The sequence below is a fragment of the Rhodococcus sp. B10 genome, from assembly GCF_011770055.1.
In the GTDB taxonomy this organism is placed as follows: Bacteria; Actinomycetota; Actinomycetes; order Mycobacteriales; family Mycobacteriaceae; genus Rhodococcoides; species Rhodococcoides kyotonensis_B.
This window is the reverse complement of the sequence record NZ_JAAFYV010000023.1, coordinates 1-93,326: the sequence shown is the minus strand read 5'-3', so window position 1 is coordinate 93,326 and position 93,326 is coordinate 1. Positions and strand designations below refer to the sequence as shown.

Sequence of the window (93,326 nt, the reverse complement as noted above, 5' to 3'; positions counted from 1 at the left end):
GAACGGAGGCGGGCCGCGTAATGGCCAGCAGGATCGCAGGTCCCAGGCGGGCCGTCGCGACAATCGCGGGGGGAGTCGCCAAGCGAGCGCACCGGCGAGTGGATCGATGGCCGACGCGCTACGGAAGGCCGGATTCGGGAAGTAACATCTCGTTTCACGTGTGAAGGGAGATGCGGCGGCCGTGAAGTGGTTGGATCGTGAGATCATCGCGCACGGCCGCCTGCCTCTTCTGTGTTTCCTCCTCGGCTTCGTCGTGGGTTTCCTGTTGATTCGCTTGAGCGTCAGGATGATTCGCGCGCAGGTCAGGTGGTGGCCCGGAAACATCACGCCCGGCGGACAGCACATCCATCACGTCGTGTTCGGCATCGTCTTGATGCTGGTGTCCGGCGTCTCGTTGATCGCCGTCTTCGAGGACGCCACCCAGGAGACCGGGGCAGTGCTCGCCACCTTGTTCGGCGTGGGTGCCGCGCTCGTCCTCGACGAGTTCGCGCTGATCTTCTATCTGCAGGACGTCTACTGGGCGGAGCAGGGACGGACCTCGGTCGACGCCGTGTTCGTCGCTGTCGCGGGCACCGGCTTGCTACTCCTCGGATTCCACCCACTCGAACTGTTGAACGTCACCGACATTCGACGAAGCCCGGACACATGGGTTCGCGTCGGTTACGTGGTGTTGGCCGTCGTCAATCTCGGACTCTGTGCCGTTGTCGTGCTGAAGGGGAAGATCTGGACCGGTCTGATCGGGCTGTTCTTCGTTCCGATTCTGGTGGTCGCCTCGCTGCGGCTCAGCAGGCCGTCCGCGCCGTGGGCCCGATGGCGGTACACGAGACGTCCGAGGAAGATGGAGCGTGCGTTGCGCCGTGAACGCACGATCAGGCGACCGGCCATTCGAGCCAAGATCTACTGCCAGGACCTGATCGCGGGCAAACCGAGCGTGGAGCACGCCGTCTCTGCGACCGAGGACGAGCTGGACCGGACCGTACAGCCGGCCGCACCGCCGCGTGGGTGACCACGATTTCGTGGGCGGAGCGACGTCTGGCACAATAGTGGGGTTGCCTGTACCAGGCACAGACCTAATCGGAGTACGAACCAGCCGAGTTCCGTGTCGACAGTGTTTTCTGTCGTCGCGGTACCGCTCGGTTCCTCTACTCGCGCGAAGAACGCAAGGATGGCCCCACCGATGAACACTTTGGACTTCTTGGACAACAAGTCGCTGCGCAGCGACGTTCCTGACTTCCGCCCCGGCGACACGCTCAACGTGCACGTCAAGGTTATCGAAGGCTCGAAGGAGCGCGTGCAGATCTTCAAGGGCGTCGTCATTCGTCGCCAGGGTGGTGGCGTCCGCGAGACGTTCACCGTGCGCAAGGTCTCGTTCGGCGTCGGCGTCGAGCGTACTTTCCCGGTGCACAGCCCCAACATCGCTCAGATCGATGTTCTGACCCGCGGTGACGTTCGTCGCGCGAAGCTGTACTACCTTCGCGATCTGCGTGGCAAGGCCGCCAAGATCAAGGAAAAGCGCTGACACCAGCTCGTCGACAGACGGCTACATTCTTTCCGACGCCGCATCACCCAACTGGGTGGTGCGGCGTCGGTCGTTGTGTGACCTGTCACGACACTTGGCGAGTGGGTTCGACGCAGCTCTCGTCCACGGCAGCGCTACGGCTAATCTGGTGCGGTGGCTGATTCCTCGTACGATCCGAACGGCACTTCGGATTCCGACGCCGACGAACCCGCGACCAGGAAGCGCGAGAAGAAGCCTCGCTCGTTCTGGCGCGAGCTGCCGATCCTCATCCTCGTCGCCCTTGTCCTCAGTTTCCTGCTGCAGACGTTCATCGCACGGGTCTATCTGATCCCGTCCGAATCGATGGAGCCGACGCTGCACGGGTGTCCCGGATGCACCGGTGACCGCATCGTCGTCGAGAAGATCGGCTATCGGTTCGGCGATCCGAAGCCCGGCGACGTCATCGTCTTCCGCGGTCCCGACTCGTGGAACGGCGAATACGTGTCGACGCGGTCGTCCAACCCGGTCGTGCGTGGTGCGCAGGAAGTCGGATCGTTGATCGGCATCGTCGCGCCCGACGAGAACGACTTGGTCAAGCGAGTCATCGCGACCGGAGGCCAGACCGTCGAATGCTGCGACGATCAGGGGCGGGTGCTCGTGGACGGCAAGCCGCTCGACGAGCCGTACATTCAGATGGACTTCCCCTTCACGCCCGGCGTTCTGACGTGCGACACCGAGATCAAGTCGGGTCGCTGTTTCTCCGCGGTCACGGTTCCCGAAGGAAACCTGTGGGTCATGGGGGACAACCGCAGCAATTCGGCGGACTCGAGGTTCCATGTGTCCGACGAACTGAAGGGCACCGTTCCAGTCGACAACGTCATCGGGCGCGCATTCGTCATCGCGCTGCCGCCGTCGCGCTGGGGCACACTCGACTCGCCCGACATCCAAGGACAGTGAAACCGAGCAGAACAGATGGCTAGAACGAGTACGAGCCGGTCCCGCGGCCGGCCACCGTGGCCACCGCGGCCGGTCATCCGCCGGTCCTCGGGTCTGCGGACCATGGAGTCCGCCCTGGATCGACACGGGTTGGGCCCCGTCGCCGGGGTGGACGAGGCGGGTCGAGGTGCGTGCGCCGGACCACTGACGGTTGCCGCGTGCGTGCTGGGGCCGAAACGGTACGAGTCGTTGGCGGACCTCGACGACTCGAAGAAGCTGACGGAGAAGCGTCGTGAACTGCTGTTCCCGAAGATCCAGCGGCTCGCGCTCGCGTGGAGCATCGTGTTCATCGAAGCCGAAGAGATCGACCGCATCGGTCTGCACGTCGCGAACATCGAGGGGATGAGACGTGCCGTTGCGGGCCTCGGCGTCGCGCCGGGGTACGTGTTGACCGACGGATTTCGCGTCCCTGGGCTGCCCGCGCCGTCGCTACCCGTCATCGGCGGCGACGCGACTGCCGCATGCATCGCCGCGGCCAGCGTGCTGGCCAAGGTGTCGCGGGACCGCGTCATGGTCGAGATGGATTCCTCGATTCCCGGATACGGCTTCGCGATACACAAGGGATACAGCACCAAGGCGCACGCAGCCGCCATGGTCGAGCTGGGCCCGTGCGAGGAACACCGGATGTCCTACGCCAACGTGTCTGCAGCGGCGGCCGGTCGTCCCGATTCGGTGGCCGCGGTGTTGGGGCGGATGGACTGCACGGACACCGGTGCGCGATGATTGACGTTCATGCAAACAGACGGAGGATGAGTAGAAACCGATGAGTGCCGAGGATCTCGAAAAGTACGAAACCGAGATGGAGCTCTCGCTGTATCGCGAGTATCGGGACATTGTCGGTCAGTTCAACTATGTCGTGGAAACCGAACGGCGTTTCTACCTCGCGAACTCCGTAGAACTCATACCGCACAACGCCGACGGCGAGATCTATTTCGAGCTTCGCATGTCGGACGCATGGGTCTGGGACATGTACCGGCCCGCGCGGTTCGTCAAGCATGTCCGCGTCATCACCTTCAAGGACGTCAACATCGAGGAGCTCGACAAACCGGATCTGCGGCTTCCGGAGTAGAAGTATGTCGGTGACGCTGTGGTTGTTGCTCGTCGCGGCAGCGATCTATCTGTTCGGACGTCGGCGCTCGCGTCGAAACCTCGTGATGTGCGGCCAATTGATCGGTCTGGTCGCGGTGTGCCTCGTGGTGGGGCAAGTCGGCTGGCAAATTCTTGCGCAATGATCACTGTAGTGTGAATCGTTGCGACACACCGTATTTCGATGAGTCGACGCATTCGGGTCGGGTGAAATGGCTCATATAAACGGGGTCATTGTTGCTGAAAAGAAACTGTGGATTCAGCGATTGTTTTGTCCGATCGGAGGAATGAGTGGTAGAAACATGCATACATCATTCCTTGACGGTTAGAGGTTCGGACATGGCGCGTAAGACACTCGTCCAAATGATCGATGATGTCGATGGGTCGGTCATCAAGGAGGGGCAGGGCGAAACCGTCGAATTCGGTATCGACGGCAATCTGTATCGCATCGACCTGAATCTGAAGCACGCGAACGAATTACACGAGCAATTGGCGTTCTGGATCGAACACGCGGAGAAGGTTTCCGGCCGCCGGAGCAAGAAAGTCGCGTCGGCGCCGTCCCGCGGGAAAGTCGATTTGCAGGATGTTCGCGCGTGGGCTCGCGAGAACGGCTACGAGGTCAGTGCTCGCGGAAGAATCAGCCAGGACGTGCAGGCAGCCTACGAGGCAGCACACTGAAACCGCGATAGTTCACAAAGCTCGACTCTCGATGCCCCGGCCGATTCGGCCGGGGCATCGAATCGTTTCGGGCGGCCTTTCTCACCCCGTTCATCCACAGCTTCGCTTCGTCCACAGGGCAATTCTCGACCTGCGGTTTCTCCGATGTCACCGGCGGCACGACAGTGCATGGTCGTGCAGTGGTTCGGCAGTCGGCGGACCGACGATCAGTGGGGGAATGGATGTCGAATGCGGAGTTGGGGGCTCGGGGCGAAGCGTTCGCCGCGCTGCACCTGGTGGAGTCCGGAATGGAATTGGTCGACCGGAATTGGCGGTGCAGACACGGCGAGTTGGACATCGTCGCTCGTGACGGCGAGACGATGGTGTTCGTCGAGGTGAAGACGCGGTCGGGCACCGGGTACGGAACTCCGGCGGAGGCCGTGACGCCCGTCAAACGCGATCGAATTCGCAAGTTGGCGCTGATGTGGCTCGCGGAACACGATTATCCCTGGGTGCGAATGCGTTTCGACGTCGTAGCAATCCTGGTGACCCGAGACGGCGATCCAGTGGTGTCGCACTTGCGGGCGGTGTTCTGATGGCGCTCGGAAAAGCCTTCTCGGTCGCGGTCACCGGTGTCGACGGTCAGGTCGTCGAGATCGAGGCGGATATAGGCAGAGGATTGCCAGGAACACATCTGGTGGGATTGCCGGATACCGCCTTGCACGAATCACGCGACCGCATCAAGGCTGCGGTGTCGAATTCGGGTGGTAGTTGGCCCGATTCGCGCGTGGTGCTCGCGTTGTCGCCGGCGACCCTGCCGAAGATGGGATCGGTGTACGACCTCGCGCTCGCGTTGGCGGTACTGCACGCCGACAAGCAGATTCCCCGTGCGTCGATGCGGCGGACGGTGTTTCTGGGGGAGTTGGCTCTCGATGGTCGACTGCGGAGAATTCGCGGAGTTCTGCCCGCGGTACTGGCGGCGAAGAACGCGGGATGGTCCTCGGTGGTGGTGCCGACGGCCGCGTTGGCCGAGGCAGGTCTGGTCGACGGAATCGACGTGTTCGGGGCGCGGTCGCTGAAGGACGTGGTGGCCTGGCTGCGCGGCGAGGACGATCTCGTTCGCCCGGCGCCCGGTGTGTGGGACGACGGGGTGTCGTACCCGGACATGAGCGAGGTCGTCGGGCAACCGGAGGCACGGTGGGCTCTGGAGGTCGCGGCCGCGGGTGCGCATCACGTCATGTTGACCGGGCCGCCGGGCATCGGGAAGACGATGCTGGCCCAGCGTCTCCCGGGAATACTTCCCCCGTTGACCGAGCAGGAGGCGTTGGAAGTGACGGCGATCCATTCGGTCGCCGGGACGTTGCCCGACGACCGGCCGTTGATCGGTTCGCCGCCGTTCATCGCGCCGCACCATTCGACGTCGGTCAGTGCCATGGTCGGAGGCGGATCCGGAATGGCGAAACCCGGCGCCGTCAGCCGGGCGCATCGTGGTGTCCTGTTTCTCGACGAGTCGAAGGATTCTTGACGCCCCACGCGGGGGAGACCAGAGTGACACACGTCGGGTCTGGTGTCGAGCACTGCTCCGTCGATGGGGGAGCGGAATGTCAGCGCAGCGCGCGTGAGATGCTCTCCTGCACTTCTGTAATCCGGGACTGGAGCTCTTCAGCCCGTCTGATCGCAGCTCCTCGCTTGTACTCAAGCTCTTCAAGCATTCGATCGTACTGCTCGATTTCATCGAGGTGCTCTTCAAGTGCGTCTGTCAGGTCTCTCTGGAACCTGAGTGCCTGCTTTCGGGACATACTTGAAACATCTGTCTCTGCCAGGGTGGCGCTGACATCAGATTCCGGACGGACCTCTGGTTCACCTACCGACTCAACAGCGTCCGATTCCTCATGTGAGTACCTAGCGATATCTCCCCAGCGCACGTAGGTCCCGAAGCGACGGATCAATTCGTGTGCGAGATCCTTGATCGCCGCGTCCTCGTGATTGATCACCGTCCGAGTCGTGATCGCCGCACGGGCAGCCATCTGTGACCGCCGACTTGTGAGGTCAACTGGGTCTCCATGTGCGTGAAACCCGAGGGCATTTAGCAATGCCATGCGTTGTTCAGGGCGAACTTGGACGTCGTAAGGGCTTGTCTCTCCTGTTCCAGGTCGACCTTCAGACCACGCTTCAATGTAGGAATACGCGTCATCCACGTTGCCCCTGAACATCGCCATGAGAACAGGTAGTCGCTGCAACTTGGTCGCGGTGATTCCCTCAGACTTCCGAAGCTGCTTGAGCTCGTGGACTGTGGCAGCGGACACGCGGTCGACAAACTTCTCCACTTGTACACGCTTTCAAATCGTGGTCTAATTTTTACACTTGAAAACTTGAAACCAAGATTCAAGTGCAACTCGTTTTCATGTGAGTGTAGCGGGTAGCTGCTCCACCAGGAACCACACCGGAGGTAACAGTGACCAGACAGAACCGAGACATTCAAAGGATCGGTAACCAATCCAACCGCTCGGCCGACATCGACGCAGTAGCTCGCGTCATCGCCCGCGCCGAACGCAACAGCTTCGTCGGCAGTGAACTCATCCGTACCGCAGGCCTCGGCCTGGACTCCCGCCAGGACATCGTCGGTGCGGTTGGAGTCTCGATGTCCCGCCGCGCTCGCGAAGTCATCGGTCAGATGGCAGACGAGTGCCTGACCCCCGAGGAGCGAGCCATCGCCTTGGACTACGCCAAAGCGTTCCATGAGCGTTCGGTTCAGGCGTACGACGATTTCGCGCAGAGAGCGTACGACCAATGACGACACTCCTGATCTTCATCGGTGTCGTTCTTGTCGCAGGCATCATCTGCCTGCTGGTCAGGCCGTTGGAGATCGCTTTCTTCCTGGGACGTATGGCCGGGAAAGCGCAGGTTAAGTGGGATGCCTTGCGTGACCGGGTCATGGACTCCAAGCGCCGGCAACTTCGGACAAGGGGACAGGTTCTAGCCGAAGCGGCCAACGTGATTGAACGCCAAGCACAAGACCGTGCGGCGACATTGCTTGCCTTCCGCGCAGCGCTGAAGGCAGAACGAGAGAGGAAAATCTGATGATGTATTTGCTGTATGTGCTCGCGTTCTTCGGATCACTCGCCTTCGTCATCTGGGGCATCCCCATGGTTCACCAGTGGTACCTGCGTGACCAGGCGAAGATGCGTGACCAGCAGGAAGAGCTGGAGGCGCGACGCAAGGCCAGGATCGAGATGCGGATGCGCGAGTACCTCGATGAGGAGCGCTTCTGATGAAGAAGGCCATGGACAAGCTCTTCGCGGTGTTCCTCGCCATCATCGCGATCACCACGGGTCTCGCGGTCGCAGCCGAACTCGTCCGCCCCTACATGGGTTGGATTGTGGCGGCTCTGATCATCTTGGTCGTCGTGGTCGGAGTGGCGTTCCTATCGCCGACAGCGAGTGGACTATTCGACCGGATTCGGAACCGAGACTCCAGCGAGTGGTCGGAGTGAGTAACCAGGTGGGCGGCGGTTCCCCAGTCGCCAAACAAGAGACCGTCGTCCGCCTGGTCCTCAGCAACACACAACCCGGCAGCCGGGCCGTGCACGTCCGAAAGGCTACGTCCCCGGCTGCTCCTGTTCAAGACCGTGGCGTGGTGTCAGACTAAGGGCAGATGGAAATAGCCATCGTTCTCGGTTTCGTCACTGCACCACTCCTGGTTCTAGGAGGAGTGTTTGCCGTGCGCAATCATCTGCAACGCGAGTACGACCGAACTGGTCGGCTCACCTACCGCATCAAGTTCCCGGCCGACGTGCCGGTCGATCGGGCCATCGCCGAGATCAACACACTGCCCGCATCCATCCGCCCCGACAAGGCGCTGAAGACCGCTCCGACCATGGTCTTCGAGACCATCTGCAAGGGTGGAACTTTCGAGTTCAGAGTGCGGGTGCCGAACGCCCGCGCCGAGTACATCGTGGCTCAGCTCCGAGCTGCAATCCCCGGCATCGCCATAGAGCCGGTGCTTGATGACGACCTGAGTCTCGGTGACTTCAACGCCGCCGTAGAAGTCGGTATGACGCTGCCTGACCACGCCATCGAGATTGCTGGCAGGCCGGCCGACACGGCGGTCTCATTGCTCAACAGCTTCAACCCGGTCGGTGACGAGGTCGTGATCATGCAGTGGGTCATCGCGGGCACGGCCAAGGTGAAACTGCCAGACACCGAAGACGCTCGTGTGCAGTCGACGAACATGTCCATCTTCAAGGCGCTGATGGGGAAGACCGAAGCCTCACGCGACGAACTGTCGAGCAGGCGCAGCAAGGTCCAGACGGAGCCGAACTTCATCGCGACACTGCACATCGCAGCGCGCAGCCAGCATCCCGACCGTAGTAAGGCGTTGTGCCACAACGTAGTCATGGCGCTCAAGGCGTCGGACGGACCGAAGGTGAAGTTTATTTACCGCCAGGTCAACAGCGACCCCACGCTGATGATCAACGAAGCGCACACCCCGATCAAGCCGCAGTTGCAGCTCTCGGTCTCCGAACTCGTCCCTCGGCTGGGCTGGCCGCTCGGCTCGGACTACATCGAGGGTGTGTCGCGAGCGACCTTCACGCACATGCCCCCGCCCGACACGACTCCACGCGAGGGCATCGTGCTCGGTGTCTCGACGCAACCAGGATCAGAGCGGCCGGTCGCGATGAGTCCGGATCAGTTCCGGTTCCACGGGTTCGTTGGCGGCAAACCGGGACGCGGCAAGACCACCCTCGCGGTGACGATGCTGAGTCAGCTCTTCGCGAAGGGCCACGGCGGCGTGCTCCTGGAGCAGGACGGTGACCTGGTAGATCGCCTGCTCAACCAGCTCGACTGGCAGACGCTTGATCGGGTAGTGCTCCTGGACTTCTCCGACCCGGATAACCACGTAGGCATCAACCCGTTCGACTTCGAGGAACCGATGATGATCGCCTCGAAGCTCTCGGAGCTGTTCAAGCGCATCTACAACGCAGACAGTGGCGTGACGCTCAAGAAGATGCTCTTCCACGGAATATCGGCGCTGTACGAGACCGGGGATGCGACGCTCCTGGATCTCATCCCGCTACTCGACCCGAAGACGATGAGGGATGAGACGTGGTCGCGGGAGCGCATCGAGAGGCTGAAGACCCCGGAACTCAAGCGGTTCTTTGCTGACTGGAAGAAGAAGTCGGCCAAGGACAAGGAGCGGGAGATGGCTCCCATCATGAACCGCTTCTGGGAGCTGACACTTGAGCCGCAGATCGCCAACACGCTCAACCACACCAAGTCGACCATTGACATCGGGGAGATCCTCCGAGACAACAAGATTCTGCTGGTCAACCTGAAGGGCGTCGACAGTAACCTCGCACAGGTCATCGGATCACTGCTGGTCTCGTGGGTCTGGGACGCGTCACTGAAGAACGTGCCGGCCGAGCACGACAACGTCATGTTCCTTGACGAGGCGCATGGGTTTTCGCACTTCGAGAAGACCATCGGAGACATCTACGCGATGGGGCGTCGGCGCAAGCTCGGACTGTTCCTCGCGACTCAAGGCATCAATCAGTTGCCGAGAGACGTGCAGACCGCGGTGCAGATCAACGCAGGCACACGGCTGATCTTTGAGTCCGGTCCCGATGAAGCTCACATCTACCAGAAGAGTTTCGCCCATCCGCAGGTAACGCAGCAGGCGTTTGTTGGCCTGGAGAAGTACATGATGCTCGCCAAGATCATGACCACGGAGGGGACAAGCGCGCCGATCACACTGCGGACGCTCGACGAACCCACGCCGAAGGGCTACGGGGCACAGGCGGTGCAGCGCTCAAACATGAAGTACGCCCGATCAACCGGGCAGATTGCGTCTGACCAGGCTGCTCGGCGACACGTGGAGCTGAAGGGCAAGCAAAGCGCCGCCGTGGGCGACGAAGTAATCATGGACGACTGGAAGGCGGAGTGATGTCGCACGACAACGATGTGCAGAACCTGCACCACGCATGCGACCAGGTAGTCGATCGGTCTCTCAGCATCGAGGCCAAGGCGGAATCGATCGCGACCGAAGCGCGAGAGCTGAAGCACCGAGCCGAGCGCATCAAGTTTGGCAACGCGACCTACGACGACATAGTGGCTGTGCGGAGTGCGGCAGACGAGATGGATCACGTACTCGGCGGTGACCTCGACCGAGCACTGGACACGCTGCGTTCGATAAGGATCGGCTGATGAAGAAGCCAACCGACTACGAGCAGACCTCAGCGATCTACCGCGAAGCGGCTGCTGCACTGCGCAATGCGGCCAGTGCGATCAATCTCTCTGCGGTTCACCTCGACCACATGAGTCCGTATGGCATCACCAGCGATGTGGTGCGAGCGGGGGAGACGACAGCGGCCGTCTTAGAACTCACGAACGAGATCGTCTCTAGGCTGCTTCGGCAGCACTGCGATCAACTACTGAGTCGGGTGACGAACGGGTGAGGAGCAATGCCACACGACCGATGGCTTCAGGGTCCTCGACGATGGCCGGCACTTCACTCGCCGCCACGCTCTGAGCCAACCAATCATCGATTTGGTTTACGTCGGAATTGGTGTGAAGTAGTTCGATCGACATAGATTACTACCCCTGATTGTAGCAAAGTTTGTATTTACTGAACACAGGTTTTGTGCATAACTAGGGGCATGAGACGAGCATCCGGCAAGTCTCCGAAGTTGAAGAAAGTAGGTGAGAGACATGGGGTTTCGGAACGTGAGAGTTTCAGACGTATCGGGAATCGAGCTGAACGACAAAGACGTTGTCAACGTGGTTGTCCGCAGCCACCCCCAGGTCAGCGAGGCGCGGCAGTTCGACGCCTCGGCAGAAGAGCTCAAGGCTCTGAAAACGGTGAACAACCTTGTGTTGCTGGAGTATCGGCTTGCCGATGGCAGCACGCAGGATGTTTACGTGAGTGCGACAGAATTCGCAAAACTGATCCCGAACGACAAGCTTGAGTCGTTCGACCCGCTGCGAGGGCGTAGGAAGAACTTCCGGCCAGGTGGTCAGGACTGACCGCGCTACAACTGAAAAACAACTTCATACAAGCGCCCTGCGTCCGATCGAGCGAAAGCTCTTGGACGCAGGGCGCTATTCAATTTGGAAGCCTTTAGTGCAATAATAGAACTACAACAAAATAAGCCCCGAGTGCAGTCGGAGCCTAGGTCTAGTTTATCACCTGGCTTCTCAATCGGGAAGGAGGAACTGTTGTATGATCACGCTGATATGTAAAAATTGCGGTAGCGAATTTTCTCGTTATCCCAGTGACCTCCGCGCGGGACGCGGTGTGCACTGCTCGGTGAAGTGTAAGGGGATTGCTTCTCGCGTACCAGCCAAGCTAAGGCGTCCGCGTAAGTATATCAATAGCGGAAAAGAGTGCTCGGTAAGAGATTGTAATGAGCCTGCAAGTTGTAGAAAGATGTGCGCTAGTCATTACGGAAGATGGTCAAGAACTGGATCGCCTCTCGGAGGTCGCAGGGTTAGACGCCACGGGATGTCCAAGATGCGCGAGTATGGAATCTGGCAGGGAATGAATGAACGATGCTACAACCAAAATAGGCGCGAGTATCCATACTACGGCGGGCGGGGAATACAGGTCTGCGACGAGTGGCGACATAGTTTCCTGAACTTTCTGCGAGATATGGGACAGTGTGATGTGGAGAGGGGTGAACTAGACCGGATTAACGGCGATGGCAACTATGAGCCTTCCAACTGCCGGTGGACGACCCGCAGGGTCCAAGTGATCAATCGGGATATGTCGCGTATCAACTCCTCGGGGTTTAGAGGAGTAACACTCCCGAAGGGGAAGACCAGATACGTGATGCAAGTAGGTTACGACGGCGTGCGGATATCTATGCATCGATTCCGTTCTCCTGACGCCGCAGCGAATATGTACGATCAGTTTGCGTCTCAATTGCAGGGAGACATAGCAGTACTCAACTTCGACTACATCGAGGTTCCTCGCCAAGACGGCAAATGAGAATCCCGCTGCCTTGCGACAGCGGGATAGGTCTCACGAGAGCGCGTCATGCCGCCTGGTTGGACACCGCGACAATGCGGACATCCGTAACGAGCAGCCAGCGATCAGCCAAGCTGAGTCCGGCGTTTGCTGCCTCGAACGGGTCGTCGTAGACAACGCGGTTCGAGTCCCACTTCGGACTGCCCGTCTGCACCTCCACCCGGTAGCCCTTGGTGTTGAGCAGCAGGTCATGCAGCGCCTGCGGGACGCTCATCGTGTCGCCCTCGTCGTCCGGCTGTCCGACGAGGACCGCGTGGCCGTTGATGATGTCCTGTCCCCGCCAGCGCGAGTCGAGCAGCCAGAGCAACAGGGTGGCTCGGCGGTTCAGATCCAGACCGATGATCTTGCCCTCACCATGGACGAAGTACGTCGCGTCGGCGAAGTTGACCGCGTCGAAGGGGCCGCCGACGTAGCGTTGATACGTCTGGTAGTCGCCACGCTCGAACGTGACCGGGTAAATCGGTTGTGACTCGTCAACAGGGATGACGATTCCAGTGACAGCCATGATGGCTCCAATCGTGAGTACTACCTGCGTCCGGTTGGGCGCAGGATGGTAGCCACGAGCTAGAACTCGATCGGTATGCTCGCCTCCCCACGCAGGTAGGTGTCGAGAACCTCCTGGACGCTCGGCCACCCGGCAGCGAAGCACGCGAAGTACCCCTTGGCGTTGAGCTTCTGAATCCACGCCGCCTGATCCCGGATATGGGGATCGGCAACGAGCGAACCATCGCGCTTCTTGATGGTCACGCCCGGTTCTTTGATCTCTATCATCAGGCCGATGTAGTCCCCGAACTTCGGGTGTGAACGCTGGAAGACAGTCAGGTCGGGATATCCAGACTCGGGGTTGATCGTCTTGTACAAGCTCCGGTAGTAGCGGCTCGTGGTGTGAACCCCAGCCGGATCGAAGTGATATGGCGTTCCTTGGTAGTACAGGCTCATGTGCCGAGCTACCTGCTTGTAGATGTCGTGCTCAAGGTTGCGGTGGATCACTGATCGTCACCTCGAGACAGGAGAGCCAGTGGACGTAGCGTGTAGATGTCGTCCTGCGTAAGTGTGTCCGTCGCATTGAACATGCGCCACATACTTATGATCGCTGGCTTCTTCATGACCTTCGATAGCCACTCACAGATGAACTCTGGCTCTTCGGATGCGAGGTCGACAGCTGTGATGTAGTCACCCCAGTCTTCAAGGTAAGAGGTGACTTGCAGTTCGCGGTACGTCTTACCCCACCGAAGTCGCTCGGCACCTGGTGTCGTCATGGTCTGAAATGTCTTGTCTCCGCGGTCAGACCACGCGAAGTAGGCCGCGATGTCCTCTCCAGTCGGTACTACATCGGACTCGTAGTAATACATGATGGTGTCGAGGTCAAGCTGTTGCTTCTTCGAGAGCTTCACTATGCGACCCCCATCATCACCCACCAGAACACGTGCCACGCAGCCCAGATGACCGATGCCACGATGGAACAGGCGAACGATATTCCGATGCTTGCCCAGAAGATCAGTTCACCCCACTCGGCGATGTCGTCGCGGAGGAGTTCGAGTTTGTAGCGGGTGGCGGGGGAGATCATTTCGCCTCCCACATCATCTTCCACATCTCACGCCATGAGTAGCGTGGCTTCTCGATCCACCACACGAGGGTGACAACGATGAGCATCGCTGGCCAGACCGCAACGACAAAGGCTTGATACCTACTCATCCCTCCACCTCCGGCAAAAGGTCTGGCACCGCGTGCAGTAGGTCCGGCCGCTTACGTCGCGTGGCCGGCACTTCGTCCCAGTCCTGCAATACCTCTCTTGCCTCGTAGGCGAGGTTCAGGAGCTTGGTTGCGGCGATCAACGCACGTGCGCCTATCTCGCGCACATAGGTCGCTTCTTGCAATTCTAAGAACGCTCGCTCGTCACCGATCACCAGCTGCTCGTCGGCGTAGTCTTCGTTGCCCTCGGGGACGGTGAGGTCGATGTGGAGGCGGTCGAAGGAGGTCATGCTTGGCCCCCAGCTGCCTGCTCGTACGCGCGCTGCACTGCGATCAGGTCAGCTTCGTTGCCGCCGTGGTCTGGGTGGTGCTTCTTCAACTGCGCACGGTACGCAGCCTTGATCGTCTCTGAGGACGCCGACGGCGAGACCTCAAGCACTTCGTGCCACGGTTTCGCGGTGAACGGCGTGACGATTGCTTCGGCTGGGAGAGCCTTGAATCCGCGAAAGGCTGCGCGCACCATCTCCTTTGCACCCCATCGGTCGAGTCCACGCAGAGCCTCAATAGTCAGGATGATCGCACGGAGATTGTGCTCAACAGTGGTCCACTTGTCGCACGGGATGCACTGGTCCTCGTCGTCCAGCTTGAAGTAGACGGCAATGCCAGTATCCTCCGGTTGCCGTTGCCCCGAATAGGGGAAGCCATCTTGACGGAGGCGTAGATCGCTGGAGATTACAACCTCAGTGGCCCCGAGTAGGCGCAGCTGTCGTAGTAGTTCCTGGCGGACTTGCTCGAAGGTGAACCGTCCGAACTGTGAACGAGTCGGAGCGCTGGTACGTGGCCAAGCAGGGGGCCACTGTAAGGGGTAGGCGTCGATCATCACTCGTCCTCCCCATCGCGCACATACAGCACGCCTCCCTCCACAAGCAGAGGTCGCAACGCCCGTATCCGCTCTATCGCTTCCTCGCGAGTCATCTTGCCTTCGTCGGCGTCCTGCATCAGGTGCTCGAAGACTAGGTGCGGCGCAACCTGTCTGATGCGTGCAAGGCGTCCTTCGTCGTCGTGCTCCAAGGGCTTAGGTTGGTCGAATTGTCCTCTCTCCATACATGTTGTCTCCGTTAAGATTTGCTGTGCTACAGGCTGTTGGCTCTCTCGATCAGTTGGTCAAGCTCTTCCTGATCGATCTCACCTGCCGATACAGCGCGAGCCCCATCGATCACATCGACCAGCGCGATAGCAGCGCTGTGCAAGTCTTCAATAGTAGATGTGCCGTAAGGGTTGCCAGCACTTAGTGCGCTTTTGACTCCCGCCGTATTCGTTAGTTGCACTTCGATGCTTTTCCAGTTGCTACTCATGAGATGTTGTCTCCGTTTAGATTTGCTTGTGAGTCCAGCTCACTGATCCGCCGACGGCGGGTGGGCGACTGTCAGCGGGTCAGTGGTCTGGAAGAGCGGACGAGCGTGAGAGGCGCACTAAGCTGGAGACAAAAATACGACTCTCGCCTAGAGGGCTGCTCGTCCGCTCATCGCCACGCACGGTGGGTAGAACAATGCGCGGCGATGAGGTGGGCGCGACACGATCGGGCAGGATGATCATGCCGCCAGTTCTACTCACTGAGTTGTAGAAATAACAAACAGGTTAGTTGGTTCTGTTGAGTGCATCATCCTTGGCGTATGGCAGGGTCTAGACCTGAAGGAGAACTTAGAAAATACGCACTCGCCACCGTCTCCAGTGGTACGCCAAGGATGATGCACGCAACAGTCACAGCCCATCGCGGCGAACACCGAAGGGTTCCCCGCCATCTTATTTCGGCGAGCGCGATGCTCCCCGTATGAGCTGTGATGATCTATCTGTAAAGGTTCCCGCGACCCTCGTCCCGCCTCGCTGAATCGGGCAGAGGGTAGATGCCAATCTGGTGTTGCCGACAGGAAGAGTTAATTCACTACTAGTGCATCCTGTCACGGTCTGCCGAGGGGACTCGGAACTGGCGGGCAACGCCTTCGACCAGCTACCTACGTCTACGCCGCACCCGCGCCGGCATGGTGAGTGCCACGGTGGCGAGTGGCTTCTGGATGTGCTCGCGTATCACTTGGTGAGCCGCGCGCTTGATGAGTTCCCGCCAGTACGATCGCTCTTGAAGATCTTCGTAGTGCAGCTTGAACTTGGATAGTTCGCTTTCCCTATTCACTTATGTTGTCTCCGCTTAGTGATGTATTTAGTATGCGCTTAGTGGAGATGATTTGCAATAGTGAAATGGGGCGAACTTATCCACAGCTGTGCGTATCAAATGGATCTCACGTTGAATGTGAGTATTCCGGCTTCGGCGTACCCTCCGCCAACTCGGCCGTCCTGATCACTTCCTATTAGTTCGCCTGAGGGCAGAAATGCGCCGTCGCCACACTGGAGACCTTCTGGCTTCGCGTTGGTGAACAGGCGACCGGTTCCGGGGACGTACTCCAGCTTGAACTCTCGCTCCGACTCAAAGACCAAGTGCGACCAAACCAACTCCGGCTCGGTGTTATCGCCGCCGATGTAGCAGGTAACAAGAGCGCTCGTTGAGCGCTGCTCGGGGAGACTCAAGTAGACACGGGAACCAGTTGCTACTTGATACGGTGATGCGCTGTTGTGGTAGTAAACGCGGACCAGATACTCCGCACCTGGTTTGACTTGCAGGAGGGTCTGCCAACCGCCAGCGTCCGAGTTGGATAGCGGTTTGGCTATTGCCAGCACACGCTCATCTCCGTAGTTCGGATTGTTGAAGTCGCAGTTGAAGGAAGGTTTGGGGGTGTAGCCGTAAGGGTCTTTCGCGTTCACAACCAGTCGCTCAGGACCCCATGAAGCCCGTGCGATCGACTCGGCCGGTTCGGCGGTGCGGGTGGAATCGCTCGCTCTCCGAGCATCTCGTCTCTTCGTGTACTGGCGGACGGCGCGGTCAACTACGGTGTCGACGGTTAGCTCTGCGGCTTTGTCTAACGCTGCCTTGAATACTGCGTCGAACGCGTCGTCGATGCTGACCATGCGTCTCCTCGATCGTAGGTCCGGCAAACAGTGGGATGACGAGATCTTAGTGCGACTGGCTTGGGTGGTCGCAGCACAGTGCTCAAGCCTGGGCGCGCATGGTCCGAACGGACGACAGTCGACTTATCGGACGATTCGCTACTCGTCATCCTCCATCAACTCCGGTAACTCCTGCTCCATCTCGTCGGCCTGGTACTGGTAGTACGCCTCCAGCACTCCATGCCGGGGCTCTGGCGCACTCATCATCGGGAAGTGGTGCTGCATGAGAACTTGCACGAGGCTCCGACACTCGAATTGGAGCCACCGACTGCCGTTCTCGTGGTCAGTGATCTCAACGTGGGTCATGTCCAGGTACTTATCCTGCGTGTAGAAGACGATCAGGGTGTTGTACCAAGTCAGCCGTTCAACATGGTCGCCACGCTGGAACTCTAGGGTCGGGCTGCGGCGAGGGATGTCTTCAGGGTGATAGTAGGGGTTGAAGCGCTCGGTCATGTGATCTCGCGTACGAGCACGCCTTGCTTGAAGAGCTGAATCGCGAGCGTCGCTGCGGCGTCCTCAGGTGTATCGGCGATCGGATACTCGCCCTGCGGCATGTCGAACGTACCGATGCAGTACTTGCCGTCCCACTCCTTCATCGCGATCCTGCCGCCCATGTCGCGGTTCCATCGGAGGACTACCGTGAGGTCGTTGTCCTGAAGTTTTCGGAGGAGGTATCCGAGATCGTAGGCGTCCCAAAGCTGAGTAGGCCATTCGCCGTGGACGTCTTTGATCTTGTCCAACATCGCATAGGTCTCGACGTAAGCGTCTGAGACCTTCTTGCGCCTGTCTCGTTGATTGGAACACCAGAGCAAGCCGGTCTCACACCACCCGCTTAGTTCGTACAGTTCTCGGCATAGTTCAAGCGACGCAACGTGGTTCACGATTCGCGCTCCGTATCATCCCGATGCCCGCCGTACTTATATTCCCAGACTCCGCCATGCACGCGCTGCGAGACTATGACGTGCCCTTCGTCTTTTAGCTCTCGAATCCTTTGCGAGCCACGAAGCACGCTCATGTTGATCATCTGGACGTTGGTGATCCGGCGATGCTTCTTGAGCACACGGAGGATGCGGGCGCACTGACTGGCGGGGTCGTGGGTGCGGACTTGGCCGGTAGCGCTCACGACTCCCTCCTCGCGATCTCATCCACCACCGTCTGGCCCATCTGAGTCAGAGTCGACATCGAGTCTTCGATCATGCGATGTAGGTCGGTCAGTTCACTGTCCGAGAGGGACTCAGGGTTGGGGAGTAGTTCTAGGGCGCTCTTGAGAGAGAAGCGAGCGGAGGAGAGAAGGTTCTCGTGGGGTTGACGGGTAGGGCGCTCGGTCATGAGTTCGCCTCCAGGAGTCCTGCGTTCTCGTAGATGTTGCCGATGACTCCGAACCAACTTGAGAGACTGCCTAACGCCGTACGGTCTTGCCAGTCGATCGCAAACCCACCTGACTCGTTATGCCAAATGACAACGCCAACCTTGCTCCCATCTCTATTGCCGACTATGTCCCCCTCGTGCGCTGGTGTTCCATATGGGTCGAGGACTCCCGTCCACCTGACGATCGTCATCGGGCGAGACTTGTAACAGAGGGGACACGCAAGCCCTAGCTCGCCGCGCTGGTTGAAATGGACCTCGGTGATGGGCTCTCCGAATCCTGCTTCGACGAACTTGTGGTCGTCGCACCAGAACTTGAGTTTGATAGGCCCAGTCATGACTCGCGCTCCAAAGGCCAGACACGCATGTCAGCCGATGACACGCCAGTACTGCTGAACCTGTGCCTGTAAGACCAGAGTCGGAACACTCCGTGTGGGTGAGAGCAATCGACACGCAGGTCGCTGAACGACGTGCTCGTAGGTACGAAGCTCGGCAGGCCGAGGTCATCGTGATAGCCAAGGACGGCTACCGGTTTGTCTTCCACGACCCCAACCACGCACATGTAGGTGTAGCCACTCTCGTGCTTTCGGCGGGTGGGGAAGAAGAGCAAGCTGTCGTACTTAGTTGGGTTTCGGGTGAACTCGCGTTCTATAGGCAGTTCCTCGAGCTGCTTCTTGGTGTACTTCGTCCAGTCCATATTCAGTTGTCCTTGCGCCGGAGGCGCGGTTAGTTGATCAGAGCGAGTAGTCGGGGTCTCACGAGCTAGCTCTTCAAGTTGCTCCCATAGCTCAGTCTTAAAGTTGTCGTCCTCGAGGTTCAGAATCATCTCGTTCACCTCCAAGTGCAGCCACTTCGCGTCGTTGCCAATCCAGAACTTGCACGTCAGATCGGGGTATAGGTCGCTGTCGGGCGACTCGAACTCGAACGTGAAGTTGTAGTGGTCTCGCTCGGTGCGACCGGCCTGTTCGTGGTTCTCGACGATCCAGGTCGCGAAGTCCTGCGCGTGAAGCTCAAGCTGACGGACGAGGTCTTGCGTTTGACGTAGTGGGGTGGATGTGTCCATGTTGGTGAATCCTTGCGGCGACGGCCGCGTTATGTTGTTGCTGGTTTTCGTTGTGCCTGTGGAAAACTCGGTGTCACGGCGCGTCGTTGACGTCGCTTTGACAGTTCGACGAGTTCATGGCGTAGTGCAGAATGTGTACTAGCGAGGCCACTTTCTGAGTGGTTCAGTCAAGTGGCAAAGTTCCGAAATCTATTATGTCGCTGGCTTTCCCGAACGCGACCTCTGTAAGGCTCTTGACAGATGGGTCTGAAAATGTGCCTTATGCGATTCGTACAAACCCGAACTACTTGCTGGGCGGTCCGAGGAAGCTGTCGCAGTGCTTGAGCGCGTACTCGGCCCAGACGACTGCGCGGTCCACGGCTTGGTCCGCCTGCGGAGCGTCAGCGATGATTTGCTGGAGCCGACCTTGCAAGTACTCGACATCGCGTTGGATTGAGTCGATCCGGTCAGCCTTTTGGAGCAACTCGACCAAGTCCTCTGCCCGCTGCTCGCCAAGGTAGGTGCCTTTGATCTCCGCGATCCAGCGCGAGAAGATCTTGTGGCGTCCCGGCTTGCTGTAGTCGTACTCCTTGTGTTCTTTGATTCTGACGCCGAAACCCGTTGAGAGCGTGCGTACAAACTCAAACAGGGCGTGATGCTTCGTCTTGAGTTCGACTTCTGCGTCCCGGTAGGCATCTCTGATGCGGTCGAGATGCAAATCGATCGGCACCGCGTCCTTGTCGTTGTGCCGCAGCAAGCTGGCAACGAAGCAGTGGTCCATCGGTTTAGGAGCGAGCTTAGGGGCCTTCTTGACGACCTTCAGCTTCCGATTGCGGCCTTGGAAGGCCATCATGCCCCAGTCGTCTGGTAGTTCTCCTACCCTGACCATCGACTCGTCTGCGATAACAAGCCACCACCGGTCGCAGTAGCTCTTCACAGAGTCGTTCTTGTGCGGGTTCTTGACCTCGTTAAGCCAGTCCGCCCGCGATACCTTGACCTCGAACCCATGAAGCTCGTTTCCGGTGCTGGGCCATTCGCCCATGACCATCATGTCGGCGGTGTTTGCGTCGAAGTGACCAGTAGCGGCACGTACTTGCGTGAGCTTGGTGTAGCCCGCACCGAAGCGATGCCAGATCTTTTCAGTGAGTTCGCCAGTGCGCACCGGACGGGACTCGTCAGTTAGATATTCACTCATTCACCTGTTTCCTTCATAATTGGTTCTATATGCGACGCCCCTCCTACGATGTAGACGAAATCATCATGTGCGCCGAGGCCGGCCTCTCTGCTGCCGAGATCATCGAGCAGCTGGGGCTCAAGGTTGGGGAGCGGGCAGTGCAGCGAGCGGTGCGCCGATATGTCGGACCGCGACCGAAGCGTGCGTACTCGACTCGTGATGACCCGCTCCGTCGCCGCGTGGTCGCCTGGATGGAAGCGAACGGTCTGGACCGGCGTTACTGCTTCCAGTGCAACCGGGTCTATGTTCGACCGCTCTACATCCGCCAGCTCAAGCATGACGACGACCTAGGGACGCTCGCGTTCGTCTGTCATCGGTGCAAACGGGCTGGGGATCTCTGAAGTTGCCTCGCGAGTGCGCGCGCTCGTGATCTCCATCGACAGACAAACCATCGTAAGCATCATCACGTCCTCCAGCTCGCTGGTGTAGACCTTTTTACTCCGGCAGTCGACGAGCGATGCGCCTGCATCAATGGGGCGGAGCAGCGTCGTCGCCCCACCAAATGAGTCGGTGTCCGCTACATCGAGACTGTGAACGAGCACCACATCGAACTGGCCGAGCCCCCTGAGCGCTGTCTTGATGTCAGAGGTCGTCACCCACGTTTGGATCTCCTTGACCCAGCCGTGCTTAGTCTTGATGTGAACTCGAGAAACTCGGTCCTCAATCAGTGCACGCTGTATGTCTTCAGTCAGCGACTCGTGGTTGGTTCGGACGAGTGCGGCTACTTTCATCTACGCCGCCTTCTTCACCTTCCGCACCACTCGCTTCGCAGCCGGCTTCGCCACTCGGACCTTCGCCCGGCTCTTCTTGAACTCCTCGAACAGGTCCAGCTCCTCGCGAGTCTGGTACTCGGGGTCCACCTTGAACACTTCGACGAAGTTCTTAGGGTCTTCCTCGACGAGGGAGCGAGTGTAGATCTTGTGTACGCCGTTGCCAGCAGTGTCCTTGCTGAACGACTTGTCCAGGAGCACATACTCCTGATCCCCGTCGTCACAGGCTTCCTGCCAGAGTGCGTCCTTCTTGACGGTCACGCTGTCTTTGAGTTGCTTGTAGGTCTTGCGTTGGTATGGTTTCACCTCTTCTCCTTTGGTGTCGATAAATACTTCGTCGTACGGCATGAACCCGTACCTACTCGGTTCGGCTCGTCGAGCGGCGCTGACTGAGTTTCTCCAATTGCCCCAGATGCGACGGTCTTTGCCATCGCCTTCTATGGAGTAGACGACACACCAGTACCTCTTACCATCGAATCCGTTGTAGTAGACAAGGTCGCCGACTTTGATAGTTTCTTTGCTCATCTCACCTCCTTCTGGTGCTTGCTGATTATTGAGTTGAGCTGTGCAACCTCCAGCTGCTTTGCGGTCTCGCTCATCCTGCTGGTGAACTTCGGCAGCTTCACGCCGCGCTTGCGGAGTTCGCTTGCCCTGGTCTGAACGCTGGCTCTAGTCCGGCCCATCGCCTTCGCGACATCGTCGAGTGACTCACTGTTCAGCCAGGTCACGACGAGTTCCCGGTTGTCGATACGTTTACGCATTTATCGCCCCCCCCGTGGCTTTTGCGCGGCGCTTGCTCATCCGGCCGCCCTTGGCTCCCGCAATACGTGCCAGTTCGGGGTTCACGCCGAAGCCTTTCGGTACACAGCGCGATCCTCCAATTTTGGCGATCCTGCGGTAAAAGTCTGGGTCGCGAGCCTTGATAGTTCGCGCGGCCTTACTGCCTCCTAGTTTTGTTCCGCTCGTATGCTACTTCTCCTTTCCAATTCCTAACTCTCTGTAGGTATTATCGCGCCACGTGAGCGCCTCTTCTATAGAGGAGAACGAAACCTTTCGATATCGTCTCCCATTTACCGTTATGCCCACTCGGTACTTGCCGAACTGCCTGGTTACATGTTTCGGCAGCAGGGGGAGCTTGCGTCGAGTCTTGGCGTACGGAACACCCGACCGAGCGCGACGATAAGCTCGCGCCGCTTCGTCCTCAGTGTCGTACCGGCCGTAGAACTTGCGTCTGTACCTGACCATCCATTTGCTCTTGGCTTCATCCCAGGTGTACCCACGCACGGATTGTTGGTTGCGGCTGTTCTCGCGCTGGGTAACAACCCGCAGGTTTAAGCGTCTATTGTCCAGACGGTCGTGATTTTTGTGATCCACAACCAAGCCTTCCGGAGCATTGGTGATCAAGCGATGAAGACGCACCGTCGTCTTGGTTCCGTCGTCGGCACGATCTGAGCGCCGTATTGCGTACCCAGTGTCGCTCAGAAACCACGATAGGTGTCCGTATAGCTTGAAAGTATCCTCATCTACTAAAGTGCGATGACCACTCCCTCGTTTCCCTGATAACTCTATGTATGGCATGAACACATAGTCTTATAAATGGCGTGCCACGCATATGGTGAAAATATCTACGACTTACCTCGCCTGAATCCGTCAACGAAGCATCGTAGTCGAGACTTACGGGCACGATCGTTGGCGAGGATGTCTCGCTCGACCTCGTCGAAGGTCTCAGCCGCCCTGACTTCCTTTTCGAGGGCCGTGACCTTCTCGATCAGTTTCGCCTTCTCTTCGCGGAGGAGTTGGTTCTCTTTGTAGAGCCGGTTCGTGTCCCGCTCGTACTTCTCGGTAGAGACCACTGCGGCTTGCTGCGCCTGGGGAACACTGCGTCCATGCCCCGGCTTCTTAATCTGCGGCGTGGTCACCGACTGATTCGGTGCAACCGGCTGGATAGCCTGTGGCTTCACTGGCGCAGCTGGGGGAGTTGTCTCGACCTTCGGGGCACGCTTAGGTTGCTTTGCCTTCCGTGTACCTCGCCAGGTCGGGTAGTTGTCCGCCTTTGCTATGGAGCGGAGAGTCCGTGCTGAGTAGCCGAACTTCTCTTGCGCCTTCTCGACGCCGTACTTGGTGGTGTATGCCTTGATCTGTGGGAAGTTGGTCTCACTGACCTTCTTCACGTTCAAACTGCCTTGTGGCATGTGTATCTCCGGTGCTGAGCACCGCATTAGTTTCTATGTGCACATCGTTCGCTGACACCAGAGCAAGAACTAGCTCGTAGGTGTTCCGGTGGATGTACTGGCACCGCTCGCAGACGCCTTTGCCGTCCCGGTGTTCCTCGACGTTGAGGCAGACGATGCAGGAGATGGTGGGATCGGTGCTAAGCATCGCCGTTCATCATCTGATCTATCTGCTTCGTGCGGAGCTTGGAGTAAACCTGCTCTGCATCTGCTTCGGTCTTTATGAGAGTCGAGACGTGGACAAACCAGTCAGGGCCGTGACCAAGCTCTGCTGCAAGGTCAGCTATCTCATCCAGTCTTACCTGGAGTGGATCAACGCCTTTAGGCTCTGGCGCATCTTCAGTTGCGTCGTCAGTGACTACCTCGCCCTCCACCGGCTCAGCCTTTGCAGGCTGTGCGGCTGCTGGAGCGGCCGTCTCGGGCTCTGTGGCCTTCTCCTCGACTTCGCCACTAATCTCACCTTCCACGTACACAGGAGCGCCGTAGAAGACATCTGGAGTGAACATGCGTACGCCGTTGCTCAGGGCACGTGCGAAGCACATATTCATCGGGAACTTCTGCCAGGTGGGGTTGCGGGTGAGTCCTGCGCGCTTCGCGTCCTCTACTGTCCAGCTGGACTTGCCGAGTGACACAGTCTTGCCGCCGACAATCTCGGTGAACTCGAGGGTGCAACCCTCGTTGCTCGACTCGACCACGCGGTAGTCGTACTTCGGGTGCTTCTTGACCTTGGCTGCCATGAGGTTTGAACTCATCTCGGCGTTGCCATTTATTATGTTGATACCCCTCATGCTGGCGAAGGGCTGTATGCCGAACTCGATGCCGGCCACGATCTTCACACAAGCCTGTGCGAGCTGCTTGACCTGGCCTCCGCCGTCGCTCTTGAACATGTCCGACTCGATGAACATGGCTGAGAGTCGCTTGATGTCCTCGATGGAGTGGATCGCAATAGCCGAAGTGTTCTCGGCGTTGTACCGCTCTACTGCGCGCTGGTCGATCGGCTCGTCACCGATGTCCAGGTCGTCCGACTGGGGTGTTTTGTTCACCTCGCTTCTCCCGTTTAATGTTTGCTATCTCCGCTCGAAGCTCTGGCAAGCGTCGGACGGCTGTGTAAATCAGCGCACTCACAGTGATCTTCTCTCTCATCGCTACTCGCGACATGGCCTTCCGTGTCACCGGATCAAACCGAGAAGTCGCGTGCTGGTTCTTGCCGTGGCCAGTGCGCCCTTTGAGTTCTTCCCACTTAGTCATACTGCTTCATGAATACTTTCTCTCCACTTAGTGATTGATAACCCAAACTCACAACTCTGGTCTACGTGCATATCGGCTGCCCCGTGCCGGTTGTATGTATTTAGTATGCGCTTATTGAAACGGATTTGCAATAGAAAAGTATGCGCTTTGTCGTTCAAACTGTGGATAACTGAGTCCGGACTTATACCGCACCGGCTACCGCCGTGGAGCAAGCCAGGGTTCCGTACCAACGCCGAACTGCCCTCTGACCAGCGCAGACCAGGCTTGACGGCGCGGACTGGCTCGCCTCACAATGCAGTTATGAACATCTCGCCACGCGACGGGAGGATTCTGCGGCTCGTGGGGAGGTTCGGCCAAGCCACATCCAAGCAGATTTCGGTCGTCGAGTTCTCGACCAACAAGAGCACTTCACCAGTCGGCTCAGTGCTCCTGCGTCTCACGAAGACAGGTCTCCTCAAACGTCTCAGCCCGCGCACGGTCGGTGGCTGGGCGGGTGGCTCGGGGCAGTACGTCTACCAGCTCGGGCCGAAAGGCTGGCTCTACATGCGTCGCGAGGGCAAGTACACGCCGTACCGCTCTATCGACATGCACCGCCTGGCAATCGTCGACGCCTACGTCGCCACGGTGGAAGCGGAGCGAGCAGGGGATATACGCGTCAATGAGGTCGTGAGTGAACCCGAGTGCCACGAGCAGGTGGCCGGCGTTTTGCTGACGCCCGACTTGTACATAAATGCTGACGTGCTGAGTGCTGGAGTACGCCGCCGTGTGTGGGTCGAGGTGGACATGGGCACAGAGCGCCGCGCGAAGATTATCGACAAGGTGACGCGCTACAGGCACGCGTACAGGGCGTGGACTAGTGAGCGGGGTGAAGTGCCGTTCCCGCGCATAGTGTTCGTAGCGATAGACGAGGAACGTGAGCGGGAGCTGACCGCGCTTTTGGATGAGATGCCGGAGAGCGGGCGCAAGTTGTTCGGGGTGTGTACGGGTGACGACTTTGCGACTATCTGGCGGTAGTTATGCACAGTCTGTTGTCAATAGTGCAACCTATTTGTTCGTGAGAGCATTGAAATAACAGGGGTAAAGGCGCATACTAGTAGAGTAAAGATAAACGGAGACAACTGAATATGAACAATCGTTACTGCTGCATGCACGGCGACCTACTTCCGTTCAACAGCGACGGCTACCAAGAGGGCTTCTACTGCTGCGGCGAGTATTACTGCTCTCAAGACTGCCTGGATGAAAGCTTCACCGCTTCCGGCGCGACCTGGCACGAGCACTACAGCGACGATGGTGAGTGCTACTGGACTGAGTGGCATGATGACCTAGACGGAGTCCTCTATGTCCCGGCATAGCGTCCTCGAAGTCGCTGTATACGACGCCGACAGCCTGGTGGCTGTCGGGAAGGTTGACGATGTAGCCGAAGAACTCGGAGTGAAGCCGGAAACGATACGGTGGTATCTCGCACCGACCTATCAACGAAGACTTTCGAAGCGCAAGACACTCACGAAGTCGCGTGTGGTCGTGAGGCTGGATGAGGACGATTAGTAAACAACTAAATAATGGAAATAGGTGAATATGAACTACCAACCACTCAACAAGCGCCAAGTGGGCGCACTACTCAAAGTTATATCTGCGGACACTGCGCGCCCGGTACTGACTGAGCTTGCTATAGCCACTGACAAGTCCGGACAAGCGGTGCTCGTGGCCACTGACGGCTACGTGATGGCGATACTGCCGGCCGCGGAGCTATCTGACGTCAAGGGCAAAACAATCACGCGAGATGCACTGACTCGCTGGTACAAGCTCGCGGCGACCCGTGACACTCTGAAGGTTGACTCGTTGCGCGATATGGTCGGTGAGCCTGCGGGCGTGTACCCGAACTGGGAGCAGCAGATCGACAACATGCACGAAGCAGCGGTGACGCAGCTACTAGTGAATCCTGACTATCTTAAATTCATGGAGCAGCTCGCTGGCGACTTGGGGCGTTCAAAGACACTCTCATACACGTTTCATGGCGTGTACGGAGCACTAGTAGCGGAGCATAACGGAGCACGCTACGTGGTCATGCCGCTTAAACCCGGTAAGTAACCGCAGCAAACGCCAACTACTACGCCGCTCACTCAGAGCGGCGTTTTCGTCTATTCTCCGCCTGGCGCTGCATCTTCTCTTGCCACGCTGCACGGTTCTCTACTAGGTGGGCTTGATACTGCACGCGGCCTTTGGCGTCCTTGCGCTCCTGCTGTAGTTCACTGAGCACGCGGGGGATGTAGTAGTCGGGCACTGCATAGACAACGTCGGTGAGCGCGGAGGGGTTTGCTGCGTCGTTGTCTATGATGCCCATATCTGCCCTGAGTAAAACACGAAAGTTCGATATTGTGAATAGTGCAGTCTAGTGCGATGATGAGAACAGAAGCACGACTCGTCGCAGCTTTGCACCTTACGGATACACACACCCTCATCCCTCCAGGGATAATTCAAACTCCACCCGTCATGCGCACCGTTACACTGATTCGCGCGTGGCATCAAAACAAACAGAACTTCTCATCGTTGACCACCCCTCCTTGTCACAAGAGGGGTGGCTTCGTTAGGAAAGGAGAGGTTCGCGACCCCTTATAGCTCTATAGAGAAGAGAGGCGCAGCAAGCTACTCTATCCATAGAAGTACGGGTTGATGTTTGGTGTCGTTTGTGTTTAATTAGAGACAGCGGTTAAGTAACTATTCCAAGGAACGCGACCGCGAGAGACTAAACATGGTAGACCTATTGAAATAGGGGCGGTTATTTGTTACTATTGAATTGGAATAGTTGCTTGACATAACCCCTCTTGACCACAGGTCGGAGGGGTTCAACTTTGTGACACAGCATATTAGCGGGGTGTTCGCGGCGGTATCCGCGAAACGGGACCTACGCCCAATAGTGACACGCGAGCACTACAGAGAGTCCGGCGAACTGCCGGCCGAGGTCGATGAACTTATCAACAATAAGGCGTACTTACCGCGCCACCGCAAGCTCCAGCGCCTACATGGCGACCGCATCCTCTTGAAGGTCGCGGAGCTCTGTAATGGCAAAGACGGCAAAGGAGGGCGTATCAACGACCCTCAGAAGTACTACGCCAGGATGACGAGCCTCGCCAACTGGGATCGGACGCTAGAAACAGTGAAGAGGCTCCTGGCCGCGACGGAACGTGCAGTAGCGATCATGCAGAAGCTGGGTGCTGACCCCAAGTGGCTTCACTGGTATATCGGCGTCGTCTACCGCAACTCAGAGGCGACGGTGGCCCAGTGGGTCGAGCGTGCGACCGGTGCAAAGCGCGGTAGTCCGCCGAGGTTGTTTGCCTGGTTAGCGAGCGCGAAGCTGTAGCTTTGTACTATCTGCTCGCCGCAGCCTTCTCCACGATCAAGTTCGCGACCATCTTCGACCCTTCGTAGCCGCCGAAGGGAGAGTACGTCCTTGCCGCAGACAACGGAGTGTTCACCTTTCTTGGCAATTCGATCACGTACAGGTTGTCCTGAGTGAGCAGGAAGCAGTTGCTCGGGATGATGCAGTACAGTCCTTCGCCGACCTCGGGAAACGCTTCGGCTTGCACTTCAAGCTGGCGGTCGTAGCCTTGCTCGAACCCGTGCTTGTTGGTCACTGGCTTGTTCTCGCAGATGATCCGTGACTCAAGCTGTTTGCGGGTCGACTCCAGGTCGGTCGCCACTACCTCGTCGGTCATGATTGAACCGTCCGCACACGTAGAACCGGCAAGCGCTGAAGACCCGTCTCCGTAGTCCCAGGACGCCCCGTCGTACGCGATTTCGTGGATCGCGATGTAGAGGAACTGCTCGTCGGCGGCTTTGGTCGGGGCGATGTAAGAGCAGCTAAGGGATGTCTCGTCTCGACCAGCGTCGATGGACTTGTACTGATTCGATACCGGGGGCTTGAGCGTCGCGAGGTCGTCGAGTTGGAGTAGGCAACTCTCCGCAACGGGAACGAAGGTGCTCGTTGCACTGGTCTGTGAAGTGGCCGCTGCTGATGCGCTCTCTGCCGTCTCGGAGTCGGATGACGAGCATCCTGCGAGAGCCGCAGCGAGAGTGATGGCAAAGGGGACAGCGAGGAGGGCGACGACAGATTTCTTCACGGGGTAGATACCTCTCGGGGATATTGTCATTCAGACATTCCGGGCGCACTTTACGGGAGCGCTAATGCCGGTATATCGAAGTGTGAGGCATATCTCAGGGCTTGTCACCTAAACGGACTACAAGACTCTGTGCTAATTGTGGGGTGACATATTGCGTAGCAGGCAATGTGAATAGATAACCTGATCTAGTTTTCCACACCCCCACGGATTTCACTATTGCAATAATCCGCATATAGGCGCATACTAATACCACAATATAAACGGAGACAACTGAATATGGTAAACCCACGCAAACTAGTGACTCGCCTCCCGCGTTCAAGGAAGCTCATTCTCGCGGCAAGCACAGGCCTCGTAGTCCTCAGCACCTCATCCGTGCTCGCCTTCAACGGCTTCGTGACCACTGGCGCAGAAGAGACGCCGCTCCGACCCCAAGTCGACGACCACGAGCAGCGAATCACCAAGACTGAACGCGACCTCGCTGAGACGAAAGATCGCGTCGGCAAAGTCGAGCAGAGGAACGAAGAGAACGCCCAGCGCGTCGGTGCAGTCGAGCGCCAGGTAGTCGTAGTCCAACAAGAGTCCGCGGCAACTGCCGGCCAAGTCCAGCAACTACAGGACCAAGCTGCTACTCCAGCTCCAGCCGTTCAATCGGCACCGCAGCCCGAAGTAGTCCCAGCGCCTCCAGTGAACCCGCGGATTGTCGTGGCAGTCACCCAGACACCGCAGATGGATCGCTTCGGCAAGCAGACTATGTGGCTGTGCAGCTACGAGCTACATGGGCAGAAGATGATCGTGGCGTACCAGGAGGCGACGTGTTCGCCGGTAGGGACGGAGATCTCGAACGACCTAGCGCTGATGAATGGGTTGGGGCGATGAGTTCCGACTACAGGCGGAACTCAGGGTCGGCCGCGAAGCGCTGGTCCTCCGCAGATCTGTTCCTTGCTCTAAGTCTCGGTTCCTTCGTCGCCACACTGCTCATAGTGTTCCTAGGCCTGCACTTCTCCGGCACTGCTGAGATCACCCCCACTGCCTCCTCAACTTCCACTCCGCCCGCGGCCAACGCCCTAGAGCGCCTCGTCAACGAGCAGCGCCAGGACCACGACCTCCCTGCTATCAAGTCGAACGCCGCGCTGCGCGAATCCGCCTGTGCCAAAGCGGCGGACATGCAGGACAAGGACTACTTCGAGCACGTTGCGCCTGACGGCACGCAGCCGTGGAAGTTCTTCGACGAGGCTGGCTACCGCTACGCCGCCGCAGGGGAGAACCTGGCTCGCAACTTCAGTGACGACACCGATCTAGTGCAGGCCTGGATGGACAGTCCTACACACCGCGAGAACGTGCTCGGTGAGTACAAGGAGCAGGGGATCTGCACGGTAGGTGCTTACACGGTGCAGCACTTGGGGGTTGCATCATGAGCCTCACCATTCACTTCACAGACGCCGAGACCCTAGACCTGACCCGCTACTACGTCCAGATCGCCGAAGGAGGTGAAGGCGGCGCTAGAGCAGAGCAGGAGGTCGTGAACTTGATCGCGATGAAGATGCACGAGGTAGTGCGATGAGTGTTCCGTATCTCGCTCATTTCCATTACGACGACTGGGAAATTGGTAACGACGACAAGCTGCGTGTTGGGGACTACATCGACTGCAATCATCAACGCCCGTTCGACGGATACGAGCAGAACTTCGTCGGGCGCATAGTCGAGCACCACGTCAACCAGCTCCCCGTGGTGCTGTACAACGTCGATCCGGAAGACCCGGACAACAGTGGCGAGTACGCAGACTTGCAAGACTTGATGATGGACGGCTGGACGTTTGCGCGCGTGTTAGCTCCTCACCAGCACGTCGGTTCAGCAACCATTGCGGAGACCAATGCTTGATGGCTGGTCGTCGCAAACCAGCCGAGATCCCCGAGCACATCGCGAAGCCCGAGTGGTCGACGCTGCTCGAAGCCGTGCTCAACGTCGAAGGTTCGATGGATGACACCTATCGCCGGATGTATAACTACAGCACCAGAAACCTTGCGTACCTTGCGATGCAGCAGTGTCCGATAGAGCCAGTAGCTACTTTTAAAGGATGGTCCGCCGTCAATCGGCAAGTCCAGAAGGGTAGCAGTGCCTTCTATATTCTGCGTCCGATCAGCATCAAGCTCGACGAGGTAGACGAGAAGACCGGCGAGAACAAACGGGTCCAACGATTCAAACCAGTCAAGGCTATTTTTCCGATCAGCATGACCGAGGGTGAACCACTCCCGGAGATCGAGCATCCAGAGTGGAGCAAAGAACGGGCGCTCGCTGCACTCGCGATCCGCGAGGTCGCGTTCGAGAGTTTCGACGGCAACGTACAAGGACACTCCTGGGGGAGAAACTTCGCGGTCAACCCCATCGCAAAGCGCCCCCAGAAGACGATGGTTCACGAGCTTAGTCACATCGTTCTTGGGCATACTGTGCCCGAAGCGCACGAAGACTATGTCAGGCACCGCGGGATCAAAGAGTTTCAGGCCGAAGCCACTGCCCACCTCGTGACGAACGAGTTGGGTCTGCTCACACCCGAGATCGCCTCTGTCAGTCGCGCATACGTGCAGAACTGGCTCCAAGGTCAAACGCCGAGTAACGACGACATCAAAGGCGTGTTCAGGGCTACAGACGAGATCTTGGCCGCAGGACGTGAACCAGTTGAGCAGGAGATCGCGTCGTGAGTCGGTACCAAATGTTCGTACTCGCGTGCCTCCCAGTGATGGTACTCATCGTGACCCTCGTCTGGTGGATGGAGCATCCCCGCTACACCTGGCGCGAGATGTGGACGAACATGTGGGAGGCCTCATGACCGAGCGCTCCAACGTCATCCGCTTCCCAGAAGAGCGGACCCGCCGACCAAACTTGCGTCTCCCGGTCTCGGACCGCCGCATCGAGTTCTATGCCTCGATGAGCCTGCTCCGCGAAGCGATGGCCAAGGCGGGGGAGCCGTTCCCGGACACAGACCCACGCCGCGCTGCACTGGCGACGCTCGCCATGCGGGTGTGCGACCTGGTCCTGGACATGCGGACCGCGAAAGGGTCGACGCGAGAGGAGATGTCGGCGGAGAGCACGCAGGTGCTGACTGAATACAACGAGATAAGACAACTAGTGAAGGAGGAAGAGAGGTGAGCAAGTTACAACCAATGAACCCGGACGAGATTGTCCGGAACATACGCAAGCATCTGGAGGTGTACCCCGATCAGGCGAGTGAGCTTGTCGACGAGCTGCGATCGGTCGTGGAAGACAACACGGCGGGGGGATCATCTAACACAAGTGATGATGAACTACGAGAGGTGATTCTTGCGAACTTGAAACACGCTTACTTTAATGCCAAGACTGACAATGTCGCGTTGAGTAATGGTCTTATACCTAATCAGAACCACGCACTCGGCATACTAGAGAACAAGGCCGACGATCTTATGCAACTCATCAAGCAACGTGAATCGCAAGTGGCACTCGAAGCAAGAGTCGCAGAAATCCAGTATCTCAATGATGAGTACCAAGAAGATGCTCAAGACTGGATGCGAGATCATACCGGCTATACCACTGCGATGATACCTATGGATAGCTATATTAAGCGAAAGAAAGAGTTAGAAGCACAGCTCACAACCACCCACAAAGGAGGTGATGATGAATGAGCGCCACAACCCAAACCCTGAGCGCAACCCTCGTCTCTCGGACCCTGAGCTAATCGAGCTGGCCCTCGAACGCGCCGAGGCAGACGAGACGCCGATAGACGATGCCACCGCTCGCGTGATCGCATCCCAGCTTCACACCGGGCAGGCCTCAGCGATGTACTCCCTCGCATCTACCGGCAAGATCTACCCGCGCCACCTCGAACTTGAGTTTCGCGTAGATCGCCAATTTGCAGATCATGACGACGCCCCGGAAACTGTTCGCTGGCTTCAGCGCCTCCAGGAGTACGTCGAAGCACGCGAAAGCCACGACCCAGTCGAAGGCTGGTCCGCCCTATGGCTCCAGCAGCCGGAGTATGAAGACGCCGGCCTCGACGATGAGGACTGCTGCACTGAGTGCGGCGAACACTTCGCAAACCCCCATCACCCGACCTGCTCGCGCTCATCCGAGGACTTCCCGGAAGAAGACGACAGCTTCCAACCCGAGCCGGCCGAAGCCGACCCGAGGACAGAGCTAGAAGCGAAGGTCCAGGCGAAGCTCGGTCACCTGTCTACCGGCAACCTCGTTCGCCGCATGGAGCGCGCAGAAGACTTTGCGTACGACGACGAGTCCGTGGAACTTTCAAGGCGACTGCGCGAGCAGGGCAAGGACTGGCGTTGGAGCGAGAGCTTCTCGAAACCGCAGGTGATCATTTATGACTTGCCGGAGGAGGGGCGGTGAGCCAGGACGACGCACGGAGGAAAGCGAGAGAAATCTATCCGAATATACTCGTACAAGACGGAAAGATCGTCTGTGACAACTGTGGAGACGACCATAGGGTCGGACACCACTCAGCCCTCGACCCGTCGGAGAGCGTGTGGCTCCTTGACGATTATGTAGAGCAGAGGCGCAAGCGGATCTCAGAGATGCTGGGGCGTGGTGATGAGTAGTGGGATCTACTGCACCCGATGCTCCAGTTACTGTCACAACGTCGACTGGTGTCCGTACCCGATGAAGAGCGATGAGGTTATACGACTGCTGATCAGTCTTTTCGCAGAATCCACATCGACGTTGCGCGAAGCGCGTCAGAGCGCCGGATCGTTGAAGGTGTTTGCGGGGGACCGGAAGGACGGTGATGTCTGACGATCCGAAACCTACTCAAGTACAGCTGACGAGCATGGAGACCTGTCGTCGCAAACACATGTACCACTCGCTTAAGACTGCCAAGAGAGCGAAGCATCGCCGCAACAAGACCGCTGGGATCAACTACCTGCGCGTTTACCAGTGCAACGTGTGCGACTTCTGGCACCTCACGACGGAGAAGAAGGTCGATGACTAGCCTCTTCGACCCCAACCACCTCCGCCGCTGGTTCCTCGACAAGCAACGTCCGAAGGACCTCGACGTCATCCGCACCGCTCACCAGGCGGTGGTCATCCGAGAGACCGAAAAAGCGTGCCGAGTCCACTGGCTGTCCGAGGCCGGCGAAATCCTCCGCGAGGGCTGGGTGCCCAAGGCGGCAATCGAGCTGAAGGCGCACGCCATGGTGCGCATAGCGGGCGAGGAAGCGCTGAAAACCGAACTGCGCGAGTGGATGTGGCAACGCGGCCTGCCGTCTGACGGCACTGAGAGCATCGAAGAGCTTCAGAACGAGGCGATGTGGCACGGACACTGGAAAACGATGCCGAAGCACCTCCAGCGGGCTCACAAGCAGCCGTACGACCCACGCGGGGAGTACTCGTGATCGACTTTGCTGTGCACCGTACCCGGCTGACTCGCCGCATAGAAGCACGCCAGGCCAAGCGGAAGGCTAAAGAATCACCCGAAGACGCCCCGTCGATTTGTGAGCACGACTGGCAAGAGTTCAAAGAGACTGTGCGAGCCGACAACCCGAGGTTTGAGGGTGCGGCTCACTTTGTCGTGATGGCATGTGTGAAGTGTAGGAGTAAGAAGCGGCGGAAGCTCGTCGTGGAGACTTAGTGGTTCACGAAGAAGTCGTCGACTGCGGCAATGATATCCGGACCCTTATCATGTAAGAGTTGTTTGGTGTTTACGATAATTGTCTGAGCGATATCTAGTCTGTTGTTGCGGGTTACTTTCATAACTGAACCTATTTAAGCACATTTGTGAAGAAAAAGCAATAGTCTAAGCATGCGACTATCACCTTGAATGGCGGGAGACGTTAATCGCGAACGATTAAGCCGGCCAGTCGCGGATAAGCGAGCGGCCGCTCATATCAACCTCAAGCCACCATGAAACCTGCGGCAGCGGGTGGGCGCAGCACCCGAAGTGAAGGCACTCGTAGGGCATTTTGCTTGCGACTATTACTTGACCGCCTTCGATCACAGTAGAAGTGACGACTTCGTTGAACTGCTCGAACATAATGCAGCTGCTCCGCAGGTGTTCGGCGTCGTCGATCAGCAGCACCTGCGCCTGGTCGAGGCGTCTATCTAGCGCGTAGGGGTTCATCAAGCTGACGTGAGCGACGATCGTGCCGGGGTAGTCCTGCGCGACCTTCCGCTCTATCGCGCCGAGCAGGTGTGTCTTGCCAGTCCCACTGCACCCGTAGATCCAGAGTGGGTTGTAGGCGCGTCCCGGCACCTCAGCGACCGCGTGAGCTGCTGCATGCGCGAAGCGGTTCGTGCCGTCGATGCGGAACGTGTCGAAGGTGTACATCTCCCGATCTAACTCCAGATCCTTGAAATCGCTGTTTGGTTATCCACAGGCTCAGAACTGCGCGTCGATCTCGCCCTCGTCTTCGACCTCAACGCCGAGCCTCTCGGCGTTCTTGAGTGCCCACGCCTCGTCGCCTGTTGCCATGCGGTAGACCGTCACGCAGTCGCCCCAGTCCGTGTGCCGGTAAACCGCGTAGTACCAGTCGCCTTCGCGGATAGACCAGTGTCGGACGACGTGGTAGGTGCGCTTGTGCTTCTTGCCCATGGCTCACTCGGCTCGCTACGACTGAAACCACCAGACGCGCTCGCACGCGCCTTCTCGGCGTCCGTGACGCGCCCATCCGCGCTTCACCCGCAGGACTGCTCCTGGCTGGTGTAGCACGCCCTTGTGGACAGACGGACGCAGGAGCCTGACCCTCACGCCCCGCCTCATCGCTGATCCAGCCAGGCCTTGACGGTGGCGAACGACAGTCCGTGGCCCATCACGCGAGAGTTGACGATGATTGCGCGGGTGTTGATGTCCAGCGCCTCAGTGTCGTAGCCCTTACGCACCGCGAGGAGTGTCACAACCGCATCATCGAGGTACACGCCCTGCTCACGTGCAATCCACCGCACACGGAGCATCTGCCTGGCCAGGTCGAGGTCTTCCATCAGCGCACGCCCTCCGCCACGAGAAGCTCTTCGACGTCGGCCGGCATAGCACTGCATGAGTTCTCTCCGATGTGTTCGTGGTCGCTGGCGTCGTCGTCGATACCGACGGACTCCATGAGGGGCTTGTAGCCCCCGAGGAACGCGAGATCCCGTGGGACACGGTTGTAGACCCGGTCGCGGAAGTCAGCGTCGCTGTTCTCGCCCAGGACGTAGATGCCGCCGCCCTCCACCCGCCTGGCCTCACTCGGCAGCCGCACGACCGCCATGAGCTGTGACCCCTGCAACTGAGTCAAAGACCAAGGCGGAGTGTCGAAGTAGTACCAGGCGGCTGCACAGATGCCGTAGAGCTTCGGCCCGAACTGGGCGTAGTTTAGGTACATCTCCAGCATGCGGCTGTCCGAGACGGTCCAGGCGAAGGGCAGCGCGATGAACGCTTCGCCCGCCTTACGCCAGGCGCTCCGGTCGGGAGAGAAGTAGAGGTTCTTCACGAGCTGCTGGGGGATGGTCGAGCCGCCGTCGATGTCCGACTGTCCACCGAGGTAGGACTGAGCAGTGCCGACGAAGCGGCCCACGTCGAAGGCATTGACGCGGTTGCCCATGTCCACGTCCTCCAGGACCAGGGCGGCGGCGATGGGGTAGCGGGAGATGTGATCGAGGTCGACCCACTGGTGGACGTACGGCTCGTTGGCGTGCATGAATGCCGTCTCTCCCGGCTCGTAGACGTTGTGAGCTGCGCACCAGACGAAAAGCATGAACGGGAAGAACGCCGTTGCCAGGACCTGGTACAGCCTGCGGTGCGGCATCTGCGCAGGTTCGGGCTCTGGGGGATCGTCGTCGTAGGGCTCATACGGATAGCCGTAGTCTTCGCCGACGTCGGGGATGTCATGGTCCTCGGCGGGACGGTCGAGAGCAGTATCGACATATGGGGGACTATCGAGCATGGTGGAACTCCAGGAATAGTGGCGACTGTAGCCTCCAATTTTCCTGTGGCCGTTCTAGATTGGCAACTGTCCACAATTTTATCCACAGGTTCAACCGGTCATGAGTGTCTGTGTAGAACGCTCGATCAACAGATGGTCGAGCGCGCACGAGTGTTCGAAAGAGGAGGTCGGTGTCAAAACCGAGTGGACTCATCGGGCGCTCGCGTGCCCGTGATGTCGGTGCCAACGGCTACGGTTGTTCCGGTGAAGCGACAGGCAGCGTCGCGGTGTTGAAAGGCGGATCTAGATGGCGAAGTCCCTACTCGAGCAGCTCCCAGGCATAGTCGCGGCAGGTAAGCGGCAAGCGGCGCAGATTTTGGAGCAGCTGGACGGGCCGAACAAGGTCTCGCTTCAGACTCGTGAGCTGGTGATACCGGGCAAGGACACGGACGCAGCCAACTTGTTCTCGAATCCTGATGGAGAAGTCGATCGCGACAAGTTGAATCGGCTGATTTATGGCGACAACTTGCTGGCTATTGCAGCGCTGTTAGCTGGCGACAAGGCAACGCCGAGCTTGCGTAATAAGGTCGACCTCATCTATATCGATCCACCATTCGACTCGAAGGCGGACTACCGGACCAAGGCCACCTTGCCCGGCGGAACCATCTCTCAGAAGCCTGCGGTTCTTGAGCAGTTTGCCTATTCGGACACGTGGGCGGAGGGTACTGCATCGTACCTGGCAATGATGGCCTCTCGGCTAGTTCTGATGCGCGAACTATTATCGGATGTTGGGTCGATCTATGTCCATCTGGGACCCAATATCAGTCACTACGTAAAGATGATCCTAGATGATATTTTTGGAAGCGCGTTCTTTCGAAGTGAGATCGTATGGCGACGCAGTAATTCGCATAACAAGACCACCGATCAGTACGGGCCGATTCACGACGTCATCCTCTTCTACACGAAGACTGAGGATTTCATCTTCCATCCCGGTAAAAGACCCTTCTCGAAAGGGTATATCGAGTCGCGTTTCAAGTACCAGGACGAACGTGGGATATACCAGCCGAACTATCTGACGGGTCCAGGGACGCGTCAAGGTGACAGTGGTAAGCCATGGCACGGTTACGACCCCACCCGGGCTGGCCGTCATTGGGCGATCCCCTCCAAGACGATTGAACTCCTCGGTCGTGATGTGAAAGGGTTGACTACGCAGGAGATTCTGGATGCATGCCTTGAGGCTGAGCTGCTGGTGATCCCAAAGAAGGTGGGCGGCCAGCCGATGTACCGCCAGTACCTTACGGAGGGCGTGCCTTACCAGGACATTTGGTCCTACCAGGCCAACACTCGGGGCACTCTCTACAAGTCCAACCAAGGCATCGACGAGGATGTGAAATGGCTGGAGCAAGAATCGGAAAAACTCGGCTACGACACACAGAAGCCAGAAGGCCTCATCAGGCGAATCGTTGAGACGTCATCGGACGAAGGTTCGTTGGTTGCTGACTTCTTCATAGGCTCAGGCACGACAGCGGCAGTTGCCGAGAAGATGGGTCGCCGATGGGTCGTATCTGACCTGGGCAAGCCGGCAACCATGATCACGCGGAAGCGCCTGATTGATCAGGGCGCGCAACCATTCCTCTATCAGGCGATTGGTGACTACCAGGTAGAGCAAGCTCGTTCGACGCTCGGTCGCAAGTACCGGGTTGGTGATCTAGCCACAGTGATTCTGGGTATCTACGGCGCACTTCCGTTGCCACCAGAAGAAAATGTCAACGGAAGTCTTGGACGCCTCCCGAATACGAAGACGCTGGTGTTCGCCGACAGCCCGTCGCGACTGACCACGGTCTCGACGCTGCGTCGCGCACAGGGTTACCGCGACAGCAAGCTCGGCGGATTCGACAAGGTCATCGTCCTTGGCTGGAACTTCGCAGCGGGCATCGGTCAGGAGATCACTGACCTAAATGACCCGAAGCTTGAGGTCTTGGTCATCCCACCAGACATGCTCGACCGCCTCAAGAAGAAGGGGCACGAGAAGCTAGCTCGCGAGCTGAGGTTCACGACACTCCAGTATCTCGAAGCTTCAGTACCTTCACGCGTTATACAGAGTGGTGAAGAGCATCTGACCGTGAAGCTGACGAACTACATCATGCTGTCGCCGGACGCTATCAACCTGGCAACAGACAAAGATCGGGATGCTCTCGAAAAGATCATCAACAATGATCCGCTCGCACTTATCGAATACTGGGCGGTCGATCCGGATTACGACGGAGAGGTCTTTAGGTCGGTTTGGCAGGATTACCGAGAGAACACAGACAACGACGCCGACCCACTTCGCGTCATCACAACGGCGCGCCTGGAGCTACCACCTAAGGCTGAACCCCGTGATATCTGTGTGCGGGCAGTCGATGTGTTCGGCTTCGAGTCCGAGGTAGTTCTCAAGGGAGTGGAGGTCTGACATGGCATCCAAGCCGCACGATCATTTCCCTCTCGCGACAGGACTCGCAAAGCTGGTTACACCGCAGATCGAAGCGATCGTGGGTGGTCAGCCGTCCGAGATGTTGGAGCGAGTCACTCCCGTCACCGCTGAACTGCTGAAGTTCTGGTTTCAGCAGGACTACTGCGACACCAGGTTCCTCAATTTCCACGCGGGACAGCGGGCAGCGATCCTTCACATCATCTATGCGCACGAGGTGCTCGGGGCGAGGACTCTTCGAGACCTGTATCAAGATGTGGCCGGCGACTCGCTGCTCGAAACTGGCTACCTCGGCGAGGTGTCCCGCGAGCGGAACAAGCATCCGAAGTACTGCGCCAAGATGGCGACCGGCACGGGTAAGACATGGGTGCTCAACGCGCTGCTGATCTGGCAACACCTCAACCACCAGGCGTACCCAGATGATGAGCGCTTCACCAGTAACTTTCTGCTCGTTGCTCCCGGCCTCATCGTCTACGACCGTCTTCTCGATTCGTTCCAGGGCAAACTCAAAGACGGGGACCGCGACTTCGAGACCAGCGACATCTACAAGCAGCAGTCGCTCTTCGTGCCGGACAACCATCGAGAGACGGTCTTCGGCTTCTTGCAGACCAGCGTTGTCACTAAGAAGGAGATTGGCAGCAAGGTAACCGGTGCGGGAATCATCGCCATCACCAACTGGCATCTTCTCGCTGGACAAGAAGATCCTGATTTCCTCGGTGACGAGGATGAGATTGAAGCGCCGGGTGAGGATATCGACCCCAAGGCCGCGGTCAGGAGCTTATTCCCGGTGACGCCAGGCACCTCTGCGGGAAACAGTCTCGAAGCTCTCGACCGCAAGTTCCTCCGTGGCGGTCCGCTCCAGGCGTTGAAGGACCTCCCGTCGCTCGTAGTGTTCAACGATGAGGCGCACCACGTTCACAGCATCCGCAAGGCGGACGAAGTCACGGATGTCGAGTGGCAGAAGGCCTTGCTGGAGATCGCTGGTACCAAGGGCTCTCAGTTCACCCAAATTGACTTCTCTGCAACGCCTTACAACGAGTCTGGCGGTAAGAAGAAGACCCGCGAGTACTTCGCGCACATCGTGGTCGACTTCGACCTGAAGGCCGCGATGCGACAGGGTCTGGTGAAGGCGCTGACGCTCGATAAGCGCAAGGAGGTCGCAGCACTCCCGCTCGACTTCCGCGTGGAGCGAGACGAGAAGAACAAGCCAATCGGATTGTCGGACGGTCAGCGGACGATGCTCCGTGCAGGACTCAAGAAACTGTCGATCCTCGAAGAGAGCTTCGGAGATCAGCAGGACGGCAAGCACCCGAAGATGATGGTGATCTGTGAAGACACCCTCGTTACCCCGCTCGTCGAAGACTTCCTGATCGAGGAAGGTATGGCTGGTGAGGAGGTGCTTCGTGTCGACTCCGGCAAACGCGCTGAGTTGAGCGCGAGCCAGTGGGAGCCGATCAAGGAAGAGCTGTTCGACCTCGACGCCAAGAAAGACCCGAAGGTCATCGTCTCGGTGTTGATGCTTCGAGAAGGCTTTGACGTCAACAACATTTGCGTCATCGTGCCCCTCCGCTCATCCGAGGCGTCGATTCTGTTGGAACAGACCATCGGCCGCGGACTGCGGCTTATGTGGCGCGGTGATGATGCGATTGACGAGCTGAAGCGGGAGACCCGCGAGCGGATCGCGAACTATGAGGAACCGACCAACTTCTACGACGTGCTCTTCGTCGTCGAGCACCCGGCGTTCAACAAGTTCTACGACGAGCTTGTTGACGAGGGACTGGCCGGCAGCGTTGGTGAGGACGGTGATGACACCAACCCAAAGGGCGACCTCGAAGCGGTAGACCTCGTCGAGGGGTACCAGGCGTACGACTTCGAGATCCCGATCATCATCCGGGACGCGGACGAAGAGATGAAGCAGCCGAGCATCGATCCGATGAAGCTGCCCGTGAGTAAGTACCAGCTGGACTTCCTCATCAAGCAGATTGGCGAGGGTGATCAGTTCGTCTCGCACGACTTCCAGACCGGCACCCTGTACGGCGACTACCGCGTAGACGGCGGCGTGATGACGGCCAAGGGTTACAACGACTATTTGGCACGCATGACCAACCGCATATCCACGGCACTCGGTCGCACCTTCGGCACCAAGAGCGCGAAGCAGTGGAAGGAAGCGTCTCACTACCCGGCGCTCCAGGCGTACAAGCCGCTGTTGGTGAGCTGGCTGGACACCTACATCAAGCACCAGTACTTCGGGCGGGAGTTCGATCCGTTCGAGGCGGAGAACTGGCGAGTTCTCCTCGTCGGTGATGTGCCTGCTGAGATCGCGGGCAACCTCGCGACGAAACTCGTTGAGGTGCAGGAGAACCAGGACGTCGGTAACGCGATTGTGAAGCACCGCCGTCTCTCCGAAGTGAAGACTATCTGGGTGCGGAGTACAGCGTGCGTCGAGGTGAAGAAGTGCATCTACCCGAAGCTGCGAGTGCCGGCCAAGGCGGGTGGTTTGGAGCGTCTATTCAGCGAATGGGTCTACAAAGACACCAACGTCGAGGCCTTCGCCAAGGTCGACGAGTACCGGCACACCTACCTGCACCGGCCGTATCTCAAGGCGGACGGGATGCCTGCTCTGTACTCGCCCGACTTCCTGGTGCGCACGGAGGACCGTGTGTACGTCGTCGAGACGAAGGCACAGAGTTCGCTCAGTGACGAGAATGTCCTGCGGAAGAAGCGCGCTGCTCTTGCATGGTGTGCGCAGATCAACGAGCTACCGGAAGAGGAGCGTGACAGTCGCACTTGGCATTACGTTCTCCTCGGTGAGCAGATCGTGAAGGACTGGGAGGCGAAGTCGGGACGCCCGAGCGAGCTGTTAGACCACGCACGGATTCGCGAAAAGGCAAACACCGGACAGCAGTCGCTCTTGTAGCAAGGCAGGGCGACCAACAGAGGGGCACGGTTCAACGACGTGCCCCTCTGTTGTGTTCTGGGACTTCACAAAACGGGCTTGACGTGCATAAATAGCTGCATATGGCACGACTCATCTCTTCAGGCGGCAATCAGGCGGATGGCCAACGACGAACAGGCAGGTTCGGGGACGACAAGGACCCTAACCTAGGTCGGGACACTCAGTTCAAGCCTGGACAGTCGGGAAACCCAGCCGGCAAACCGAAGGGTCGCAGGAACCTGTCCACCGTCATCCAAGAGATGCTCAACGATGAGAAGTTCATCGAGCGCCTCAGCGACATGATCCCGGACGAGGTCAAGAAGGCCGACCCGGACTTCCAGGGGACGCCGATGAAGGCCATCATCACGACAGCCATGATCGAGGCGTTCGACCCGACCAACCCGCACAAGGCCCGTCACGCTGCTCGCGATTGGCTCGCGAAATATGGCTACGGCACCAAGATTGACGTGACCTCCGACGGCGAGCGCCTGGAGGTTGCCCCGTTGGTGATCAGCAAGATTAAGCCGCGAGGTCTCGACGACGATGGAGCCGCTCCAACTCAAGCAGAAGCAAGCTGAGGTCATCGACGCCGCCAATGACCCGACTGTCGACACGATAGTTCTCATCGGCGCAGTGGGTACGGGCAAGACGGATGTCGCGGCGCACCTCGTCCTGTCTATCTGCCAGAGCTTCCCGAAGACCCGCTGGCCGGTGTTCCGCGTGAACCAGTCGACAGCGGTGGAGACAGTGATCCCGTCTTACCTCGACATGGCCGAGCGCATGGGGATGATCCAGGGCCAGGACTTCGTCTACACGCAGAAGCCGTACCGCATCACGTTTCCGAACGGCTCGACGATCCCGTTCCGAGAAGCAGATGCCACGAAGGACCGCGGTGGCAAGAAGATCAAGGGAATCAACGCCACTGGCAACCACCTCGATGAGGTCGACGAGTTCGAGTACGACATGTTCCTCCAGGCAACCTCTCGTCGCGGACGAAAGAACGAGCACGGCCAACCGTCGCTGTCGATCCTCACCGCCAACCCGAACGACGGATGGTTGAAGGAACACATCTACGACAAGTGGAAGGCCGGCGAGCTACCGCCGAACATCCGGGTCATCGAGTTCGGCCTCGAAGACTCATGGCAGTCCGAGGCGGATGTCGCTGCGCTACTGACCAATCCGACGTGGTGGGTCGAACGATACCTCCACAACAACTGGAACTACGCCGACGAGGATGGCTCGCTCTTCAAGTCTCGGCACTTCGCGGCGTCAATGACGGATGAACTGGATGCGGCGGCTCAGCGAGCTGCTGGCTACGACGTGGCCTGGAAGGGTGTCGACCGCTCGGTCCGGGGACTTCTGTACGGCCTGACAATCGCTGACATCACAGTGGTGAAGGCGAAGGGCGTCCGCATGGAGACCAAGGAGCAGGCGGACTGGCTCGTCGAGGATGCAGGGGACAACGGGTACGGCATCGACAACACGGCCATCGACGCAGTCGGCATCGGCGGAGGCATGGTGGGGGATCTCGTCACGATGCACCTGCACCCGTACGAGTACGAGAGCGGCGGCTCGCCTGATCCTGACGTGATGCTGCCTGGTGTCGCACCAACACCTCTCCACTTCGCTGATCTACGCACGCAGATGATCTACCTCTACGCACGCGGCCTGGAACTCGGAATCATCAAGCACTACAGCGGATGTCCGTTCCTGAAGGAACTTCAGAAGGAAGCGATGATGCACCAGTACGAGATCACCAACAAGGTGCTGAAGGTAGAGAGCAAGCAGCAGATCAAGAAGCGCCTCGGGGTAAGCCCCGACCTATTCGACGCGGTGATCATGGGTCTCTACGTCGCGCTCCGCCCTGTGCCTGAGTTCGAGAACCAGGCTGACGGCAACGGTTCATCTGCCTTCGGTGGCGGCGCTGACCCACTCTTCGGAGGCTTGTCGAACTCCCGCTTCTGAGTTATGACTAGAAGTAAGTATGGCAGGCCAATCACGCTCTAGCAGAGACAAATTCAGCACCGAGTTCGGTGATTCAGGCGTAGCCGTCTTCGCGGGCATCATCGACACCGATGAGTACATCGCTCAGCTGCGCGGTGCGGCACTCATGCGCACCATCGAAGAGATGCGTCGAGGTGACGCCACGGTCAAGGCCGGTCTCATCGCAGCCAAGGCTCCGCTGATCGCCGCTGAGTGGTACGCACAGGCGGCGGGGGAAGACGCCGTAGACCTCTTGGCCAAGGCACTCACGGACTTCACCATGGTCAAGGTCCTCCACTGGAAGCAGCGCTTGCTCCCTGAGATCCTCACCATGCTCGACTTTGGTTTCTCCGTCTTCGAGATCGTCGTCGACTGGGTGGAGTTCGAGGGCAAGGAGTACCTCGTGCCGGTGAAAGCCGCCTACCGCAAGCAGACCACCATCCAGGCGTGGGAGACACAGGACAAGAAGCCTGGCATCACTCAGCTCACCGCGGCCGGCCAGACCGTGTCAATCCCGGACTACAAGATGATGCCGTTCACTCACCAACAGGAGGGTGACAACTGGACTGGACTCTCAATCCTCCGACCTGCCTACGGCTCTTGGTATTACAAGAAGAACCTTGAGAAGATTGAGGCGCTTCAGCAGGAACGCCAGGGACTCGGAGTCGTGAAGATCAAGCACCCGAGAAGTGCCGACGACACGATGAAGCAGACCGCGCGGAACGCAGCGCGCAACATCCGCGCCAACGAGCAGGCCTACATCGAGGAGCCCGAAGGCTGGGAAATCGAGTTCATGGACATGAAGGCCAAGACCGTCGCTGACCCGACGGCTGCCATAGCCCGCCACGACCGCAACATTCTCAAGTCAATGCAGGTGCAGTACTTGGACATCGGCGCTGCCGACTCATCCGGCTCGTACTCAGCGAGCGACAACCAGCGAGAGTTGCTGGAGCAGACCAACCAGGCCCTCGGCTCGCAGATAGCCGCCCGCATCAACGAGAAGCTCGTGAAGCTGATCGTCGACCTGAACTTCACTGGTGCGGCCTATCCAGAGTGGGTGTGCGGCGAGATCTCGAAGGACGACGTCAAAGAGTTCGCCGACGTCTACAAGACGCTCGTCGATGCCGGTGGTCTCAACCCATCCGAGGCCGACGAGGACCACATCCGCACGAAGCTCAAGCTGCCGGAGCGTGTGGTCGAAGACTCGGACGATGATAAAACCACAACGTCGAAATCGAAGACGACGAAGGACAAGTCGAGCGAGGCCGACGAGGAGATGGAGCAGGACGAGGTCAAGGCCGCCCGTGTCCTCGCTGCGGTCCGCAAGAACAAGGCTGAACTAGACGAGATGCTCTATGGTCGATCGGCTCTCGCTGCGTAGAGCGCATGTTGACGCGGTGGCCGGCATCCGTGCATCCGAGGAGTGGCATCCGAGCTACAAGGCAACCCCGAAGCAGTTCCGTGCCCTGGTGAAGGCCGAGGCTGAGCTACAGAGCCAGACAGGGGAGTACCTCTACAACCTGTCGCTGCGCGCGCACCAGTACGTCGACTGGACCGAGTACGCCCGCGAGCTGGCTAAGCAGCCGACGCTCCAGGCAGCGGCGATCCACGCCGACGCGGTGGCCAGTGGCAGCTCTGATGTGTGGAAGGGCGAAGCGCTCGACCTCCAGAAGGCCATCATCGAAGCAATCGAGATCATCATGGCTATCGGCGTCGATGCGGCGATCGAGCGCTATCAGCTCCCGCTCTACGTCGACAGCGTCCAGGACTTCGTGGCCAAGGCTGCCGAGAAGCACGTAGCAGGCCTCGTGAGCGGCGTGACCGAGACGACCCGGGACAAGATTCGCCTCAGCATCAAACAGTCGCTCACGCGCGGCGAGACGACGTCACAGGCCATGGAGCGCATCCAGCAGACAATCAACAACCCGGTGCGAGCCGAGATGATCGCGCAGACGGAGAGCGTGAACAGCTGGAGCCAGGGGCAGTACAACTACGCCAAGGCGACTGGTGCGAAGAAGAAGATCTGGGAGGCGCTGGCGGGGGCGTGCAAGCTATGTGCGCCGCTGGATGGGGAGAAGGTCGACATTGACGAGCCGTTCTCTGGTGGTGTGATGTTGCCTGCGTTGCACCCGAGATGCCGATGCTCGTGCTACTACGAGTACTAATGTGTCGCTAGCGGATAGCTCCCTCGGTGAGTCTGTCCACGCAAAGATCCGAGACGGGCAGTGGAAAGACGAGGAGAAATCATGGGTCGTACAGGTCGCTTCGCCGTTATGCACGAACAGGCCTCGACGAGTGCCCGCTTCCGTAAGGGGGTGGCAGCAATCGGCCTTGCGGCGGCAGGCACGTTGATGGTGGCTTGCGGCGGCTCTGAATCTGCGCCAAGCGGGGAGGGCAAAGCGACTGTTGCTGGCGAAGGGTCTAATGCTGGGAGTAATGCGAGTGCCGAGATCGTACACGGTGAGTGTAGGGATCGCGATGATCTTTACATGAGGGGGACGTTGGCTGTAGTAGACGAGTCGACGGGCGGTCTGTCTGAGAAGTATATGGCCGACCTAGAGAACAACATGTTCTTCGGTGATGGTACGGCTGATTCCGATTCAGATGTAGATATTGATCCGAGTGCATATACTGAAGATGCGCTGAACCAGGTCCGTGAGGGTATTCGACAGCTTGCGGCCGAGGGTAGTGTTCCTGGCATTGTGTACATGATCGGAGAAGACGACCCTACTCAGGATGATTTCGACGGCAAAGTGAATGCTAATGTCAGAGGTTTCTGCGTAGACTATAACTAGAGCATGGCCGGCTGATGTAGTAACGCTTGGTTGGGGGGTGTCCAACTTAGTTGGGCCGTCCGCCTAATTTTAGTTATCCGTTCATTGTATTCTCTCGCGGTCGTTAGTCTTGGGTTCCTATTGACAAATCTCGTCGGCTTCATCATGTTCAGAAGTAGATGAAAGGCTTCGTCACCAAGACACCAATCAAGGCAGACGCGAACGGTCAAGTACCGAGCACTATCAACCTGCTCAAGGCCGGCACCTGGAACACGCCCTGGCATGGTGACTTCGAGCTAAGCGGGACCGACCTCGAAGAGATGGCGACTCACTTCGGCGAGGGCGTCGGTCTCGTCGTCGAAGCTGAGACGAAAGCCCCTGTGAACTACGGCCACATGATGGCTGACAAGGCCGCGGGCTGGATCAAGCGCGTCTACGTGCAGGCCGTCGACGGCACCGCAGCACTGCTCGGGGATGTCGAGTGGACCCCGGCCGCGGAACAAGCGATCAAAGACGGCGAGTGGCGCTATCTGAGTCCCGAGTTCAACCCTCGCGGCTACCCGTGGGAAGACCCTGAGCAAGAGTTCACCTTCGTGGACAACGTGCTGACCGGGGCAGCGCTCACCAACATCCCCCTATTCAAGAAGCTTAAACCGATCACGGCATCGCGAATCCCGCCTGGCCGGGTGAAAGCGAGTCAGACCGGCAACGGCGATAAACGTAACCAAGGAGAACCAATGAACGTAGAAGAACTACGCGCCAAGGAGGTGAAAGACCTCAACGACGAACAGAAACAGTTCCTCGCGGAACACAAGTCAGAGCTGACACCTGAAGAGCAGGCCAAGTTCGGACTCGTGGATGCACCACAGGAAACGGAAGCGCCAGAAACTCAGGCACCTGAGACGGAAGCTCCCGAGACTCAGGCTCCAGCGCCAGCAGGTGACGGCACACCAGTTGAAGCCAGCGCACTGAAGGGCGAGGTATCAGAGCTTCGCAAGCAGCTCAAAGCTTCTCGCGAAGAGACGGTGGCTCTCCGCACCAAGATCGAGACCAAGGAAGTCGATGAGTTCCTGACAGACCGCATCAAGGCCGGCCAGATCAAGCAAGACCAGAAGGACAACTGGTCGAAGACTCTGCTCGCATCACGTGGTGACGCACGTACAGCGCTTGAGACTCAGCTCAAGGAGCTCCCGGTCAACGAACAGATCGGCAAAGAGCTAGGTGACGGCGGCCAGGACGTCCAGATCCAGGCGAGCCAAGAGCTGCACAAGGCTGTGACGGCGAAGCTGACCGCATCCCGCGAGTCCGGCAAGCACCTGTCCTACGCGGCCGCACAGAAAGAAGTCCTCGCCAGCGACACCGCCCTCGCTGCACGAGTTAAAGAAGAGGAGGAGGCATAGATGTCATACCAACCAGGCGATCGATACACAGAAGTAGCTGGTGCTGACCTCAGCACTAAGCGCTACCACCTAGTCAAACTGAACACCGACGGACACGTCGTACTTGCCTCTGCTGCAACCGATGCCATCATCGGCGTCCTCGACAACGAGCCGAAGGAAGGCGAAGTTGCTGAAGTCGTGACCATCAACGGTCAGGGTACGTTCCGCGTGAAAGCAGCCAACGCGACTATCGCGAAGGATGCCTTCATCACGAGCGACGCGAACGGCAAGGCTGTCGCCACTACGACCTCTGGCAACCGCGTCATAGGTCGAGCGGTCCGCGCCTTCGCTGCGAACGAGATCGGCGAGTACATCAAGTCAAACGAAAAGTACTAAGAAAGTAGAGACAACTGAATATGGCAAACACTCCAATATTCCAAGATCAACGGCTGACTAACGTCAGCACAGCTTGGGTCAACGCAGATAGTGACTTCATCTCCGACATCATCTTCCCTGAAGTGGTCGTGAAGAAGCCAACTTTCGAGGTTGGTAAATACCTCAAGGACTCGCTGATCATCCCGACCAGCTCCGTCCGAACCGGTGAAGCGAAAGCGAAGCGCGTGTCGCTCAACCGTGGTGTCGATGTCTTCGGTCCGCTCAACGAGCACGCGCTCAGCGACTTCGTGACTCGCGCCGACTACCAGCTCACGGACGATCCGTTTGAGCCAGAAGCTGATGCGGTCGAGAACCTGCACCAGAAGATGGCGCTCATCGACGAAAGCGCACTCGCGACTCAACTCGGTGACACAAGCATCATCACTCAGAACACCACCCTCAGCGGCACCAGCCAGTGGGACGACGAGAACTCGAATCCGTTCCAGGACCTCAAGACTGCGGCTCAAACAGCAAGCTTCAAGAAGTACAACACGCTCTTCATGGGCTCAGAGGTCTACGACAACCTGATCCTGCACCCTGAACTGCTCGACCGCATCAAGTGGAGCCAGACAGGTGTTATCACCGAAGAAGCGATGCTCGCTCTCTTCCGTCCGTTCGGCATCACTCGCATCGTCGTAGGTCGTGCGCAAGCCAACACAGGCAAGGAAGGCGTCAACGACGTGTTCACGAGCGTGTGGGGCAAGAACGCATGGCTCGGCTACGTGACACCACGTCCAGGCCGCAAGGAAGTCAACGGCGGCTACAAGTTCCGACTTGAGAACGCCCGCGAAGTCACCAAAGAAGCGTTCAACAACCCTCCTGGAACTGAGATCGTGGTCCGCGACCAGTACGACCACATCATCATGAACACGGAGTGCTTCTACCTCATCAAGAACGCGGTGGCGTAGGAGGTCTGACTCATGGCACGTAGAGAAGTTGGATTCAAAGGTGCGAAGCTCGTCGGCGCAAAGATCGACGCTGCAACCAGCGTTGTCACCAAGACTGTCACGGTCGCCAGCTCGGCAACGAGCGGCACCGCGACGGTGGTCGCAGGCTCGGTAGTCCTCGGTGTCTACCCGGCCGGCAACCAGGACCAGTTCGTGGACAACGTCGCGATCAGCGGCACCACGCTGACGGTCACCTTGGCTGCCGCCGCTACCGCGACGAACACGTACAAAGTAACTCTGATCGAACCGTAGGTACGTGATGGCGAAGGTAGAAGCAATCCTCAACGTCACGCATGACAAGCAGCGTTACGCAGCAGGGGACACATTCGAGGTCACTGATGTACAGGCCGAGGCTCTCATCGCGTCAGGTGCAGCTAAGAAGACTGCGCAGGCAGCAACTGCCGAACCCAAGGTGAAGGATGAGAAGCCAGCCGAGACGAAAGCTCCTGAAACTAAGAAGGCTGCGCAGAGCAAGTAGTCCGAACGGACCACATGTGAACACACGAGGCCACTCCTAAGCGGGGTGGCCTTTCGATACGTGTCGGGACCAGGTGAAATACTCCGCCTATGGCAAGGAAGCCCCGATGGTGGCACGTTCTCCAGGACTCGAAGAACGAGGTCCGGCTCGCAGTCGACCTCTACAACCGGTCCGGGGTAGAGCGACAGCTCGAAGCGTTCATCGTGCACATGACGATGGGATGGCTCAAGCTCCTTCAGGCGCACTTCGAGCAGTCCGGCAAGGACATCTTCATCCGGAACAAGCGGGGGCATCGTGTGCGACATGATGACGGCGGGTTCAAACATCGCAGCCTGCGCGACCTGAGCGACGAGTTCTTCGATGAGCATGACCCCCGTAAGGCCAATCTGGAGTTCTTCACTGGTCTCCGCAACCAGATCGAGCACCGATACGAGCGGGATATCGCCGCACTCGTTGCCGGTCGCACGCAGGCCTACCTCCTGAACTACGAAGAGACAGTCATCGAGCTGTTCGGTGACGACGAAGGGCTCGCCGACGAGCTGCGGTTCCCTCTCTTCGTCTCATCGATCACCGGGGACGCGGTGGCTTCTTTGAAGCGGGTCCGCTCACGTGTTCCCAAAGGCGTCGTCGAGTGGGTGCAGGACTATGACACGAGTGTCGACGCGAGCATCACGGCTGATCAACGCTACGACTTCAAGGTCTACTTGATCCCTCACAAGGGTGCTAAGACCGAGGCCGACGCTGCGATGACGTTCGTGCGAGACGACGAACTCACCGACGAGCAGCGGGCCGTGATGGATCAGGTGCAAACCATCATCCGCGACAAGAAAGTGCCGGTTTCGGATCTCGAGAGTCTCCTGCCCACCGAGGTAGTTGAGAAGGTGTCGGCGAAGCTCAAGGCTCCGTTCAACATGACAATCCATACTCAAGCCTGGAAGTACTTCGGCGTTCGACCTCCATCTGGTGCCGACGACCCAGAGAAGACGCGTGCCGACTTCTGCCGGTACAACCGAGCGTTCAAGCGTTACGTGTTCACCGACGCATGGGTCGACTATCTAGTGCGGAAGCTCTCCGATGAAGATGTCTACGAGGAAGTCGTGAACTGGAAGCCCACCGACTGACTCACCTTGCGCGACGGCCGAAGTTGTTCGATATTGGGTGTAGATGCAGTACATTTCGACTCCTCACCAAGCCGAGTTGAACGCAGCCGAACGTATGAAGGCGTGGGGCTTCGCTGATGCCGTCGCTACAACCGGAGGCTCAGATGGTGGCGTTGATGTGCGGTCACGCGATGCACTCGCGCAAGTAAAATTCAAAGGTGCTGTAGCGGGTCGGCCTGAGATGCAACAGCTCTACGGTGCGGCGGCTGGCGGCTCTCAACGTCTGTTCTTCTTCAGCGCCTCAGGCTACAGCGACCAGGCGATCCAGTACGCCGACCAGGTCGGCATCTTGCTCATGACCTACGACCCGCTCGGTGAAGTTGACGGCGTGAACCAAGCAGCGAAGCGGTTTCTGGCTGATGTGAGCGTGTCGCCGGCCGCGGTGGAGGCTCCGACCGACTGGAAACTTGTGTGCGCCCTGACAGCCATCTTGATCGTGGTGTTGAGCGTGACGATTCTCCTCTGGTGGCCTTGACCGCCAAGCCCGTCCAGTTCATATTGAGGGCAGAAACCTAAACGGAACCCATTGCGTGGCAACAACACTCCGAATCGAATCATTCTCACCGAACAACATCCGAGAGCGGACCGAGCTACTCGAGCCCGCGACTGCTGGTGACTCGGTCGTGAAGGTTCTGAGTTCGGCCGACTTCGCCATGGGCGACATCCTCTACGTGGGCTCACAAGGCCGTGAGGGCTGCGAGAAGGCCGTTGTGGCGTCCGTGGAGGACCCAACAACCATCGAGCTCGCAGAACCGCTCCAGCACGCTCATATTGCGTACGACGACGTGTGCTCCGTGCTCGGCGACTCAATCCGCGTCTACCGTGCGCCGAACGTCGATGGCTCGATACCGGCCAACGGCAGCTTCGTCTCGCTGGCGACCCGCTCCATCGAGTCTGACCAGCTGAGTACCTACTACCGCGACTCCAACGGCACGAGTGACCACTGGTACAAGTTCACGTACACCAACCTCGACACGGGAGCAGAGACGGACCTGTCTGACTCGACGGCGACCAGGGGACAGGACTACGGCAACTACTGCTCGCTCCGGGAGATCCGGGAAGAGGCCGGCTTCCTCGACGCGACCAACCTGCGCGACACGATGGTGGAGCAGTGCCGCACCAATGCTCAGAACGAGATCAACTCTGCACTCCGCAACGTCTACGGCAAGAAGGTGCCATTCAATCCGGTGCCTGGTGCGATCAAGACCCTGACAATCCAGCTCGCCGCGGCCTACCTACTTCAGAGTGCCTATCCCGGCCGCAAGGATCTGTGGGAGCCACGCTTCAAAGCCGCTCGGGCCAAGCTGGAGAGTCTCCAGAACAAGGACGACTCCCTGACCGATGATGACGGAGAAGACCTCGTCGACAGCTCGATCAGCTACTACCCGACGGATGACCAGTCACGTGCCTTCACCATGGACATGAGGTTCTAGTGGCGGCGACCGAGGTACAGATCAACATCTCGGGGGACAAGGAAGTCGCGCAGATGCTCCGCTCCGTAGGTCTGGAGATCAAAGACCTCCGACCAGCCATGCAGGACGTGGGCAAGTACCTGAAGAAGTTCTTCGGCAACGACGTGTTCGTGTCACGCGGTTCGGTCATCGGCCATTCCTGGCCGCGCCTCAGCGCTGGCTACGCGGAGCAGAAGGCGCGGAGCTACTCCGGCCGGCCACTGCTCGTGCGTACCGGGACCATGCAGCGCGGCTTCACCTACAAGAGCGCACCGCTCCAGGTGGAGATCACCAACACCGCACGGCACTTCGTCTACCACCAGTCCGACGCTCCGCGCAGCGTCATCCCATACCGCCCGATGATGAAGGTGGAGTCAGGCGACGCACGCTACGACGAGATCGTGAAGATCATCAATGCTCGCCTGGCGCAGACGATTAAAGACAAGGGAGGTGCCTGATGGCCGAGAAGCATACCGAGATAACGCAACGCATCCTGAAGCTGATGAGGGACACCTTCCCTGGCGAGTTCAAGGCGTTCTACGACGGCGACCCCGACCAGATTCCGACGTTCAACCTGCCGTGCATAGTGGTCGATCAGACCAATGACGAAACCGAGCGAGGGGCGTGGGACCAGGACGACGTGACCGAGACGATCATCATCAAGGTCATCTACAACAAGGAAGACGACTACAGCGGCAACGTCGACCCGCTGAACCTGACCAGTCGAAAGATCCGGCGAGCAGTTGCCGCGCGCGATCCCGAGACCGGTAAGTATGCAAAGAACACCATCAAGTACGCCATCCGTCAGTTCACGACCGAGGGCATCACTGCCATCGCCACATCGATGAGCGTGTCGTACGGTCTCGTGCCGCGACTCGAAGGCGATATCGGCATCCTGACACAGGAAGCTCACGTGCAGTTCCCAGTGCGCTACTCCGTCGACGTGCAGCAGCGGTAGGTATTGACACCATCTCAGCAATCGGCGAAGTTAAAAGTAAGATGACGCGCGCGAAAACTACACAGCCACAACCAGTTACGAAGACGGGCAAGAGCACCGTCAAGGAAACTGAGGCACCGCAGTCGGTGCAGCTCCAGGAGTTCTTCGTTCCTGGCCGCGGGTTGGTGATGGCGGCTGATATCCACGATGTTCGTAACAGACTAAGAGAGGAAGGTGATGGCAACAGGTGATCAACAGATAGGACGACGCGAGGCGATAGGCCTCGGTATCGAGGGCACGGCCGGGACTGCGGTAGCTCCACAAACATGGTTGCGATGGCTGGACAACGGCGTTCAACCGAAGACCAACGTGATTGAAAACGAAAGCGCCATGGGCGTTGTCGACCAGATCAACGACTCGGAGGTAACGAGCGTCTGGGCGGAAGGCACCATCGGTGGCAAGGTGACGAGCCACGGTATCGGCTTCCTCATGACTGGCTTCTTCGGCTCGCCTACGACAGGCGCAGCAGTCTCCGGGATCTACCCGCACACCTTCGTGATGAACCAGTCGAGCAAGCCTGCTCCAGCTCTCACTATCGTGCGCAGCAACCCACTCGAAGACGTGCAGCACGCCTACGGCGTCGTCGACACACTAGAGATCAGCGCTGAGACTGATGACTGGGTCATGGTCTCCTCTGCGATCAAGGCGCGTGCGGGGGAGACAGCATCGCTCACACCAGCCTTCATCGCTGAGAAGGAGTTCACCAGCAAGCACATCACCGTGAAGCTGGCACCTGCGCCCGGCGACCTAGCCGGTGCATCAGCCCTGTCTGCTCGCAGCGTCAAGCTCAACCTGGAGCGCCCGTCTGAAGCGCACAACCCACTCGGCACGTTCGACCAGCCTGAGTTCGACCGCGGTTCATTCACCGTCTCCGGTGAGCTGGTCATCCGTTACACGGACACCCAGTACGAAACTGACTTCATCAACAACGCGATCAAGGCGTTGGAGATCAAACTCGCGAACGGTGACGACTCACTGACCTTCACCTGCGCACAGGTCCGCTACCGCGAGCTGGAACGCAGCAGCGATCGCGACGAGGTGGTCACTCAAACCCTGAATATCAAAGCGGAGTACAGCCTCTCTGCTGGCAAGAGCGTCGAGGCCGTCCTGAAGAACACTCGCGCAACATATGAGGCGGCGTAGGTATGGGACGAGTACTTGCGACCACCGACACTACCGACTTGTCCTTCTACCCAGGGTGGGACGGATGCTTCGTTGAGTGGCGTCCAGCTACCTATATCGAGCAACAGAGACTCATCCGCGCCAACTTGGCGGGCCTCGACGACGACACCGCCGAGCAGATGGCGATCGACCTTGTGAAGCAACGGGTGATCGCCGGCAAGGTAAAGATCAAGGGGGAGGGCGGTGAGCCTGAACTAGTCGACATCGAGACCGAGGATATCGACTCGATGCCATCGGTGATCATCGACCGCATCATCGCAGATATGACGGGGCAGAAGTATGATGCTGACCCTTTAGAAAAGACAGAGCCGGAAATCGCATCCTCAGCGGATATCGACTCGACCAAGCCTCAGGCAACTACGAGCACTACCGAGACGCCATCGTCCGAGGAGTAAAGGTCCCGGCGCACGTTGCTGAAGAAATAGAGATCTTCCGATATCGGCAGCGCTTCAATATGAGTTGGCGACAGTTTGAACAGGAGCCAGCGCGTGAAGTTCGGAAGGCTCTTCTCATATGGTCGCTCGAAAGCGAGCGTGATAAGTTGGAATTAGAAAGGCATAAAACTCAATAACGTCGTGGCAAGCAACACAATCTCGATACTGATCAAGGCGCAAGACCAAGCCAGTGGCGAGGTTGAGAAGGCTGGCAACCGCGTAAGTGGAGCAGCCGACAAAATGAAATCGGCCGTCAAGGTAGCCGGTGCGGCGGCTGCTGTCGCGGCGGTTGCCATTGGAACACAGGCAGTTCAAGCCGCTGGTGAGTATGAGTCGAGCCTGTCTCGATTGAAGCAGGCGTCCGGAGCCACCACGGAGCAGATGTCCGCGATGTCGAAGATGGCTCAGGAACTCGGACGCGACAACGATCTCGCGGGAGTCTCAGCTTCACACGCAGCGGCGACCATGACCGAGCTGTCGAAAGCTGGACTATCTGTCGAGGACACCCTGGCGGCAGCCAAAGGGACAATGTCGCTGGCGAAGGCCGGCAACGTGGAGTTCTCAGAGGCCGCGATCATCGCCGCAAGCGCGCTCAATGCGTTCAACATGGAAGGCAAGGAAGCGACAAAGGTTGCCGACACGTTGGCGGCCGGTGCTAACGCTTCGCAGGCTGACCTCGCCGACCTGGCTCTTGGCCTCCAGCAATCCGCAACAGTGGCAAAGCAATTCAAGCTTGGTCTGAACGACAATGTCACTGCACTCGCGCTCTTCGCTAACAACGGCATCAAGGGTAGCGACGCAGGTACATCGCTCAAGACCATGCTCATCGCTCTAGCGAAACCGTCCGAGGCCGCCGCTGGTGCGATGGAAGAAATCGGGTTCAATGCCTATGACGCCAACGGTCAGTTTGTAGGGCTACGCGAGATGTCCAAGCGGCTCAGCAAGAGCCTGTCTGGCTTGACCGACGAGCAGAAGCAGAACGCACTCGCGACGATCTTCGGTACCGACGCCTTTCGAGCCGCATCGATCTTGGCAGATAATGCGGGTGACTCGTACGACGGCATGTCTAAGAAGGTCGGAGAGTCGGGTGCAGCACAGAAGGCGGCTGCGGCTCAGATGGGACCTTACGAGAAGTCTGTCGAGCGAGCCAAGAACGCCGTCGACTCTTTCATGCAGGCTGCCGGAAAACAGCTACTGCCAGCGTTCACTATGGGCACGAACGCAGCAGCGGACTTCATCGAAGAGATTGCGGACGGCGTCCCTCAAGCCGTCGAGACTATTAAATCGCTGATCCCTCCGATCATGTCCGTCGTAACAACCTTCGCGCCTTTGGTAGCCGCCTTTATCGGATATAGAGGCGCTGTTATGGCGGCCGCGCTAATTACCACCTTCTACAACACCGTCATGACCGGAGCTGTCGCTCGGTACTTTGCCTTCACGGCAGCGATAACAGGGGCGCGAGGTGCAATCACGGCGGCAACTGTCGCGCAGGGTGCACTCAATGCGACATTAATGTTGAACCCAATCGGCATAGTTGTTGGTCTCCTCGCAGCTCTAACAGCAGCGGTCACGCTATCGATGTTCGCAACTGATCGCGAGAAGAACAGCACGGACCTCATGAACCAGGCTCGTGAGCGGCAGAAGCAGCTCGCTGAGGAAGCCAAGCAAAAAGAGAACGAGCTACGGGACGCGCAACTCGGTGTTGAAAATGCGAACATCCGAGTGGAGCGTGCGCAGAAGACCTACAACGACGCCGTCGCGCAGTACGGACCCAAGTCCCTGGAGGCTCGAGAAGCAGCACTCCAGTTGAAGGGGGCGAACGCTGAACTCGAGGATTCAACCAGGAAGGTTACGAACCAGATCAACGATCAGCTCGTGTCGCTGCAAGATCTGAATGTGAACTTGGACAACCTGAATGGAAAGTCTGTCACTTACAACGTGCGCGGAAACCAGGTCGGAGCATGGGAGCAAGACGGCAAGAAGTTCTTCGGAGGGCAGTTCGCCACCGGTACTACCTATGCACCAGGCGGTATGACCCTCGTCGGTGAGCACGGCCCCGAACTCATGCGCGTACCTCAAGGCGCTCAGATCTTCCCGAACTACCAGTCCCGCAACATGATGGCGCAGGGCGGCGGTGACACCATCATCACGATCAGCGGCAACATCAGCATCGCCACACCTGAAGCGGCGGAGAGCTTCTGGAACCGTATCGACAAGACGCAGCGCCTCGCGAGAGTGGGTATGGCGTGATCGGCGTCAAGTTCGGCTCCTACAACCTCCAGGACCCCGCGAACGGCGTCTGGGTGACCGACACGGATGTGTACTCATCTCCGACCAACGCGATCCAGACAGACTCTCTCGCGGAGTCGGACGGCGGCTTGGTGGTGAAGCAGCGCTACCAGTCCAAGACGTTCAAGGTGGAGGGGCTGATCCGAGCCGATACGATCGCCGAGCTAGAGACGATGCTCGACCAGTTCAAGGCTGCGATGGCGTCGAAGAACCAGGCGTTCGACATCGACTACGCAGGTGGCATCCGGCGCTACCTCGCCAACGCACAGAACGTGATTCTCACGAAAGGCCGGCGCGTGACCAGCGCGGCGTTTTCGGTGGAGTTCCAGAGTCCTGACGGGGTGGGTTGGAGCCTCGACTCAACTGCACTCATCGCGTCGGAGGGTGTCACTGGCTCGGTCGTGACGGTTCCGGTTACTGCTGAAGGTTCGTACCAGGTTGACCCGCTGATCACCGCCACGTTCAACACGATCTCTGGCGGTACGGCAAAGACAGTGACCATCTCCAACGATGTGACGCTGCGTGGTCTCTCAGTGACGAGGAACTGGGCGACAGGAGACGTGCTCGAGATCGACTGTCTCAACAAGACCGTGTTCGTCAACGATCTGGCGGCTGAGTTCTCTGGACAGTTTCCGAAGTGGGAGCCAGGAGCGGGGGCGCTTGGATACGTCGACAACCTCACGAGCCGCGATATGACGCTCAGAGCGAGCTACACAAGGCGCTGGCTATAGGTTATGTTGATAGTAGAAAACTAAATAGAGGTAATAGACTATGGCAAACGCGTTATACGATTCCGGGCGAGAGGGTTTTCTCGACGGCAGCATCAACTGGAACTCGGACAATATCAAGGCAGTGCTTGTAGACACCGGCGCTTATACGGTGGCACTGGCTACGAACAAGTTCTTATCGGACATCCCTAGTGGTGCGCGTATAGCGACCAGCGGCAACTTGAGTGGTAAGACGGCTACTGCGGGTGTGGCAGATGCAAACGACGTGACGTTCACGACCGTGAGTGGTGCGACTGTTGAGGCAGTAGTCCTCTACAAGGACACCGGTAGCGCGAGCACATCGAGACTCATCGCTTACATCGACACTGGTACTGGTCTTCCGATCACTCCGAACGGTGGTGATATCGCTACCGCTTGGAGCAACGGATCGAACCGGATATTTCGTCTGTAACAGGGGTAAGAGGAATGCCCTTACCTCCACTAATCGAAAAGAGCTGTGTCGTTTGTGGGCTCACATATATGCCGAGCAGTCAGCGTCAAAAGTATTGCAGCACCGTGTGTAGGCGTGGCATCGCAACCTGCGTGGAGTGCGGCAAGGTGTTTACCCGCAAAGCTAAAACCACGGGACGGTTCTGCTCCATCGCTTGTTGGTACAGTAGTGATCGGCCACGGGTGTCGGTACTCTGTGCTTTCTGTGGAGACACTATCGTGGGACGTGCGGATGCGCGCACATGTTCCCGATTTTGTGCGGCTGAGATGTCTAAGGTTCGGCGTTACAAAAGTTGTGCAGTCTGTCAGAAAGCCCTACCTGAAAATGCAAAGGAACGACGGAAGTTCTGTAGTCGAGCGTGTGCGGGCGTGTCTTCGAGACACGTTCTTAGTCGACAGGAGCGAAACCGAAGGTGGATGCGCAAGAAGAACTACGGGCTTACGCACGGAGACTTCACACAGATGCTCGAACGCCAACATGGGAACTGTGCGATTTGCAATACGCACCTGCAAACAACAGGTAATTATAGGAACTCTGCTCATGTCGACCACGACCACGCTACTGGCGCGGTTCGAGGATTGCTCTGTGCATCGTGCAATTTGGGGCTAGGTAAGTTCAATGACGACGCAGACATCTTGGACCGGGCTGCGCAATACCTCCGGAGGGCTTCCTAGATGGCTACGTCTGTCACTACAGCATGGCTATCGCCGACATTTGTCCAGACCCCAGCTTGGAACGGAAATGCCACTACGTGGACCAACGCCTCTGCTGCGCTGCTGAACGACGGAAATGAAGCAAGCACGCCCTTATCAAACGCCACCACTTATGTTCGGGGTCTGAGTGTCTGGTTGAGTGACTCTGGTTCTTCTGCGGACACGACCCAAATTAGCATTGGCAGTAACAAAATCGCCACGGGATCATTCACTAGTTACGATGGCGGTGCGATAACCTACAGCCAGGTGGCCACGAAACTGCGTCTATCACCGTGGGCGTCGTCTGGAGTGAGTGCAAGTTACAACTACTCGCAACTCTATATTCGAGGCTACGACGTTTCGGAGATCCCCGCGGACTCGATTATAGAGAAGGTCGAGTGGAGAGCTTACTACTCGCTGAGTAGCACCGAGTTCCGCGTAAACTACGGAGAAGTGCGCATCACGTATAGTGCAGCTCCCCAGGCAATAGAAGTCGATCCCATTGCTAGCGCGGAGTGGTTTGAGTCTCCGTCCTTCTCACCAGGTATCACCTACGTGAATCTCGACGCGGCACCGAGCGATGAAGCAGTGGCTAACCCTCAGCTCAACATGATCATCTATCCCAATCCGGCACCGAGCGATGAAGCAGTGGCTAACCCTCTAATGACATTGTTCGCAGCAACTTTGGGCGGAATCGCCAGCGGTGAGTCGGTATCGGCGCTCGGGGCGACAGCGATGGTCGTGGCCGTCGACAGTGTTCTGAACAGCCAGATTTTCGGATCGATACAGATGAACATGACGCTTCCGGTCTCGTCAGCATCGTCTGAAGAGGCGTTCGGAGACCTCACCACCAAGCTCGTCTTCAGCCTGGATGGCATCGCATCGGCGGAATCTGTCTCGAACGTCAGCTTCACCACTCAGTTCATCAATGACGCTGGAGCGATACCGAGCGATGAGACCTTCGGAACGATCCTCCACACGATGTTCATGTCAGCCTTCGGCAGCATCGCGACAGGAGCAGCAGTAGAAGCGCCGACCATCACTCAGTCACCACCCCCACCGCCACCCGCGACTGACTGGTCCGCACTCGGCAAGGAGGACGAGAAGGTCTACCTGTACAAGGTGTACGACTCCGCGGGCAACTACATCGGCGTCTGGTCTGACGTGAAGGACACGCCGCAGTGGACGCAGCGGATCAACACTCCGGGCACGACCACAACGGTATTCTTGTCACGCTCACCGAACTCGACCAAGGAAGCCCGCGCGAACCTGCTGACTGAAGCGGGGGAGCCGATCACGACCGAGGACGGCCAGCGGCTCGTGACGGTGTACGAAACCCCCAACAGCGTGGGTCAAGACACCGACGTGGACATCAACTATCGCGTCGACATCTACGTGCACTATGGCCAGTTCGACCGTCTGGTGACTCAGGATGGGGAGCCGATCACGACCGAGGATGGGGAGTATCTACTCGTCGCTTCAGGTGCGCCGCTCGGCGTCCGAGTGTTCAGCGGCTACATCATGGATTACGAGTCGATCTACGGCGATGAGGCCGGCGTCTCGGTCACGCTGGCTTCACACGGACATGAGTTGTCGCAGGAGGTCGTGCGCACGGGGGAGACGACGACCGTGAGCTACACCAGCAGCGCCCTGGACACCACGCTCAAGGCAGTGCTCGACGCGAATCCCGGTGTGATGAGCTATGACTCGGCGTCTATCGTCGCGCCCGGTGTGAGTGCGACTCTCAAGTTTCAACTGAACACCAAGCTTGAGGCAATCGACAGCATCTACAACCAGACGCCGGATGGTTGGTACTGGTACGGCCATGTGGGGGAGAACCTCATCTACATGCGGCCCGTGTCCACTGGGTACGACCACACCTTCATACTCGGTCGGCACATCAAGTCACTGCGCGTGCGCCGCAGCATCGAGTCCATCAAGAATGTCGTGTACTTCGTAGGTGGCGAGACAACTCCGGGCAACGTCGCCACGACGAAGTTCAAGAAGTACACCGATCCCACGAGTATCTCGACGTGGCGGCAGGGCATCGAGCGCATAACCGACCGTCGCTACACGGTGGACGCAAGCATGCAGCGTCGCGCGGACAAGGTGCTGAGCAACTACTCCGAACCGATCTTCACGTCACCGCTCGTCATCAGCGCCGCGAAGTACGACATTGAGAGCATCAAGCTTGGTCAGACGGTCGGCTTCGCAGGTTTCGGGAACTTCATCGACATACTCCCACCGCTCCAGATCGTGAACTATAGCTACTCGGCTACTGAAGTCACGGTGGAGTTGGGTCAAGTGCAGGAGCGACAGATTGATTCGCTCTCGAAAGTCGAGGAGAGTCTAACGAACGAAGTAGTCGCAGATATTCCAACTGCGCCGTCTTAGTGTTACGTTGAGTGTAGAAGGCAATAACTAAATAACGAGGAATAGCCAGTGGCAGACAAGAAAGTTACCGACTTACCAGCACTTACCGTAGCGGATGACGCTGACCTCTTTCCAGTGGTGGATGTGTCGGGCAATGTCACTAAAAAGGTCACCCGCGCTGGACTGGTACCGGATGGGTCTATATCGACGACGAAAATCGCTGATGACGCAGTAACAAATGCAAAGCTTCAAGTCGCTTCCACTATAGCCGATGGGTGGGACGTAGTCGATCTAGGTGCCGTGAAGATACTCACCATCCGCACAGACGCTCGGTCTACGTCGACAAGCTCAGGCTCGCAAAATGTGAGCTTACCTACCGGAGTGCTTTCTAGTATTCTAAGCGTGACTGCGACAGCCACCTCGATGACAGGCGAAGCTCGTGTTGTTGTGTCCGTGACGTCTTCTAGTACTTCTGCAATCAATCTGAATTACACCACTACTAGCGGTAGTGGCACGGCAAGGGCGTATGTAACTGTAATGGGTACATCGTAGTGAACGGCTCTAATCAAGACGAACTTCTCCAACCGGTCAACGGTTATCAGCTTCAGGCTGTATCGGAAAAGATTGACAATCTATCGAAATCTCAAGACGAACTCAAGACCTTGATAGTGGCCCAGAGTCAGACGTACCCGACGAAAACCGAATTGGACCTTCAGCTGGAAAAGCGCGACAATCGAATCCAGACCGTCGAGCAGGACCTATCGAGCCGAATCAAGTCACTCGAGAAGACGCTTGCCAACTATGCCAAAGTCGTGTGGACGATGGGTAGCGCCTTCGTGCCTATCGTCGCGCTTACTATTTGGCAGCTGATCGTCAACTCAGCCAAGGGGAGCGGGCAATGAGGCTGCGTAGTCTGGCGTTTCCTGCCCTGCTTCTCCTTATTCTGCTGGGGATGTCGTGGATAGTCATGACGAACTATCGGCGTGTCGACGAGCTACGGCAGCAAGGTAAGGACCCAATCACGGTGGCGACACCAGGTGTTGCCGGCAGGGACGGATTACCTGGCCCGCGAGGCGAGAAGGGTGAGCCCGGTGAGCCTGGTCCTCGGGGTCATGCTGGACGTGACGGCGAAGATGGCGCTGACGGCCAAACTGGCGACCCAGGTGCGGATGGAGTTGACGGAGTCGATGGCCGAGACGGTCAGAGTATCCAGGGCACCCCAGGAACACCGGGTCCGCAAGGTCAAGCAGGTCCCCAAGGGTTGCCAGGAGCGCCCGGCGTCAATGGTCGCAGCATGATGCTCGCCTGCGTCCTGGTCCACGAGAACATGACAGATGTTCGCTACTACTCAGCGAAGTACACAGACGAGCCAGATAGCGCCTTGCTCACGTGGCCATACCGCAGCCGCCTACCAAGCTGGTTCGTCCCGGCCGATTGCATAGACATGAGGAACGTGTAGATGGGCTTCGTTCAGGTAAAGCAGCCGAACCTGAACGTCCTCGCTGAGCTTGGCATGTGCCTTGCGTATGTCCAGAAAGCCTTCGGTCTCGGCTGGACAGGCGACTATGCGCTGGACGGTTGGAATAGAAACAAGACCAATCATGCCGATCGAAACATCCCGAGTGGCGTGTATGTGCCGGTATGGTTTGACGGCTATTGGACGGGTGTCCGCTATGGCCACGTCGTCGTCTACAAGGATGGCATTTGCTACAGCTCTCCATGGACGCAGGACAGCGCAGCGCGCAACGTTCACGACACCCTCGGCTCTATCGCCGACGTTGAGCGCATCTATCGGATGACGTATCTCGGATGGTCGGAAGATATGAACGGACAGCGAGTGATTAAGAAGAAGGAGGATCAAATTGTGATAGAAGAATCAGCACCGGTATTCAACGCCGCCTACTACCTGAGCAAGAACGCAGACGTGAAGAAGGCCGGCTTCACAACCAAGAACGCCGCCGAACACTGGAAAGCTAGCGGAATCCGAGAAGGTCGGCCGAGTGCGCCGAACTTCCATGTCAAAGAGTATCTCGCCAACTACGGCGACCTACGTAAATCGTTTGGTGCGAAGGGCTTCGCGAAAGCGGTTCAGCATTACTACATGAATGGCATCAACGAGGGGCGCAGTGGGCGGACACTGACAACCTCACAGAAGATCGTGGCGGAGATCAAGGCGCTGGTGAACAAACCGGCTATCGAGTAAACCACAAGCGTGAACAACTAATTTATACACCGAAGGAGGTGATATGGAAGAACTAATATTTCTACTGATCGTCGCAGGAATCGTCGAGCTGTCAAACCGAGCACGTACACGTGACTGGTGGACAGTAGTCACAATCGTCAGTGCGGCGGCGGTTGGCTGCATGCTCGGCCTGGCCGGGTACTACGCGACTAATCCGATCGAAGGTATCGGCTACGGCCTGGCAGCAAGCGGGCTGATCACGGTTGCCGGTGCGGTAAAGTCGATAGCGAGTACACGGACTGCAATAAAGTAGCTGCCTAGCATCACGAGACTGCGCCTGAGCGCTCCGAGACAGTCGGAGCGCTCTTTGTATAACTTGTGTGTTCGCTCCGCCGTGGAGACTGAACAAACTTCTTATGCTTATACTCGACGCATGGCAAAGAAGGTTGTGCAGCTCACTGAGTACATGGACGATCTCGATGGCACCGTCGTAGACGAGGCTGACATCGACACCATCAGCTTCTCGTTCCGAGGTACGGACTACGAGATCGACCTGAAGGCGGCGAACGCTAAGAAGTTCGACGATTCAATCAAGAAGTACATCGACTCAGCACGCAAGGTTGGTAAGACCCGTTCGGGTGGTGGACGCAGCCGGCCAGGCACAGGCAGCGGCCGAAGCAAGGAAGACCTGGCTGCTATCCGCCACTGGCTGCGGCAGAATGGTCACGAAGTCAACGACCGTGGGCGCATCCCGCAGCCTTTGATCGATGAGTTCGACAGGGCGCACTGAGTACGTTAGTTATTCAGGTCTAGCTGCCGACCCGCACGAAAGCCACTCGTGTGGGGTTGCGCAGCTTGTTCTGAGCCAGAAGCGGGTGTGCGCGAAGACTGTCGTACTCGCGCTGGTCGCCAGGCTCCAGTCGCCCTTCGACTCCGATCCAGAGCCCGTCTTGCTCCCGTGCGACGCTCACGTAGAGACCGTGCTCGGTGGGCACGTCGTAGTACAGGGTGTGCGGCACCTTCATCGGGTGTATCACGATCCAGTTGGCCCCCCAACGTTCCCCGCTGTTGTGATCCTCCGGAAAGAAGTGGCGCTCAGCCGCAGTCCCGTTTGAGTGGAACTCGGCGTAGTAGGTCTGAGTGTGGTCCCCACGCTGGATGGTCTTGATCCACAGTCCGGTCATGTCGGCCATGGTGGGATGGTACCCGCGAGCACTCCCCTTCCCCGGTCAGTAGGGGAGTGGTCTTAACAGGGGTCGGATTGACAGAACGTCATAGATATGGCGAGCAGGGAAGTAGTTGTGGTTACTCACACCTACACGTAGCAAGTTCGACAACGCGCTCATCGTTGGCTGCGCTATACCTTCCACCTCACGTCTATCAGCTTCACATCGAACTTCCACTGCTTGTAGGTCGGCACTTTGTAGCCTGAGGTAGCTCCACGCGGGTGCACATAGATTCGTTCGATCAAGTGGCTGAGTACATCTCGACGCCACTCGATACTCTCGGACTCCCACTTGGCACGGACGCTCTCCCCGATGTCAATGCCGCCGAGCAGTGCGGTCGAGGTGAACTCCTGGATCTGCTTCTCGGTGTCCGTGATCTCTGCCTTGGTTGACTCGCGCAGTGTCTCGAACTCGTCCCGACTGAGCAGCTTGGTCACGTAGTAGTCGTTCGTCAGTTCACTCATACGTGCTTCGAGAACGCGCAGGTGCTGTCCCAGCTCACGAGTCGGGTTGTTCGTCGATTTCTGCCGTTCAAGGTCCTGTGCGAGGTGTGGTGAGTCCAGACGGTGCATGACGGCTTCCGTCACCAGGTCGACGATCGGGTCCATCATGCGGCTGACCTTTCCGCACCCGCTTGGCATGCCCGTGTTGACGTTGTTGCCGGGGCACCAGACCTGCGGCTTCATGCTGCCGTCGCGCTGCTGCTTGGACTTGTTGTACATGCGCGCCCCGCAGCCACCGCAGTACACGAAGCCGGAAAGCAGGTGCTTGCGGAAAGTGCCGGGATGATTGGATCGCTGGCGATTGTCGCGGATCGCAGCGTTCAACTGGGTCCACTCGTCACGTGTCAAGATGGCCGGCGTCTGCGCGTCGTACTCGACCCCGTGATGCAGGACGATGCCCGCGTTGATCGGGCGAGTAAGCACGTTACGGACCTTCAGTGCGTTCCATTCCTTCCCGTGCTGTGTCGTGATGCCACCGCGGTTGAGGTCTACGGCGACAGTGCGGAACGAGTAGCCATCGATGATCCGGTGGGCCATGTCGCGAAGCAACTCCGCTTCATTTTCACGGATCGCGGTGCGCTTTGGCTCGAAGCCAAAAGGCCGCTGGCCGCCGAGGTATTTGCCCTGCTTTGCTGCACTGAGCTTCGCTGCGCGTTGACGCTCGATCATGTGCTCGACTTCGTAGCGCGCAACAGCACCGAGCTGACGGGCCACAAGCCTCCCGGACGGCGTCGATAAATCGACCGGGCCTGCCTTCACGGTGTGGGTCGTGACGCCGCCGCGTTCGGACGCTGTCACGTAGTTCTCCAGTTCGACCATCGAGCGGTGGAGGCGGTCCGTGTGCCAGGCGAGGACGACTTCGATCTCGCCGTTCTGCATCAATTCGAGGAGACGCCGGTAGCCAGGGCGGGGCTTGCCGCTGTAGGCGCTGATGTCGTTGTCCTTGAGAACGTGAGTCACGCGGTAGCCAAGACGCTCCGCCAACTCGCGGCAGTCGGCCTCCTGGCGCTCAACGCCGAGTCCAGCCCCGGTCTTGTCTGAGCTGATGCGAGCATAGATCGCTGCGCTGCGAATTATGTTGTCGGGCTGGTGATTTGACGCTCCCATATTGTACCTACCATTGTCTCACATGTGTGGGGCGTTTGTGAATATCCGACGAATGCGCCGAGATCGGCGTGAAGGTGCTCGAGTCGTTGCGAACACCGTTGGAAGACGGGGAGATTCGCATCGCGCGCCGCGACGGTGTGGCGCGGTACCCGGCTCGATTCCAGTTGGTTCTCGCTGCCAATCCGTGCCCGTGCGCTCCCGCACGCGACGTCGACTGCGTCTGCACGCCGACGGTGCGACGGAAATATCTCGGAAAACTATCCGGGCCTCTGCTCGATCGCGTCGACCTCCGAATTGCGATGAAAGCGGTCGCCACAGGAGCTCTGACGGACGACGTGGGCGAGACCACCGAGGTGGTGAGGGCACGGGTTACCGGTGCACGTGATGCAGCAGCCGAACGCTGGCGCGACTACGGATGGCGCACCAACGCAGAGGTGCCGGGTCCTGCACTGCGCCAGAAGTTCACGCTGCCCCGGGAATCGGTGAGACCGATCGAGCGGGCGCTCCGGAACGGATCGCTGACCGCGCGAGGGGCGGACCGCGCTCTGCGGGTGTCGTGGACCCTGTGCGATCTGGCGGGCGGCACCGTGCCCGGCATCGACGAGGTCGGCGCGGCGCTCGATTTTCGAGACAGGGGAATGTCGTGACGGGACACGACGATCGCAGGCTGGCGTGGGCGTATCTGTCACGTGTCGCGCAGGGGCCGCATCGACAACTGGCAGAGTTCGCAGTCGCGGCGGGGCCGCAGGAGGCGCGAGCCGAACTGGCCCGCGGCCGATTCGGCGAGCGCCTACAGGTTCGTGCGCACATCGACACCGCCGAAGACGACCTGAATCTGGTTGCGTCGCTCGGCGGTCGACTCGTCACACCGGACGACGACGAATGGCCCACATGGCAGTTCCTGTCGTTCGACGGTGCAGGAATGCCGACGTCGTCGGACCACTGCGCGCCGTTCGCGCTGTGGGTGCTCGGGCGAGGACCGCTCGACACGCTGGGGGAACGAGCGGTGTCCATCGTCGGTACGAGAGCGGCGAGCGCCTACGGCGAACATGTGACCGCGGAGATCTCGGGTGACCTGGCGGTCGACGGGTGGACGATCGTCTCCGGCGGGGCGTTCGGGATCGACGCGGCCGCCCACCGTGCGGCCCTCGGTGTGGGAGGTGCGACGGTGGCCGTGCTGGCGTGCGGAATCGACCGGGCATACCCGTCGGGACATGCGCGGCTGCTCGGCCGCATCAAGGAATCCGGCGCAGTGATCAGCGAATACGCGCCCGGAACGACGCCGGCGAAGCATCGGTTTCTCGCGCGAAACCGGCTCGTCGCCAGTCTCGGCTCGGCGGTCGTCGTCGTCGAAGCGGGGTGGCGTAGCGGTGCACGCAACACCGCGGCGTGGGCGCGAAAGCTCGGAAGGCCGGTGTTGGCGGTGCCGGGTCCGGTGACCTCGGCGTCGTCGAAAGGCTGCCACCGCATGATCCGCGAGGGGGAGGCTCGGCTCGTCGCCGACGCGCACGACGTCGTCGCCGAAGCAGGCGTCGTCGGTGAAACCGACGAGGGTCGACCGTCGATGTTCCGCGATATCGACGCGCTGTCGGAACCGGCGCTGCTGGTCTACGAAGCGCTTCCGGCGTCGGGCACGTTGTCTCCGCGTGAACTGTCCGAGCGGTCGTCCCTGCCGATCGCGAAGGTGCGTTCGGTCCTACCGCTCCTGGAACTCGACGGCTTCGTCGCTAGCGACGACACCGGCTGGTACCGCGTGGTCGGGACGTGAACGACCCGGACGCATATCGGTACCGGTAGCCTGATTAGGCAATGCTTACTCGAATAGCTATCTGGTAGCGCTGGAGCAGCTCGGAAAGGCTGAACACGTGGCACGACGCAAGACCACCCTGACCGTCCTCCGGACGGAGGCGCTGACCCCCCACATGCAGCGGGTCTACCTGGGCGATCCCGGATTCGACGACTTCGAGCCGGTCGACTACACCGATTCGTACGTCAAATTGATCTTCGGAACCGAGGACGACGAGATCAAGCGCACGTACACGATTCGGTCGGTTAATACCGATGCGCGTGAGATCGCGATCGATTTCGTCGTGCACGGCGACGAGGGTGTCGCGGGTCCGTGGGCTGCCCACGCGCAACCGGGAGACACGATCAGCCTGTACGGCCCCGCGGGCGCGTACACACCACGCGCGGACGCCGACTGGCATCTGTTCGCCGGTGACGAGTCCGCGATCCCCGCGATCTCGGCGGCCGTCGAGGCGCTCCCCGAGGACGCGATCGCCAAGGTCTTCGTCGAGGTCGCGGATCGTAAGGACGAGATCTACATGGAGACGCTCGCCCTCGTCGACGTCACGTGGATCCATCGTGGTGCGGGTTCCAACGAGATCACCGACGACAAGGCAGGCGACAACGCGCCGCTGATCGAGGCGGTACGGAACACCGAATGGTTGCCCGGCCAGGCTCAGGTCTTCATCCACGGTGAGGCGCAGGCCGTCATGCACAATCTGCGCGGCTACATCCGAAAAGAGCGCGGCGTGTCGGCCGAGTGGGCGTCGATCTCCGGGTACTGGCGTCGCGGCCGCACCGAGGAGACGTTCCGCGTGTGGAAGCGCGAGCTGGCCGAGGCCGAGGCCGGCGCGTCGAGCTGATCGTCGAGCTGATCGTCGACCCGATCGGGCGACCGGCGAGGCGACGGCTCCCCGGCGCGCCCGGTTGCTCGGTCGGCTCCGAGGGGCCACGCTGAACCGATGTCCGACGAGCTGACACCGACGTTTCGAGCGCTCCTCGACGACTACGCCGAGCACCTCCGGCTCGGACGAAGTCGGTCGGCCAACACGATTCGCGCGTATGTCGCCGACGCCGAGTCGCTCCTGGCCTATCTGGTGCACGAAGAGGACTCGGACGAGGTGTCCGACCTGAGTCTCCGCGTGCTTCGCGCATGGCTCGCACACCAGTCGCGGGCCGGTTCGGCGCGATCGTCGATGGCGCGTCGAACATCGTCCGCGAGGGCATTCACCGCGTGGCTGACGCGAACCGGTTACCTCGACACCGATCCTGCGCTTCGTCTGTCCTCCCCGTCGGCGAAACGAGCGCTGCCTGCCGTGCTGAAGAAGTCGCAGGCGTCGGACGCGTTGTCGGCTGCGGAATCGGGTGCAGCCGAACGAGATCCGATCGCCCTGCGGGACAGACTGATCGTCGAGATGTTGTACGCCACGGGAATTCGAGTCAGCGAACTGTGCGGACTCGACGTGGACGACGTCGACACCGGGCGTCGACTGGTACGCGTTATCGGCAAGGGGGACAAGGAGCGATCGGCGCCGTACGGGCTGCCTGCGCACCAGGCACTCGACGCGTGGATCGCGTTCGGGCGACCGGCGCTGGCCACCGAGCGGTCGGGTTCGGCGCTGCTGCTGGGCAAGCGCGGCGGGCGAATCGACCCTCGCCAAGCTCGAACGGCGGTGCACGACGTCCTGGACTCGGTGCCCGGTGCGCCCGACATGGGCCCGCACGGCCTCCGGCACTCCGCGGCGACGCACCTGCTGGAAGGTGGCGCCGATCTACGCGTGGTGCAGGAATTGCTCGGTCACGCATCCCTGGCGACGACACAGATCTACACCCACGTGTCCGTGGAACGACTACGCACCGTCCACGACCGAGCGCATCCGCGGGGGTGACGTCACCGGCCGGGCTGCCGGGATTTGGTAGCGTCGTAGCGAAACAAACCGCGTGCACAGTATTGTCGGGCGCATACGTATCGACGTCAGATTTCGACCCGCAATTCGTATACCGGGGGGCACCGTGGACCGCGAAGAACCACAAGGCACGTCAGCCGCGTGGTCGATCCGTGACCAGATCAGGCCGGGGCGGCCGTTTCGTTCCAACCCGGTGCCCATCGATCCCGCACCTGCCGGGTCCACCTCGTTCCAGGCTGGAGAACCGCCGATGAACGGCGACCGCCAGGCCCCGCCGTGGCAGACCCCACGTCCGGATCGCCGTCCACCGCGGTACACGCCTCCGACGGAGAATTCGGCGGCGAACCCGGAACCTGCTCAGCCGTCCGGGCCGCAGGGTCAGGCGCGATCCGAGGACTCGCGATCGCACAGCCCGCGGAACTGGACTCCGCCGTGGGCCGACCCGGCCGCTGCGCCCGGTCAGCCGCACACGAACTCGTTTCCCGGCGTCCCGCACCATCAGCCGACGAGCCAGGATCTCGCTCCCGATTCGCTGCTCAAGCGGCCGCGTCGGACGTCGGCGTCGGGGTGGCGTCGCGGAGTGCACCGCCTCACCGGCGGTGTAATCAACCCCGGTGAATCGACGGCCGAGGAGCGTTACCGCAACCAGGTGGATCGCATTCGGCAACCGGTCATGGGGGATTACCGGATCGCGTTCCTGTCCTTGAAGGGTGGGGTCGGCAAGACCACGACGACGCTCGGTCTCGGGTCCACCTTCGCGTCGCTCCGGGGGGACTGCGTCATCGCCGTCGACGCCAATCCGGATTTCGGCACACTCGGCGAGCGGGTGCCGCGCCAGACGTCGTCGACGGTGCGGGACCTCCTCGCCGACGCACCGAACATCAAGCGCTACTCGGACATCAGGGCGCACACGTCGCAGGCGCCGAGTCGACTCGAAGTGCTTGCGGGAGAACGGGATCCGGCTGCGTCCGAGGCGTTCGACGAGAAGGACTACCGGTCCGTCATCGAGATGCTGCAGGTGTACTACAACCTGATTCTGACGGACTGCGGCACCGGCATCATGCACTCGGCGATGAACGGCGTTCTGCAGTTGGCCAACGCGCTCGTGCTGGTCTCGTCACCCGCGGTGGACGGGGCGCGCAGCGCCGCGGCCACCCTGGATTGGCTGCAGTTGCACGGCTACGGTCATCTGGTCGAGCGCACGGTCGTCGTCATCAGCTCGGTACGGCCGGGCTCGTCGGCGGTCGACATGAACCTGCTCACCCAACACTTCCTCGAGCGCTGCCGCGCAGTGCTCGTGGTTCCGTTCGACGAACATCTCGCCGAGGGTGCCGTCGTCGACTTGAATTCGATGCGTCCACAGACGCGTGCGGCGTTCGTCGAACTGGCTGCCATGGTGGCCGACGACTTCCCGGCCGCCACGGGTCGGCACTCCGGCCCGAGCTGGCGTTAATTCCCGTCCGCCGGCGCAAGGGGTTTGAGCACGATCCTCGACGCGCCGACCAGCCGCAGCGGATCCAGATACTCACGCCCTCGCCGGACACCCCAGTGCAGACAACTGTCCGCGCACCCCGGGTGTCCCGGTTCCACCGTCCCGATCGTCGTGCCGGGTCGGACGCGGTCACCGGGGGAGACGACCGCGAGCACCGGTTCGTACGTCGTCCGCAGTCCGTTCGGATGGTCGATCGACACGACGGGTTTGCCCGCGACGGATCCGGCGAACACGACGGTTCCGTCGCCCGCCGCCCGAACGGTCTGCCCCGCCGCGCCGGCGAGATCGACTCCGCGGTGGCCAGGAAGCCAGTCGTGCTCGGGTGGGTCGAACGGGCCGACCACCGCGGGCCGCGGGGCGAGCGGCCAGACGAAGCGGTCGCCGGGAGACGCGTCGGCGTCCGTCGTGCAGTGCGTGATGACGGCGGCGGCCACGAAGACCGTGAGCAGGCGTTTCATACAGTCCAGGGTCACCCGAGATCGATGCCGTCCCAGCGTCGAATCGATATCTGTGGACGAACGAGAAATCCGTCCACAGATGTCGTTCGCCCTTGACCATCGGGCCTGGTTATGTAGTCGGGCGCGCGAGGTCTACACTTGTCGAGCGGCCTGTGCATGCATGGGTCGACTTCGCGCGTCCGCGTCATGTGGCAGCCATCGTTTCCGTGGCATCGTCGCACGACCCGGCTGTCGGGCGGTCCTGCTTCTCGAAGTGGGTCCGACAGTCAGCGGTCGCCAGGGCAGGGGTCGAACGACACCCTGCATCAACCGGCAATCGAAAGAGAGTTCTTCAGCCATGGCTGTAGTAACCATGAAGCAGCTGCTCGACAGCGGCACACACTTCGGACATCAGACCCGTCGCTGGAACCCGAAGATGAAGCGTTTCATCTTCACCGACCGCAACGGCATCTACATCATCGACTTGCAGCAGACGCTGACCTTCATCGACAAGGCCTACGAGTTCGTCAAGGAGACTGTCGCTCACGGCGGCACGGTCCTGTTCGTCGGCACGAAGAAGCAGGCTCAGGAGTCCATCGCAGCCGAGGCCACTCGCGTGGGAATGCCCTACGTGAACCAGCGCTGGCTCGGTGGCATGCTCACCAACTTCCAGACGGTTCACAAGCGTCTTCTCCGCCTCAAGGAGCTCGAGGCCATGGAGCAGACCGGTGGCTTCGAGGGACGCACCAAGAAGGAAATCCTCATGCTCACGCGTGAGATGACCAAGCTGGATCGCACCCTCGGTGGTATCCGCGACATGGCCAAGGTTCCGTCGGCCATCTGGATCGTCGACACCAACAAGGAGCACATCGCCGTCGGCGAGGCTCGCAAGCTGAAGATCCCGGTCATCGCGATCCTGGACACCAACTGCGACCCCGACGTCGTCGACTACCCGATCCCGGGCAACGACGATGCGATCCGTTCCGCTGCACTGCTGACCAAGGTCGTCGCTTCGGCTGTCGCCGAGGGTGTCCAGGCTCGCGCCGGACTGAACACCTCGTCCGACGCCAAGCCCGAGGTCGGCGCAGGCGAGCCGCTCGCCGAGTGGGAGCTCGAGCAGCTGGCACAGGCGTCGCCCGCAGCCGAGGCCACGCAGGAAGCTGCTGCCGAGGCGCCGGTCGCCGATGCTCCGGCCGGAGAAGCGTCCGCAACTCAGGCATGATCTTCGAAGGTCCCGAACGGCGTGACCACGCCGCTCGGGACCTTTCTTGCGGATCACCGAGATTCAAGCTCTGCCCACCCACAGCATTCGAGGAGGGTCGCCCAACATGGCGAACTACACCGCCGCTGACGTCAAGCGGCTCCGCGAGCTCACCGGCTCCGGAATGATGGACTGCAAGAACGCACTCGCGGAGACCGACGGCGACTTCGACAAGGCCGTCGAGCAGCTTCGCATCAAGGGCGCGAAGGACGTCGGCAAGCGTGCCGAGCGTTCCACCGCCGAGGGCCTCGTCGTCGCCAAGGGCGGCGTTCTGGTCGAGATCAACTCGGAGACCGACTTCGTCGCGAAGAACGAAGAGTTCCAGGCGTTCGCCGACTCGGTCGCCGCTGTTGCCGAGGCCGGCAAGCCCGCCGACGTCGACGCTCTGAAGGCGCTCGATCTGAACGGCAAGACCGTCGACACCGCTCTGCAGGAGCTCTCGGCCAAGATCGGCGAGAAGCTCGAGATCCGTCGCGTCGTGTCCTTCGACGGACCGGTCGCCACGTACCTGCACAAGCGCAGCGCAGACCTGCCGCCCGCCGTCGGCGTGCTCGTCGAGTACACCGGAGAGGGCGAGGCGGCAGCCGAGGCCGCTCGCGGTGCTGCCATGCAGGTTGCCGCGCTCAAGGCCAAGTACGTCACGCGCGACGAGGTCCCCGAGGAGATCGTCGCGTCGGAGCGTCGCATCGCCGAGGAGACCGCTCGCGAAGAGGGCAAGCCCGAGCAGGCACTGCCGAAGATCATCGAAGGCCGCGTCAACGGCTTCTTCAAGGACGTCGTGCTGACCGAGCAGTCTTCGGTCCAGGACTCGAAGAAGACCGTGAAGGCGATCCTCGACGAGGCAGGCGTCACCCTGGTTCGTTTCGCTCGCTTCGAGGTCGGCTCCAACTGATCCCGGCTTCACACCAGTAACACGCGCGATGCCGCTCGCCCGGCCGAACAGCCGGGCGAGCGGCATCGCTGTGTGGGGACATTCCCCGCGGGCGCGTCACGTCACGCATGGCGGATGCGTCGGTCGTGTCCCGAATAAGGCAGGATAAGGGTGACGGCGTAGGTGAACGCGCCGTGTTCACCGTGCGCATTCGACAGGCGAGTACCGAGGAGAGCAATGACCGATCCCGCCACCGACCGCCCCGGATTCAAGCGTGTGATGCTCAAGCTGGGTGGTGAAATGTTCGGCGGAGGGCAAGTCGGCCTCGACCCGGACGTCGTCAACAACGTCGCAGAGCAGATCGCCGAGGTCGTCGGCACCGGCGTTCAGGTAGCCGTCGTCATCGGCGGTGGCAACTTCTTCCGCGGCGCCGAACTGCAGGTGCGAGGCATGGACCGGTCCAGGTCGGACTACATGGGCATGCTCGGAACGGTCATGAACTGCCTTGCGCTACAGGACTTCCTCGAAAAGCAGGGCGTCGCCACTCGCGTGCAGACCGCCATCACGATGGGCCAGGTCGCCGAACCGTACCTGCCGTTGCGTGCCCGCAGGCACCTCGAGAAGGGCCGAGTCGTCATCTTCGGTGCAGGCATGGGTATGCCGTACTTCTCGACCGACACCACCGCAGCGCAGCGCGCGCTCGAGATCGGCGCCGAGGTACTCCTGATGGCGAAGGCCGTCGACGGTGTGTACTCGGCCGATCCCCGTATCGATCCCGACGCGACGATGTACGACTCGATCACGCACCGTCAGGTCATCGAGAAAGGGCTGAAGGTCGCCGACGCGACTGCTTTCAGCCTCTGCATGGACAACCAGATGCCGATCATGGTGTTCAATCTGCTGACTCAGGGCAACATCGCTCGCGCGGTCGCGGGTGAGAAGATCGGAACACTGGTCCAGTCGTGACCGGGCTGACCACGGACACAGACTTGCCAGCAACACGAACGAAGACGATGGAGGACAGATCGTGATCGACGAAGCGCTCTTCGACGCCGAGGAACGAATGGAGAAGGCGGTCACCGTAGCCCGGGACGACCTGTCGACCATCCGTACCGGTCGTGCGAACCCCGGCATGTTCAACCGCATCGTCGTCGACTACTACGGCGCGCCGACACCCATCACGCAGCTCGCGAGCATCAACGTTCCCGAGGCTCGCCTCGTCGTCATCAAGCCGTACGAGCAGGCGCAGCTCGGACCGATCGAGACGGCCATCAGGAACTCCGATCTCGGCGTCAACCCGACCAACGACGGCAACCTGATCCGTATCGGTGTGCCGCAGCTGACGGAGGAGCGCCGCCGCGAGTTTGTGAAGCAGGCGAAGGGCAAGGGCGAGGACGCGAAGGTGTCCATCCGCAACGTTCGTCGCAAGACCATGGAAGAGCTCAAGCGCATCCAGAAGGACGGCGAAGCAGGCGAGGACGAGGTCGTGCGCGCCGAGAACGAGCTCGACAAGACCACGTCCAAGTACACCGCGTCGATCGACGAGCTGGTCAAGCGCAAGGAAGCCGAGTTGATGGAGGTCTGACGCCTCGTTCGACCAGGGACCGGAGAGTTTTTCGATGCAAGGAGATGGCGGCGTGGTGGGATCGGAACGACCGCGAGGGCCGGCCACGCCCGACCCGGACGGCGAACCCATGGCCGGCGAGAACGGGTCGGCCACCGGCGCGGTCGCGAGTCCAGCCGGGTCCGACCGGAAGTCGCCGGGACGCGCCGGACGTAACCTTCCCGCCGCGATCGCCGTCGGCGGCGGACTCGGTATCGGCCTCATCGCTGTCATGGTCTTCGCGCCGCTGGTGTGGATCGGAGTCGTCGCCGTCGCGCTCGCGGTCGCGACCTACGAGGTATCCAAGCGGCTTCGTGAAGCAGGAGTGCTGGTTCCGCGTGTTCCGCTGATTCTCGGTGGTCAAGCAATCATCTGGTTCGCCTGGCCGTGGGGCACGACCGGTGTACTGACCGCGACGGCAGGCACGGTGCTCGTGTGCATGGTCTGGTTGCTGTTGCAGCAGGGGTTGGGCTCTGCTCCCAAGAACTACCTTCGAGAACTCGCGGTCACCATCATGGTCGCGTGCTGGCTACCGCTGCTGGCCTCGTTCGCCGTTCTGATGGTGCTCGACGACGACGGTGCAGGCCGCGTACTCGTGTTCCTCATCGCGGTGGTGTGCTCGGACGTCGGTGGGTACATCGCGGGCGTCCTGTTCGGCAAGCACCCGATGGCTCCTGCGATCAGTCCGAAGAAGTCCTGGGAAGGGCTGATCGGCTCTCTGCTCTTCTGCGTCATCGGCTGTCTGCTCACCGTCACGCTCATTCTGGACGCCAACTCGATGATCGGCGTTCTGCTCGGCGTCGTGCTGGTGGTGACGGGCACGCTGGGTGACCTGATCGAATCACAGGTCAAGCGCGACCTTCGAATCAAGGACATGGGCACGTTGCTGCCCGGCCACGGCGGCATCATGGACCGTCTCGACTCGTTGCTCCCGTCGGCCTTCGTCGCGTGGTTGGTCTTCACGGTCCTTCTGTGAGTAGTCCACGCATCATTCCCAGCCCGAACATCTGGCACTGGCCCAGGGTGTACGAGGCCGAGAATCGGGCGCAGGACATCGACGGCCGCATTCCCGCAGCACTGAAACGCATCGCGCCATGGGAGGGCGCGACCGTCGTCGACGTCGGATGCGGCAGCGGGTTCCACCTTCCGGAGTTCGCGGCGACGGCTGCCCGGGTCGTCGGCGTCGAACCTCATGCTCCGCTGGTGAGGGCCGCTCGTGCACGTACCGCGTCGCTCGACAATGTCGAGATCGTCGACGGCAACGCGGAATCGCTTCCGCTCGACGACGCGTCGGCGGACGTCGTGCACGCGAGGACGGCCTACTTCTTCGGGGCCGGTTGCGGTCCCGGCATCACCGAGGCCATGCGTGTGCTGCGGCCCGGTGGGATCCTCGTCGTCGTCGATCTGGATGTGTCGGCGTCGCCGTACGGAGACTGGATGCGCGCGGATCTGCCGAAATACGACTGCGCTGCCGTGGAAGCGTTCTTCGACGCGGAAGGATTCTCCCTCGAACGCGTCGACACGCGGTGGCAGTTCGACAGCCGCCAGACGATGCGTGCGGTGCTGGGAATCGAGTTCACCGAACGCACCGCGGCCAGGGCTGCGCGGAGCATCCCTGGCCTCGGATTCGACGTTCGATATCGCATTCATTGGCGACGAAGGCCCGCGGGCCTCGTCACCTAGGGTCGATCAGTCCGCGGAGATTCCGAAGACCTCGGCGGCCTCGCGGATCTTCATCGCTTTCGCGAGTCGCGGCAGATCGCTGCCGTCGCGAACACCGGCACCGTCGACTCCGAGATCCTCGATGACCTCGTTGGACCAACTGACATCGCCGGGGGTCGGCGCGAGTTCGCGGTTGACGGTCGGCGCCTGCTCGGAGCGCATGCAGAGCTTGCCGCTCATGCCCATCGACAGTGTCAGCGCAGAATCCCGGCTGAGGATGGCCTCGTCGGCGGCGAGCGTCGGTCCGTCGATCGGGCCAGGCAGGCGTGCCGCACGTGACGCCACGACGAGGCGCGAGCGCGGGTACGCCATCGCCAGGGGCTCGTCGCTCATGCCGGTGTCACGCCGGAAGTCGCCGCTTCCGAATGCAAGTCGGAACGTGGCGTCGGCTCGTGCGATTTCGGGCGTCGCCTCGAGACCCATGGCAGACTCGATGAGCGCGAGCACACGGGTGCCCTCGGGGAGGCGAGCAGCAGTTGCCTCGACCTGGCTGCCGCTCTCGGTCTTGGCAAGCATGACGCCGGCGAGACCCTTCAGGCCGGATAGTGCGGCGAGATCATCGGCCCAGAACGACGTGGTCGCGTCGTTGATGCGAACCCAGGCAGAGTTGCCGGCTTCGAGCCACTCGACGACGGCTCGACGCGCTGCGGGCTTCGCGGCGGGTGCGACAGCGTCCTCGATGTCGAGGATGACGGCGTCGACCTCGGATTCGACTGCGGCAGAGAACGCCTCGGGCTTGGTAGCGGGAACCAAGAGCCACGAACGGGCGCGGTCGGGCGCGACGCCGGACGTCACGGGGGTCTCCATGAAAGTGGTCACGTAAGGCTCCTTGCGGTGAAATCGGGCACGACCAACCTTATCGATTCAGTCCGCAGGTGCCAGCTTGCGTGCATAGTGTTCAGCGAGCTGTGATCATTTTCGCTTCGCCGCCCGACGAATCTGCAGGATCCGGACGCCGCCGGCGAGAGCCATGACCAACGCGCCTGCGATCGCCGCGAGAAGCATGCTGACGCCGAGCGGAAGTTCGAACGTCCAGACGAAGATGTTCACCGGCACGGAGCCGAGATTCTGCAGGATGAAGATCAGCAGTATCACCAGAACGATCGCGCCGACCACCAGTCCGGTCCAGGTAGCCGCGGCCTTGGTGTGGGCGATACCTTCCGGCGACTTCCCGACGGGTCGGCGCGTGTCGCGAACCGCCTCGGGGTCCGGTGCGCTGTGGTCGTCGGAGTCCGGGTTCGTGATCGGGGCGGGCGTGCGGTCGTCGAACGTATCGGGGACCGGGGTGGTCTCGTGAATTCGGTCGTTGCGGTCACCTGATGCTGTGGACATGATCGGATCCTTTCGCACACCGGAACTGGATGCACTCTCTTCGCTGACGGTTCGCTTACCCGTCGGTCACCTCCCGAAACCGAGCAGAATATGCGGAAACGCGCACTAGTGGGACACTGGGAGCACTATGAGTGACTCCGCCACGACAACCGACGATTCCGCAACACCGAACCCCCGCACGCAGACGAGGCCGTCGCTGCCGTTGGTGTTCGCGGATCGACGTCGAGGGATGCCGCCGCGGCATCTCGCGGACCTCGACAAGGAGGGTCTGCAGGCTGCGGTCAAGGAGCTCGGGTTGCCCGCTTTCCGTGCCGACCAGCTCGCGCGGCACTACTACGGTCGCCTCGAAGCGGACACCTCGAAGATGACCGATCTTCCGGCTGCGGTCCGCGAGAAGGTCGGTGCCGATCTGTTTCCGCCGCTGCTCACGCCGCTGAAACACCTCGCATGTGACGACGGGGACACTCGGAAGACCCTGTGGAAGGCGAACGACGGCACACTGCTGGAAAGCGTGCTGATGCGGTACCCGGACCGAGCGACGCTGTGCATCTCGAGCCAGGCGGGCTGCGGTATGGCGTGCCCGTTCTGCGCGACGGGACAGGGTGGTCTCGATCGGAACCTCACGACGGCGGAGATCGTCGACCAGGTCCGAGCGGCAGCTGCCGACCTGCGGGACGGCGTCGTGCACGGGGGAGAGGGAAGACTCTCGAACGTCGTCTTCATGGGTATGGGCGAACCGCTGGCCAATTACAAGCGTGTCGTCGCTGCCGTGCGCAAGATCACCTCGCCTGCGCCGGAAGGGCTCGGTCTGTCGCAGCGATCGGTCACGGTCTCGACCGTCGGTCTCGCGCCCGCGATTCGGAAGCTGGCCGACGAAGGCCTGTCGGTCACGCTGGCCGTGTCGCTGCACACACCGGACGACGAACTGCGCGACACCCTGGTGCCGGTCAACAACCGGTGGTCGGTGGCCGAGGTGCTGGCGGCTGCGCGGTACTACGCGGACCAGACGGGCCGACGGGTGTCGATCGAGTACGCGATGATCAAGAACGTCAACGACCAGCCGTGGCGAGCGGACATGCTCGGCAAGAAGCTGCACAAGGCGCTCGGGTCACGCGTGCACGTCAACCTGATTCCGTTGAATCCGACGCCCGGCAGCGAATGGGATGCGAGTCCGAAGGACGTCGAGCGCGAATTCGTGCGTCGCGTCATCGCGCAGGGCGTGTCCTGCACCGTTCGTGACACGCGCGGTCAGGAGATCGCCGCGGCATGCGGGCAGCTCGCCGCCGAGAACTGAGCACACACGACGAAGCCCGGTACGAGATTCTCGTACCGGGCTTCGTGGCGTGACGGGTGTTACCGAGGCTTGCGCTTGACGATGACGTCGCGGACCACGAGACCGACCAGGGCGATCGCAAAGCCGATGAGCCACAGGTCCTCGACGAAGCCGTGGTGGTTGCCGTGCATCATGAACAGCAGCATCGCCGCGACGACCAGGGCTGCGACGCGCATCGCCTTGGGCGATTCACCGCTCCAACCCCACTTGGCCGACGGGACCTCGGCGATGTCCTCGTGCGTGTACTCGACCGGGTCGTACGAAGCGGGGTTCAGCTCGGTTTGTGCCACCGGTCGATCCTCTCGGGTCAAAGGCGCGCCGACATGCTCGGCGCGTGTGTGGTCACAATATTTGCATACGACCGTCCGTCGTAGCGAGGTGGGTGCGACGGTCGGCGTGCCCTTCGCCGGGCATGAGGTCGTCATTGCTGGGAGACTCCTGATTCGTGACCTCGGAACGACTCTCGCACCCACTCGTCCCGTACCCGCGAGACATGGTCGGTTACGGCGCACACCCGCCGGACCCGAAGTGGCCGGGTGGGGCGAACGTCGCCGTTCAGTTCGTTCTGAACTACGAGGAAGGCGCCGAAAGCAACGTTCTCGACGGCGACGCGACGTCCGAGACCTTTCTGTCCGAGATGATCGGCGCTCAGGCCTTTCCGAACCGCCACATGAGCATGGAGTCGTTGTACGAGTACGGATCTCGGGCCGGAGTGTGGCGGGTGCTACGCGTGTTCGAGCGCCGGGGTCTGCCGCTGACGATTTTCGCCGTCGCGCGCGCGATGCAACGCAATCCGGACGCGGCAGCGGCGTTCGTCGAACTCGGGCACGAGATCGCATGCCACGGTCTGCGGTGGCTGAGCTATCAGCAGGTCGACGAGCACGTCGAACGCGAGCACATGGCCGAGGCCGTCGAGATTCTGACCGAACTCACCGGCAGCGCACCTCTGGGGTGGTACACCGGACGCGACTCGCCCACCACGCGTTCGCTCGTCGTCGAGCACGGCGGCTTCGTCTACGACTCGGACTCGTACGCCGACGATCTGCCGTACTTCCTCCGCGTCGGTCGTGGTTCGAGGACCGTCGACCATCTCGTCGTGCCGTACACGCTCGATACCAACGACATGCGCTTCTCGTCGCCTGGCGGTTTCTCGACGGGGGAGGAGTTCTTCGCGCATCTACGCGACGCGTTCGACGTCCTGTATGCCGAGGGGGAAGCCGGAGCGCCGAAGATGCTGTCGATCGGGTTGCACTGCAGGTTGGTGGGCAGGCCCGCACGCACTGCCGCGCTCGAACGATTCCTGGACCACGTGCAGTCGCACGACAAGGTGTGGGTCACCCGTCGGATCGACATCGCCCGGCACTGGCTGGAGAACCATGCCCCTACGCCGCGGCCCGCATAGCTGCCACGTATCGGTCGGTGAACCAGCGCTGCACCGCACGGCCGATCGGCCCGCCGAGCTTCGTGTACCAGGTGCCCGGTCGCGAGAAGGCTCTGATGTGGGCGTACACCTCGCCGTCGTCGTCGATCTCGACGAGGAAGCATTCCTCACCCCGCTCGGGATGACCGGGAAGGGTTCCGTAGGCGAACCCGGCACGCTGCGGTTCGTCGACGACGTACACGACGCGGCACGGAATGCGCACGGGCCCGAGATGCAGCACGACGGTCGTCCCGTCGTCCGCTGTCGGCGACGACGCCTCGGCGCGTAACCCGGCTCGGCGGTGTACCTCCCAACTTCGGAGCGCAGCCGCGACGGAATCGAACGAGGCGCGGCCGTCGCCGATCCGTACGCGCCGTTCGACGTGGTGATAACCACTCGGCAGACGGCCCCGGGTTGCGCCGATCTCGGCGTAGGAGAGGTCCATGTCGGCCAGCGTGCCATGCGTAACCAAACCGCACAGCAGACTCTCAGGCGCGATCAGGAACAATGGACGGGTGCCAGAGCCCAGAGCGCCACGCGAACCGTCGTCGGACACCCCGAAACGGGTCCTTCTCCTCGGCAGCACCGGATCGATCGGTACCCAAGCGCTCGACGTCATCGCGGCGAATCCGTCTCTCTTCGAGGTGGTCGGTCTTGCCGCGGGCGGCGGCAACATCGACCTGCTCAACCGTCAGATCAGGGAGACCGGTGTCGAGTCGGTCGCCGTCGCGCGGTCGGCAGGGGAGCTGCACTGCCCGAACGTCCTGACCGGTGACCGCGCGGTCACCGAACTCGTCGAATCGACGTCGGCGGACATCGTGCTCAACGCACTTGTCGGGTCGCTCGGCCTCGAGCCGACACTCGCCGCGCTGAAGACCGGTGCGACACTCGCGCTCGCCAACAAGGAGTCGCTGGTCGCCGGCGGCGAGCTCGTCCAGGCCGCAGCAGCGCCCGGCCAGATCGTGCCGGTCGACTCGGAGCACTCGGCGCTGGCGCAGTGTCTGCGCGGCGGCCGTGCGGACGAAGTCGAGCGATTGGTCCTCACCGCGTCCGGCGGGCCGTTCCGCGGCTGGTCCGAGACCGAGTTGAAGTCGGTGACGCCCGAGCAGGCGGCCGCGCATCCCACCTGGTCGATGGGTCCGATGAACACGCTGAATTCGGCGACGTTGGTGAACAAGGGCCTCGAGCTCATCGAGACTCATCTGCTGTTCGGCGTTCCCTACGACCGGATCGACGTCACGGTGCATCGACAGTCGATCGTGCACTCGATGGTCACGTTCTTCGACGGCTCGACCATTGCGCAAGCGAGCCCGCCCGACATGCGTCTGCCCATCGCACTGGCCCTCGGATGGCCCGACCGCGTCCGTGACGCGGCCCGCCCCCTCGACTTCACGACGACGTTCACCTGGGACTTCGAGCCGCTCGACGACCGTGTGTTCCCCGCGGTCCAGCTCGCCCGCGAGGCCGGCATCCTCGGCGGATGCATGACGGCGGTCTACAACGCGTCGAACGAGGTTGCGGCCGAGGCGTTCCTGGCCGGGCGTATCGATTTTCCGCAGATCGTCCGGACCGTCGCCGAGGTCGTCCAGTCCGGTAGTTCGGAATGGACGTCGACTCCGACGAGTGTCGACGACGTACTGGCAGCCGATTCCTGGGCTCGTCGGCAGGCCCGCACACTCCTGGATCGGAAGGACTAGTCGCGATGGTGTTCGTGTTCGGCGTCATCCTCTTCGCGTTGGGGATCACGGTGTCGATCGCCCTGCACGAGGCGGGGCACATGTGGACGGCCCGGGCCACCGGCATGAAAGTGCGACGGTTCTTCGTCGGGTTCGGTCCCAAGGTCTTCTCGTTCCGACGGGGAGAGACCGAGTACGGGCTGAAAGCGATTCCGGCAGGCGGGTTCTGCGACATCGCGGGCATGACGGCCATCGACGAACTGGCGCCGGACGAAGTCGACCGCGCGATGTATCGGCAGAAGACCTGGAAGCGTCTCGTCGTCATGATGGGCGGAATCGGGATGAACTTCGTCCTGGGATTCCTGCTGATCTTCATCCTCGCCGTCGGATGGGGGCTGCCGAACCTGAACCCGCCGAGCGGTGCGATGGTCGGCAACATGCCGTGCGTCACCGCGACACAGAACGACGACCTGACCTACCCCGACTGCACCGGCACGAGCCCGGCGTACGACGCGGGCATCCGTCAGGGCGACGTCATCACGAAGGTCGGTGACACCGAGACGGCAACCTTCGCCGACGTCGTCGCCGCGACCCAACCGTTGTCCGGAACGGTCGACTTCGTCGTCGAGCGAGACGGCCGGGAACTGACCTTCCCGGTCCAGGTGCAGCAGGTTCAACGCTGGGTGTCCGACGGAACAGAGACCGGCAGGAAGTCCGCGACCGTCGGCGCCGTCGGCGTCCAGATGGAGACGTTCGGCCCCACGAAGTACAACCCGCTCGCGGCGATTCCGGCGTCGGTCGCGTTCACCGGGGACATGTTCGTCGAGACGGCGCATCGCCTGGTGCAAATGCCGAGCAAGGTCGCGGACCTGTGGACGTCCGTCACCGGCGGCGAACGCGATCCGGAGACACCGATCAGTGTCGTCGGGGCAAGCGTCATCGGTGGCCAGCTCGTCGAGCGTTCGCTGTGGCCGGTGTTCGTGCTGCTGCTCGCGAGCCTCAACTTCTTCCTGGGAATCTTCAACCTCCTGCCGTTGCTTCCGTTGGACGGCGGGCACATGGCAGTGACGATCTACGAGCGGATCCGCAACTTCTTCCGTCACCGTCGGGGTCTGCCCAACGGCGGACCCGTCGACTACATGAAGCTCATGCCCGTCACGTACGTCGTGATCGTCATCGGCGGGGCATACATGTTGCTCACGCTGACGGCGGACATAGTGAACCCCATCAAGCTGTTCTAGCTAAACTCACGGACAGAGCTAGGAAAGAAGGCATCGAAGTGACTGTTCCCGTCGGACTCGGCATGCCGGCACCGCCGGTACCCGTGCTCGCCCCTCGTCGCAAGACTCGTCAGCTGCAGGTCGGTTCGGTCGGGGTGGGCAGTGACCATCCCATCTCGGTTCAGTCGATGTGCACCACCAAGACTCACGACATCAACGCCACGTTGCAGCAGATCGCCGAGTTGACGGCGTCGGGCTGTGACATCGTTCGGGTGGCGTGCCCCACGCAGGACGACGCCGACGCGCTGGCGACCATCGCGAAGAAGAGCCAGATCCCGGTCATCGCAGATATTCACTTCCAGCCCAAGTACATCTTCGCCGCGATCGATGCCGGGTGCGCTGCGGTGCGCGTCAACCCGGGCAACATCAAGGAGTTCGACGGGCGGGTCAAGGAGGTCGCAAAGGCTGCGGGCGATGCGGGCATTCCGATCCGTATCGGTGTCAACGCCGGTTCGCTCGACAAGCGCATGATGCAGAAGTACGGCAAGGCGACGCCCGAGGCGCTCGTCGAGTCCGCGCTGTGGGAAGCGGGGCTGTTCGAGGAACACGGCTTCGGCGACATCAAGATCTCGGTCAAGCACAACGACCCCGTCGTCATGGTCGAGGCGTACGAACAGTTGGCGGCGCAGTGCGACTATCCGTTGCACCTCGGTGTCACCGAGGCCGGTCCCGCGTTCCAGGGCACCATCAAGTCGGCCGTCGCGTTCGGCGCGTTGCTGTCACGGGGCATCGGCGACACGATTCGTGTCTCTCTGTCGGCTCCGCCGGCCGAGGAGATCAAGGTCGGCAACCAGATTCTGCAGTCGCTCAACCTGCGTCCGCGCAAGCTGGAGATCGTGTCCTGCCCGTCGTGCGGCCGTGCGCAGGTCGACGTCTACACACTGGCCGACGAGGTGACCGCAGGTCTCGAAGGCATGGAAATTCCGCTGCGCGTCGCCGTCATGGGATGCGTCGTCAACGGTCCGGGTGAGGCGCGCGACGCCGACCTCGGTGTGGCGAGCGGTAACGGCAAGGGCCAGATCTTCGTCAAGGGCAAGGTCATCAAGACCGTCCCCGAAGCTCAGATCGTAGAGACCCTGATCGAGGAAGCTATGCGCATCGCCGACAAATTCGACGAAGACGGAAGCGCCGAGGCAGGCGCGCCGGTCGTGACAGTGAGCTGAATCGCCCACTTCTCGGCCTGCGTCTGGCACGCTGTCATCGACGGACGAGGCACGCGTTGATCTGGAGGTGACCATCGGTGCTCAAGCTCCTCGGCGCGAAGCCATTGGGCAGCAAGGACACTGCCCATGTGCTGCGTGTGCTGGACGCCGACCCGATCGCGTCCTGCATGATCGCCGCACGCGTCCAGGAGTCCGGTCTGGATCCTCGATCGTTCCACGGTGAGCTGTGGAGCCGGGGCGGCCCCGACGAGTCGTTGTGTTTCTACGGCGCGAATCTCGTGCCCCTTCTCGGGTCGACGGACGACCTTCGATCGTTCGCGGACCGCGCATGTCGCGGTCCGCGCATGTGTTCGTCGCTCGTCGGGCGGGCGGAGCTGACGCTGCCGCTATGGGAGATGCTCGAGGCGGATTGGGGTGCGGCTCGCGAACTTCGCAGCGATCAACCGCTGTTGGCGACGTCGCAGTACTCGTCGTATCCCGCGGATCCGCACGTGCGTCTCGTGCGCGCGGACGAACTCGACGTGTACCTCGCGGCCGCGGTTGCCATGTTCATCGAAGAGGTCGGCGTCGACCCTCGTGCCAACGACGGTGGCCGCGGTTACCGTCGTCGCATCGCCAGCTTGATCGCGGCAGGACGCGCCTGGGCGCGGTTCGAGGACGGTGCAGTCGTCTACAAGGCCGAGGTGGGGTCGCAGTCCGCGTCGGTCGGGCAGATTCAAGGCGTCTGGGTCGATCCGGTGCACCGAGGGAACGGCCTCGGATCCGCGGGCACCGCCGCAGTCGTCGACGCGGTCGTGCGGAGCGGACGCGTCGCGAGCCTGTACGTCAACAGTTACAACTACGCCGCACGACGCGCATACGAACGCATCGGTCTGACACAGGTGGCCACGTTCACGACAGTTCTCCTCGACTGACCGCGATTCGTTCGGCGACGGTGGGGCACCGGCGATCTACGATGAGCGCGATGAGATTCTCCGATGTTCGGCGCGTTCGCCGGTGTGCAACAACTGTGGTGGTGGGCGTCGTCCTCGTCGGTTCGATCTCCGCCTGCACACCGGGTCCCGACGGTCCGGAACCCGCGGCTCAGGCGTTTCTCGCGGCGTTCTCCGAACGCGACATCGACACCGCGTCGGCCGACACCGACCGTCCGGACGCGGCCGCTACGGCCCTGAACGACGCGTGGAACAACCTGCAGGCCCAATCACTGGACGCGCGAACCACTTCCGTGGAGGTGAACGGCGACACGGCGACCGTGGGATTCACCTACGACTGGCATCTGCCGAAGGACCGGGTCTGGACCTACGACGGCCAACTTCGGATGGGCCGCACCGACGGCCAGTGGGGTGTCCGGTGGTCGTCGACGAACATTCACCCCGGCCTCGGCGACACGCAGACGATGGCGCTGCGTTCGACGGCTCCTCCTCGGGCTCGTGTCAACGAACGATCCGGATCCGATGTTCTCGTTCCCGGAACTGTGCACCGCATCAAGATCGATGCGTCCGAGTCGAGCGACATCGTCTCGGCAGCCACGGGATTGGCGAGACTCCTGGCGCCGTTCGACAACACGATCTCGGCGCAGAGCATCGTCGAGTCGGCGACGTCGACCAAGGGTGACTATCCCGTCGCCTTGCTGCGTGACGAGGACTACAAGACCGTCGCCGCAGCGCTGACGGCGCTGCCGGGGGTCACCGCGTCGGACGAATCCGACCTGATCTCCACCGACCGGACGTTCGCGCCGGATCTGGTGTCGCAGGTGAAGAAGACGGTCATCGACGAGGTCGACGGCAAAGCCGGCTGGAGCGTGGTGACGGTGAATCGCAACGGCGTCGAGATCGACGTGCTCACCGATACGCCGCCCGAGCCTGCCCCGTCGTTCTCGATCAGTCTCGACCGCAACGTCCAGGTTGCCGCCCAGAACGCCGTGAATGCTCGCGTCGAGCAGGCGATGACGGTCGTCATCCAGCCGTCGACAGGCGCCGTGCTCGCCGTGGCTCAGAACAAGGAAGCCGATCGAGACGGGCCGGTGGCATCGGCAGGTCTGTATCCGCCCGGATCGACGTTCAAGATGGTCACCGCCGGTGCGGCGATCTCGAACGGTCTGGCCGGTCCTGACACCATCGTGCCGTGCCCGGGCCGAATCACGATCGGCGAGCGGAGCGTCCCCAACTACAACGAGTTCTCGCTCGGCAACGTGTCGATGGGCACGGCGTTCACTCGGTCGTGCAACACCTCGTTCGCGAAGCTCGCCAGCGAGATGCAGCCCGACGCGTTGACGGTGGCCGCGTCGCAGTTCGGCATCGGAACCGACTACGAGGTCGTGGGACTGCCGACCGACAGCGGATCCGTTCCTCCCGCAGAGGAATTGGTGCAGCGCACCGAGGACGGGTTCGGTCAGGGCAAGGTCGTCGTCTCCACGTTCGGTATGGCCCTCGCGGCGGCGACGGTCGCTCACGGTTCGACGCCGGTGCCGAACCTGATCGTGGGTCGAGAGACCAAGGTCGAGGGCGACCATCCGCCCATCACGCCCGAGATGGTCGACGGCCTTCGCGGCATGATGCGGTCGGTGGTCACGAGCGGCACGGCCGAACGCATCGCCGACCAGGGCGAGGTGTACGGCAAGACCGGTGAGGCCGAGGTCGAAGGCGGATCACATGCCTGGTTCGTCGGCTACCGAGGTGACCTGGCCTTCGCGACGCTCGTGGTGCGCGGCGGTAGTTCGGACAATGCCGTCGCGGTGACCCGAGAGATGTTCGAGCAGCTGCCCCCCGGCTATTACGCCTGAAGTCCTACGGCAGCAGGCCGTGACGTCGAGCCGCGACGACCGCTTCGTGACGCGACCGCGTGCCGAGCTTGCCCATCGCAGACCGCAGATAGGACTTCACCGTCTCGGGCCCGAGCGACAACCGTTCGGCCGCTTGCGCATTGGTGCACCCGAGCGCGATCTGCGCCAGCACGTCGATCTCCCGCGCGGACAGCGTCACCGTGCCGTCGGGTGCGTCCTGATGCAAGGCGCGAGCGATGCGCTCCGACAGCTGCGTCAGCGACGACCGCAGGGACGCGTCGTCGGCTTTCGGTGTCAGCGTACGAAGTTCGGCGTGTACATCTCGCAGGATCTCACCGGCAACCGTGGATTCGGTGTCGACGGTCCTCGCGGCGAGCATGCGTATCCGTCGATCCACCTCGTCGCGTACCTCGATCTCCCGGGAGAGCCGTCGCGACGCCTGCACCATCGACGTCGCGACGCGATCGCCGATCGGCCCACGTTCCCTCACGGCCGCGTACATGACAGCGCGCGAGGTGCCGGCGACGACGACGGGCACCGCCAGGATGGACCGAAGGCCCTCTCCGAGCACGGGCTGGTCGAAGTCGTGGGTGATGTATTCCGAGCTTCCGTAATCGCTGACCGCGGCCGGGCGAAGCTGATCCATGACCCGGCCACCGAGCCCGAACATGCTCGGAATAGTCAGCCCGTCCAGGCCGCGGGTGCGGGTGCCGTGGAACTCGGTCAGATGCAGCGTCGTCGCGGACACCTCACCGCCGAACACCACCGGCACGCCCGAGGCCTTCACGACGTGACGAAGTTCGGCGCGGAGCGCGTCCCCATCGCGGGGGCGGAGCAGATCGGTGGTCGGCACGGGTCCACTGTAAGCGTCTGCGGTACCCGTGCGTGCAGGTTTGCCTACGCTGTTACCACGCACGCACGGGTGCTGCAGGCGCACGGACTACCCTAATCCCCATGTCTGTGACCGCCGAGAGCAAGCCCCGTCAGCCACTCGTGCCGGGTGTCGTATCGCCCATCCGTTCCGTGCCGAAGGCGATCGAACGGCCGGAGTACGCATGGAAGCCGACGGCCGTCGAGGGCAACGAGCCGTGGGTGCAGACGCCCGAGGTCATCGAGAAGATGCGTGTTGCGTCGAAGATCGCGGCGCAGGCCCTGCAGGAGGCAGGTAGAGCCGTCAAACCGGGAGTGACGACGGACGAGCTCGATCGCATCGCGCACGAGTACATGATCGACCACGGTGCCTACCCTTCGACGTTGGGCTACAAGGATTTTCCGAAGTCCTGCTGCACGTCTCTGAACGAGGTCATCTGCCACGGCATTCCGGATTCGACGGTGATTCAGGACGGTGACATCGTCAACATCGACGTCACCGCGTACATCGACGGCGTGCATGGAGATACCAATGCGACGTTCCTCGCCGGCGATGTCTCCGAGGACGTGCGACTTCTCGTCGAGCGCACACACGAGGCCACGATGCGGGCTGTGAAGGCCGTCAAGCCAGGCCGTGCGCTCAACGTCGTCGGCCGTGTCATCGAGTCGTACGCCCACCGGTTCGGCTACGGCGTCGTCGAAGATTTCACGGGACACGGCATCGGCACGACGTTCCACAACGGTCTCGTCGTGCTGCACTACGACCAGCCGTCGGTCGAGACGATCATCGAGCCGGGCATGACCTTCACGATCGAGCCGATGATCAACCTCGGCGGCATCGAGGCCGAGATGTGGGACGACGGCTGGACCGTCGTGACTCGCGACCGGAAGTGGACGGCGCAATTCGAGCACACTCTCGTCGTCACCGAAACCGGTGCCGAAATCCTGACACTGCCGTGAGTGGAGCCCTGCTGGTTGCGGGGACGACGTCGGATGCGGGAAAGAGTGTTCTCGTCGCCGGGATCTGCCGCCTGCTGACGCGTAAGGGTCTGTCGGTCGCCCCGTTCAAGGCGCAGAACATGTCGAACAATTCCGTGGTCACGCTCGACGGCGGTGAGATCGGTCGCGCGCAGGCGTTGCAGGCGCGCGCGTGCGGCCTCGAGCCCAGCGTCCGGTTCAATCCTGTTCTGCTGAAACCCGGAAGCGACCGTACGTCGCAATTGGTGGTTCGTGGCCGGGCGACGGCTCAGGTGTCGGCGTCGAACTACATCGAACATCGGCAGGCTCTGCGCGCGGTCGTCGCCGACGAACTCGCCTCGCTGCGTGAGGAATTCGACTATGTCATCTGCGAGGGTGCGGGCTCGCCCGCCGAGATCAATCTGCGTGCAACGGATCTCGCGAACATGGGATTGGCCACCGCGGCGTCGCTTCCGGTGATCATCGTCGGCGACATCGACCGCGGTGGAGTGCTGGCGCATCTGTACGGCACGGTCGCGGTGCTGTCGCCCGAGGATCAGGCGCACATCGAAGGCTTCGTCATCAACAAGTTCCGCGGCGATCAGGCGCTGCTGGCGCCGGGGCTCGACCAACTCGAACGCCTCACCGGCAAGCCGACTCTCGGCGTCATCCCGTACGCCGACGGTCTGTGGATGGACGCCGAGGATTCGTTGGGCACCGTCGCCGATGCGCCGGTGGGGAGGCCGCGACCTCCCGTCGGTGCCACGTGGTTACGCGTCGCTGCCGTCAGATTGCCCCGTATCTCGAACACCACGGACGTGGAGGCGCTGGCGTGCGAACCCGGTGTGTCGGTGCAGTGGGTGACCGAGCCGTCCCGCGTCGTCGACGCCGATCTCGTGGTCGTCCCCGGTAGCAAGTCGACGGTCTCCGACCTGGAATGGCTGCGCCGGACCGGAATGGCCGACGCCGTCCTCGCGCACGCCGGGGCAGGCAAACCCGTCCTGGGTGTGTGCGGCGGCTATCAGATGCTCGGGAAGACCATCGTCGACGGAGTCGAGTCGTCCACTGGCCGGGTCGACGGGCTCGGATTGCTCGACCTCGCAATCGAATTCCATGCCGACAAAGTGCTGGATCGCGTGTCGGGTCGATCTTCGTTCTTCGACGCCGACGGCGCATCCGGGTACGAGATCCATCATGGACGGGTCGTGCACTCCAACGATGCGAACCTGTTGGTCCACGACGACGGTCGCCCCGAGGGCAGTGTGCGCGGTTCGGTCCTCGGTACTCATTGGCATGGTGTGCTCGAGTCGGATGTCTTTCGACGGGCTTTCCTGCGCTGGGCCGCGCGTCGCGCTGGACGGACGGGCTTCGAGGTGGCGGACGACACCGTCGTCGCAGCGATGCGCGAGCAGCAGCTGGATCTGTTGGCCGATCTCGTCGCCGACGGACTCGACGTCGACGCCGTGCTCGAGGTCATCGAGCGCGGCGTCGTGCACCTCTGACGTCGTCCTGGTTCGGCGGTCAGTGTCGACGGCACCGAGCGCTGCGTTCGCGAACCGAATGCGAATCCACCCGCGTGCGGTGCAGTAGCGTCGTGACCCATGGATTACAAGCAAGTGACTGCCCTCGGCGGACGCTGTTCGGTGCGCGTGGCGGGCCCGGAGTCGAGGCACACCGTATTGCTGCTTCCCGCGGTGGGCGACGCCCCCGACGTGTACGACGAGGTGGCCGAGAAGCTGCACAACTCGGACCTGAAAACCGTTGCGGTGGAAGATGTAACGGGTCTCGACCACGAAACGGTTCTTGCCGTTCTCGACGAGCTGTCGCTCCCGTGGGTGCATCTCGTGGGCAGTGGGGAAGGGGCGGAACTGGCGTGGAGTCTCGCCGCGCGGACGTTCGGCCGTTTCGCGAGTCTCGTCGTGTGCGATCGGGGGCATCCCGCCGTCGCCGACGATCAGGGTGTCGTCCTCGCCGCGGACTGCCCGCCGGTCGAACTGCCGACGACGCTCGTCATCTCGAGTTCGCTGAGGCGCGGCAGTGCCGACGCCAGCGGCCGCGTCGTGTACTCGGATTTCCGTGTAGTTCAGCTGGATGGAGTCGATTCGATTCCGGCCGGCGCCACTGCGGAACTCGCGACGGAGATCACGCTACGCACCAGCCCCTGGTGACGCGCCGTGCGTGGATAGTCGGCCCATGGCCGTGTCCAGTCCATAGACATATGAGAGTCGTATGTCTACGGACATGTGAGACACGCTTGCTGGCGTCGTAGGTGTGGGGCACCTGAATCGGCTAGGGAAGATTCCATGGCCAGAACGGGTGCGCGCCTC

Annotated in this window: 114 protein-coding genes and 3 pseudogenes; 79 read left to right on the top strand and 38 right to left on the bottom strand. The window is 60.5% G+C overall.

The genetic code is table 11. The features are described from left to right. Nucleotides 1-190 precede the first annotated feature (190 nt). The 9 genes and pseudogenes from RhoFasB10_RS16510 to RhoFasB10_RS16470 all read left to right on the top strand — a co-directional run. Nucleotides 191-1,006: a hypothetical protein gene (locus RhoFasB10_RS16510; RefSeq protein WP_068429159.1), complete on the top strand. Its 816-nt coding sequence runs from the start codon at nt 191-193 to the stop codon at nt 1,004-1,006. Between the two features lie 171 nt (nt 1,007-1,177). Next, nucleotides 1,178-1,519: a 50S ribosomal protein L19 gene (rplS, locus tag RhoFasB10_RS16505; protein ID WP_068428564.1), complete on the top strand. Its 342-nt coding sequence runs from the start codon at nt 1,178-1,180 to the stop codon at nt 1,517-1,519. Nucleotides 1,520-1,672: 153 nt separating this feature from the next. Next, nucleotides 1,673-2,455 carry a signal peptidase I gene (gene lepB / locus RhoFasB10_RS16500; RefSeq protein WP_068428568.1) on the top strand — a complete coding sequence of 261 codons (783 nt, stop codon included), beginning with the start codon at nt 1,673-1,675 and terminating at the stop codon, nt 2,453-2,455. Between the two features lie 15 nt (nt 2,456-2,470). Beyond that, nucleotides 2,471-3,217, top strand: a complete 747-nt coding sequence (locus RhoFasB10_RS16495) for a ribonuclease HII (RefSeq protein ID WP_084423864.1) — start codon at nt 2,471-2,473, stop codon at nt 3,215-3,217. 40 nt (nt 3,218-3,257) lie between these two features. Then, nucleotides 3,258-3,563, top strand: a complete 306-nt coding sequence (locus RhoFasB10_RS16490; protein WP_068428573.1) for a DUF2469 domain-containing protein — start codon at nt 3,258-3,260, stop codon at nt 3,561-3,563. A gap of 4 nt (nt 3,564-3,567) precedes the next feature. Beyond that, the gene (locus tag RhoFasB10_RS16485; RefSeq protein WP_167674319.1) at nt 3,568-3,726 is read left to right on the top strand and encodes a hypothetical protein; all 159 of its coding nucleotides are present in this window, start codon (nt 3,568-3,570) and stop codon (nt 3,724-3,726) included. Between the two features lie 193 nt (nt 3,727-3,919). After that, nucleotides 3,920-4,258 (top strand): Lsr2 family protein, encoded by a 339-nt coding sequence (locus RhoFasB10_RS16480; RefSeq protein WP_068428576.1) that lies wholly within the window; start codon nt 3,920-3,922, stop codon nt 4,256-4,258. A gap of 221 nt (nt 4,259-4,479) precedes the next feature. Beyond that, entirely contained in the window at nt 4,480-4,833 is a 354-nt protein-coding gene (locus RhoFasB10_RS16475) for a YraN family protein (protein ID WP_068428579.1), read from the top strand. Then, nucleotides 4,833-5,747: pseudogene (locus tag RhoFasB10_RS16470) on the top strand (ATP-binding protein); the annotation flags it as partial. The gene RhoFasB10_RS16475 and the pseudogene RhoFasB10_RS16470, both read left to right, overlap by 1 nt. A gap of 94 nt (nt 5,748-5,841) precedes the next feature. Here RhoFasB10_RS16470 and RhoFasB10_RS16465 read toward each other — a convergent pair. Continuing rightward, entirely contained in the window at nt 5,842-6,564 is a 723-nt protein-coding gene (locus RhoFasB10_RS16465) for a hypothetical protein (RefSeq protein WP_167677400.1), read from the bottom strand. A gap of 128 nt (nt 6,565-6,692) precedes the next feature. Here RhoFasB10_RS16465 and RhoFasB10_RS16460 point away from each other — a divergent pair, with 128 nt between their 5' ends. The 8 genes from RhoFasB10_RS16460 (at nt 6,693) to RhoFasB10_RS16425 (ending at nt 11,259) form a co-directional block, all read left to right on the top strand. Then, a complete protein-coding gene (locus RhoFasB10_RS16460; protein WP_167677398.1) occupies nt 6,693-7,031 on the top strand; it encodes a hypothetical protein in 339 nt (112 codons plus the stop codon). After that, complete coding sequence (locus RhoFasB10_RS16455; protein ID WP_167677396.1) at nt 7,028-7,318, top strand: hypothetical protein; 291 nt, start codon at nt 7,028-7,030, stop codon at nt 7,316-7,318. Before RhoFasB10_RS16460 ends, RhoFasB10_RS16455 begins: the two co-directional genes overlap by 4 nt. Then, on the top strand, nt 7,318-7,509 hold the full coding sequence (locus tag RhoFasB10_RS16450) for a hypothetical protein (protein WP_167677394.1): 192 nt from the start codon (nt 7,318-7,320) through the stop codon (nt 7,507-7,509). Before RhoFasB10_RS16455 ends, RhoFasB10_RS16450 begins: the two co-directional genes overlap by 1 nt. Next, on the top strand, nt 7,509-7,730 hold the full coding sequence (locus tag RhoFasB10_RS16445) for a hypothetical protein (protein WP_167677392.1): 222 nt from the start codon (nt 7,509-7,511) through the stop codon (nt 7,728-7,730). Before RhoFasB10_RS16450 ends, RhoFasB10_RS16445 begins: the two co-directional genes overlap by 1 nt. Before the next feature lie 161 nt (nt 7,731-7,891). Continuing rightward, on the top strand, nt 7,892-10,180 hold the full coding sequence (locus tag RhoFasB10_RS16440) for an ATP-binding protein (protein ID WP_167677390.1): 2,289 nt from the start codon (nt 7,892-7,894) through the stop codon (nt 10,178-10,180). After that, nucleotides 10,180-10,440: a hypothetical protein gene (locus tag RhoFasB10_RS16435; RefSeq protein ID WP_167677388.1), complete on the top strand. Its 261-nt coding sequence runs from the start codon at nt 10,180-10,182 to the stop codon at nt 10,438-10,440. The genes RhoFasB10_RS16440 and RhoFasB10_RS16435 overlap by 1 nt, the downstream gene beginning before the upstream one ends. Further along, the gene (locus tag RhoFasB10_RS16430; RefSeq protein WP_167677386.1) at nt 10,440-10,691 is read left to right on the top strand and encodes a hypothetical protein; all 252 of its coding nucleotides are present in this window, start codon (nt 10,440-10,442) and stop codon (nt 10,689-10,691) included. The genes RhoFasB10_RS16435 and RhoFasB10_RS16430 overlap by 1 nt, the downstream gene beginning before the upstream one ends. Before the next feature lie 268 nt (nt 10,692-10,959). After that, the gene (locus tag RhoFasB10_RS16425; protein WP_167677384.1) at nt 10,960-11,259 is read left to right on the top strand and encodes a hypothetical protein; all 300 of its coding nucleotides are present in this window, start codon (nt 10,960-10,962) and stop codon (nt 11,257-11,259) included. Between the two features lie 1,010 nt (nt 11,260-12,269). Here RhoFasB10_RS16425 and RhoFasB10_RS16420 read toward each other — a convergent pair. The 22 genes from RhoFasB10_RS16420 to RhoFasB10_RS16315 form a co-directional block, all read right to left on the bottom strand. Beyond that, entirely contained in the window at nt 12,270-12,767 is a 498-nt protein-coding gene (locus RhoFasB10_RS16420; protein ID WP_167677382.1) for a DUF3846 domain-containing protein, read from the bottom strand. A 59-nt stretch (nt 12,768-12,826) separates the two neighbouring features. Beyond that, a complete protein-coding gene (locus RhoFasB10_RS16415) occupies nt 12,827-13,252 on the bottom strand; it encodes a VRR-NUC domain-containing protein (RefSeq protein WP_167677380.1) in 426 nt (141 codons plus the stop codon). Continuing rightward, complete coding sequence (locus RhoFasB10_RS16410) at nt 13,249-13,656, bottom strand: hypothetical protein (protein ID WP_167677379.1); 408 nt, start codon at nt 13,654-13,656, stop codon at nt 13,249-13,251. The genes RhoFasB10_RS16415 and RhoFasB10_RS16410 overlap by 4 nt, the downstream gene beginning before the upstream one ends. Further along, a complete protein-coding gene (locus RhoFasB10_RS16405) occupies nt 13,656-13,829 on the bottom strand; it encodes a hypothetical protein (RefSeq protein WP_167677377.1) in 174 nt (57 codons plus the stop codon). Before RhoFasB10_RS16405 ends, RhoFasB10_RS16410 begins: the two co-directional genes overlap by 1 nt. Beyond that, nucleotides 13,826-13,957 carry a hypothetical protein gene (locus RhoFasB10_RS26660; RefSeq protein ID WP_277345878.1) on the bottom strand — a complete coding sequence of 44 codons (132 nt, stop codon included), beginning with the start codon at nt 13,955-13,957 and terminating at the stop codon, nt 13,826-13,828. Before RhoFasB10_RS26660 ends, RhoFasB10_RS16405 begins: the two co-directional genes overlap by 4 nt. Next, nucleotides 13,954-14,244 carry a hypothetical protein gene (locus RhoFasB10_RS16400; protein ID WP_167677375.1) on the bottom strand — a complete coding sequence of 97 codons (291 nt, stop codon included), beginning with the start codon at nt 14,242-14,244 and terminating at the stop codon, nt 13,954-13,956. Before RhoFasB10_RS16400 ends, RhoFasB10_RS26660 begins: the two co-directional genes overlap by 4 nt. After that, a complete protein-coding gene (locus RhoFasB10_RS16395) occupies nt 14,241-14,834 on the bottom strand; it encodes a J domain-containing protein (protein WP_240931162.1) in 594 nt (197 codons plus the stop codon). Before RhoFasB10_RS16395 ends, RhoFasB10_RS16400 begins: the two co-directional genes overlap by 4 nt. Beyond that, a complete protein-coding gene (locus tag RhoFasB10_RS16390) occupies nt 14,834-15,025 on the bottom strand; it encodes a hypothetical protein (RefSeq protein ID WP_167677371.1) in 192 nt (63 codons plus the stop codon). Before RhoFasB10_RS16390 ends, RhoFasB10_RS16395 begins: the two co-directional genes overlap by 1 nt. Before the next feature lie 62 nt (nt 15,026-15,087). Then, on the bottom strand, nt 15,088-15,309 hold the full coding sequence (locus tag RhoFasB10_RS16385; RefSeq protein WP_167677369.1) for a hypothetical protein: 222 nt from the start codon (nt 15,307-15,309) through the stop codon (nt 15,088-15,090). A 928-nt stretch (nt 15,310-16,237) separates the two neighbouring features. Continuing rightward, nucleotides 16,238-16,972, bottom strand: a complete 735-nt coding sequence (locus tag RhoFasB10_RS16380) for a hypothetical protein (RefSeq protein ID WP_167677367.1) — start codon at nt 16,970-16,972, stop codon at nt 16,238-16,240. Between the two features lie 138 nt (nt 16,973-17,110). Further along, nucleotides 17,111-17,464: a hypothetical protein gene (locus tag RhoFasB10_RS16375; RefSeq protein WP_167677365.1), complete on the bottom strand. Its 354-nt coding sequence runs from the start codon at nt 17,462-17,464 to the stop codon at nt 17,111-17,113. Next, nucleotides 17,461-17,754, bottom strand: a complete 294-nt coding sequence (locus RhoFasB10_RS16370) for a hypothetical protein (RefSeq protein ID WP_167677363.1) — start codon at nt 17,752-17,754, stop codon at nt 17,461-17,463. The genes RhoFasB10_RS16375 and RhoFasB10_RS16370 overlap by 4 nt, the downstream gene beginning before the upstream one ends. A 134-nt stretch (nt 17,755-17,888) precedes the next feature. After that, nucleotides 17,889-18,134 (bottom strand): helix-turn-helix domain-containing protein, encoded by a 246-nt coding sequence (locus RhoFasB10_RS26395; protein WP_167677361.1) that lies wholly within the window; start codon nt 18,132-18,134, stop codon nt 17,889-17,891. 202 nt (nt 18,135-18,336) lie between these two features. After that, entirely contained in the window at nt 18,337-18,714 is a 378-nt protein-coding gene (locus RhoFasB10_RS16360; protein ID WP_167677359.1) for a YopX family protein, read from the bottom strand. After that, nucleotides 18,711-19,439 carry a hypothetical protein gene (locus RhoFasB10_RS16355; RefSeq protein ID WP_167677357.1) on the bottom strand — a complete coding sequence of 243 codons (729 nt, stop codon included), beginning with the start codon at nt 19,437-19,439 and terminating at the stop codon, nt 18,711-18,713. Before RhoFasB10_RS16355 ends, RhoFasB10_RS16360 begins: the two co-directional genes overlap by 4 nt. Before the next feature lie 283 nt (nt 19,440-19,722). After that, on the bottom strand, nt 19,723-20,613 hold the full coding sequence (locus RhoFasB10_RS16350) for a hypothetical protein (RefSeq protein ID WP_167677355.1): 891 nt from the start codon (nt 20,611-20,613) through the stop codon (nt 19,723-19,725). Next, nucleotides 20,610-20,930, bottom strand: a complete 321-nt coding sequence (locus RhoFasB10_RS16345) for a hypothetical protein (RefSeq protein ID WP_167677353.1) — start codon at nt 20,928-20,930, stop codon at nt 20,610-20,612. Before RhoFasB10_RS16345 ends, RhoFasB10_RS16350 begins: the two co-directional genes overlap by 4 nt. A gap of 9 nt (nt 20,931-20,939) precedes the next feature. Next, nucleotides 20,940-21,383, bottom strand: coding sequence for a hypothetical protein (locus RhoFasB10_RS16340; protein WP_167677351.1), 444 nt, complete (start codon nt 21,381-21,383; stop codon nt 20,940-20,942). Further along, nucleotides 21,384-21,947, bottom strand: coding sequence for a hypothetical protein (locus tag RhoFasB10_RS16335; RefSeq protein WP_167677349.1), 564 nt, complete (start codon nt 21,945-21,947; stop codon nt 21,384-21,386). Continuing rightward, entirely contained in the window at nt 21,944-22,183 is a 240-nt protein-coding gene (locus tag RhoFasB10_RS16330; RefSeq protein WP_167677347.1) for a hypothetical protein, read from the bottom strand. The genes RhoFasB10_RS16335 and RhoFasB10_RS16330 overlap by 4 nt, the downstream gene beginning before the upstream one ends. A gap of 864 nt (nt 22,184-23,047) precedes the next feature. Further along, nucleotides 23,048-23,593, bottom strand: coding sequence for a hypothetical protein (locus RhoFasB10_RS16320; protein ID WP_167677343.1), 546 nt, complete (start codon nt 23,591-23,593; stop codon nt 23,048-23,050). Nucleotides 23,594-23,793: 200 nt separating this feature from the next. Next, nucleotides 23,794-24,696, bottom strand: a complete 903-nt coding sequence (locus RhoFasB10_RS16315) for a hypothetical protein (RefSeq protein ID WP_167677340.1) — start codon at nt 24,694-24,696, stop codon at nt 23,794-23,796. 505 nt (nt 24,697-25,201) lie between these two features. Here RhoFasB10_RS16315 and RhoFasB10_RS16310 point away from each other — a divergent pair. Then, on the top strand, nt 25,202-25,915 hold the full coding sequence (locus tag RhoFasB10_RS16310; protein ID WP_167677338.1) for a replication-relaxation family protein: 714 nt from the start codon (nt 25,202-25,204) through the stop codon (nt 25,913-25,915). 561 nt (nt 25,916-26,476) lie between these two features. Further along, on the top strand, nt 26,477-26,989 hold the full coding sequence (locus tag RhoFasB10_RS16305) for a hypothetical protein (RefSeq protein ID WP_167677336.1): 513 nt from the start codon (nt 26,477-26,479) through the stop codon (nt 26,987-26,989). 28 nt (nt 26,990-27,017) lie between these two features. Here the strand turns inward: RhoFasB10_RS16305 and RhoFasB10_RS16300 are convergent, their stop codons facing one another. Beyond that, nucleotides 27,018-27,242 carry a hypothetical protein gene (locus RhoFasB10_RS16300; RefSeq protein WP_167677334.1) on the bottom strand — a complete coding sequence of 75 codons (225 nt, stop codon included), beginning with the start codon at nt 27,240-27,242 and terminating at the stop codon, nt 27,018-27,020. A gap of 462 nt (nt 27,243-27,704) precedes the next feature. Here RhoFasB10_RS16300 and RhoFasB10_RS16295 point away from each other — a divergent pair, with 462 nt between their 5' ends. Continuing rightward, entirely contained in the window at nt 27,705-28,259 is a 555-nt protein-coding gene (locus RhoFasB10_RS16295) for a hypothetical protein (RefSeq protein ID WP_167677332.1), read from the top strand. Between the two features lie 7 nt (nt 28,260-28,266). Here the strand turns inward: RhoFasB10_RS16295 and RhoFasB10_RS16290 are convergent, their stop codons facing one another. After that, nucleotides 28,267-29,019, bottom strand: a complete 753-nt coding sequence (locus RhoFasB10_RS16290) for a hypothetical protein (protein ID WP_167677330.1) — start codon at nt 29,017-29,019, stop codon at nt 28,267-28,269. A 366-nt stretch (nt 29,020-29,385) separates the two neighbouring features. Next, nucleotides 29,386-29,592: a hypothetical protein gene (locus RhoFasB10_RS16285; RefSeq protein ID WP_167677328.1), complete on the bottom strand. Its 207-nt coding sequence runs from the start codon at nt 29,590-29,592 to the stop codon at nt 29,386-29,388. A 299-nt stretch (nt 29,593-29,891) separates the two neighbouring features. On the opposite strand from RhoFasB10_RS16285, the gene RhoFasB10_RS16280 reads away from it, so the two are divergent. The 9 genes from RhoFasB10_RS16280 (at nt 29,892) to RhoFasB10_RS16240 (ending at nt 34,391) form a co-directional block, all read left to right on the top strand. Then, nucleotides 29,892-30,434, top strand: coding sequence for a CAP domain-containing protein (locus tag RhoFasB10_RS16280; RefSeq protein ID WP_167677326.1), 543 nt, complete (start codon nt 29,892-29,894; stop codon nt 30,432-30,434). Continuing rightward, nucleotides 30,431-30,580, top strand: a complete 150-nt coding sequence (locus RhoFasB10_RS16275) for a hypothetical protein (RefSeq protein ID WP_167677324.1) — start codon at nt 30,431-30,433, stop codon at nt 30,578-30,580. The genes RhoFasB10_RS16280 and RhoFasB10_RS16275 overlap by 4 nt, the downstream gene beginning before the upstream one ends. Continuing rightward, nucleotides 30,577-30,897 carry a hypothetical protein gene (locus RhoFasB10_RS16270; protein ID WP_167677322.1) on the top strand — a complete coding sequence of 107 codons (321 nt, stop codon included), beginning with the start codon at nt 30,577-30,579 and terminating at the stop codon, nt 30,895-30,897. The genes RhoFasB10_RS16275 and RhoFasB10_RS16270 overlap by 4 nt, the downstream gene beginning before the upstream one ends. Further along, on the top strand, nt 30,897-31,715 hold the full coding sequence (locus RhoFasB10_RS16265) for a hypothetical protein (protein ID WP_167677320.1): 819 nt from the start codon (nt 30,897-30,899) through the stop codon (nt 31,713-31,715). Before RhoFasB10_RS16270 ends, RhoFasB10_RS16265 begins: the two co-directional genes overlap by 1 nt. Before the next feature lie 124 nt (nt 31,716-31,839). Beyond that, nucleotides 31,840-32,163: a hypothetical protein gene (locus RhoFasB10_RS16260; RefSeq protein WP_167677318.1), complete on the top strand. Its 324-nt coding sequence runs from the start codon at nt 31,840-31,842 to the stop codon at nt 32,161-32,163. Continuing rightward, entirely contained in the window at nt 32,160-32,672 is a 513-nt protein-coding gene (locus tag RhoFasB10_RS16255; RefSeq protein ID WP_167677316.1) for a hypothetical protein, read from the top strand. The genes RhoFasB10_RS16260 and RhoFasB10_RS16255 overlap by 4 nt, the downstream gene beginning before the upstream one ends. Continuing rightward, nucleotides 32,662-33,390 carry a hypothetical protein gene (locus RhoFasB10_RS16250; protein ID WP_167677314.1) on the top strand — a complete coding sequence of 243 codons (729 nt, stop codon included), beginning with the start codon at nt 32,662-32,664 and terminating at the stop codon, nt 33,388-33,390. The genes RhoFasB10_RS16255 and RhoFasB10_RS16250 overlap by 11 nt, the downstream gene beginning before the upstream one ends. Further along, nucleotides 33,387-33,599, top strand: a complete 213-nt coding sequence (locus RhoFasB10_RS16245) for a hypothetical protein (RefSeq protein ID WP_167677312.1) — start codon at nt 33,387-33,389, stop codon at nt 33,597-33,599. The genes RhoFasB10_RS16250 and RhoFasB10_RS16245 overlap by 4 nt, the downstream gene beginning before the upstream one ends. Before the next feature lie 381 nt (nt 33,600-33,980). After that, nucleotides 33,981-34,391, top strand: a complete 411-nt coding sequence (locus RhoFasB10_RS16240; protein ID WP_167677310.1) for a hypothetical protein — start codon at nt 33,981-33,983, stop codon at nt 34,389-34,391. A gap of 452 nt (nt 34,392-34,843) precedes the next feature. Here the strand turns inward: RhoFasB10_RS16240 and RhoFasB10_RS16235 are convergent. The 4 genes and pseudogenes from RhoFasB10_RS16235 to RhoFasB10_RS16220 all read right to left on the bottom strand — a co-directional run. Next, nucleotides 34,844-35,320: pseudogene (locus tag RhoFasB10_RS16235) on the bottom strand (DnaA/Hda family protein); the annotation flags it as partial. Between the two features lie 54 nt (nt 35,321-35,374). Then, nucleotides 35,375-35,587 (bottom strand): hypothetical protein, encoded by a 213-nt coding sequence (locus RhoFasB10_RS16230; RefSeq protein WP_167677306.1) that lies wholly within the window; start codon nt 35,585-35,587, stop codon nt 35,375-35,377. Between the two features lie 164 nt (nt 35,588-35,751). Then, nucleotides 35,752-35,973 (bottom strand): hypothetical protein, encoded by a 222-nt coding sequence (locus tag RhoFasB10_RS16225; RefSeq protein ID WP_167677304.1) that lies wholly within the window; start codon nt 35,971-35,973, stop codon nt 35,752-35,754. After that, nucleotides 35,973-36,914 (bottom strand): biosynthetic peptidoglycan transglycosylase, encoded by a 942-nt coding sequence (locus RhoFasB10_RS16220; RefSeq protein WP_167677302.1) that lies wholly within the window; start codon nt 36,912-36,914, stop codon nt 35,973-35,975. Before RhoFasB10_RS16220 ends, RhoFasB10_RS16225 begins: the two co-directional genes overlap by 1 nt. 286 nt (nt 36,915-37,200) lie before the next feature. On the opposite strand from RhoFasB10_RS16220, the gene RhoFasB10_RS16215 reads away from it, so the two are divergent. The 29 genes from RhoFasB10_RS16215 to RhoFasB10_RS16075 all read left to right on the top strand — a co-directional run bounded on the left by RhoFasB10_RS16215 (nt 37,201) and on the right by RhoFasB10_RS16075 (nt 65,062). Then, the gene (locus tag RhoFasB10_RS16215; protein WP_167677300.1) at nt 37,201-39,345 is read left to right on the top strand and encodes a site-specific DNA-methyltransferase; all 2,145 of its coding nucleotides are present in this window, start codon (nt 37,201-37,203) and stop codon (nt 39,343-39,345) included. Between the two features lies 1 nt (nt 39,346). Next, the gene (locus tag RhoFasB10_RS16210; RefSeq protein WP_167677298.1) at nt 39,347-42,280 is read left to right on the top strand and encodes a DEAD/DEAH box helicase family protein; all 2,934 of its coding nucleotides are present in this window, start codon (nt 39,347-39,349) and stop codon (nt 42,278-42,280) included. A gap of 101 nt (nt 42,281-42,381) precedes the next feature. After that, complete coding sequence (locus RhoFasB10_RS16205; RefSeq protein WP_167677223.1) at nt 42,382-42,876, top strand: DUF5681 domain-containing protein; 495 nt, start codon at nt 42,382-42,384, stop codon at nt 42,874-42,876. Further along, on the top strand, nt 42,842-44,263 hold the full coding sequence (locus tag RhoFasB10_RS16200) for a hypothetical protein (protein ID WP_167677296.1): 1,422 nt from the start codon (nt 42,842-42,844) through the stop codon (nt 44,261-44,263). Before RhoFasB10_RS16205 ends, RhoFasB10_RS16200 begins: the two co-directional genes overlap by 35 nt. Before the next feature lie 19 nt (nt 44,264-44,282). Further along, entirely contained in the window at nt 44,283-45,662 is a 1,380-nt protein-coding gene (locus RhoFasB10_RS16195; RefSeq protein WP_167677294.1) for a DUF935 family protein, read from the top strand. Further along, on the top strand, nt 45,637-46,446 hold the full coding sequence (locus tag RhoFasB10_RS16190; RefSeq protein ID WP_167677292.1) for a phage minor head protein: 810 nt from the start codon (nt 45,637-45,639) through the stop codon (nt 46,444-46,446). The genes RhoFasB10_RS16195 and RhoFasB10_RS16190 overlap by 26 nt, the downstream gene beginning before the upstream one ends. 81 nt (nt 46,447-46,527) lie before the next feature. After that, the gene (locus RhoFasB10_RS16185) at nt 46,528-47,076 is read left to right on the top strand and encodes a hypothetical protein (protein ID WP_167677290.1); all 549 of its coding nucleotides are present in this window, start codon (nt 46,528-46,530) and stop codon (nt 47,074-47,076) included. Nucleotides 47,077-47,234: 158 nt separating this feature from the next. Beyond that, nucleotides 47,235-48,455: a phage protease gene (locus RhoFasB10_RS16180; protein ID WP_167677288.1), complete on the top strand. Its 1,221-nt coding sequence runs from the start codon at nt 47,235-47,237 to the stop codon at nt 48,453-48,455. Further along, a complete protein-coding gene (locus RhoFasB10_RS16175; RefSeq protein WP_167677286.1) occupies nt 48,456-48,830 on the top strand; it encodes a DUF2190 family protein in 375 nt (124 codons plus the stop codon). 20 nt (nt 48,831-48,850) lie between these two features. Continuing rightward, nucleotides 48,851-49,777 (top strand): hypothetical protein, encoded by a 927-nt coding sequence (locus RhoFasB10_RS16170; protein WP_167677284.1) that lies wholly within the window; start codon nt 48,851-48,853, stop codon nt 49,775-49,777. Between the two features lie 12 nt (nt 49,778-49,789). Further along, a complete protein-coding gene (locus RhoFasB10_RS16165; protein WP_167677282.1) occupies nt 49,790-50,068 on the top strand; it encodes a hypothetical protein in 279 nt (92 codons plus the stop codon). Between the two features lie 4 nt (nt 50,069-50,072). Next, entirely contained in the window at nt 50,073-50,294 is a 222-nt protein-coding gene (locus RhoFasB10_RS16160) for a hypothetical protein (protein WP_167677280.1), read from the top strand. An 89-nt stretch (nt 50,295-50,383) separates the two neighbouring features. Continuing rightward, nucleotides 50,384-51,415: a DUF3644 domain-containing protein gene (locus RhoFasB10_RS16155; protein ID WP_167677278.1), complete on the top strand. Its 1,032-nt coding sequence runs from the start codon at nt 50,384-50,386 to the stop codon at nt 51,413-51,415. Between the two features lie 43 nt (nt 51,416-51,458). Next, a complete protein-coding gene (locus RhoFasB10_RS16150) occupies nt 51,459-51,929 on the top strand; it encodes a restriction endonuclease (RefSeq protein WP_167677276.1) in 471 nt (156 codons plus the stop codon). Nucleotides 51,930-52,077: 148 nt separating this feature from the next. Next, the gene (locus RhoFasB10_RS16145) at nt 52,078-52,887 is read left to right on the top strand and encodes a phage protein Gp36 family protein (protein WP_167677274.1); all 810 of its coding nucleotides are present in this window, start codon (nt 52,078-52,080) and stop codon (nt 52,885-52,887) included. Continuing rightward, entirely contained in the window at nt 52,887-53,363 is a 477-nt protein-coding gene (locus RhoFasB10_RS16140) for a phage virion morphogenesis protein (protein ID WP_167677272.1), read from the top strand. Before RhoFasB10_RS16145 ends, RhoFasB10_RS16140 begins: the two co-directional genes overlap by 1 nt. Then, nucleotides 53,363-53,863 (top strand): hypothetical protein, encoded by a 501-nt coding sequence (locus RhoFasB10_RS16135; RefSeq protein WP_167677270.1) that lies wholly within the window; start codon nt 53,363-53,365, stop codon nt 53,861-53,863. Before RhoFasB10_RS16140 ends, RhoFasB10_RS16135 begins: the two co-directional genes overlap by 1 nt. 216 nt (nt 53,864-54,079) lie before the next feature. Beyond that, on the top strand, nt 54,080-55,045 hold the full coding sequence (locus RhoFasB10_RS16130) for a phage tail tube protein (RefSeq protein WP_167677268.1): 966 nt from the start codon (nt 54,080-54,082) through the stop codon (nt 55,043-55,045). Nucleotides 55,046-55,047: 2 nt separating this feature from the next. Beyond that, nucleotides 55,048-55,479, top strand: coding sequence for a hypothetical protein (locus RhoFasB10_RS16125; RefSeq protein ID WP_167677266.1), 432 nt, complete (start codon nt 55,048-55,050; stop codon nt 55,477-55,479). 180 nt (nt 55,480-55,659) lie between these two features. Further along, entirely contained in the window at nt 55,660-57,768 is a 2,109-nt protein-coding gene (locus tag RhoFasB10_RS16120; RefSeq protein ID WP_167677264.1) for a phage tail tape measure protein, read from the top strand. Next, entirely contained in the window at nt 57,765-58,538 is a 774-nt protein-coding gene (locus tag RhoFasB10_RS16115) for a phage tail domain-containing protein (RefSeq protein ID WP_167677262.1), read from the top strand. Before RhoFasB10_RS16120 ends, RhoFasB10_RS16115 begins: the two co-directional genes overlap by 4 nt. A gap of 40 nt (nt 58,539-58,578) precedes the next feature. Then, entirely contained in the window at nt 58,579-58,986 is a 408-nt protein-coding gene (locus RhoFasB10_RS16110) for a hypothetical protein (protein ID WP_167677260.1), read from the top strand. A gap of 14 nt (nt 58,987-59,000) precedes the next feature. Then, nucleotides 59,001-59,699, top strand: a complete 699-nt coding sequence (locus RhoFasB10_RS26805; RefSeq protein ID WP_346764410.1) for an endonuclease VII domain-containing protein — start codon at nt 59,001-59,003, stop codon at nt 59,697-59,699. 573 nt (nt 59,700-60,272) lie between these two features. Next, nucleotides 60,273-62,111: a hypothetical protein gene (locus RhoFasB10_RS16100; protein WP_167677256.1), complete on the top strand. Its 1,839-nt coding sequence runs from the start codon at nt 60,273-60,275 to the stop codon at nt 62,109-62,111. Nucleotides 62,112-62,641: 530 nt separating this feature from the next. After that, complete coding sequence (locus RhoFasB10_RS16095) at nt 62,642-62,992, top strand: hypothetical protein (protein ID WP_167677254.1); 351 nt, start codon at nt 62,642-62,644, stop codon at nt 62,990-62,992. 180 nt (nt 62,993-63,172) lie between these two features. Next, on the top strand, nt 63,173-63,388 hold the full coding sequence (locus RhoFasB10_RS26390; protein WP_240931150.1) for a hypothetical protein: 216 nt from the start codon (nt 63,173-63,175) through the stop codon (nt 63,386-63,388). A 161-nt stretch (nt 63,389-63,549) separates the two neighbouring features. Then, nucleotides 63,550-64,293, top strand: coding sequence for a hypothetical protein (locus RhoFasB10_RS16085; RefSeq protein ID WP_167677250.1), 744 nt, complete (start codon nt 63,550-63,552; stop codon nt 64,291-64,293). A gap of 43 nt (nt 64,294-64,336) precedes the next feature. Further along, the gene (locus tag RhoFasB10_RS16080; RefSeq protein ID WP_167677248.1) at nt 64,337-64,585 is read left to right on the top strand and encodes a hypothetical protein; all 249 of its coding nucleotides are present in this window, start codon (nt 64,337-64,339) and stop codon (nt 64,583-64,585) included. Between the two features lie 120 nt (nt 64,586-64,705). Continuing rightward, nucleotides 64,706-65,062: an Lsr2 family protein gene (locus tag RhoFasB10_RS16075; protein WP_167677246.1), complete on the top strand. Its 357-nt coding sequence runs from the start codon at nt 64,706-64,708 to the stop codon at nt 65,060-65,062. A gap of 19 nt (nt 65,063-65,081) precedes the next feature. Here RhoFasB10_RS16075 and RhoFasB10_RS16070 read toward each other — a convergent pair whose 3' ends face one another. Both RhoFasB10_RS16070 and RhoFasB10_RS16065 read right to left on the bottom strand, forming a co-directional pair. Further along, nucleotides 65,082-65,465, bottom strand: coding sequence for a hypothetical protein (locus RhoFasB10_RS16070; RefSeq protein ID WP_167677244.1), 384 nt, complete (start codon nt 65,463-65,465; stop codon nt 65,082-65,084). Nucleotides 65,466-65,629: 164 nt separating this feature from the next. Next, nucleotides 65,630-67,108, bottom strand: a complete 1,479-nt coding sequence (locus RhoFasB10_RS16065) for a recombinase family protein (RefSeq protein WP_167677242.1) — start codon at nt 67,106-67,108, stop codon at nt 65,630-65,632. Nucleotides 67,109-67,155: 47 nt separating this feature from the next. Here RhoFasB10_RS16065 and RhoFasB10_RS16060 point away from each other — a divergent pair. The 5 genes and pseudogenes from RhoFasB10_RS16060 to RhoFasB10_RS16040 all read left to right on the top strand — a co-directional run. Beyond that, nucleotides 67,156-67,755: pseudogene (locus RhoFasB10_RS16060) on the top strand (ATP-binding protein); the annotation flags it as partial. Then, the gene (gene dprA / locus RhoFasB10_RS16055; RefSeq protein ID WP_068428586.1) at nt 67,752-68,876 is read left to right on the top strand and encodes a DNA-processing protein DprA; all 1,125 of its coding nucleotides are present in this window, start codon (nt 67,752-67,754) and stop codon (nt 68,874-68,876) included. The pseudogene RhoFasB10_RS16060 and the gene dprA, both read left to right, overlap by 4 nt. A gap of 97 nt (nt 68,877-68,973) precedes the next feature. Continuing rightward, nucleotides 68,974-69,756, top strand: a complete 783-nt coding sequence (locus tag RhoFasB10_RS16050) for a siderophore-interacting protein (RefSeq protein WP_068428589.1) — start codon at nt 68,974-68,976, stop codon at nt 69,754-69,756. A gap of 99 nt (nt 69,757-69,855) precedes the next feature. Next, nucleotides 69,856-70,782 carry a tyrosine recombinase XerC gene (locus RhoFasB10_RS16045; protein WP_068428592.1) on the top strand — a complete coding sequence of 309 codons (927 nt, stop codon included), beginning with the start codon at nt 69,856-69,858 and terminating at the stop codon, nt 70,780-70,782. A 268-nt stretch (nt 70,783-71,050) separates the two neighbouring features. Further along, nucleotides 71,051-72,253 carry a MinD/ParA family protein gene (locus tag RhoFasB10_RS16040; RefSeq protein WP_206031001.1) on the top strand — a complete coding sequence of 401 codons (1,203 nt, stop codon included), beginning with the start codon at nt 71,051-71,053 and terminating at the stop codon, nt 72,251-72,253. Here the strand turns inward: RhoFasB10_RS16040 and RhoFasB10_RS16035 are convergent. Beyond that, nucleotides 72,250-72,750 (bottom strand): M23 family metallopeptidase, encoded by a 501-nt coding sequence (locus RhoFasB10_RS16035; protein ID WP_068428598.1) that lies wholly within the window; start codon nt 72,748-72,750, stop codon nt 72,250-72,252. The two genes, RhoFasB10_RS16040 and RhoFasB10_RS16035, sit on opposite strands and share 4 nt — an antisense overlap. A 337-nt stretch (nt 72,751-73,087) precedes the next feature. On the opposite strand from RhoFasB10_RS16035, the gene rpsB reads away from it, so the two are divergent. The 6 genes from rpsB to RhoFasB10_RS16005 all read left to right on the top strand — a co-directional run bounded on the left by rpsB (nt 73,088) and on the right by RhoFasB10_RS16005 (nt 78,147). Next, nucleotides 73,088-73,951 (top strand): 30S ribosomal protein S2, encoded by an 864-nt coding sequence (rpsB, locus tag RhoFasB10_RS16030; RefSeq protein WP_068428601.1) that lies wholly within the window; start codon nt 73,088-73,090, stop codon nt 73,949-73,951. Nucleotides 73,952-74,057: 106 nt separating this feature from the next. After that, nucleotides 74,058-74,882 carry a translation elongation factor Ts gene (gene tsf, locus RhoFasB10_RS16025; protein WP_068428604.1) on the top strand — a complete coding sequence of 275 codons (825 nt, stop codon included), beginning with the start codon at nt 74,058-74,060 and terminating at the stop codon, nt 74,880-74,882. Between the two features lie 216 nt (nt 74,883-75,098). Continuing rightward, nucleotides 75,099-75,827, top strand: a complete 729-nt coding sequence (pyrH, locus tag RhoFasB10_RS16020) for a UMP kinase (RefSeq protein WP_068428607.1) — start codon at nt 75,099-75,101, stop codon at nt 75,825-75,827. Between the two features lie 61 nt (nt 75,828-75,888). Then, nucleotides 75,889-76,446, top strand: a complete 558-nt coding sequence (frr, locus tag RhoFasB10_RS16015) for a ribosome recycling factor (protein WP_068428610.1) — start codon at nt 75,889-75,891, stop codon at nt 76,444-76,446. Between the two features lie 109 nt (nt 76,447-76,555). Then, complete coding sequence (locus RhoFasB10_RS16010) at nt 76,556-77,440, top strand: phosphatidate cytidylyltransferase (RefSeq protein WP_068429160.1); 885 nt, start codon at nt 76,556-76,558, stop codon at nt 77,438-77,440. Further along, the gene (locus RhoFasB10_RS16005) at nt 77,437-78,147 is read left to right on the top strand and encodes a class I SAM-dependent methyltransferase (protein WP_167677240.1); all 711 of its coding nucleotides are present in this window, start codon (nt 77,437-77,439) and stop codon (nt 78,145-78,147) included. The genes RhoFasB10_RS16010 and RhoFasB10_RS16005 overlap by 4 nt, the downstream gene beginning before the upstream one ends. Nucleotides 78,148-78,153: 6 nt before the next feature. On the opposite strand, the gene RhoFasB10_RS16000 is transcribed toward RhoFasB10_RS16005, so the two are convergent. Together RhoFasB10_RS16000 and RhoFasB10_RS15995 are read right to left on the bottom strand one after the other, a co-directional pair. Continuing rightward, nucleotides 78,154-78,993 carry an aldolase/citrate lyase family protein gene (locus RhoFasB10_RS16000; RefSeq protein ID WP_167677404.1) on the bottom strand — a complete coding sequence of 280 codons (840 nt, stop codon included), beginning with the start codon at nt 78,991-78,993 and terminating at the stop codon, nt 78,154-78,156. Nucleotides 78,994-79,098: 105 nt separating this feature from the next. Then, nucleotides 79,099-79,518, bottom strand: a complete 420-nt coding sequence (locus RhoFasB10_RS15995) for a lipopolysaccharide assembly protein LapA domain-containing protein (protein ID WP_068429161.1) — start codon at nt 79,516-79,518, stop codon at nt 79,099-79,101. 229 nt (nt 79,519-79,747) lie between these two features. Here RhoFasB10_RS15995 and rlmN point away from each other — a divergent pair, with 229 nt between their 5' ends. Beyond that, complete coding sequence (gene rlmN, locus RhoFasB10_RS15990; protein WP_068428621.1) at nt 79,748-80,812, top strand: 23S rRNA (adenine(2503)-C(2))-methyltransferase RlmN; 1,065 nt, start codon at nt 79,748-79,750, stop codon at nt 80,810-80,812. A gap of 59 nt (nt 80,813-80,871) precedes the next feature. On the opposite strand, the gene RhoFasB10_RS26385 is transcribed toward rlmN, so the two are convergent. Then, entirely contained in the window at nt 80,872-81,141 is a 270-nt protein-coding gene (locus RhoFasB10_RS26385) for a DUF2631 domain-containing protein (RefSeq protein WP_167677238.1), read from the bottom strand. 203 nt (nt 81,142-81,344) lie between these two features. On the opposite strand from RhoFasB10_RS26385, the gene puuE reads away from it, so the two are divergent. After that, complete coding sequence (puuE, locus tag RhoFasB10_RS15980; protein ID WP_167677402.1) at nt 81,345-82,253, top strand: allantoinase PuuE; 909 nt, start codon at nt 81,345-81,347, stop codon at nt 82,251-82,253. Here puuE and RhoFasB10_RS15975 read toward each other — a convergent pair. Then, the gene (locus RhoFasB10_RS15975; protein ID WP_068428630.1) at nt 82,234-82,716 is read right to left on the bottom strand and encodes a DUF1990 domain-containing protein; all 483 of its coding nucleotides are present in this window, start codon (nt 82,714-82,716) and stop codon (nt 82,234-82,236) included. The genes puuE and RhoFasB10_RS15975 overlap by 20 nt on opposite strands. 70 nt (nt 82,717-82,786) lie before the next feature. Between RhoFasB10_RS15975 and dxr the strand changes: the two genes are divergently transcribed. The 5 genes from dxr to RhoFasB10_RS15950 all read left to right on the top strand — a co-directional run bounded on the left by dxr (nt 82,787) and on the right by RhoFasB10_RS15950 (nt 89,172). Next, nucleotides 82,787-83,968 carry a 1-deoxy-D-xylulose-5-phosphate reductoisomerase gene (gene dxr, locus RhoFasB10_RS15970; RefSeq protein WP_308115146.1) on the top strand — a complete coding sequence of 394 codons (1,182 nt, stop codon included), beginning with the start codon at nt 82,787-82,789 and terminating at the stop codon, nt 83,966-83,968. Nucleotides 83,969-83,973: 5 nt separating this feature from the next. Then, nucleotides 83,974-85,188: a site-2 protease family protein gene (locus tag RhoFasB10_RS15965; protein ID WP_068428636.1), complete on the top strand. Its 1,215-nt coding sequence runs from the start codon at nt 83,974-83,976 to the stop codon at nt 85,186-85,188. 38 nt (nt 85,189-85,226) lie between these two features. Further along, nucleotides 85,227-86,390 carry a flavodoxin-dependent (E)-4-hydroxy-3-methylbut-2-enyl-diphosphate synthase gene (gene ispG, locus RhoFasB10_RS15960; protein ID WP_167677233.1) on the top strand — a complete coding sequence of 388 codons (1,164 nt, stop codon included), beginning with the start codon at nt 85,227-85,229 and terminating at the stop codon, nt 86,388-86,390. Between the two features lie 77 nt (nt 86,391-86,467). Continuing rightward, complete coding sequence (locus tag RhoFasB10_RS15955; RefSeq protein WP_068428638.1) at nt 86,468-87,304, top strand: GNAT family N-acetyltransferase; 837 nt, start codon at nt 86,468-86,470, stop codon at nt 87,302-87,304. Nucleotides 87,305-87,354: 50 nt separating this feature from the next. Beyond that, nucleotides 87,355-89,172 (top strand): penicillin-binding transpeptidase domain-containing protein, encoded by a 1,818-nt coding sequence (locus RhoFasB10_RS15950; RefSeq protein WP_167677231.1) that lies wholly within the window; start codon nt 87,355-87,357, stop codon nt 89,170-89,172. 4 nt (nt 89,173-89,176) lie between these two features. Here the strand turns inward: RhoFasB10_RS15950 and RhoFasB10_RS15945 are convergent, their stop codons facing one another. Continuing rightward, the gene (locus RhoFasB10_RS15945; RefSeq protein ID WP_167677229.1) at nt 89,177-90,025 is read right to left on the bottom strand and encodes a LuxR C-terminal-related transcriptional regulator; all 849 of its coding nucleotides are present in this window, start codon (nt 90,023-90,025) and stop codon (nt 89,177-89,179) included. Between the two features lie 101 nt (nt 90,026-90,126). Between RhoFasB10_RS15945 and map the strand changes: the two genes are divergently transcribed. From map to RhoFasB10_RS15930, 3 genes are all read left to right on the top strand, one after another. Then, a complete protein-coding gene (gene map / locus RhoFasB10_RS15940) occupies nt 90,127-91,002 on the top strand; it encodes a type I methionyl aminopeptidase (RefSeq protein WP_167677227.1) in 876 nt (291 codons plus the stop codon). Beyond that, nucleotides 90,999-92,501: a cobyric acid synthase gene (locus RhoFasB10_RS15935; protein WP_167677225.1), complete on the top strand. Its 1,503-nt coding sequence runs from the start codon at nt 90,999-91,001 to the stop codon at nt 92,499-92,501. The genes map and RhoFasB10_RS15935 overlap by 4 nt, the downstream gene beginning before the upstream one ends. Before the next feature lie 99 nt (nt 92,502-92,600). Beyond that, nucleotides 92,601-93,167 (top strand): hypothetical protein, encoded by a 567-nt coding sequence (locus RhoFasB10_RS15930; protein ID WP_068428651.1) that lies wholly within the window; start codon nt 92,601-92,603, stop codon nt 93,165-93,167. The last annotated feature ends 159 nt before the right edge of the window (nt 93,168-93,326 follow it).

Excerpts from the sequence above, each read along its gene's own strand:
- RhoFasB10_RS16440 (WP_167677390.1), top strand. The coding sequence starts at position 7,892 with ATGGAAATAGCCATCGTTCTCGGTTTCGTCACTGCACCACTCCTGGTT.
- RhoFasB10_RS16450 (WP_167677394.1), top strand. The coding sequence starts at position 7,318 with ATGATGTATTTGCTGTATGTGCTCGCGTTCTTCGGATCACTCGCCTTC.
- RhoFasB10_RS16280 (WP_167677326.1), top strand. The coding sequence starts at position 29,892 with ATGAGTTCCGACTACAGGCGGAACTCAGGGTCGGCCGCGAAGCGCTGG.
- RhoFasB10_RS16360 (WP_167677359.1), bottom strand. The coding sequence starts at position 18,714 with ATGACTGGGCCTATCAAACTCAAGTTCTGGTGCGACGACCACAAGTTC.
- rpsB (WP_068428601.1), top strand. The coding sequence starts at position 73,088 with ATGGCTGTAGTAACCATGAAGCAGCTGCTCGACAGCGGCACACACTTC.
- pyrH (WP_068428607.1), top strand. The coding sequence starts at position 75,099 with ATGACCGATCCCGCCACCGACCGCCCCGGATTCAAGCGTGTGATGCTC.
- RhoFasB10_RS15965 (WP_068428636.1), top strand. The coding sequence starts at position 83,974 with ATGGTGTTCGTGTTCGGCGTCATCCTCTTCGCGTTGGGGATCACGGTG.
- RhoFasB10_RS16240 (WP_167677310.1), top strand. The coding sequence starts at position 33,981 with ATGACTAGCCTCTTCGACCCCAACCACCTCCGCCGCTGGTTCCTCGAC.
- RhoFasB10_RS16370 (WP_167677363.1), bottom strand. The coding sequence starts at position 17,754 with ATGTTGGACAAGATCAAAGACGTCCACGGCGAATGGCCTACTCAGCTT.
- RhoFasB10_RS16495 (WP_084423864.1), top strand. The coding sequence starts at position 2,471 with ATGGCTAGAACGAGTACGAGCCGGTCCCGCGGCCGGCCACCGTGGCCA.
- RhoFasB10_RS16330 (WP_167677347.1), bottom strand. The coding sequence starts at position 22,183 with ATGCGTAAACGTATCGACAACCGGGAACTCGTCGTGACCTGGCTGAAC.
- RhoFasB10_RS16110 (WP_167677260.1), top strand. The coding sequence starts at position 58,579 with ATGGCAAACGCGTTATACGATTCCGGGCGAGAGGGTTTTCTCGACGGC.
- RhoFasB10_RS16270 (WP_167677322.1), top strand. The coding sequence starts at position 30,577 with ATGAGTGTTCCGTATCTCGCTCATTTCCATTACGACGACTGGGAAATT.
- RhoFasB10_RS16340 (WP_167677351.1), bottom strand. The coding sequence starts at position 21,383 with ATGAAAGTAGCCGCACTCGTCCGAACCAACCACGAGTCGCTGACTGAA.
- RhoFasB10_RS15975 (WP_068428630.1), bottom strand. The coding sequence starts at position 82,716 with ATGGACCTCTCCTACGCCGAGATCGGCGCAACCCGGGGCCGTCTGCCG.
- rlmN (WP_068428621.1), top strand. The coding sequence starts at position 79,748 with ATGCCGCCGCGGCATCTCGCGGACCTCGACAAGGAGGGTCTGCAGGCT.
- RhoFasB10_RS16385 (WP_167677369.1), bottom strand. The coding sequence starts at position 15,309 with ATGAGTAGCAACTGGAAAAGCATCGAAGTGCAACTAACGAATACGGCG.
- tsf (WP_068428604.1), top strand. The coding sequence starts at position 74,058 with ATGGCGAACTACACCGCCGCTGACGTCAAGCGGCTCCGCGAGCTCACC.
- RhoFasB10_RS16035 (WP_068428598.1), bottom strand. The coding sequence starts at position 72,750 with ATGAAACGCCTGCTCACGGTCTTCGTGGCCGCCGCCGTCATCACGCAC.
- RhoFasB10_RS16190 (WP_167677292.1), top strand. The coding sequence starts at position 45,637 with ATGGTCGATCGGCTCTCGCTGCGTAGAGCGCATGTTGACGCGGTGGCC.
- RhoFasB10_RS16345 (WP_167677353.1), bottom strand. The coding sequence starts at position 20,930 with ATGCTTGAGCTGGCGGATGTAGAGCGGTCGAACATAGACCCGGTTGCA.
- RhoFasB10_RS16445 (WP_167677392.1), top strand. The coding sequence starts at position 7,509 with ATGAAGAAGGCCATGGACAAGCTCTTCGCGGTGTTCCTCGCCATCATC.
- RhoFasB10_RS16335 (WP_167677349.1), bottom strand. The coding sequence starts at position 21,947 with ATGAGCAAAGAAACTATCAAAGTCGGCGACCTTGTCTACTACAACGGA.
- map (WP_167677227.1), top strand. The coding sequence starts at position 90,127 with ATGTCTGTGACCGCCGAGAGCAAGCCCCGTCAGCCACTCGTGCCGGGT.
- RhoFasB10_RS16220 (WP_167677302.1), bottom strand. The coding sequence starts at position 36,914 with ATGCTCGATAGTCCCCCATATGTCGATACTGCTCTCGACCGTCCCGCC.
- RhoFasB10_RS16070 (WP_167677244.1), bottom strand. The coding sequence starts at position 65,465 with ATGGCCGACATGACCGGACTGTGGATCAAGACCATCCAGCGTGGGGAC.
- RhoFasB10_RS16260 (WP_167677318.1), top strand. The coding sequence starts at position 31,840 with ATGACCGAGCGCTCCAACGTCATCCGCTTCCCAGAAGAGCGGACCCGC.
- RhoFasB10_RS16150 (WP_167677276.1), top strand. The coding sequence starts at position 51,459 with ATGCAGTACATTTCGACTCCTCACCAAGCCGAGTTGAACGCAGCCGAA.
- RhoFasB10_RS16125 (WP_167677266.1), top strand. The coding sequence starts at position 55,048 with ATGGGACGAGTACTTGCGACCACCGACACTACCGACTTGTCCTTCTAC.
- RhoFasB10_RS16000 (WP_167677404.1), bottom strand. The coding sequence starts at position 78,993 with ATGGAGACCCCCGTGACGTCCGGCGTCGCGCCCGACCGCGCCCGTTCG.
- RhoFasB10_RS16435 (WP_167677388.1), top strand. The coding sequence starts at position 10,180 with ATGTCGCACGACAACGATGTGCAGAACCTGCACCACGCATGCGACCAG.
- RhoFasB10_RS16175 (WP_167677286.1), top strand. The coding sequence starts at position 48,456 with ATGTCATACCAACCAGGCGATCGATACACAGAAGTAGCTGGTGCTGAC.
- RhoFasB10_RS16275 (WP_167677324.1), top strand. The coding sequence starts at position 30,431 with ATGAGCCTCACCATTCACTTCACAGACGCCGAGACCCTAGACCTGACC.
- RhoFasB10_RS16420 (WP_167677382.1), bottom strand. The coding sequence starts at position 12,767 with ATGGCTGTCACTGGAATCGTCATCCCTGTTGACGAGTCACAACCGATT.
- RhoFasB10_RS16130 (WP_167677268.1), top strand. The coding sequence starts at position 54,080 with ATGGCAACAGGTGATCAACAGATAGGACGACGCGAGGCGATAGGCCTC.
- RhoFasB10_RS16405 (WP_167677377.1), bottom strand. The coding sequence starts at position 13,829 with ATGATCTCCCCCGCCACCCGCTACAAACTCGAACTCCTCCGCGACGAC.
- RhoFasB10_RS16355 (WP_167677357.1), bottom strand. The coding sequence starts at position 19,439 with ATGGACACATCCACCCCACTACGTCAAACGCAAGACCTCGTCCGTCAG.
- RhoFasB10_RS16165 (WP_167677282.1), top strand. The coding sequence starts at position 49,790 with ATGGCACGTAGAGAAGTTGGATTCAAAGGTGCGAAGCTCGTCGGCGCA.
- RhoFasB10_RS16210 (WP_167677298.1), top strand. The coding sequence starts at position 39,347 with ATGGCATCCAAGCCGCACGATCATTTCCCTCTCGCGACAGGACTCGCA.
- RhoFasB10_RS16310 (WP_167677338.1), top strand. The coding sequence starts at position 25,202 with ATGAACATCTCGCCACGCGACGGGAGGATTCTGCGGCTCGTGGGGAGG.
- RhoFasB10_RS16170 (WP_167677284.1), top strand. The coding sequence starts at position 48,851 with ATGGCAAACACTCCAATATTCCAAGATCAACGGCTGACTAACGTCAGC.
- RhoFasB10_RS16455 (WP_167677396.1), top strand. The coding sequence starts at position 7,028 with ATGACGACACTCCTGATCTTCATCGGTGTCGTTCTTGTCGCAGGCATC.
- RhoFasB10_RS16230 (WP_167677306.1), bottom strand. The coding sequence starts at position 35,587 with ATGGGCAAGAAGCACAAGCGCACCTACCACGTCGTCCGACACTGGTCT.
- RhoFasB10_RS16180 (WP_167677288.1), top strand. The coding sequence starts at position 47,235 with ATGAAAGGCTTCGTCACCAAGACACCAATCAAGGCAGACGCGAACGGT.
- RhoFasB10_RS16040 (WP_206031001.1), top strand. The coding sequence starts at position 71,051 with ATGAACGGCGACCGCCAGGCCCCGCCGTGGCAGACCCCACGTCCGGAT.
- RhoFasB10_RS15995 (WP_068429161.1), bottom strand. The coding sequence starts at position 79,518 with ATGTCCACAGCATCAGGTGACCGCAACGACCGAATTCACGAGACCACC.
- RhoFasB10_RS16395 (WP_240931162.1), bottom strand. The coding sequence starts at position 14,834 with ATGATCGACGCCTACCCCTTACAGTGGCCCCCTGCTTGGCCACGTACC.
- RhoFasB10_RS16350 (WP_167677355.1), bottom strand. The coding sequence starts at position 20,613 with ATGAGTGAATATCTAACTGACGAGTCCCGTCCGGTGCGCACTGGCGAA.
- RhoFasB10_RS16430 (WP_167677386.1), top strand. The coding sequence starts at position 10,440 with ATGAAGAAGCCAACCGACTACGAGCAGACCTCAGCGATCTACCGCGAA.
- rplS (WP_068428564.1), top strand. The coding sequence starts at position 1,178 with ATGAACACTTTGGACTTCTTGGACAACAAGTCGCTGCGCAGCGACGTT.
- RhoFasB10_RS16080 (WP_167677248.1), top strand. The coding sequence starts at position 64,337 with ATGGAAGAACTAATATTTCTACTGATCGTCGCAGGAATCGTCGAGCTG.
- RhoFasB10_RS16485 (WP_167674319.1), top strand. The coding sequence starts at position 3,568 with ATGTCGGTGACGCTGTGGTTGTTGCTCGTCGCGGCAGCGATCTATCTG.
- RhoFasB10_RS16205 (WP_167677223.1), top strand. The coding sequence starts at position 42,382 with ATGGCACGACTCATCTCTTCAGGCGGCAATCAGGCGGATGGCCAACGA.
- RhoFasB10_RS16375 (WP_167677365.1), bottom strand. The coding sequence starts at position 17,464 with ATGACCGAGCGCTTCAACCCCTACTATCACCCTGAAGACATCCCTCGC.
- RhoFasB10_RS16045 (WP_068428592.1), top strand. The coding sequence starts at position 69,856 with ATGTCCGACGAGCTGACACCGACGTTTCGAGCGCTCCTCGACGACTAC.
- RhoFasB10_RS16215 (WP_167677300.1), top strand. The coding sequence starts at position 37,201 with ATGGCGAAGTCCCTACTCGAGCAGCTCCCAGGCATAGTCGCGGCAGGT.
- puuE (WP_167677402.1), top strand. The coding sequence starts at position 81,345 with ATGGTCGGTTACGGCGCACACCCGCCGGACCCGAAGTGGCCGGGTGGG.
- RhoFasB10_RS16480 (WP_068428576.1), top strand. The coding sequence starts at position 3,920 with ATGGCGCGTAAGACACTCGTCCAAATGATCGATGATGTCGATGGGTCG.
- RhoFasB10_RS16305 (WP_167677336.1), top strand. The coding sequence starts at position 26,477 with ATGAACTACCAACCACTCAACAAGCGCCAAGTGGGCGCACTACTCAAA.
- RhoFasB10_RS16065 (WP_167677242.1), bottom strand. The coding sequence starts at position 67,108 with ATGGGAGCGTCAAATCACCAGCCCGACAACATAATTCGCAGCGCAGCG.
- RhoFasB10_RS16265 (WP_167677320.1), top strand. The coding sequence starts at position 30,897 with ATGGCTGGTCGTCGCAAACCAGCCGAGATCCCCGAGCACATCGCGAAG.
- RhoFasB10_RS15950 (WP_167677231.1), top strand. The coding sequence starts at position 87,355 with ATGAGATTCTCCGATGTTCGGCGCGTTCGCCGGTGTGCAACAACTGTG.
- RhoFasB10_RS16225 (WP_167677304.1), bottom strand. The coding sequence starts at position 35,973 with ATGGAAGACCTCGACCTGGCCAGGCAGATGCTCCGTGTGCGGTGGATT.
- RhoFasB10_RS16490 (WP_068428573.1), top strand. The coding sequence starts at position 3,258 with ATGAGTGCCGAGGATCTCGAAAAGTACGAAACCGAGATGGAGCTCTCG.
- RhoFasB10_RS26660 (WP_277345878.1), bottom strand. The coding sequence starts at position 13,957 with ATGAGTAGGTATCAAGCCTTTGTCGTTGCGGTCTGGCCAGCGATGCTC.
- RhoFasB10_RS16400 (WP_167677375.1), bottom strand. The coding sequence starts at position 14,244 with ATGACCTCCTTCGACCGCCTCCACATCGACCTCACCGTCCCCGAGGGC.
- RhoFasB10_RS26805 (WP_346764410.1), top strand. The coding sequence starts at position 59,001 with ATGCCCTTACCTCCACTAATCGAAAAGAGCTGTGTCGTTTGTGGGCTC.
- RhoFasB10_RS16155 (WP_167677278.1), top strand. The coding sequence starts at position 50,384 with ATGGCAAGGAAGCCCCGATGGTGGCACGTTCTCCAGGACTCGAAGAAC.
- RhoFasB10_RS16085 (WP_167677250.1), top strand. The coding sequence starts at position 63,550 with ATGGGCTTCGTTCAGGTAAAGCAGCCGAACCTGAACGTCCTCGCTGAG.
- RhoFasB10_RS16250 (WP_167677314.1), top strand. The coding sequence starts at position 32,662 with ATGATGAATGAGCGCCACAACCCAAACCCTGAGCGCAACCCTCGTCTC.
- RhoFasB10_RS16075 (WP_167677246.1), top strand. The coding sequence starts at position 64,706 with ATGGCAAAGAAGGTTGTGCAGCTCACTGAGTACATGGACGATCTCGAT.
- RhoFasB10_RS16300 (WP_167677334.1), bottom strand. The coding sequence starts at position 27,242 with ATGGGCATCATAGACAACGACGCAGCAAACCCCTCCGCGCTCACCGAC.
- RhoFasB10_RS15930 (WP_068428651.1), top strand. The coding sequence starts at position 92,601 with ATGGATTACAAGCAAGTGACTGCCCTCGGCGGACGCTGTTCGGTGCGC.
- RhoFasB10_RS16475 (WP_068428579.1), top strand. The coding sequence starts at position 4,480 with ATGTCGAATGCGGAGTTGGGGGCTCGGGGCGAAGCGTTCGCCGCGCTG.
- RhoFasB10_RS16200 (WP_167677296.1), top strand. The coding sequence starts at position 42,842 with ATGGAGCCGCTCCAACTCAAGCAGAAGCAAGCTGAGGTCATCGACGCC.
- RhoFasB10_RS16380 (WP_167677367.1), bottom strand. The coding sequence starts at position 16,972 with ATGGTCAGCATCGACGACGCGTTCGACGCAGTATTCAAGGCAGCGTTA.
- RhoFasB10_RS16185 (WP_167677290.1), top strand. The coding sequence starts at position 46,528 with ATGGGTCGTACAGGTCGCTTCGCCGTTATGCACGAACAGGCCTCGACG.
- RhoFasB10_RS16195 (WP_167677294.1), top strand. The coding sequence starts at position 44,283 with ATGGCAGGCCAATCACGCTCTAGCAGAGACAAATTCAGCACCGAGTTC.
- RhoFasB10_RS16010 (WP_068429160.1), top strand. The coding sequence starts at position 76,556 with ATGGCCGGCGAGAACGGGTCGGCCACCGGCGCGGTCGCGAGTCCAGCC.
- RhoFasB10_RS16135 (WP_167677270.1), top strand. The coding sequence starts at position 53,363 with ATGGCCGAGAAGCATACCGAGATAACGCAACGCATCCTGAAGCTGATG.